The 115,343-nt window shown below is 31.3% G+C and carries 107 protein-coding genes and 3 tRNA genes (2 of these 110 cut by a window edge); 54 read left to right on the top strand and 56 right to left on the bottom strand.

What is annotated here, in order from left to right:
- The 7 genes from LOS89_RS03520 to LOS89_RS03490 all read left to right on the top strand — a co-directional run.
- Positions 1-946, top strand: the 3' portion of a protein-coding gene (locus tag LOS89_RS03520; RefSeq protein ID WP_255671051.1) for an OstA-like protein. Its footprint begins 749 nt before the window's first position; the window shows 946 of its 1,695 coding nt (coding positions 750-1,695); its start codon lies beyond the left edge, outside the window; the stop codon is at positions 944-946.
- Positions 947-1,029: 83 nt separating this feature from the next.
- On the top strand, positions 1,030-2,220 hold the full coding sequence (locus LOS89_RS03515) for an aspartate aminotransferase family protein (RefSeq protein WP_231836430.1): 1,191 nt from the start codon (positions 1,030-1,032) through the stop codon (positions 2,218-2,220).
- A 188-nt stretch (positions 2,221-2,408) separates the two neighbouring features.
- Positions 2,409-3,803 (top strand): tetratricopeptide repeat protein, encoded by a 1,395-nt coding sequence (locus tag LOS89_RS03510; RefSeq protein WP_231836429.1) that lies wholly within the window; start codon positions 2,409-2,411, stop codon positions 3,801-3,803.
- Positions 3,804-3,860: 57 nt separating this feature from the next.
- Positions 3,861-4,829 (top strand): DUF368 domain-containing protein, encoded by a 969-nt coding sequence (locus LOS89_RS03505; protein ID WP_231836428.1) that lies wholly within the window; start codon positions 3,861-3,863, stop codon positions 4,827-4,829.
- A gap of 72 nt (positions 4,830-4,901) precedes the next feature.
- Positions 4,902-5,657: a shikimate dehydrogenase family protein gene (locus tag LOS89_RS03500; protein ID WP_231836427.1), complete on the top strand. Its 756-nt coding sequence runs from the start codon at positions 4,902-4,904 to the stop codon at positions 5,655-5,657.
- A 648-nt stretch (positions 5,658-6,305) separates the two neighbouring features.
- A complete protein-coding gene (locus tag LOS89_RS03495) occupies positions 6,306-8,192 on the top strand; it encodes a DUF349 domain-containing protein (RefSeq protein ID WP_231836426.1) in 1,887 nt (628 codons plus the stop codon).
- A 149-nt stretch (positions 8,193-8,341) separates the two neighbouring features.
- On the top strand, positions 8,342-9,166 hold the full coding sequence (locus LOS89_RS03490; protein WP_231836425.1) for a PDDEXK family nuclease: 825 nt from the start codon (positions 8,342-8,344) through the stop codon (positions 9,164-9,166).
- Between the two features lie 427 nt (positions 9,167-9,593).
- Here LOS89_RS03490 and mazG read toward each other — a convergent pair whose 3' ends face one another.
- The 5 genes from mazG to LOS89_RS03465 all read right to left on the bottom strand — a co-directional run bounded on the left by mazG (position 9,594) and on the right by LOS89_RS03465 (position 13,662).
- Entirely contained in the window at positions 9,594-10,367 is a 774-nt protein-coding gene (gene mazG, locus LOS89_RS03485) for a nucleoside triphosphate pyrophosphohydrolase (protein WP_231836424.1), read from the bottom strand.
- A 133-nt stretch (positions 10,368-10,500) separates the two neighbouring features.
- Positions 10,501-10,935 (bottom strand): DUF5606 family protein, encoded by a 435-nt coding sequence (locus LOS89_RS03480; protein WP_231836423.1) that lies wholly within the window; start codon positions 10,933-10,935, stop codon positions 10,501-10,503.
- Between the two features lie 114 nt (positions 10,936-11,049).
- Positions 11,050-11,637 carry a peptide deformylase gene (gene def, locus LOS89_RS03475; protein WP_231836422.1) on the bottom strand — a complete coding sequence of 196 codons (588 nt, stop codon included), beginning with the start codon at positions 11,635-11,637 and terminating at the stop codon, positions 11,050-11,052.
- A gap of 55 nt (positions 11,638-11,692) precedes the next feature.
- Positions 11,693-12,103, bottom strand: a complete 411-nt coding sequence (gene ruvX, locus LOS89_RS03470) for a Holliday junction resolvase RuvX (RefSeq protein ID WP_231836421.1) — start codon at positions 12,101-12,103, stop codon at positions 11,693-11,695.
- A 44-nt stretch (positions 12,104-12,147) separates the two neighbouring features.
- On the bottom strand, positions 12,148-13,662 hold the full coding sequence (locus LOS89_RS03465; protein WP_374107728.1) for a malate:quinone oxidoreductase: 1,515 nt from the start codon (positions 13,660-13,662) through the stop codon (positions 12,148-12,150).
- 187 nt (positions 13,663-13,849) lie between these two features.
- On the opposite strand from LOS89_RS03465, the gene LOS89_RS03460 reads away from it, so the two are divergent.
- From LOS89_RS03460 to LOS89_RS03450, 3 genes are all read left to right on the top strand, one after another.
- Positions 13,850-14,665 carry a 2,3,4,5-tetrahydropyridine-2,6-dicarboxylate N-succinyltransferase gene (locus LOS89_RS03460; RefSeq protein WP_231836419.1) on the top strand — a complete coding sequence of 272 codons (816 nt, stop codon included), beginning with the start codon at positions 13,850-13,852 and terminating at the stop codon, positions 14,663-14,665.
- A gap of 148 nt (positions 14,666-14,813) precedes the next feature.
- Complete coding sequence (locus tag LOS89_RS03455; protein WP_231836418.1) at positions 14,814-16,685, top strand: LTA synthase family protein; 1,872 nt, start codon at positions 14,814-14,816, stop codon at positions 16,683-16,685.
- A gap of 11 nt (positions 16,686-16,696) precedes the next feature.
- Positions 16,697-17,764 (top strand): glycosyltransferase family 9 protein, encoded by a 1,068-nt coding sequence (locus LOS89_RS03450; protein WP_231836417.1) that lies wholly within the window; start codon positions 16,697-16,699, stop codon positions 17,762-17,764.
- On the opposite strand, the gene LOS89_RS03445 is transcribed toward LOS89_RS03450, so the two are convergent.
- The 3 genes from LOS89_RS03445 to LOS89_RS03435 are packed head-to-tail and all read right to left on the bottom strand — an operon-like array spanning position 17,733 to position 20,009.
- The gene (locus tag LOS89_RS03445; protein ID WP_231836415.1) at positions 17,733-18,563 is read right to left on the bottom strand and encodes a glycosyltransferase family 2 protein; all 831 of its coding nucleotides are present in this window, start codon (positions 18,561-18,563) and stop codon (positions 17,733-17,735) included. The two genes, LOS89_RS03450 and LOS89_RS03445, sit on opposite strands and share 32 nt — an antisense overlap.
- A 24-nt stretch (positions 18,564-18,587) precedes the next feature.
- On the bottom strand, positions 18,588-19,349 hold the full coding sequence (locus tag LOS89_RS03440) for a lipopolysaccharide kinase InaA family protein (RefSeq protein WP_231836413.1): 762 nt from the start codon (positions 19,347-19,349) through the stop codon (positions 18,588-18,590).
- Positions 19,350-19,367: 18 nt separating this feature from the next.
- Positions 19,368-20,009, bottom strand: coding sequence for a class I SAM-dependent methyltransferase (locus LOS89_RS03435; protein ID WP_231836411.1), 642 nt, complete (start codon positions 20,007-20,009; stop codon positions 19,368-19,370).
- A 217-nt stretch (positions 20,010-20,226) separates the two neighbouring features.
- Between LOS89_RS03435 and LOS89_RS03430 the strand changes: the two genes are divergently transcribed.
- The 8 genes from LOS89_RS03430 to LOS89_RS03395 all read left to right on the top strand — a co-directional run bounded on the left by LOS89_RS03430 (position 20,227) and on the right by LOS89_RS03395 (position 27,985).
- Positions 20,227-21,147 carry a glycosyltransferase family 2 protein gene (locus LOS89_RS03430; RefSeq protein ID WP_231836409.1) on the top strand — a complete coding sequence of 307 codons (921 nt, stop codon included), beginning with the start codon at positions 20,227-20,229 and terminating at the stop codon, positions 21,145-21,147.
- 2 nt (positions 21,148-21,149) lie between these two features.
- Positions 21,150-22,262, top strand: a complete 1,113-nt coding sequence (locus tag LOS89_RS03425; RefSeq protein WP_231836407.1) for a glycosyltransferase family 4 protein — start codon at positions 21,150-21,152, stop codon at positions 22,260-22,262.
- Entirely contained in the window at positions 22,252-22,818 is a 567-nt protein-coding gene (locus LOS89_RS03420) for an L-threonylcarbamoyladenylate synthase (RefSeq protein ID WP_231836406.1), read from the top strand. Before LOS89_RS03425 ends, LOS89_RS03420 begins: the two co-directional genes overlap by 11 nt.
- A 35-nt stretch (positions 22,819-22,853) precedes the next feature.
- Positions 22,854-23,237, top strand: a complete 384-nt coding sequence (locus LOS89_RS03415) for a GxxExxY protein (RefSeq protein WP_231836404.1) — start codon at positions 22,854-22,856, stop codon at positions 23,235-23,237.
- A 25-nt stretch (positions 23,238-23,262) separates the two neighbouring features.
- Positions 23,263-24,678: a CCA tRNA nucleotidyltransferase gene (locus tag LOS89_RS03410; RefSeq protein WP_231836402.1), complete on the top strand. Its 1,416-nt coding sequence runs from the start codon at positions 23,263-23,265 to the stop codon at positions 24,676-24,678.
- Positions 24,679-24,752: 74 nt separating this feature from the next.
- The gene (locus LOS89_RS03405; protein WP_231836400.1) at positions 24,753-25,772 is read left to right on the top strand and encodes a COX15/CtaA family protein; all 1,020 of its coding nucleotides are present in this window, start codon (positions 24,753-24,755) and stop codon (positions 25,770-25,772) included.
- 43 nt (positions 25,773-25,815) lie between these two features.
- Positions 25,816-26,586, top strand: a complete 771-nt coding sequence (locus LOS89_RS03400; protein ID WP_231836399.1) for a CDP-alcohol phosphatidyltransferase family protein — start codon at positions 25,816-25,818, stop codon at positions 26,584-26,586.
- Positions 26,587-26,776: 190 nt separating this feature from the next.
- Positions 26,777-27,985, top strand: a complete 1,209-nt coding sequence (locus tag LOS89_RS03395) for an Ntn hydrolase family protein (protein WP_231836397.1) — start codon at positions 26,777-26,779, stop codon at positions 27,983-27,985.
- Here LOS89_RS03395 and LOS89_RS03390 read toward each other — a convergent pair whose 3' ends face one another.
- The 5 genes from LOS89_RS03390 to LOS89_RS03370 all read right to left on the bottom strand — a co-directional run bounded on the left by LOS89_RS03390 (position 27,986) and on the right by LOS89_RS03370 (position 31,482).
- Positions 27,986-28,738 carry a LytR/AlgR family response regulator transcription factor gene (locus LOS89_RS03390; RefSeq protein ID WP_231836395.1) on the bottom strand — a complete coding sequence of 251 codons (753 nt, stop codon included), beginning with the start codon at positions 28,736-28,738 and terminating at the stop codon, positions 27,986-27,988. It abuts the gene before it with no gap.
- Between the two features lie 61 nt (positions 28,739-28,799).
- Positions 28,800-29,108, bottom strand: a complete 309-nt coding sequence (locus tag LOS89_RS03385) for a 2TM domain-containing protein (protein ID WP_309508559.1) — start codon at positions 29,106-29,108, stop codon at positions 28,800-28,802.
- A 90-nt stretch (positions 29,109-29,198) separates the two neighbouring features.
- Positions 29,199-29,498: a 2TM domain-containing protein gene (locus LOS89_RS03380; RefSeq protein WP_153200192.1), complete on the bottom strand. Its 300-nt coding sequence runs from the start codon at positions 29,496-29,498 to the stop codon at positions 29,199-29,201.
- A gap of 2 nt (positions 29,499-29,500) precedes the next feature.
- Positions 29,501-30,853, bottom strand: coding sequence for a 2TM domain-containing protein (locus tag LOS89_RS03375; protein WP_231836391.1), 1,353 nt, complete (start codon positions 30,851-30,853; stop codon positions 29,501-29,503).
- 8 nt (positions 30,854-30,861) lie between these two features.
- Positions 30,862-31,482, bottom strand: a complete 621-nt coding sequence (locus LOS89_RS03370) for a hypothetical protein (RefSeq protein ID WP_231836390.1) — start codon at positions 31,480-31,482, stop codon at positions 30,862-30,864.
- Between the two features lie 158 nt (positions 31,483-31,640).
- On the opposite strand from LOS89_RS03370, the gene LOS89_RS03365 reads away from it, so the two are divergent.
- The 12 genes from LOS89_RS03365 (at position 31,641) to bamJ (ending at position 44,179) form a co-directional block, all read left to right on the top strand.
- Positions 31,641-32,555, top strand: a complete 915-nt coding sequence (locus tag LOS89_RS03365) for a glutaminase (protein ID WP_231836389.1) — start codon at positions 31,641-31,643, stop codon at positions 32,553-32,555.
- A gap of 82 nt (positions 32,556-32,637) precedes the next feature.
- Positions 32,638-33,189, top strand: a complete 552-nt coding sequence (locus LOS89_RS03360) for an IS1096 element passenger TnpR family protein (RefSeq protein WP_231836388.1) — start codon at positions 32,638-32,640, stop codon at positions 33,187-33,189.
- Positions 33,190-33,338: 149 nt separating this feature from the next.
- The gene (locus LOS89_RS03355; protein WP_231836387.1) at positions 33,339-34,397 is read left to right on the top strand and encodes a nucleoid-associated protein; all 1,059 of its coding nucleotides are present in this window, start codon (positions 33,339-33,341) and stop codon (positions 34,395-34,397) included.
- Positions 34,398-34,537: 140 nt separating this feature from the next.
- Complete coding sequence (locus LOS89_RS03350) at positions 34,538-35,197, top strand: TetR family transcriptional regulator C-terminal domain-containing protein (RefSeq protein ID WP_231836386.1); 660 nt, start codon at positions 34,538-34,540, stop codon at positions 35,195-35,197.
- An 11-nt stretch (positions 35,198-35,208) separates the two neighbouring features.
- On the top strand, positions 35,209-36,519 hold the full coding sequence (locus LOS89_RS03345) for an ABC1 kinase family protein (protein ID WP_231836385.1): 1,311 nt from the start codon (positions 35,209-35,211) through the stop codon (positions 36,517-36,519).
- A 132-nt stretch (positions 36,520-36,651) separates the two neighbouring features.
- Positions 36,652-37,542, top strand: coding sequence for an ABC transporter ATP-binding protein (locus tag LOS89_RS03340; protein ID WP_231836384.1), 891 nt, complete (start codon positions 36,652-36,654; stop codon positions 37,540-37,542).
- A gap of 10 nt (positions 37,543-37,552) precedes the next feature.
- On the top strand, positions 37,553-38,407 hold the full coding sequence (locus tag LOS89_RS03335; protein WP_231836383.1) for an ABC transporter permease: 855 nt from the start codon (positions 37,553-37,555) through the stop codon (positions 38,405-38,407).
- Positions 38,408-38,423: 16 nt separating this feature from the next.
- Positions 38,424-40,448 (top strand): T9SS type B sorting domain-containing protein, encoded by a 2,025-nt coding sequence (locus tag LOS89_RS03330; protein ID WP_231836382.1) that lies wholly within the window; start codon positions 38,424-38,426, stop codon positions 40,446-40,448.
- Between the two features lie 44 nt (positions 40,449-40,492).
- Positions 40,493-41,503 (top strand): DHH family phosphoesterase, encoded by a 1,011-nt coding sequence (locus tag LOS89_RS03325; protein WP_231836381.1) that lies wholly within the window; start codon positions 40,493-40,495, stop codon positions 41,501-41,503.
- Positions 41,504-41,505: 2 nt separating this feature from the next.
- Positions 41,506-42,063: a gliding motility-associated peptidyl-prolyl isomerase GldI gene (gldI, locus tag LOS89_RS03320; protein WP_231836380.1), complete on the top strand. Its 558-nt coding sequence runs from the start codon at positions 41,506-41,508 to the stop codon at positions 42,061-42,063.
- Between the two features lie 6 nt (positions 42,064-42,069).
- The gene (locus LOS89_RS03315) at positions 42,070-43,149 is read left to right on the top strand and encodes a peptidylprolyl isomerase (protein ID WP_231836379.1); all 1,080 of its coding nucleotides are present in this window, start codon (positions 42,070-42,072) and stop codon (positions 43,147-43,149) included.
- A gap of 19 nt (positions 43,150-43,168) precedes the next feature.
- Positions 43,169-44,179 carry a BamJ family beta-barrel-assembly machinery protein gene (bamJ, locus tag LOS89_RS03310; protein WP_231836378.1) on the top strand — a complete coding sequence of 337 codons (1,011 nt, stop codon included), beginning with the start codon at positions 43,169-43,171 and terminating at the stop codon, positions 44,177-44,179.
- A 45-nt stretch (positions 44,180-44,224) separates the two neighbouring features.
- Here the strand turns inward: bamJ and LOS89_RS03305 are convergent, their stop codons facing one another.
- The 6 genes from LOS89_RS03305 to proS all read right to left on the bottom strand — a co-directional run bounded on the left by LOS89_RS03305 (position 44,225) and on the right by proS (position 48,792).
- Positions 44,225-44,656: a hypothetical protein gene (locus LOS89_RS03305; protein ID WP_231836376.1), complete on the bottom strand. Its 432-nt coding sequence runs from the start codon at positions 44,654-44,656 to the stop codon at positions 44,225-44,227.
- Positions 44,657-44,700: 44 nt separating this feature from the next.
- A complete protein-coding gene (gene typA / locus LOS89_RS03300; protein ID WP_231836375.1) occupies positions 44,701-46,500 on the bottom strand; it encodes a translational GTPase TypA in 1,800 nt (599 codons plus the stop codon).
- A gap of 145 nt (positions 46,501-46,645) precedes the next feature.
- Positions 46,646-46,897 (bottom strand): 30S ribosomal protein S20, encoded by a 252-nt coding sequence (rpsT, locus tag LOS89_RS03295; RefSeq protein WP_231836374.1) that lies wholly within the window; start codon positions 46,895-46,897, stop codon positions 46,646-46,648.
- Positions 46,898-47,053: 156 nt separating this feature from the next.
- A tRNA-Glu gene (locus LOS89_RS03290) sits at positions 47,054-47,125 on the bottom strand.
- 32 nt (positions 47,126-47,157) lie between these two features.
- Positions 47,158-47,229 (bottom strand) — tRNA-Glu (locus tag LOS89_RS03285).
- 84 nt (positions 47,230-47,313) lie between these two features.
- Positions 47,314-48,792, bottom strand: coding sequence for a proline--tRNA ligase (proS, locus tag LOS89_RS03280; RefSeq protein ID WP_231836372.1), 1,479 nt, complete (start codon positions 48,790-48,792; stop codon positions 47,314-47,316).
- A gap of 101 nt (positions 48,793-48,893) precedes the next feature.
- Between proS and LOS89_RS03275 the strand changes: the two genes are divergently transcribed.
- The 5 genes from LOS89_RS03275 (at position 48,894) to LOS89_RS03255 (ending at position 54,179) form a co-directional block, all read left to right on the top strand.
- On the top strand, positions 48,894-49,880 hold the full coding sequence (locus tag LOS89_RS03275; protein WP_231836370.1) for a hypothetical protein: 987 nt from the start codon (positions 48,894-48,896) through the stop codon (positions 49,878-49,880).
- Between the two features lie 22 nt (positions 49,881-49,902).
- Positions 49,903-51,378: an OmpP1/FadL family transporter gene (locus tag LOS89_RS03270; protein WP_231836368.1), complete on the top strand. Its 1,476-nt coding sequence runs from the start codon at positions 49,903-49,905 to the stop codon at positions 51,376-51,378.
- Between the two features lie 165 nt (positions 51,379-51,543).
- On the top strand, positions 51,544-52,848 hold the full coding sequence (rimO, locus tag LOS89_RS03265) for a 30S ribosomal protein S12 methylthiotransferase RimO (RefSeq protein WP_231836366.1): 1,305 nt from the start codon (positions 51,544-51,546) through the stop codon (positions 52,846-52,848).
- A gap of 4 nt (positions 52,849-52,852) precedes the next feature.
- Positions 52,853-53,842 carry a metal-dependent hydrolase gene (locus LOS89_RS03260; protein ID WP_231836364.1) on the top strand — a complete coding sequence of 330 codons (990 nt, stop codon included), beginning with the start codon at positions 52,853-52,855 and terminating at the stop codon, positions 53,840-53,842.
- Between the two features lie 103 nt (positions 53,843-53,945).
- Positions 53,946-54,179 carry a DUF465 domain-containing protein gene (locus LOS89_RS03255; protein WP_231836363.1) on the top strand — a complete coding sequence of 78 codons (234 nt, stop codon included), beginning with the start codon at positions 53,946-53,948 and terminating at the stop codon, positions 54,177-54,179.
- Positions 54,180-54,220: 41 nt separating this feature from the next.
- Here LOS89_RS03255 and LOS89_RS03250 read toward each other — a convergent pair whose 3' ends face one another.
- The 8 genes from LOS89_RS03250 to LOS89_RS03215 form a co-directional block, all read right to left on the bottom strand.
- Entirely contained in the window at positions 54,221-55,552 is a 1,332-nt protein-coding gene (locus tag LOS89_RS03250) for a C40 family peptidase (protein ID WP_231836362.1), read from the bottom strand.
- A gap of 78 nt (positions 55,553-55,630) precedes the next feature.
- On the bottom strand, positions 55,631-57,895 hold the full coding sequence (locus LOS89_RS03245) for an aconitate hydratase (RefSeq protein WP_231836361.1): 2,265 nt from the start codon (positions 57,893-57,895) through the stop codon (positions 55,631-55,633).
- 122 nt (positions 57,896-58,017) lie between these two features.
- Complete coding sequence (locus LOS89_RS03240) at positions 58,018-60,789, bottom strand: bifunctional aconitate hydratase 2/2-methylisocitrate dehydratase (RefSeq protein ID WP_231836360.1); 2,772 nt, start codon at positions 60,787-60,789, stop codon at positions 58,018-58,020.
- Between the two features lie 451 nt (positions 60,790-61,240).
- Positions 61,241-62,347, bottom strand: a complete 1,107-nt coding sequence (locus LOS89_RS03235) for an acyltransferase family protein (RefSeq protein WP_231836359.1) — start codon at positions 62,345-62,347, stop codon at positions 61,241-61,243.
- Between the two features lie 40 nt (positions 62,348-62,387).
- Positions 62,388-63,341 (bottom strand): AAA family ATPase, encoded by a 954-nt coding sequence (locus LOS89_RS03230; protein WP_231836358.1) that lies wholly within the window; start codon positions 63,339-63,341, stop codon positions 62,388-62,390.
- 104 nt (positions 63,342-63,445) lie between these two features.
- Positions 63,446-64,801: a peptidylprolyl isomerase gene (locus LOS89_RS03225; protein WP_231836357.1), complete on the bottom strand. Its 1,356-nt coding sequence runs from the start codon at positions 64,799-64,801 to the stop codon at positions 63,446-63,448.
- Positions 64,785-65,636, bottom strand: a complete 852-nt coding sequence (locus LOS89_RS03220) for a hypothetical protein (protein WP_231836356.1) — start codon at positions 65,634-65,636, stop codon at positions 64,785-64,787. Before LOS89_RS03220 ends, LOS89_RS03225 begins: the two co-directional genes overlap by 17 nt.
- Complete coding sequence (locus LOS89_RS03215; protein ID WP_231836355.1) at positions 65,637-67,604, bottom strand: peptidylprolyl isomerase; 1,968 nt, start codon at positions 67,602-67,604, stop codon at positions 65,637-65,639. It abuts the gene before it with no gap.
- 126 nt (positions 67,605-67,730) lie between these two features.
- Here LOS89_RS03215 and LOS89_RS03210 point away from each other — a divergent pair, with 126 nt between their 5' ends.
- Both LOS89_RS03210 and LOS89_RS03205 read left to right on the top strand, forming a co-directional pair.
- On the top strand, positions 67,731-69,326 hold the full coding sequence (locus LOS89_RS03210; RefSeq protein WP_231836354.1) for a peptide chain release factor 3: 1,596 nt from the start codon (positions 67,731-67,733) through the stop codon (positions 69,324-69,326).
- 53 nt (positions 69,327-69,379) lie between these two features.
- Positions 69,380-69,586: an Fjoh_0651 family PID-CTERM protein gene (locus LOS89_RS03205; protein ID WP_231836352.1), complete on the top strand. Its 207-nt coding sequence runs from the start codon at positions 69,380-69,382 to the stop codon at positions 69,584-69,586.
- Between the two features lie 76 nt (positions 69,587-69,662).
- Here LOS89_RS03205 and LOS89_RS03200 read toward each other — a convergent pair whose 3' ends face one another.
- The 18 genes from LOS89_RS03200 to argS form a co-directional block, all read right to left on the bottom strand.
- Positions 69,663-70,241 carry a hypothetical protein gene (locus tag LOS89_RS03200; RefSeq protein WP_231836351.1) on the bottom strand — a complete coding sequence of 193 codons (579 nt, stop codon included), beginning with the start codon at positions 70,239-70,241 and terminating at the stop codon, positions 69,663-69,665.
- Between the two features lie 52 nt (positions 70,242-70,293).
- Positions 70,294-70,905, bottom strand: coding sequence for a DUF6705 family protein (locus LOS89_RS03195; RefSeq protein ID WP_231836350.1), 612 nt, complete (start codon positions 70,903-70,905; stop codon positions 70,294-70,296).
- 11 nt (positions 70,906-70,916) lie between these two features.
- Positions 70,917-72,512, bottom strand: coding sequence for a hypothetical protein (locus LOS89_RS03190; RefSeq protein ID WP_231836349.1), 1,596 nt, complete (start codon positions 72,510-72,512; stop codon positions 70,917-70,919).
- A gap of 194 nt (positions 72,513-72,706) precedes the next feature.
- Positions 72,707-73,588, bottom strand: coding sequence for a bifunctional 5,10-methylenetetrahydrofolate dehydrogenase/5,10-methenyltetrahydrofolate cyclohydrolase (locus LOS89_RS03185; RefSeq protein WP_231836347.1), 882 nt, complete (start codon positions 73,586-73,588; stop codon positions 72,707-72,709).
- Between the two features lie 65 nt (positions 73,589-73,653).
- On the bottom strand, positions 73,654-74,991 hold the full coding sequence (gene ffh / locus LOS89_RS03180) for a signal recognition particle protein (protein ID WP_231836345.1): 1,338 nt from the start codon (positions 74,989-74,991) through the stop codon (positions 73,654-73,656).
- A 130-nt stretch (positions 74,992-75,121) separates the two neighbouring features.
- Positions 75,122-75,568 carry a hypothetical protein gene (locus LOS89_RS03175; RefSeq protein ID WP_231836343.1) on the bottom strand — a complete coding sequence of 149 codons (447 nt, stop codon included), beginning with the start codon at positions 75,566-75,568 and terminating at the stop codon, positions 75,122-75,124.
- A 49-nt stretch (positions 75,569-75,617) separates the two neighbouring features.
- Positions 75,618-75,818: a YgaP family membrane protein gene (locus LOS89_RS03170; protein ID WP_374107733.1), complete on the bottom strand. Its 201-nt coding sequence runs from the start codon at positions 75,816-75,818 to the stop codon at positions 75,618-75,620.
- Between the two features lie 23 nt (positions 75,819-75,841).
- Positions 75,842-79,039 carry an efflux RND transporter permease subunit gene (locus LOS89_RS03165; RefSeq protein ID WP_231836339.1) on the bottom strand — a complete coding sequence of 1,066 codons (3,198 nt, stop codon included), beginning with the start codon at positions 79,037-79,039 and terminating at the stop codon, positions 75,842-75,844.
- A gap of 35 nt (positions 79,040-79,074) precedes the next feature.
- Entirely contained in the window at positions 79,075-80,157 is a 1,083-nt protein-coding gene (locus tag LOS89_RS03160) for an efflux RND transporter periplasmic adaptor subunit (RefSeq protein ID WP_231836337.1), read from the bottom strand.
- Positions 80,158-80,205: 48 nt separating this feature from the next.
- Positions 80,206-81,513 carry a TolC family protein gene (locus LOS89_RS03155; protein WP_231836335.1) on the bottom strand — a complete coding sequence of 436 codons (1,308 nt, stop codon included), beginning with the start codon at positions 81,511-81,513 and terminating at the stop codon, positions 80,206-80,208.
- Between the two features lie 275 nt (positions 81,514-81,788).
- On the bottom strand, positions 81,789-81,995 hold the full coding sequence (locus LOS89_RS03150) for a hypothetical protein (RefSeq protein ID WP_231836333.1): 207 nt from the start codon (positions 81,993-81,995) through the stop codon (positions 81,789-81,791).
- Between the two features lie 108 nt (positions 81,996-82,103).
- On the bottom strand, positions 82,104-83,702 hold the full coding sequence (locus LOS89_RS03145; protein ID WP_231836331.1) for a hypothetical protein: 1,599 nt from the start codon (positions 83,700-83,702) through the stop codon (positions 82,104-82,106).
- A gap of 63 nt (positions 83,703-83,765) precedes the next feature.
- Positions 83,766-84,092: a hypothetical protein gene (locus LOS89_RS03140; RefSeq protein WP_231836329.1), complete on the bottom strand. Its 327-nt coding sequence runs from the start codon at positions 84,090-84,092 to the stop codon at positions 83,766-83,768.
- A 55-nt stretch (positions 84,093-84,147) separates the two neighbouring features.
- Complete coding sequence (locus LOS89_RS03135; protein ID WP_231836327.1) at positions 84,148-84,351, bottom strand: DUF6132 family protein; 204 nt, start codon at positions 84,349-84,351, stop codon at positions 84,148-84,150.
- A gap of 57 nt (positions 84,352-84,408) precedes the next feature.
- Positions 84,409-85,923, bottom strand: a complete 1,515-nt coding sequence (locus tag LOS89_RS03130) for an MBOAT family O-acyltransferase (RefSeq protein WP_231836326.1) — start codon at positions 85,921-85,923, stop codon at positions 84,409-84,411.
- 2 nt (positions 85,924-85,925) lie between these two features.
- Positions 85,926-87,347, bottom strand: coding sequence for a GDSL-type esterase/lipase family protein (locus LOS89_RS03125; protein ID WP_231836324.1), 1,422 nt, complete (start codon positions 87,345-87,347; stop codon positions 85,926-85,928).
- A complete protein-coding gene (locus LOS89_RS03120; protein ID WP_231836322.1) occupies positions 87,337-88,788 on the bottom strand; it encodes an SGNH/GDSL hydrolase family protein in 1,452 nt (483 codons plus the stop codon). Before LOS89_RS03120 ends, LOS89_RS03125 begins: the two co-directional genes overlap by 11 nt.
- A 47-nt stretch (positions 88,789-88,835) precedes the next feature.
- The gene (gene argS / locus LOS89_RS03115) at positions 88,836-90,614 is read right to left on the bottom strand and encodes an arginine--tRNA ligase (protein ID WP_231836320.1); all 1,779 of its coding nucleotides are present in this window, start codon (positions 90,612-90,614) and stop codon (positions 88,836-88,838) included.
- Between the two features lie 180 nt (positions 90,615-90,794).
- Between argS and LOS89_RS03110 the strand changes: the two genes are divergently transcribed.
- Entirely contained in the window at positions 90,795-93,209 is a 2,415-nt protein-coding gene (locus LOS89_RS03110) for a TonB-dependent receptor (protein ID WP_231836319.1), read from the top strand.
- 62 nt (positions 93,210-93,271) lie between these two features.
- Here LOS89_RS03110 and LOS89_RS03105 read toward each other — a convergent pair whose 3' ends face one another.
- From LOS89_RS03105 to LOS89_RS03095, 3 genes are all read right to left on the bottom strand, one after another.
- Complete coding sequence (locus LOS89_RS03105; protein WP_231836317.1) at positions 93,272-93,718, bottom strand: DinB family protein; 447 nt, start codon at positions 93,716-93,718, stop codon at positions 93,272-93,274.
- Complete coding sequence (locus LOS89_RS03100; protein WP_231836315.1) at positions 93,718-94,725, bottom strand: 3-oxoacyl-ACP synthase III family protein; 1,008 nt, start codon at positions 94,723-94,725, stop codon at positions 93,718-93,720. The genes LOS89_RS03105 and LOS89_RS03100 overlap by 1 nt, the downstream gene beginning before the upstream one ends.
- A 125-nt stretch (positions 94,726-94,850) precedes the next feature.
- Positions 94,851-95,183 carry a YegP family protein gene (locus LOS89_RS03095; RefSeq protein WP_231836313.1) on the bottom strand — a complete coding sequence of 111 codons (333 nt, stop codon included), beginning with the start codon at positions 95,181-95,183 and terminating at the stop codon, positions 94,851-94,853.
- Positions 95,184-95,316: 133 nt separating this feature from the next.
- On the opposite strand from LOS89_RS03095, the gene LOS89_RS03090 reads away from it, so the two are divergent.
- Positions 95,317-97,731, top strand: coding sequence for a S9 family peptidase (locus LOS89_RS03090; protein WP_231836311.1), 2,415 nt, complete (start codon positions 95,317-95,319; stop codon positions 97,729-97,731).
- A gap of 68 nt (positions 97,732-97,799) precedes the next feature.
- Here the strand turns inward: LOS89_RS03090 and LOS89_RS03085 are convergent, their stop codons facing one another.
- The gene (locus LOS89_RS03085; RefSeq protein WP_231836309.1) at positions 97,800-98,720 is read right to left on the bottom strand and encodes an ABC transporter ATP-binding protein; all 921 of its coding nucleotides are present in this window, start codon (positions 98,718-98,720) and stop codon (positions 97,800-97,802) included.
- Positions 98,721-98,835: 115 nt separating this feature from the next.
- On the opposite strand from LOS89_RS03085, the gene LOS89_RS03080 reads away from it, so the two are divergent.
- On the top strand, positions 98,836-99,438 hold the full coding sequence (locus LOS89_RS03080) for a hypothetical protein (protein WP_231836307.1): 603 nt from the start codon (positions 98,836-98,838) through the stop codon (positions 99,436-99,438).
- A gap of 75 nt (positions 99,439-99,513) precedes the next feature.
- On the opposite strand, the gene LOS89_RS03075 is transcribed toward LOS89_RS03080, so the two are convergent.
- Both LOS89_RS03075 and LOS89_RS03070 read right to left on the bottom strand, forming a co-directional pair.
- On the bottom strand, positions 99,514-100,209 hold the full coding sequence (locus LOS89_RS03075; protein WP_231836305.1) for a YiaD family glycine zipper/OmpA-like lipoprotein: 696 nt from the start codon (positions 100,207-100,209) through the stop codon (positions 99,514-99,516).
- A 6-nt stretch (positions 100,210-100,215) separates the two neighbouring features.
- Positions 100,216-100,692 carry a lipocalin family protein gene (locus LOS89_RS03070; RefSeq protein ID WP_231836303.1) on the bottom strand — a complete coding sequence of 159 codons (477 nt, stop codon included), beginning with the start codon at positions 100,690-100,692 and terminating at the stop codon, positions 100,216-100,218.
- A 166-nt stretch (positions 100,693-100,858) separates the two neighbouring features.
- Here LOS89_RS03070 and htpG point away from each other — a divergent pair, with 166 nt between their 5' ends.
- The 7 genes from htpG to LOS89_RS03035 all read left to right on the top strand — a co-directional run bounded on the left by htpG (position 100,859) and on the right by LOS89_RS03035 (position 106,403).
- On the top strand, positions 100,859-102,742 hold the full coding sequence (gene htpG, locus LOS89_RS03065) for a molecular chaperone HtpG (protein WP_231836301.1): 1,884 nt from the start codon (positions 100,859-100,861) through the stop codon (positions 102,740-102,742).
- Between the two features lie 111 nt (positions 102,743-102,853).
- Positions 102,854-103,297 carry a hypothetical protein gene (locus LOS89_RS03060; protein WP_231836300.1) on the top strand — a complete coding sequence of 148 codons (444 nt, stop codon included), beginning with the start codon at positions 102,854-102,856 and terminating at the stop codon, positions 103,295-103,297.
- 20 nt (positions 103,298-103,317) lie between these two features.
- Positions 103,318-103,719: a VOC family protein gene (locus LOS89_RS03055; protein WP_231836299.1), complete on the top strand. Its 402-nt coding sequence runs from the start codon at positions 103,318-103,320 to the stop codon at positions 103,717-103,719.
- A 14-nt stretch (positions 103,720-103,733) separates the two neighbouring features.
- Entirely contained in the window at positions 103,734-104,177 is a 444-nt protein-coding gene (locus LOS89_RS03050; RefSeq protein WP_231836297.1) for an SRPBCC family protein, read from the top strand.
- 4 nt (positions 104,178-104,181) lie between these two features.
- Positions 104,182-105,111 carry a TolB family protein gene (locus tag LOS89_RS03045; RefSeq protein WP_231836295.1) on the top strand — a complete coding sequence of 310 codons (930 nt, stop codon included), beginning with the start codon at positions 104,182-104,184 and terminating at the stop codon, positions 105,109-105,111.
- Positions 105,112-105,117: 6 nt separating this feature from the next.
- A complete protein-coding gene (locus tag LOS89_RS03040) occupies positions 105,118-105,516 on the top strand; it encodes a DUF2721 domain-containing protein (RefSeq protein WP_231836293.1) in 399 nt (132 codons plus the stop codon).
- A gap of 68 nt (positions 105,517-105,584) precedes the next feature.
- Entirely contained in the window at positions 105,585-106,403 is an 819-nt protein-coding gene (locus LOS89_RS03035; protein ID WP_231836291.1) for a hypothetical protein, read from the top strand.
- Positions 106,404-106,448: 45 nt separating this feature from the next.
- Here the strand turns inward: LOS89_RS03035 and LOS89_RS03030 are convergent, their stop codons facing one another.
- Positions 106,449-107,045 carry a murein L,D-transpeptidase catalytic domain-containing protein gene (locus tag LOS89_RS03030; protein WP_231836290.1) on the bottom strand — a complete coding sequence of 199 codons (597 nt, stop codon included), beginning with the start codon at positions 107,043-107,045 and terminating at the stop codon, positions 106,449-106,451.
- 162 nt (positions 107,046-107,207) lie between these two features.
- Here LOS89_RS03030 and LOS89_RS03025 point away from each other — a divergent pair, with 162 nt between their 5' ends.
- From LOS89_RS03025 to LOS89_RS02995, 7 genes are all read left to right on the top strand, one after another.
- Complete coding sequence (locus tag LOS89_RS03025) at positions 107,208-108,116, top strand: DMT family transporter (protein ID WP_231836289.1); 909 nt, start codon at positions 107,208-107,210, stop codon at positions 108,114-108,116.
- Positions 108,117-108,226: 110 nt separating this feature from the next.
- Entirely contained in the window at positions 108,227-108,928 is a 702-nt protein-coding gene (aqpZ, locus tag LOS89_RS03020) for an aquaporin Z (RefSeq protein ID WP_231836288.1), read from the top strand.
- A 48-nt stretch (positions 108,929-108,976) separates the two neighbouring features.
- The gene (locus LOS89_RS03015; protein ID WP_231836287.1) at positions 108,977-109,579 is read left to right on the top strand and encodes an alpha-ketoglutarate-dependent dioxygenase AlkB family protein; all 603 of its coding nucleotides are present in this window, start codon (positions 108,977-108,979) and stop codon (positions 109,577-109,579) included.
- 139 nt (positions 109,580-109,718) lie between these two features.
- Positions 109,719-110,000 (top strand): TIGR03643 family protein, encoded by a 282-nt coding sequence (locus tag LOS89_RS03010; RefSeq protein WP_231836286.1) that lies wholly within the window; start codon positions 109,719-109,721, stop codon positions 109,998-110,000.
- A gap of 54 nt (positions 110,001-110,054) precedes the next feature.
- Positions 110,055-110,336, top strand: coding sequence for a TIGR03643 family protein (locus tag LOS89_RS03005; RefSeq protein WP_231836285.1), 282 nt, complete (start codon positions 110,055-110,057; stop codon positions 110,334-110,336).
- A gap of 52 nt (positions 110,337-110,388) precedes the next feature.
- Positions 110,389-112,248: a M61 family metallopeptidase gene (locus LOS89_RS03000; protein ID WP_231836284.1), complete on the top strand. Its 1,860-nt coding sequence runs from the start codon at positions 110,389-110,391 to the stop codon at positions 112,246-112,248.
- A gap of 107 nt (positions 112,249-112,355) precedes the next feature.
- On the top strand, positions 112,356-113,120 hold the full coding sequence (locus LOS89_RS02995; RefSeq protein ID WP_231836283.1) for a DUF4369 domain-containing protein: 765 nt from the start codon (positions 112,356-112,358) through the stop codon (positions 113,118-113,120).
- Positions 113,121-113,293: 173 nt separating this feature from the next.
- Here the strand turns inward: LOS89_RS02995 and LOS89_RS02990 are convergent, their stop codons facing one another.
- The 4 genes from LOS89_RS02990 to LOS89_RS02975 all read right to left on the bottom strand — a co-directional run.
- Positions 113,294-113,692 carry a GNAT family N-acetyltransferase gene (locus LOS89_RS02990; RefSeq protein WP_231836282.1) on the bottom strand — a complete coding sequence of 133 codons (399 nt, stop codon included), beginning with the start codon at positions 113,690-113,692 and terminating at the stop codon, positions 113,294-113,296.
- Between the two features lie 265 nt (positions 113,693-113,957).
- Positions 113,958-114,031 (bottom strand) — tRNA-Thr (locus LOS89_RS02985).
- Between the two features lie 75 nt (positions 114,032-114,106).
- The gene (locus tag LOS89_RS02980; protein ID WP_026724519.1) at positions 114,107-114,376 is read right to left on the bottom strand and encodes a hypothetical protein; all 270 of its coding nucleotides are present in this window, start codon (positions 114,374-114,376) and stop codon (positions 114,107-114,109) included.
- A 57-nt stretch (positions 114,377-114,433) separates the two neighbouring features.
- Positions 114,434-115,343: the 3' portion of a type I phosphomannose isomerase catalytic subunit gene (locus LOS89_RS02975; protein WP_374107727.1), read on the bottom strand. It continues 56 nt past the right edge of the window; the window shows 910 of its 966 coding nt (coding positions 57-966); its start codon lies off the right edge, out of view; it ends in the stop codon at positions 114,434-114,436.

Below are 115,343 nucleotides of genomic sequence, written 5' to 3'. Positions count from 1 at the left end.
AGGAATTAATAACGTAAAAATTACCGATACCGTTAACAAAGTTATTGCTACTGGTCATTATGCGGAATTGTACCGAAATGCGGAAACCAAAAAAGACTCAATGATTTTAACCAAACGAGCTTTAGTAAAAACTTTGGTAGAAAAAGACACTATGTACATGCATGGTAAAAAAATCATTGTTTCGGGTCCGCAAGAAGATCGTGTTATTCGTGCATTTAATAATGTGCGTTTTTACAAAACTGACATGAGCGGAAAATGCGATTCACTTTGGTCAAATAACAAATCGGAATTAACAAAACTAATTGGTAGGCCAATACTTTGGAACAACGACAACCAAATGACAGGCGATGTAATGCATTTAATTGGCAACAACAAAACAGAGCAATTGGACTCGCTAAAAGTACTCAACAATGCTTTTATTATTCAAAAAGACAGTCTTAGTAAAAACGGTTACAACCAAATAAAAGGACAAAATTTATATGGTAAGTTTCAAGACAACAAACTTAGAGAAGTTGATGTCGTAAAAAATGCCGAAGTAATTTATTACATGTACAACGATGCCAATGAATTTATCGGAATAAACAAAACCGTTTGTAGTAAAATAAACTTAGAGTTAGAAGAAAACAAAATCAATTCTATAACCTTCTTTACCAAAACGGATAGTCATATTTATCCCGAAAGTGAATTCCCCGAAAATGCAAGGAAACTGAGAGGATTTAATTGGCGTGGCGATGAACGAATTTTAACCAAAGACGATATTTTCCCAGCTGAAGAAAACGAATTAGACGACAAAATTCAGATTGAAGCTAAGAAAAAAGCTATTGAAGCTGAGAAACCGATGGAAATTCTTCCAGAAACTTTAGAATACGATTCTAAAAACAAACCAGAAGAAAAGAAATTGGATAATAAACCGGAAGTAAAAAAGAAAGCTATAAAAAAGCAATAAGCCGTAACTTTATGCATAAATTAGATAGCAACTTCTAGAATACAAGCTTTTTGCCAACAGCTTAAAGCCTAAAGCATACCAAAATGATTGAAGATTTTTTTAAATACCAAGCACAAACCTCACCTCACCCATTAGCCATGGAAATTTCTTATGCTAAGGGTTCTTATATTTATGATACAGATGGCAATCCGTATTTAGATATGGTGGCTGGCGTTTCAGCTTGTACATTGGGTCACCAACCACAACGTGTAAATGATGCCATAAAAAAACAATTGGACACCTATTCTCACGTAATGGTGTATGGTGAATATGCCCAACACCCAGCAACAGAATTGTGTAAATTGTTAGCTAAACACCTTCCCTATCCATTAACAAAAACCTATTTAGTTAATTCAGGTACAGAAGCCATTGAAGGCGCTTTAAAATTAGCTAGAAGAGTTACTGGAAGAAGTCAGCTAATTTCATGTCATAATGCGTATCATGGGAATACTATGGGAAGCATGAGCGTTATGGGATTTGAAGAACGCAAACAAATCTTCCGTCCTTTAATTCCAGATGTGGATTTTATCACGTTTAATAACGAAGCTGATTTAGAAAAAATAACTACTAAAACTGCTGGTATACTCTTAGAAACGATTCAAGGTGGTGCAGGATTCATTGAACCAAAAAACGATTTTCTTAAAAAAGTACGCCAACGTTGTGATGAAGTAGGTGCTATCATGATATTAGACGAAATTCAACCTGGATTTGGTCGCACTGGAAAACTATTTGGATTCCAAAACTACGATGTTATTCCAGATGTAGTCGTTATGGGAAAAGGAATGGGAGGCGGAATGCCTGTTGGCGCTTTTACTGCATCAGAGAAAATGATGGATTTATTAAGCCACGATCCTAAACTAGGTCATATTACCACTTTTGGCGGACATCCTGTCATAGCGGCAGCTAGTTTAGCAACCCTACAAGAAGTTACTGAAACCAACTTAATGAACGAAGCTTTAGAAAAAGAACAATTATTCAAAAGTCTGTTAGTTCATCCATTAATAAAAGAAATTCGCGGTCGAGGCCTTATGCTTGCTGCGATGACAGATTCTCCTGAAATAACAAATGAAGTAATTCTTCGCTGTCATAAACGAGGCGTTATTCTGTTTTGGTTATTATTTGAAGGATGCGCAGTTCGTATTACGCCACCTCTAACCATTAGTAATGAAGAAATTACAAAAGGATGTGGCATTATTATTGAGGTATTAAATGAGATAGAAAGAGAAATGAAGTAGGAAGTTAGGAGATGAAAGTAAATTTTTTTCTATAATTAATTTTTGAATTGAACTTGCAGTTGATTTTCACCATTGCAACTGATTTTAAAAATTGTTAATTAAATTGTTTAAAACAATTCAAACCCCAAACTACTACCCCAATATTATTCCTTAATTTTAATAAGGATTAAATCATAAAACTGAGCGCTATGAATTTGAGTCACGAAGAAGAAGAAAACAGCTTGTCCTTATCTAAATTTGAATCGATGTTAAAAACCAACAAAGTTTTTTTCTTTGATTCCGAAGAGTTTGAAGATATTATTCTTCATTATATGGATACCGGCCGATTAAATTTGGCCAAAAAAGCGCTAAAATTAGGTTTAGAACAACATCCTAGATCTACTGGATTAAAACTGGTTCAAGTAGAAATGTTGGTTTATGAAGACAAACTCGATATTGCTGAAAAGTTACTAAACGAGTTGTACGCTATTGAGCCAACGAACGAAGAAATCTATATACAAAAAGCCAACATACATTCTAAAAGAGACGAACACGAAAAGGCGATTTCTTTCCTTAAAATAGCATTGAAATATACTGATGATTATGCTGATGTATATTCGATGATAGGAATGGAATATCTTTTCATGGACAATTTAGAATTGGCAAAAGAGAACTTCATCAAATGTTTAGATGAAGATACCGAAGATTATTCAGCACTTTACAACGTAGTTTACTGTTTTGATTTCTTAGATCAAAACGAAGAAGCTATTGTTTATTTAAACCGATTCATCGATAGAAACCCATATAGCGAAGTAGCTTGGCATCAACTTGGAAGACAGTATTATGCTTTAAAAAACTATGAAAAAGCGGTTTGGGCATTTGATTATGCTACTCTTATAGACGAAACTTTCTTAGGTGCGTATATGGAAAAAGCAAAATCGTATGAAAAATTAAAACAATATCAAGAGGCTATCGATTGTTATAACGTTACATTAGAATTAGATGATCCTTCTTCTTTTGTATTACTTCGTGTAGCAAAATGTTACGAACGTTTAGGTAACACCGAATTTGCTTTAAATTACTATTTAAAAACAGTTCACGAAGATCCGTTATTAGACAAAGGTTGGATTGCTATTACTGATTTTTATATTCGTCAAAAAAACTTCCAAAAAGCCTTGTATTATGTAAACAAAGCTATTGGAATTGACGGAGACAACTCATTATATTGGAAACGTTTTGCTGCTGTAAATAGCGCGTTGCATTTCTTTGAAGAAGCTGAATATGGTTATAGAAAAGCATTCGAATGTGGTGATATCAATTTAGATACTTTCACACTTTGGACAGATGTTTTACAATATTTAGGCGAATTTGACACAGCTATCGAAATTCTTTTAGAAGCAAGAAATGTGTTGCCAGATGAATACGAAATGGAATACCGTTTAGCAGGATTGTATTTCTTAACAGACGATGTTACGAAAGGAAACCTTCATTTGATGAACGCTATGAAATTAGACAGTAAACATTTGAACTTATTTCAGGAATTGTTCCCTGTAGTTTGGGAAAGAACCGAAGTTCAAAATACAATTGCAAAATTTAAAAAATAAAATATAAAACCATTTAAATACATTCCAAAGTAGCAATGCTTTGGAATTTTTATTGCCATGAGAAAACTATTTCCCGATTATTTGATTATTACGCTTAAAGGATTAGCTATGGGCGCTGCCGATGTAGTTCCAGGCGTTTCAGGAGGAACTATCGCTTTTATTTCTGGAATTTACCAAGAATTAATCGACAGTATTAACAACGTTAATCTTTCTGTTTTAAAAACACTAAAAAAGGATGGTTTAAAAGCAGCTTGGCAACAAGTAAACGGAAGTTTTTTATTAGCACTTGTTCTTGGAATTGGAATCAGCGTGCTTACTTTTTCGAAGGTAATTACACATTTATTGGAAACCCAACCTATATTAGTTTGGTCGTTTTTCTTTGGATTAATCATTGCTAGTATTACTTTAATTTGGAAAGAAATCACGAGTTGGAAATTAGTTGAAATTCTATTTTTATTAATAGGAATTACGATTTCTTACTACATCACCATTGCGCGACCTGTAAGTTCTCCTGATAGTTATTGGTATTTATTCTTATCTGGTTTTATTGCCATAATTGCCATGATTTTACCAGGAATTTCAGGTGCTTTCATTTTACTTTTAATGGGTTCATACGAAACTGTAATTGGCACAATCAACACTTTTAGAGAAGGTTTAACTACTGCTAATTCAGAAATTCTAATTGCAGCTTTATTAAAATTAGGCGTTTTTGCTGTAGGTGCTATTTTAGGATTAAAATCGTTTTCAAAAATTTTACATTGGATGTTTGCCAACCATAAAAACACAACGCTTACTTTATTAGTTGGCTTTATGATTGGTTCTTTAAATAAAGTTTGGCCTTGGAAACAAGTTTTAGAAACACGCATCAACAGTCATGGTGAAGTAGTCCCATATATCGACAAAAGTATTTTACCACAACATTTTGACGGACAACCACAAATTGCAATGGCTTTAACTTTAGCAGTCGCTGGCTTTCTTTTGATTTTTGGAATGGAAAAAATAGCCGCAAAATTGGGTAAAAAATAAAATAACACTGTAATAACATAAAAAAAAGGAAAGAGTTCTTATATTTGAAATTCTACATTTTAATCTTATAGTATGAAAAAGAAAACAAAAAAACAGTTGAAATTTGGGCTAATTGGCCGAAACATTAGCTATTCTTTTTCAAAAAAATATTTCAATGAAAAATTCGAAATAGGTCATTTTGATAATTGTGAATACAAGAATTACGACATTGAAAACATTAAAGATTTCCCTAAAGTAGTAACCGAAATTAAAGGATTACGAGGGTTAAATGTTACCATCCCGTATAAAGAAGAAATAATTCCGTACTTAGATAAATTATCCAAAACAGCTAAAAAAATTGGCGCGGTAAATTGTATTACTGTTTCTAAAAAGAAAAAACTAAAAGGTTACAACACCGATTACTACGGATTTAAAAAATCGATTAAACCGTTATTAAAAGATCATCACAAAAAAGCATTAATATTAGGAACTGGTGGCGCAAGTAAAGCCATTGCATATGCATTGCGTAGTCTTAAAGTGGAATACGATTTCGTTTCAAGAACTGCCGATGAGTTTCAATACAAATACGAAGAATTAGACAAAGTAATTTTTGATGAATACACAATCATCATCAATACAACTCCTGTTGGTACACATCCAAACATTACCGATTGCCCTAATTTAGATTACAGTTTGTTTACTAAAAAACACATTGCTTACGACTTAATTTACAATCCAGAAGAAACCACTTTTCTAAAGAAAGCCAAAGAACAAGGCGCTGTTACTAAAAACGGATACGAAATGTTGGTCATTCAAGCAGAAAAAGCTTGGAAAATTTGGAATGAGTAAAATTAAACCACAAGGAACAAAAGGAAGGCACTATGTGGACTATTTTTTTAACACATAGACACATTAGAAAAAACTATGCGTTAATTTTAGGCGTTACACTTGGCATAAACAACATAGAACTTAACCACAAAGAGCGCAAGGATGAAGTTTAGGGACGCAAAGGTTTCTAACACACAGTTTGTCATGCTGAGGAAACGAAGCATCAAATTTTATTGAAAAATAGTGTTCAGTCACAGTCGTCAGTTCGAGTGATTTCGGAGAAATTGTATCGAGAACTAACTATTCATAATTTGTTATACTGAACTTGTTTAACTTCGTTGAATCTTCGATTTCAGTATCTCTTTTTTAAACACATAGTCACAAAAGATATTTTTAACGCTGATTTTAGGCGTTTTACTTTACACAGTAAACATATAGACCTTAAATAAACTTATATACTTATACAAACCCAATTCCAAGAAAACCTTTAACAACAATCTAACCCCGATAGAAGCGACACCTTGTAAAGCGGATAGCGGGAAAATGGATAACAAAAAAGCCGAAAACATTCGTTTCAAAGAAAATAAAGCATAATTAATCGATTTTTTTTGAATTTTCGCAGTGCTTTAGTATCTTCACACAATATTAGTAACCTTAAGCATTTACACAATGTCAGAAGCAACACACGATAACCTGCATAACGCAGATGGACAAGACCAAATGGAACAATTAGATGGTGTTACCATTATTAGTCAATCGGTATTAGAGGAAATAGACAATTCTAATGCAGAAGAAAGCGAAGATGATTCGATAAGAGAAAAGCACGAAATTCCTGTTTTGGATTACGATGCTATGTCGATGGAAGCCTTAACCGATGAATTACAAAAATTAGTAGAAAACGAAAAAGTAATGGCCATTAAAGACCATGTAGAAGGCATTAAAAAAGCTTTTTCGGACAAATACCACCATTTTATAGACGAGAAAAAAGAGGAATTCTTAGCTCAAAACAACGAAGAAGGTTTGGACTTTGAATATCATTTCCCTTTAAAAAATAAATTCGATGGCATTTACAACGCTTACAAAGCAAGTAAAGCCAAACATTTTAAACAGTTACAAAACAATTTAGAACAAAACTTTGCTATTCGCGAAAACCTAATCGAAGAGCTGAAAAACTTAATCGATTCGGAAGACGCTTCTAGCATTAGTGACATGTTCAAAAAAGTAAACGATATTCGTGAGCGTTGGAAAAATGCTGGTGCTATTCCAAGAGATAAATACAACATCTTGTGGAATAACTACCACTTTCATATTGAGCGTTTCTACGACATTATGCATTTAGACAAAGAAGCGCGCGATTTAGATTTAAAACACAATTTAGAGCAAAAGCAAGCGATTATTGCTAAAGCAAAAGAATTGTTAGAAGAACAAGATGTAATGAAAGCATTCCGCGAATTGCAATTGTTACACCGCGTTTGGAAAGAAGAAATTGGTCCGGTTGATCGTGAACATAGAGAAGCTATTTGGAACGAGTTTAGCGAAATTACAAAGCAAATGCACGATAAACGAGAAGGTTTATATGCAGAAGCTAGAGCGAAAGAAGGCGACAACTTAGCGATTAAAAACGAAATCATTGCACAAATTGAAGCACTTGGAAACGAGAACATCGATTCGCACAGTGGATGGCAAGCACAAATTAAAAAAATGGAAGCGTTGCGCGAGGCTTTCTTTCATGCTGGTAAAGTTCCGGCTGAAGTTACAGAAGACACTTGGGCTCGATTCAAAAATGTGGTGCGCGCTTTTAATGCTAACAAAAATGTTTTCTACAAAGACATTAAGCACGAGCAACACGAAAATTTAACTAAAAAACAAGCTTTAGTAGACAAAGCAAAATCGTTAAAAGAAAGTACCGATTTTGCTGCCACTACTCCAATTATGAAAAAAATCCAAGACGATTGGAAAAAAATTGGACATGTACCTCGTAAATATTCCGACAGCATTTGGAAAGAATTCAAAGATGCTTGTAACGAATATTTCGACAGAATGCACGAAGCTAAAAACGCTGAAACTAGCGAAGAAGTTGAGGCATTCGAAAAGAAAAAAGTATTCTTAGAAGAGTTGAAATCATTCACTTTAACGGGTGAGCACAAAGCCGATTTAGATGCAATAAAAGCACACATTGCAACTTGGAAAACCTTTGGAAAAGTGCCTTTTAACAGAAGACACATCGAAGGAAAATTCAATAAAATTTTAGATGCCTTATTTGAAAAACTAAGTATGTCTAAAAAAGATACCGAAATGATGCGTTTTAACAACCGTTTAGAGCAATTATCTGAAGGTGACGACCGCAGAGCTTTAGAACAAGAACAATTCTTTATTAGAAAAAAAATTGACGAAGTTCAAAGCGAAATTTTCCAATTAGAAAACAACATTCAGTTTATTAGCAGTAGTTCTAAAGGCGAAAATCCTTTTATAAAAGAAGTACAAAAAAGTATCGAACGCCACAAAGAAGATTTGAATTTGTGGAAAGAAAAACTACAACAAATTAAGAATATGTAAGATGAAATCCCGAGTTTAGGCTCGGGATTATTTTTTAATAACCTTAGAAATACATCATTTAAGTTTGTAAGATTTTCGTTGTATTTATTTAAAAAGTTAATTATTTTTAGAAATTATATCAATTTTTATAAAAGTAGAAATAAAAAATCATGATTTTAAATATAAACAACAATTCAAAACATTCAGAAATTTCAATTACTGAAAATTTTCTTCAAAAAAACATTGTAAAAAACTTCAACATACTATTTCCTGAATATAGAATATTAAACACTGAATATAAATTACAAGGAGACGTAAGAAAGTTTGGAATTAGTGGAAGAATAGACATCTTTGCTTTAAATTTATCTGATTATAGATTAGCTGTTTTTGAATTAAAAAAAGACAACAATAAGAATGTCCTTTTTCAAGCTATTGATTACACAGACTTTATTTCCGAAAACTATAATCTAATAATTTTAAGTTCTGTTAATTTATCAATTGAAGAAAAAGATAAGCTTCTTAAATCTAAATTAAAGCCAGAAATCATTCTAATAGCTAAAAATTTCAGCCATCCAACAATTAGAAGAATAGAAAATGTTGAAAATAAAATAAGGCTAATAGAATATAAAGCGTTTGAAAATAATTTACTTTACTTTGAGACAATTTGCAATAAAAATGACAATAATAAAATAGTCTTTTATAAATCGGAAGAACATAAATTTGAAAATATCGATTCATCAAATGTTAATTTAATAATTAAAGAATCAATTAAAAATCTTGATGAATCATATTATCTTATTGATACTAATGTTTTAGTTATAAATCCAACAATTTTATATAATTCTTTCAAACAAATTTCTTCAAAATTCGACTTAATACATTTACCTCGGACTAAATTTATGAAACTAATACGAGAATCAGAATTCTATATTGAAGAACGAAATGCTATGCGTTTTAAAAGTTTTAATACGAGTGCAATACTAATCAAACTATAAAAATACACCTAACTAATGCGAGCGTCTAACTCGTGAACACAAAAAAGCATTAATAAAAATATCGTCCCTACAAGACTTCCTAATCGTTGCGTTTATTTTTTACCCATATTACGTTCCTACGGAGCTAGAAAAAATAAATAAAACTTTTGTAAAATGCCGTTAGGCATGAAATATGAGTAACTTAAAGTAATATAGCTGGTAAAAATCCCGTAGGGATGACATAAAAGAGATGCTTAACAGCATGACAAACTGAGTGTGATATGCGTTATGTGATGCTTCGTTACCTCAGCATGACAAACTGGTGGTAAAACTTTGCGTGCTTTGCGAAAAAACTTAGCGCCTTTGCGTTTAAAAAAAGAGATACTGAAACAAGTTCAGCATGACAAACTAAACGTTAAAACTGAATACTTCAACTGACCACTGAATACTACAACTTCTTCGCTTCTTCCCAAAAAACATCCATTTCCGCCAAAGTCATATCCATTAAAGGTTTGCCTAATTCGGTGGCTTTGCTTTCTAAATATTGGAAACGTTTGATGAATTTTTTATTAGTGCGTTCTAAAGCGTCTTCTGGGTTTACTTTTAAGAATCTTGCGTAATTTATCATGGAGAATAAAACGTCGCCAAATTCGGCTTCTATTTTATCTTGGTTGCCGGCTTTAACCTCAACTTGAAGTTCGTTTAGCTCTTCTTGTACTTTGTCCCACACTTGATGCGGTTCTTCCCAATCAAATCCAACACCTTTTACCTTATCTTGAATGCGACTTGCTTTTACTAACGCCGGTAAACTTTTTGGCACACCTTCTAACACCGATTTTTTGCCTTCTTTCAGTTTTAGTTTTTCCCAGTTTTGCTTTACTTCCTCTTCGTTTGCCACTACCACATCGCCATAAATATGCGGATGACGATCAATTAATTTATCACAAATCGAATTGGCAACATCGGCAATATCAAAATCATTGGTTTCGCTACCAATTTTGGCATAAAAAACAATGTGTAATAACAAATCGCCCAACTCTTTTTTGATTTCCTGCAAATCGTTATCTAAAATGGCGTCGCCTAATTCATAGGTTTCTTCAATCGTCAAATGACGTAGACTTTCGAGCGTTTGCTTTTTATCCCACGGACATTTTTCGCGCAAATCGTCCATAATATCCAGTAAACGATTAAAAGCTTCTAGTTGTTGTTGGCGTGTGTTCATGTTGAAGTTGAATTGTTTAAATGTTGAATTGCTTAACTGAGATGCTGAAATGAATTCAGCATGACAAAGTAGTTGTAAAAATAAAAAATCCCACGTGGAAAACGCAGGATTTTAAAGTATAATTTTCAACTACTTATTCAGCAGCTGGAGTTTCCTCTTCTTGTTTGATTTCTTTAGATAATGCTTCTACAGAAACAAAACCTTTAGGTTGTAATAAATTGTACCAGTTTAATATTTTTTTGATGTCAGAAGTATATACTCTGTCTTCGTCAAATTCTGGTAAAATTTCTCTAAAGTAAGCTTTTAATTTAGCATCATCTTCTTTGTGAGACATTGCTAAACCATCGTTTTCTTTTGTAGCAATAGATTTGAAAACTTCTGCTAAACGTACTTCTTCAGAATACGTGTAAACCGCAATTTCAGACAACAAACTTACGTTTGCTCTTAATCCTACCGTTATTTTTTTTCCGTCTAATAAAGATTCAGCAACAAATCCTGTACGCGTTTGAATTTTTAATTCGTATAAACCTGGTTTCCCAGAAATAGCTAATATTTTTTGAATGCTCATGTTTCTTACTTATTAAGGTTGGCAAATATATTATTTTAAAGTAAAAAGTGAAACGTAAAAAGTAAAAAGTTTAAAAAAAACTGAATACTAAAAACTGAACACTGAATACTGTAATTAACGTCCTTTTTTGTTTACATATTTCATTTTGTAATCAGGTCTTGCTTTTCCATCCATAATGTTTTGCAATTTTTTCCCGATTAACTTCTTTTTCAACATAGAAAGATGGTCTGTAAATAAGATTCCTTCAATATGATCGTATTCGTGTTGGATAACGCGAGCAATTAAACCGTCGTAAACTTCCGTCTTTTTATTGAAGTCTTCGTCCATGTACTCAATTGTAATGGTTTCATGACGAAATACATCTTCACGAACATCTGGAATACTCAAACAACCTTCATTAAATCCCCAAAGATCACCTTCTTCTTTCGTGATTTTTGCATTAATGAACGTTTTTTTAAAGTCTTTTAATAAAACCGCTTCTTCTTTAGAAACCTCATCGCTGTCAGCAAATGGTTCTGTATCGATAACAAACAAACGAATAGGCATTCCTACTTGAGGTGCTGCCAAACCAACACCGTGTGCATGATACATAGTATCGTACATATTAGCAATTGTTTCTTTAAGATTCGGATATTCTGGTGTAATGTCCTCTCCTACTTTACGTAAAACTGGTTCTCCGTATCCGTATATTGGTAAAATCATAATCTGTAATTTCTATTTTCTAACTTCTGAATTCTAAATTCCGAGTGCAAAAGTACTATTTTTTATAATGTAAATAATCTTGAAGCATAATTGTTGCGGCAATTTCGTCTACCAAAGCTTTATTTTGACGTTGTTTCTTTTTTAAACCGCTATCAATCATGGTTTGAAAAGCCATTTTTGAGGTAAAACGTTCATCAATTCGTTCAACAGGCATATTAGGAAAATTACTTTTAAATTTTTCAAGAAATTTATTAATGATTTCTGCACTTTGTGATGGTGTTCCATCCATTTGCTTAGGTTCACCCAAAATTACTTTCTCTACTTTTTCTTTACTAAAATAATCTTTTAAAAAAGAAATTGCCGTTTCAGATGCAACAGTAGTTAAGCCAAAAGCTATCATCTGCATTTCATCTGAAACCGCAATTCCTGTTCTTTTAATACCGTAATCTATTGCTAAAATTCGCATTTAATACTATTTTAAGCAAATATAAGGTCTTCTAAATAATAAAACTATTCTTCTAAATGTAAAACTTCCGTTGTCATCTTTTTTACCGACTCAAAAACTGCTTCGTTTTCATTTAATTTTATTCCGTATGAAGGAATTATCACTTTCATTTTTTCTTGCCATTCAGCCGACTTCATTTTCTCACAAAAACATCTTTCTAACAATTCAATCATAATAGAAACTGCAGTTGATGCGCCAGGAGAAGCTCCTAATAAAGCGGCTATTGAACAATCAGAAGCGCTTACAATTTCAGTTCCAAATTGTAATACTCCTTTTCCATCTTTGTCTTTCTTTATAATTTGAACACGTTTCCCTGCTTGTTCTAAAACCCAATCTTCCGATTTTGCATCAGGATAATACAGTTTTAAATCGGCCATTCTTTCTTCATGAGAATGCATTACTTGCTCAATTAAATATTTTGTAAGCGGAATATTATGAGCTCCTGCATACAACATAGGCCAAAGATTACTTGTTTTAATTGATTTTAATAAATCAAAATAAGAACCTTTCTTTAAGAATTTAGTTGTAAATCCGGCATAAGGTCCAAATAACAATTCTTCTTTGCTATTGATTTTACGAGTATCTAAATGCGGAACCGACATTGGCGGAGCACCAACAGCTGCTTTTCCGTAAACTTTTGCATGATGTTGTTTTATTACATCTTCATTTACACAACGTAACCATTGTCCTGAAACGGGGAAACCACCAAAACCTTTTCCTTCTAAAATTTTTGATTTTTCTAATAATGGTAATGAACCTCCACCTGCTCCAATAAAAACGAATTTGGTTCTTAATTTTCTTTTTTCACCTGTTACTAAATCTTTTACTTTTAGTAACCATCTACCGTCTTCTTCCTTTTTAAGTTTTTTAACTTCGTGATTAAAATACATTTCTACTCCATCTTGTACTTGAAGATATTGAAACATACTTCTTGTTAAATTACCAAAATTAACATCGGTACCTCTATGCATTAAAGTTGCCGCTACCTTTTCATTTTCGTCTCTGCCCTTCATTACAAGTGGCATCCAAGATGTAATTTCATCAGCTGAAGTTGAAAACTTCATTTCTTTGAAAAGTATATTTTTAGTTAAACCTTCGTAGCGTTTCTTTAAAAACTTCACATTATCTTCACCCCAAACAAAGCTTGAATGCGGTATTGTTTTAATAAAATTTTCTGGTGAAGTAATTAAATTTTGTTGAACTAAGTAAGCCCAAAATTGTCTTGAAACTTCAAATTGTTCTGCAATATGAATTGCTTTAGAGACATCTACTGAACCATCTGGTTTTTGAGGTGTATAATTTAGCTCACAAAACGAAGAGTGTCCTGTTCCAGCATTATTCCAAGCATCAGAACTTTCCGTAGAAGCTGTGTCTTGTTTTTCAAAAATTTCAATTGTTATATCAGGTTGTAACTGTTTAAGTAATGTTCCAAGTGTGGCGCTCATTATACCTGAGCCTACCAAAACAACGTCTGGATTAACGTTCATTTTAAATTGTATTTTTAAAATTTGAAAATGCAAAGATATTGCTATTTTAATAAAAATTATTTTTTAGTTTCAAGTTTTTGCTGAAAATTTATCAATCAAAACAGATGAAAACGATGTAGTTAATAAATAATATTCAATAAAGAATTATTTTTTTAGCTTAAAAATATGATTTTCTGCATTTAAAGCAGATTTAGGTTTTATATTTGTAAAAAATTACACAATGGAGAATTTAAAAAATATTATTGAACAAGCTTGGGAAAATAGAGCTTTATTACAGGAAGATGCGACACAAAATGCCATTAGAGAAGTAATAGAATTATTAGATAACGGAAAACTTAGAGTTGCTGAACCAGTTGAAAATGGATGGCAAGTAAATGAATGGGTTAAGAAAGCTGTTGTAATGTATTTCCCTATTCAAAAAATGGAAACTTGGGAATCTGGTATTTTTGAATATCACGACAAAATGTTATTAAAACGCAATTATGCTGAAAAAGGAATCCGTGTAGTTCCAAATGCAGTTGCAAGATATGGTGCTTATATTTCATCTGGAGTAATCATGATGCCTAGTTATGTTAACATTGGTGCTTATGTTGATGAAGGAACAATGGTTGATACATGGGCTACAGTAGGAAGTTGTGCACAAATTGGAAAACATGTTCATTTAAGTGGTGGTGTTGGAATTGGTGGTGTTTTAGAACCATTACAAGCTGCTCCTGTTATTATTGAAGATGGCGCATTCATCGGTTCAAGATGTATTGTAGTTGAAGGAGTTCATGTAGGAAAAGAAGCGGTTTTAGGTGCAAATGTATGTTTAACTGGATCTACTAAAATTATTGATGTAACAGGAGATGAACCTGTAGAATATAAAGGTGTTGTTCCTGCTCGTTCAGTAGTAATTCCTGGAAGTTACACTAAGAAATTCCCAGCTGGAGAATATCAAGTTCCTTGTGCAATCATAATTGGACAAAGAAAAGCTTCAACAGATTTAAAAACTTCTTTAAATGACGCTTTAAGAGAATACAACGTAGCTGTATAATAAAGAACTTAAAAATAACTATTACTTAATTCCAATTCAGAACAAAGTTTGTTATGAATTGGAATTTTTATTTTAATCAAAAGTAAAATAAAGGCAAATAAATTGTCAATTTTACATGAATAGTTAAATTTGCTAAAAATTAGCATTTATGACAAATTATTTAAGTAGCGTAAAATTATTCTTTAAACGTTTTCTAGTAGTTCTTTTTTTCTATCAAATTTGTCGTTTATTATTCTATTTTTTTAATAAAAATGCATTTGAAAATGTAGCCACTAAAAGTTTCTTTGGAGGAATTCTTTTTGATTTATCAGCAATAGCATTTATCAATTTAATTTTTGCACTATTTCACTTTATTCCAGGTAATTTTAAATACAAATCAGGCTATCAAAAAGTACTAAAAATATCTTTTTTCATTATTAACTTCGTATTCATTTTAACCAATTTTGTCGATTTTGAATACTACAAATTTACAGGTAGAAGAAGTACTTTTGGAATGATTACTGCAAGCGGAATGGAAAATGAAATTGGTGGTTTGATTTTTTCGTTTTTAATTGAATTTTGGTACCTACCACTTTTGGCAGTTGTTTTTGGTTTTTCCTTTTGGAAATTAATTCCAAGTTTTAAAATAAAAACAGAACAAAGTTCTAATTGGACATTAATTGCAAAACAATCTGTAGCTTTCTTAATTTTAATGGGATTCGTCTTATTATTAGGTCGTGGCGGATTTCAAAAAAAACCCATTAGCATTGTTAGTGCTGTAAATTATGGCTCAATCAATCAATCAGCAATTGTTTTAAACACACCATTTTGTATCTTAAAAACATTAGGTAAAAAAGAAACTTTAGAATCTCCAAAATATTATTCTGAAAGTGAACTGAACGCTATTTTTAATCCTATAACTGAATTTAAAACTTCAGAAAATGCAAACAAAAAAAATGTAGTAATCATTATTTTAGAAAGTTTTGGAAGAGAAAATATTCAACGAGGACAAACTCCATTCTTAGATGAATTAATTGAGAAATCATTGTTCTTTGAAAACGGATTTGCCAATGGAAAACTATCTATTGACGCTGTTCCTTCTACTCTTTCAAGCATTCCAAGTCTAATGAATAATTCTTTGATTACTTCTAGTTATTCTATAAATGAAGTTTACGGTTTACCAAAAATTTTAAAAGATAATGGATATCAAACCGCTTTTTTTCATGGCGCTTTTAACGGAAGCCAGAATTTTGATCAATATTGTAAAGTAGCTGGTTTTGATAATTATTTTGGTAAAAACGAATATGTTGGCCCAGAAGCTTTTGATGGTAGATGGGGAATATTTGATGAAGAATTTATGCAATATTTTTCAGAAAAAATGAGTGAATTTAAACAACCTTTTTTTACTTCAATTTTCACAATATCATCACACAATCCTTATATAATTCCAGAAAAATACAAAGGAAAATTTCCAAAAGGAACTACTAAAATTCAGGAAAGTATAGCATATTCAGATTTTGCATTAAAACGTTTTTTTGAAACAGCATCAAAAGAAGATTGGTACAAAAACACATTATTTGTTATAACTGCAGATCATACTTCTTCTGAACCAACAGAGAAAAAATTTAAAACTAATGTTGGGAAATTTAGAGTACCAATATTATTCTTCGACCCTTCAAATCCTTCAATGGTTGGAAAAAATCAAAAGAATTTACAACAAATAGATATTATGCCTTCGATAATTGATTATTTGAATATCGATAGCAAAATGATTACCTACGGAAAATCGTATCAATCTGAAAAAGATTTTGTGGTGTATTATTTAGATAACATTTATCATTATGTTTCGGGCGATTATTATCTTGCTTTTGACGGAAAAAAATCGTTAGGATTGTATAATTTCAAGAAAGATGAATTGTTAAAAACCAATTTAATCAAAACCGAAAAAGCAAAAGCAACCGAAATGGAAACGTTTATAAAAGCGTATATTCAATCGTTTAACGAGCGAATGATTGGAAATAAATTAACTTTGACAAAATAAAACAATTTGTAATGAATAGGATTTTGGTTATTCAACATAAAATGATTGGCGATGTTTTGATTAGTAGCATCATTTGCAACAATTTAAAAAAAGCATATCCAAATGCACAAATTGATTATTTAGTTAATGATAACACAGTTGATGTTTTAAAAGGAAATCCTAATATTGATTCATTAATCATCTTTGAAAAAAAACATCAAAATAGCACTTACGAACTTATAAAATTTGCTTTAGGACTAAGAAAAAACAAATACGATTTAGTTATTGATGCTTATTCTAAATTACAAAGTTGGATAATTGTATTGCTTTGTGGAGGTAAGAGAAAAATTTCATATAAAAAAATTGGCCGCACATTTTTATACGATGACAACATTCCATATGCCGAAAATCCTTCAACTAATTTAGGTTTAGCAATTGAAAGAAGACTTTCTTTGTTAACTCCTTTGAATTTGAATTTTGAACTTGATGGTCAACCCAAATTATTTCTGGATAAGTCTGAAAAAGATTTTGCCGATAAAATATTTGAAAATCACAAAGTAAATAAATCCAAAAAAACAGTAATGATAAGTTTATTAGGAAGCGAAAAACTCAAAACTTATCCACTACAATATATGACAGAAATTATAGATTTTATTTCTGATACGTATAACGTTAACATTCTATTTAATTATTTTCCGAAACAACTTGAAGAAGCTAAAATTGTTTTTAATACTTGTAAAAAAAGTACTCAACAAAAAATTTACTTTGACTTATTAGGTTCAAATTTAAGAGAATATATTGCTATTATGAATAATTGTGATCTAATTATTGGTAATGATGGAGGTGCTATAAATTTAGCAAAAGCACTTAACAAACCTTCTTTTATTATATTTTCGCCTTGGATAGAGAAAAAAATATGGGCTACTTTTGAAGATGGAAAAAAACATTTATCAATTCATTTGAATGATATTACCCCGAATTTAATTAATAGTAAAACTGAAAAAGAATTAAAAGAAAACGCTATACAGCTTTACGAAAAATTAGAACCAAGATTTGTAATTGAAAAAATTACTCCTTTTTTAGATTCGCATCTTTTATAATACCTGTTGAAATCCAAGTAATATTATTTTTAATGTTATACGCTCTTAATGCTAAATTCTTATTCCACTCTTCTTGATTGAAATAAGCACGTGCATGATCTAAATGCAAACAAACGGCACTGTATCTAATTTGCTTTGAAAGAATACCATAATTAAATAAACGTTCTCCTAATTCTCGGTCTAAACCACCGTATTGCATGATTTCATTAAAACCATTCACGGCCAACAAATCTCTTTTAAAGCAAGAAGTATTGTGACCATTGAAAGTTCGCTTTGTTGGGGTTAACCAATTCATGAAACTAGCAAAAATCGAGATTTTGGTAAGTTTTGATAATTTAAACGTTTTAGAAACACCATTTTTTATCAACCACGAAACTGAAAAACAGTCTTGCTTTTGGATATTTTCTAATGAAATTTTTCGAGACGTTTCCATTGGTAATTTAAAATAACCTCCAGACAGAAAATAACCTTCTTCTTGGTGTTTTAAATGTTGGACAACAAAATCTTTTCGTGGAATACAATCGCCATCAGTAAAAAGTAAGTAATCTGAATTTGCTTTTAAAATGGCTTTATTTAGGATTTTACATTTCTGAAAACCATTATCTTCTTGCCAAACATGAACAATTGGAAACTTAAATTGACTTTGAAAAGATTCGATTACTGCTTTTGTTTTTTCGGTAGAACCATCATCAGCAATAACAACTTCAAAATCTTGCTCGGTTTGGACACTGTATCCAGTAAGCACTTTTTGAAGCCATTCTTCAGAATTGTAAGTAGTGATGATTACAGATAATTTCATTCAAGGAATTAAAAAGTGAAAATACTACTTTTTCCAGAACTTCAATTTCTTTTTGATTCTTTTTTTTCGGTGGAATCGATATTGAAAATCTTCAGTAAATTTCCACATGGTTTCAAATACAGTTTTTTCATCTTCACCTAAAAGTTTAGCGTATTCATTACTCATTATCTTAACCATTTCTTTCTTAGGTGTTAATCGAGATAAATTTTTCATTCTTGTTTGAAAATCAATCTTATCATGAAATTTCATTCGATTTAAATCTACTAAATAAAATGAATAGTTCCCATTACCTTGATTTTTAATCAATGTATTTCCTGGAGAATGATCTAAAAATTCGATTCCTTTTTGATGCATTTCAAATGAAAAACACGTAAACTGTCTTAATATATTCTCTCCATCGGGATAATCCGTTTGAACTAAGTCTCTGTATGTCAAATCTACTTTTAAATGTTCACTTACATAATAACTTTCTTTTAAACCAATAATATCGAAACATTCATAATAGGCTATTGGCATTGGTGTTCCAATTCCTTTATTCATTAAAACATTTGCATATTCAAATGATCTTTTAGCTTTAGACTTTCTAAAAAAACGATAGATTATTTTGTTAATAAAGTTAGGCTTTTTGAAAGATTTAATTGCAACTTGAAAACTATTGCAATCAAATATCTTAATGCAATTTCTATCTCCATCAGATAAAATTTTACCAGATTCTTCAAAATTAATTATATGATCATGTAAAATATCATTTGAAATATTTTTATTTGAATTTATTTTGAAATTCATTAAACTAATTAATTAAATTCATTTTGTTACAACTGTTGCAAACTGAGGATATCTAATATCTAATTGTGTAAATAAAAAAGGAATATTATACAAAAGTGGCTTTATAGAACGACTTTTATTAATTCCTTCACTTAATTTTATTTTATAACCTGCTTCTTCATACATTCTAATAATACTTTTTTCAGTAAAAAAACGCAAATGCGTAAAATCCATCACTCCATAATCTTCATATTTCCAATCTTTCTTAATCAAAACATTCATAAATGTATTGTGATATCTAACATTAGGTATAGAGCTAATTATAACCCCATTTAATGATAACTTTTGCTTGATTTTTTTTAAAACAGTATATGGATCTATCAAATGTTCAAGAACATCATTAAAATAAATAACTTCAAAATAATTGTCTGGTAAATTATCAATATGCTCCTCAACAGGTCCGTCAAAAACTTTATCTAATACCAGTCTTGCTTTGTCTGCCTCCTCTTTCATTAATTCAATACCCCAAACTTCAGCCTTATTTTGCGTCTTAACAACTTCTGCAAAACAACCATTACCACAGCCAATATCTAAGACTTTTTTAGAATCTCTGGGCAAATACTTAAGCATTTCAAATCTTATATTATCGTAGTAACCTTTTGGTTTATTTGTATAATCCATTTTAATATATTTTGTTCAAATATATAAATAATGTGTGAATTAAACTTCTTCTAACAATAAAAAGCTATTTAAACTTTTCACAACAAACGATCATAATTATTTTTTATACCTAATTTATCTTTGTATTTCAAATCATTAAATCACCCTCAATTAATAATTTTATTTTAAAATCAAAAAATCAGATAATTAATTTTCTATTTTTGTAAAAAAATGTATTATGAAAGTTGCTTCAATAATTATAATTAACTTTAACACTTCAGAACTCACCATACAGGCCTTAAAATCTATAGAAAAACTAATAACGAATCCTGATTCATTTGAAATAATTCTAGTAGATAATGCAAGCAACATTAATGACTTTCATAATTTACAAGAAGTTTTGTCTAAACTAAATAAGATTTCTATTAAATTAATTAGAAGTAGAATAAATGTTGGTTTTGGAGCAGGCAACATGCTTGGAATTCAACAAGCTATTGGAAAATATTATGTTTTTATAAATAGTGATGTAATTCTTGAAGAAAATGCAATTGAGTTTTTAATAAAATTCTTAGAAAAAAACCCAAATGCTTCAATGGTAGGATGTCAAGCTTTAGATGAAAATTATAAAAAATTTAAAGGTTTCGATTACAATCTAAGTTTTTTTACAGAAATATTTAGCGATAAATTTTTACATTTCATAAACTCAAAAAAATATCCTAGAAGAATTTCAAACAGTAAAACTCCCATAAAAGTAGGAGCAGTTTCAGGTTCTCTATTTTGTGTAAATGCTAGTGATTTTAATCATGTAGGAGGATTTGACACAAATATCTTTCTTTATTACGAGGAAAAAGATTTGGCTTACAGAATACATAAATATATTAAAAAGGATATTTATTTCCTACCAAATGTTAATTATATCCACTTATGTGGAAAAAGCACAACTCCATCTCAAAAAATCAAAAATGAATTAAAAATATCTCAATTTTATACAATCAAAAAGAACTTAGGAACATTTCAATATTTTTTTTTCTTTTTATCTCAACTTTTAATTTTTCTAATAAAATCTCCTTTTAATAAAAAAAATAGAGCTTATTTAAGTCTTTTATTACACGGACCTTCAGTGGCAAATTCTCTTAAACATTCACAAAAAATAATTTAAAAATGAACATATTACATGTTTCCGCGGTAAAAAATTGGGGAGGTGGCGAAGGACACATCGAAAGTTTATGCTTAGAGTTAAACAAATCTTACCCCGAAATTAACTCCATAATTCTTTGTGTGAAAAATGGATTATTTCATAAAAAGCTCGAAAATTCAGAGTTAAAATTCCACACAGCTTCACTCAAAATAAATTTAGACATAAGATTTGCAATAAAAATTGGTCAACTTTGCAAAAGATACAAAATTGATATTATTCACATTCACGATCCTTCTGCCATAGCTCTAACAATTATAGCAGATAAACTATATAATTTACCTCCTTTTATTTTTAGTAAAAAAACTTCCTTTCCCATTAAGAAAAAAAAGCTAACCTTATATAAATACAATTATCCTAAAATAAAAAAAATCATCTGTGTCTCAAATGAAACAAAAAGAATAGCAGCTGAATCAATTATTAATAAAGAAAAATTAATGACAATTTATGACGGGACCAGTTTAGAAAATAAAAGTTCAAAAACACCTTTTTTAATTCGAAAAAAATACAAGCTTGATAGTTATACTAAAGTTATTGGTGTAATTGGAAATCATATTAGAGCTAAACACTATGAGACATTAATTCAAGTAGTTGATACCATTATAAATAAAAAAAACAGAAAAGATTTCTTTTTTATTCAAATTGGGAACTTTACTGACAGAACTGAAAACTTAGTCAAATCAATTGAAGAATTGAAATTGAATAATCATATTAAATTAACAGGTTTTTTATCAGAAGCATCAAACTTTATCCCTCAATTTGATGCTCTACTAATTACTTCCCAGAGTGAAGGATTACCTTTAGTGATTTACGAAAGTTTTTATCATAAAACACCTGTAATAAGTACAAATGTAGGTGGAATTTCGGAAATTATAGAAGATAACATAAACGGTCTTCTTGCACCAAAACACGATTATTTGACGTTGGCTGAAAAAATAATTTTTTTATTTGAAAACCCTGAACTAATTGAAAGTTTTACTCAAATATCATATAACAAATTAATAAATAACTACACAACATCAAAAATGACTGCAAATACAGTAAAAGCATATCAATCAATTTTATCAAATGGACATTAACACCGAAGTTCACAACGCATACGAAGTCATCAAAAACGGAGGCATCATTTTATATCCAACCGACACCGTTTGGGGAATTGGTTGCGATGCTACAAATGAAGAAGCCGTGAAAAAAATCTATGCTTTAAAACAACGCGAAGAAACCAAAAGCATGATTGTTTTAATGAATGGCGAACGCATGATGTACAATGTTTTCAAAGAAATTCCAGAAGTAGCTTGGCAAATTCTAGATTTATCAGAAAAACCAACAACTTTAATCTTAGACAATCCTCGTAATGTTGCTAAAAATATTGTAGCTGAAGACAATACCTTAGGGGTTAGAATCGTTACCGAACCTTTCTGTTTTAAGTTGATGGAACGCATGAAAAAACCTTTGGTTTCAACCTCAGCAAATATTTCGGGCGAACCTACACCAAAAACTTTCAAAGAAATTAGTCCCGAAATTATAAAAGGTGTCGACTATGTAGTAAATTTGCACCACGATAAAATTTGCAAAAATCCTTCTACGATTATTAAATTAGGTTTAGATAGCCAAGTAAAAGTGATTCGCAAATAAAAAAGCACCGCTGATTCGCAGATTAAAACAATATTATGGATGATTTTTTATATAAAGACAAAACTTACCAAATTATTGGAGTTCTATTTGAAGTTCATAAAAATTTAGGAAAAGGATTTTCTGAAATTGTATATAAAGACGCCGTTGAATTTGAGTTTCAACAAGCAAACATTCCATACGAAAGAGAAAAAGAATACGTAGTAAACTATAAAAATACTGTATTGAAACATAAATTTTATGCTGATTTTGTAGTTTTTAACGAAATAATATTAGAAATAAAAACAGTCGATTGTTTTAATAATGCTCATTACAATCAATGTTTAAATTATTTGAAAGTTTCAGGAAATGAATTAGCACTTTTAGTTAATTTTAATTCTGTATCACTTGAACACAAAAGAGTTGCACTTTCAAAAAAATAAAAATCTGCGAATCTGCGGTAATAACATGAATTACAAACAACATTTAGAACATACCATATTCAAAATCATATCGCAAGCAGCTCAAGAACTAAATCTTGAATGTTATGTTATTGGTGGTTTTGTTCGCGATATTTTACTTGAACGAGACCACAAAAAAGACATCGACATTGTTGCCGTTGGTAGCGGAATCGAATTGGCTTTGAAAGTTTCCGAATTAATTCCATTTCATCCAAAAGTGCAAGTTTTTAAAAACTATGGAACTGCGATGTTACGCTATGACGACATTGATGTGGAATTTGTAGGAGCTAGAAAAGAATCTTATACACACGACAGCAGAAATCCTCTTGTTGAAAACGGAACCTTAAAAGACGATCAAGAACGAAGAGATTTTACGATAAATGCATTGGCTTTTTCATTGAATTCTGAAAACTTTGGTGATTTAGTTGACCCATTTAATGGTGTGGAAGATTTGAAAAACAAAATCATCAAAACACCTTTAAATCCGGATATCACGTATTCTGATGATCCGTTGCGTATGATGCGTGCCATACGTTTTGCAACGCAATTGAATTTCGAAATCGAATCGGAATCTTTAGAGGCGATTTCAAAAAATAAAGATAGAATCAACATCATTTCAGGAGAACGAATTGTTGATGAATTGCATAAAATTTTAGCTTCTGAAAAACCTTCGATTGGATTTTTACACTTGTATCAAACAGGTTTATTAGATATTATTTTACCGGAATTAACCGCTTTAAATAATGTCGAAGAAGTGGAAGGTCATACTCATAAAAACAATTTTTATCATACTTTAGAAGTAGTAGATAACATTTGTCCAAATACCGATGATGTTTGGTTGCGTTGGGCAGCATTATTACACGATATTGGCAAAGCGCCAACCAAAAGATTCAACAAAAAACAAGGTTGGACGTTTCACGGTCATGAATTTTTGGGTGGAAAAATGGTCAAAAAAATATTTGAACGCTTGCACATGCCTTTGAATCACAAGATGAAATTCGTGCAAAAAATGGTTACGATGAGTTCGCGACCAATTGTAATTGCAGAAGACATTGTGACCGATAGCGCCGTTCGTCGTTTGGTTTTTGATGCAGGCGAAGATATTGATAGTTTGATGACCTTATGTAAAGCCGACATCACTACAAAAAACCCAAAGAAATTTCAGAAATACCACAAAAACTTCGACATTGTAAAAGAGAAAATTGTAGAAGTGGAAGAAAAAGATAGAGTTCGCGTTTTTCAACCACCTATTTCAGGTGAAGAAATTATGGAATTATTTGGTTTAAAACCTTGTAGAGAAATTGGAGTTTTGAAAGAAGCCGTTAAAGAAGCCATTTTAGAAGGTGAAATTCCGAATGAGTATGAAGCAGCAAAAGATTTTGTCCTAAACAAAGCTTCAAAAATGGGATTGAAAAAAGTATAAAAATTATAATATGTTAAAGTGCTTTTCAAATTTGTATTATGTAAATTTGGGGTGCTTTTTGAATATCAAGAAAAATGAAAACAAATAAATCAGTCATTTACTGGCTACTTTCGGGATGTGTTTTGTTATTTATCATGGTAACCGTGGGTGGAATTACGCGTTTAACCAACTCCGGTTTATCTATGACCGATTGGCATTTGATTAATGACACGTTTCCTCCTATGTCAGAAGAAAAATGGGTTGAGGCATTTGAAGAATACAAGAAATATCCCGAATATCAAAAAGTAAATCAATACAAAGATTTTCAATTAGACGATTATAAATTCATTTTCTTTTGGGAATGGTTTCATCGTTTTATTGGTCGTATTATTGGTGTGGTTTTTATTATTCCTTTTATTTACTTCTTAATCAAAAAGAAACTAGACAAAGAAACCATCAAAAAATGTATTATTCTTTTAGGAATGGGTGCTTTTCAAGGATTTTTAGGTTGGTTCATGGTGGCTAGCGGTTTAAAAGACATGCCCGATGTGAGTCATTTCAGATTAGCAATTCACTTAACGTTTGCTTTCATTACATTTGCTTATACGCTTTGGGTGGCTTTAGATTTGATTTACCCAGAAAGAAAATTACCTGTTATTGAATTAAGAAAAATTGCTCGAATTGCTCTAGTAATTTTAATCATTCAAATTATTTATGGCGGTTTTGTTGCAGGTTTAAACGCCGGTTTAATTCATAATCATTGGCCTTTAATGAGCGACGGACAATTCTTCCATGAAAGTATTAAGTTAGAACAATCAAATTTACTTTTATCATTTACTGAAGGAAAAAGTGGCGTTCAATTCATACACCGAACATTCGCTTATGTGGTGGTTGGAATGATTATTTTCTTATTCATGAAATGCAGAAAATTTGTATTAGACAAAACACAAGATAACGGAGTTAAAACGTTGTTGATTTTTGTATTTATCCAATTCCTTTTAGGAATTTTCACCTTGTTATTCCATGTGCCGCTTTGGTTAGGATTAGCACATCAAATCATGGCGTTCTTTTTATTGACTGCCATGACTTTTACATTACATCGATTCACAAAATAAGGTTACCGACTATATTGTCACAGTTCTTTGTTATTAACTTTAAATGTCAAAATTAAACGCTTCGGATAAATTTTTAGATTTGTCTGATTACGGAAGATCTTTTGGAAGATTTTTCGCACTTCAATTAAAAGAAACACGCTTTACTCCTATTCATGTAACGCTTTTATTTGGAATTTCTGGATTATTTGCAATCTATTGTATTTTAAACCAATACTATTTAGCAGCTGGTTTTTTTATCATCTTAAAATCGGGAATTGATGCCGCAGATGGTGAATTAGCTCGATTAAAAAACACACCCTCTTATGTGGGAAGATATTTAGATAGTGTATTTGATATTTTTCTAAATTTCTTTTTTCTTATGACAATTTGCTATGTTTCCAAAACACCTTTTTGGTTAGCCATTTTAGCCTTCATAAGCATACAATTACAAGGAACACTTTACAATTATTACTATGTGATTTTAAGAAACAAATCGATAGGTGGCGATAATACTAGTAAGATTTTTGAATACAAAACACCAAAAGCTTTACCAGGCGAAACTCAAAAAGCTGTCAATATTTTATTTGGAATTTATACTATTGTTTACGGAATATTTGACAAAATAATTCACTTTTTAGACCCTGAAGCATATAAAGTAAAAACATTTCCTAATTGGTTTATGACACTACTTTCCCTTTACGGTTTAGGATTTCAATTATTAATTATTGCCTTTATGTTGCCATTAGGTTGGATTGAATTTATTGCACCTTTTTTCATCCTATATTCCCTTTTGATTTTTGTTCTTATTGGAATTCGAAAAACAATGGTAAATTGATTTCAAATCACAATTTAGATAGGTACAAAAGTTCATTTTTTTTTTAAAAATTCGATTTGATGTAACATTTTGATTGTTCAATCGTTTTATAATTGAACCAAATGACATTTGTATGAAAAACGTCAAAATCCTTCTTACCCTTCTATTTATTTTATCAGTGAATTTTGGTAAGCCTTGTAGCATATACAAAGTGACCAAAAATGGTAAAACAATGGTAGGTTGTAATGAAGATGCTTGGAGAACAACACCTCATATTTGGTTTGAAATTGGAAACAAAAAAGCTCCTTTTGGTGCTGCTTTTACAGGTTCACGATTTGATGGAGCAAATGGTTATGCACCACAATCAGGAATGAATGAGCATGGTTTAGTATTTTCAAGATTAGCATCGTATCATCCTGAAAATAAGAATTCCAATTTCAAAAACCGACTTAAAATAACCAATCCAACACAATATCTAAAAGACATTCTTCATACTTGCAAAACCGTTGAAGAGGTAAAAAAATATATTGAAAAATATGATCATAGTTATTTTTTAGAAGACGTTTTCATTTACGTTGATAAAACCGGAAAATATATTGTGGTAGAGCCTTACAAAATTATTTCGGGTAATGAGGCAAGTTATGTTTTATCTAATTTTTGTCCATCTATAACCTCAAAAGAAGACGCTTTTAAATTAGAACGTTATAAAAATGGTGTCCTATTTTTGAATAACAAATTAGAAACTGATTTGGAATTTTGCCGAAAATTATCCGATACAATGCATGTTTGCAGAGAAAAAATTGGTGACGGAACACTATTAACTTCAATTTGGAATAACACTAAGGGAACCGTGAATTTATACTTCTATCATAGATATGATAAAACTATTCAATTCGATATTAAAGATGAGTTAGCTAAAGGCAATCACATCCTAAAAGTAGATTCTTTATTCCCAAAAAATGAGGAATTTGAAAAATTAGCTTCGTATCAAATACCTCATAATAATGACGCTTTACGTCTATTTTTAGTCTTTTTCGGATTATTCTTTGCTATGAGTTCGGTTTACTTTTTAGTGAATTATGTAAAAAACAGAAAAACCAATAGCTTCAACACAATCAAATTACTTTTAATTCCTTTTGGATTAATTTTATTCTACTATATGTTTGTTTTAAGTACAAATGTGAATATTTTCTACTTTGCTTCACCTTATAAAAGCTCTTCAAGTACATTAATAAGCTTTACTTCTTATTTACCTTATGTACTTTTAGTAGTCATGATTCCGTTAATTCAATTAAATTTAAAACTGATTAAAGAAAAACTCTGGAATACTTTTGCTTTAATTATATTAAGTTTAAACAGTTTGTTGTACCTAATTTTAATTGGATTTTTTGTGTATTGGAGGTTTTATTTTAATTTTTAATTACCCAATCCATTCTTTAAAATCCCCAACTCGTTCTCTTGCTACAATTACCTCATCGTCTTTGTAAGTTGGTAAAATAATTTTCAATCTTGAATTGGAATAGACTTGAATCTCTTTTACTGCTTTTAGTGGAACTATGAATTTACGACTTACACGATAGAATTCTTTTGGATTGATTTCGGCTTCTACAACTTCTAAAGTGGAATCGATTAAATAATCGCGATTGTCTAAAGTGTGAATATAAGTTCCTTTGTTTTCGCTGTAAAAACATTCTACTTCATCAATTGAAATCACTTTTAATTGTTGGCCAATTTTTACTGAAAATCGCTTTTTATATTCTTTTTCCACTGGATTGACTAACATACGCTTAATCGCTTCAAAATCCAATGAAATATTTTGTGCTTGAGTCCTAGCTTTGAATTTATTGACTGCAACTTCTAAATCTTCTTCATCAATTGGTTTCAATAAATAATCGATACTATTTAACTTAAAAGCTCGTAACGCATATTCATCATAAGCGGTTGTGAAAATCACGGCGCTTTTGATATCGATTTGTTCAAATATCTCAAACGACAAACCATCAGACAATTGAATGTCCAAAAAAATCAAATCAGGATGCGGATTATTTTGAAACCATGCAATAGCTTCTTCAACAGAATGCAACATGGTATTGACTTGCAATCCTAATTTTTCAACTTTTCTTTGCAACAAACGTGCTGCTGGTTTTTCGTCTTCAATAATTATTATGTTCATTGTTTTTTTGTTTAAAGTTCCAGTGTGTTGTCTGCTAACTGCGACTGAAAACTGTGACTAATTACTCCCACTTATTCGCCTTCTCTTTCTCCATGAATTCTTTTATCTTGCGTTCCTCCCAGTTTTGTCCCATAATCCAATTCGGCATAAAAACCGAAAGTCCGTGAGCGACTAACCCAATTCCCCAAAAGAAAGCTGTGAAAAAATTTCGTGCTTGAAAATAGCTTTCTCCTTCTTTCAAATCTTGAATATTGATTATCACAATCATTATATTAATGATAACATAAACAATTGCGTGTGTATAAAAGCCTTTAATTTTTTTTACTCGTTTTAAAGCTTCTTGATATTTGATTTCTTCTTGTGTGTTCATTTTATTCATGTTTAAAGTTTTAAGTTTCAGGTTTCACGTTTTAGGTTACATTTTAACTGAACACTAAATACTGAACACTGATTACTAAAATTATTCCCATTTTGTGTTTTTTTCTTTTTCCATTATCTCTTTAATCTTTTTATCATCCCAATCTTTCCCAAAAAACGGAATGATATTAAAAACGCCAACAGCATGAAAAAACAAACCTATGCCCCAACCTAACATAGGCCAATAAAACCAAATGTGTTTAGGTGAAAAATATAAGTTAATGAAAATCAAAACTGGAATAACAACTACATAACTTGCTAAATGCCCGTAAAAACCTTTTAATTCTTTTACTCTTTCTTTTGCTTTGTTGTATTTTTCTATATCAAATTGATTTGCTTCCATGATTATTTCCAGATTTTAGAATTATCGTCTTTATTCATCAATTCGTTTATTTTACGTTCTTCCCAAGATTTTCCATAACCAAAAGTTTCTAAAGCATGAAAGGTTAATCCCATTCCCCAACCTAACATTGGGAACCAAAACCACTGAAAGTTAGACGTTCTTAAATTAATAAAAATCAAAAATGGAATAACAATACAATACGAAATTAAATTGCCATAAAATCCTTTTAATTGTTCTACTTTATCTTTTGCTCGTTGATAAGCTAAGTTTTCGTTGTATATATTTTGTGTTTCCATGATGGTAATTTGTTTAGTTAAAATTGGTAGAAAAATTTTAAACTCTTTCTCGTTTTCTTCTACCAATACTTTTCTTTTGGTTAAAATTCCGTAGCGATTCACTATATTTTGTAATCCTACGCCTTTTCGGTCTTGTAAAACTTCTTTCTTTTGAAGATTGTTAGAAATGACTAATTGACCATTTTCAATACTAATCTTTACATGTAGCGGTTTTGCTTCGCTAACAACATTATGTTTGATGCAATTTTCTAATAACAATTGTAACGATAACGGAACTACTTTGGCTTCTTCGTTATCAAAACCTTCCGGAATTTCAAATGTGATGCTGTTTTCAAATCGCATTTTTAGCAAATTCATGTACGTTTTCGCAAATTGTAATTCTTCTGCCACCGAAACCAATTCCTTATCTTTTTGCTCCAAAACATAACGATAAATCTTTGAAAGCGAAGTAGTAAATTTTTGAGCACTTTCAGGATTTTCCTCGATTAAAGAACTCAATACATTCAAACTATTAAAAAGAAAATGTGGATCTATTTGATTTTTTAAACTTTCAAACTGTGCAGAAGCTGTTCCTGCAATAATTTTTTGTTCTTTGACTTTGTTTTCTTGATATGCTTTGTAAAAGTAAATTAGATGAAAAACAATTGAAACGATAATCGTGATGATCAAACTTACCAAATAATGAGCTTTGTTTTCATTTTCAAAAAAATGGTCAATAGAACTTCCTTCAATTAGCACTTTTATTGAAAAACGAATGAAAAATATACCTAAAATGGTAACAAAAATACTTCCAATAAATCCAATTACAATTCTGTATTTTTTCAAAATTATCAATTTATCCCAATTCAATTTTTGGTTTAAAAAATCAAAATAAGCCGAATTAATGATTGATAAAACTACTCCATAAACAACATAATAGGTAAACTCAGTAACTAAATTAGAATTTAATTTTACAATTCTACCAAAAAAATATTGAATACCAATTATTACAAAAAATAGTACAAATGACACTACTAGCCCTTTGATAATACCTTTAATTAAATAGGAGATTATTTTCATTTTTAATATTATTTACATTTTTCAAACTCAGCTTGCGCTCTATCCAACCCCCAACTTGGGTGCAAAGCGCTTTCTGGCTTAAAAGTAGCAAAAAGTTCGATAGATTTTTCAATTTGAGCACACATTGGTTGTGTATCTTGACCAAAATATTGTGCCATTCCTATTTCAAACGAAGCTTTTTGAAACACAACTCTCGGGTTTTCAGGAGCAATTTTGTATGCTTTGTTTAAAATATACATCACATCTCCCGATAATTTTTGTCCGTTTGTCATAGGATCATAAACTATAGAAGCCGTGTGAATCATTGCTTGCATAACTAAAACCTCTGGATCATCCGTTGCTAACTCGTTACAAATATCCTGAGCTTTTTGAGCAGAATTAATTAAAGATAACATTTTTGTTTTGTTTTTTTCTCCAAAAGCCTGTGTAGTATGTATTAACGCAATGTAATAACTTGGCAACCAATTTGTTTTTTCAACCGAAGCAATTCGTTCTAATTGTGCAACCGCTTCTGCCGATTTTCCTTCTCTCCAAGTTTGAAGAGCCTTTGCCATTCCTTGTTCAAATTGTGTTTGTGCACTTACCACTGAAGCTACAAATAAGGCGATGATAGTGATAATTTTTGTCATGATTAATTTTGTTTAATGGTTAAACTGTTCGTTTTATTTTGATGAAGCAAAGTTGCAACAGAAATCGCACCCATAAAATTGAAACTAACCGAACTGTCATTTTTTGAGGATGAATTGTAGCTATCATAATTTTAATTACTTTTACCAAAATTAGATTCATGGCATACCAAGATATTTTAGAAGGCATATACAATGAAGTCATCCAAATTGAAAACACCGGAAAAGTAGCCGATTACATTCCGGAATTAGCAAAAATTGATTCAAATAAATTCGGAATTGCTTTAGTTGACAAACATCAAACCGTGTTTACAAAAGGCGATGCTTTAGAGAAATTTTCGATTCAGAGTATTTCAAAAGTCATTACGACTTCGCTTATTTTTTCTAAAATAGGAAACGATTTATGGGAACGCGTTGGTTATGAACCTTCAGGGAATTCGTTTAATTCGTTAGTGCAATTGGAAAACGAAAATGGTATTCCAAGAAATCCGTTTATCAATGCTGGCGCTTTGGTTGTTGCTGATTTGATGTTAGAGCATTTTGAAAATCCAAAAGCATTCCTACTTGATTTCGTAAGAGAACTGACCGAAAATCCAAACATCAATTACAATGAAAATGTAGCACAATCTGAAAAAGCTTTTGGTTATAGAAATGCTGCTTTGGTCAACTTCATAAAATCCTTTGGCAACATCAAAAACGAACCCGAAGCAGTTTTAGATTTCTATTATCATCAATGCTCCATTGAAATGACTTGTGTTGATTTAGCCAAATGTTTTCAAGTTTTTGCAAATAATGGCATCATTCCAAAAACTAAAAATAAGTTTCTTACTTCTAGTCAATGCAAACGAATGAACGCTTTAATGCAAATGTGTGGTTTTTATGATCAAGCTGGCGAATTTACATTTAAAGTTGGTCTTCCCGGAAAAAGTGGTGTTGGTGGCGGAGTTGTAGCTATATTTCCTAATCAATACACGGTTGCAGTTTGGAGTCCGAAATTAAATAAAAAAGGAAATTCGTTTTATGGATTGGAAACTTTAGAACGTTTAACAACAAGAACTGAAACTTCAATATTCTAAAATATTATTAACAAATCGCAAAAGCAAAAAAAGTTTCTCATAAATAATAATTACTTTTGCAGTTCTTAAAATTTCAAAGATTATGATTTACAAATTCCGAGTGATTCTCGATGCTGAAGAAGATATTTTTAGAGATATTGCCATTGAAAGCGACAATACATTAGAAGATTTACACAATGCTATTGTTAATGCTTTTGGTTTTGATGGAACTGAGACGGGTTCGTTTTTTACTTGTGAAGACGACTGGACTTGGAATGAAGAAGATGAAATTCCATTATTTGATATTGGTGACGTTCCAGGAGAAATGAAAACTATGGTGGATTTTAAAATCGATGATTTAATGCACCAAGACAATACTAAAATGGTTTATGTGTATGATTTCTTTAGTATGTGGACATTCTTTGTAGAATTAGCAGCAATTGAGGAAGAAAAAGAAGCAGGAGAAAATTATCCAGCTTTATTATTTTCTCACGGCGAATTACCAGCTGAAGCAGGTCAAAGCGGATTGAGAGGTGATTTATCAAATGACGATATTTACGGTGACTTTGAAGACGACTTTGATGATGATGATTTCGACATGTTTGATGGCGACGATAGCTTTGAAGACATGGGGTTTGAAGAAAATTGGAATTAATTAGCCAATGCGCTAATATGGCAATGTGCCAATAATTTAATGTGCCAATATGCCAATACAACAATGAGCCAATTAAGCTAGGTTAATTACCAAATTCTCTTATTCACTAAATTGACACATTGACTAATTCACTAATTGACAAATAAAAAATGATCAACTTATTTAACGCACATATCGAAAACCTATCTATTCATAGAGTAGGAAACAAAAGTAGAAACGAAGCTATTTTCTTATCTGAAAATCCGTACGGATTGAATGATGAAATTATGCCTTTATTAAAAGAATTTTTCTTTAAACCATTCAGAGAAAAAGAAGAAAACTACTTTCAGTTTGCTCATGAAGTAGATTTAGAATATAACGAAATGTTCAATTTTGCTACCGAAGTTTTCAATAACCCTGGCGAAATTCACAACGTTTCTAAAAAAATCACCAAACACCTTTTCGAACAATCAAATCATCCGCACATTAAAAATGGAGAAGTTTATGTAGCTTACTTCAATCACGTTTCTATCGACAATAATGTAGTAGATGCAATTGGTGTTTTCAAAAGTGAATTACAAACCGACTTCTTACAATTTGAAGAAAACGGAAACAACTTAGATATGATTTTACAACAAGGAATCAACTTAAACAAGTTAGACAAAGGTTGTATCATTTTTAATTACAAAAAAGATGAAGGCTATAAAATCTTAACTGTAGATAGCAACCGATACGATGCACGTTATTGGTTAGAACATTTCTTATCAGTTGATGCTTTTCAAGATGAAAACTTCATGACCAAGAAATACTTAAAATTCTGTCAAGAGTTTGCTAAAGAAGTAGTTTTACCAGCCGAAGACAAACAACAAGAAGTTTTATTTATGAACCGTGCCATCAATCACTTTGCTAAAAATGATGAGTTTGAAGAAACGGCTTTCTTAAATGAAGTTATGCAAAATCCTGAGTTCATTCCAGAATTCAAAAATTATAAAGTTGACAAAGGTGCGAAATACAGCATCGAAGACGTTTCAAGCTTTCCTATTGCAAATGCTGCAGTAACAGATGTACGCCGTTCCTTAAAAAACACAATTCAATTAGACACTAATATACAAATCAAATTGGATTTTATCAACCCAGAAAGTGCGGAGAAATTCGTAGAGAAAGGTTGGGACGAAGAAAAACAAATGTATTACTACTTAGTATATTTCAACAAAGAACAAAAAGGCTAAGAAATTAAAGTCAATTAAAAAAACCTCAATTGCAAATCGTAATTGAGGTTTTTTTTGAAAGAACTTTAATAAAATATTTTGTTTAACTTTTTTGATTTTAAATTAAACATTCTATACCTTTGAGAAAAATATTTAGAATCATGGCAAAAAAGAAAGAAATAAACAAAGAAGGTATTTTAAGTTTATACATCGATTATTTCTTAGGAAATAACAAACAACCACAATCAGTTTATTTATTTGCCAAACATGCTGGTTTTGAAGAAAATATGTTTTACAAACATTACTCTTCATTTAACCAAATTGAACAAAATTTTTTCACTTCGCTTTTCGATAATACATTAGAATTATTAGGAAAAAGTGAAGAATTTGCTTCATATGATGCTCGTACCCAATTATTGAGTTTCTATTTCACTTATTTCGAAATGTTAATTGCCAACAGAAGTTTCGTTGTTGCATTGCTGAAAGAAGACAAAAACAAATTGAAAAGTTTGTCAAAATTGAGCGAATTAAGAAAAAATTTCAAACAATTTTACGACACTTTAGACATTGAAAAAATCGATTTAAAACAAGAAAAGCTAATCGAATTTCAAGAAAAAACAATGAGTGAAATGGCTTGGTTTCAATTCTTATTCACTTTGAAGTTTTGGATTGAAGACACCTCAATTTCATTCGAAAAAACCGATATTTTCATTGAAAAATCAGTTAACACAAGTTTTGATTTAATGGAAACTACTCCATTCAAAAGTCTAATTGATTTTGGAAAATTCATGTGGCACGAAATAGGCTCATTTAAAATGTAAGCAAAAACCATATGAAAACAATCGATAGTATTCCAACATCAAAAATTCAAAGAGCATCAAAACTTATTCAAACTGGTGCCAAAGTTGGCGTGAATTATCTCAAATATTACGGCGATAAAATCACCAAAACAGAAGAAGAAGCTAAAGAGTCGCTAAACAAAAACAATGCTGAAGACATTTATGATAGTTTAAAGCAATTAAAAGGAAGTGCTTTAAAAGTGGCTCAAATGTTAAGCATGGACAAAAATATTTTACCAAGAGCTTACGTGGAAAAATTTTCGTTGGCGCAATTTTCAGTTCCACCATTATCAGCGCCATTGGTAAATAAAACATTTAAAAAATATTTTGGAAAACAACCAAACGAAATATACGATACCTTCAATGCCACTTCGATAAATGCGGCTAGCATTGGTCAAGTACACCAAGCTACCAAGGATGGGAAAAAACTTGCTGTGAAAATTCAATATCCAGGAGTGGCAGAAAGTATCAGTTCAGATTTAGCTTTGGTAAAACCAATTGCCATTAAAATGTTCAACATCAAAGGAAAAGATTCGGATAAATATTTTAAGGAAGTTGAAGATAAATTGATTGAAGAAACCAATTACATCAATGAAGTAAAACAAAGTATGGAAATTGTTGAAGCTTGTAACAACATTCCAAACTTAATATTTCCAAATTACTATCCAGAATGGTCTTCAGAAAAAATCATCACGATGGATTGGATGACAGGTGAACATTTATCTGAATTCACCGCTCACAATACCGATGTTGAAAAATCAAATATTTTAGGACAAACACTTTGGGATTTTTATATGTTTCAAATGCACAATTTGAGAAAAGTGCATGCCGATCCACATCCAGGAAATTTCTTAATTACTAAAGACACCAAGTTAGTCGCTTTAGATTTTGGCTGTATGAAAGAAGTTCCGAATGATTTTTATGTTCCCTATTTCGAATTAGCAAAAAAAGAAAATCTAAACAATCCGGAATTCTTTAAATCGAAATTATACGAATTAGAAATATTAAAAAAAGAAGACACAAAAGAAGAAGTGGAATTCTTTACCGAAATGTTTCATGAACTCTTAAGTTTATTTGCACGACCTTTTCATGTGGAAGAATTTGACTTTTCAGATGAAGAGTTTTTTGGTCAAATTGCCGATTTAGGTGAACGCTATTCTAAAAACACCGAATTAAGAAATATGAATGGAAATAGAGGATCAAAACATTTTATTTACATCAACAGAACGTTCTTTGGGTTGTATAATTTAATGCACGATTTAAAAGCTACAAATGTTAAAATTAACAACTTTATTCAATATTAATTTTGCCCCAAAAATTACCTCTAAATCCCTAATCGAGCCATAAGATTAGGGATTTTTTATTTTGTTTAGTTTCAAATTCGTAACAAAACTAATTTTAGTTCGTCTTATCTTTAAATCAAAAAACAAACAAACTTGGAAACTATTTTAAAAATCTCAAATCTTCATAAAAAATTTAGAAAGGTTCATGCGGTAAACAATGTTTCTCTTGAAATTAAAAAAGGTAATGTTTATGGAATTTTAGGACCAAATGGTTCTGGAAAATCAACCACTTTAGGAATTGTTTTAAATGTCGTAAACAAAACTTCGGGCGATTTTTCTTGGTTTGATGGCAGCCTTTCTACTCATGATGCATTAAAGAAAGTTGGTGCAATTATAGAAAGACCTAATTTTTATCCATACATGACTGCGGAAGAAAACTTGAAGTTGGTTTGTAAAATCAAAAACATACCTTTTGATAAAGTCAATGAAAAATTAGAATTGGTTGGATTATTAGACCGAAAAGACAGCAAATTCAAAACGTTTTCTTTAGGAATGAAGCAACGTTTGGCAATTGCCTCTGCCCTTTTAAATGATCCTGAAATTTTAATTTTAGACGAACCTACAAATGGATTAGATCCACAAGGCATTCGTCAAATTAGAGATTTAATTAAAATCATTGCAAACCAAGGAACAACTATACTTTTAGCTTCGCATTTACTAGATGAAGTAGAAAAAGTATGTTCACATGTAATTGTTTTACGTTACGGGGTAACGCTTTATCAAGGAACTGTTGATGAAATGTTAGCAAATGAAGGATTCTTTGAACTTCAAGCGGATAATTTAGAAGAATTGGTTCAAATTGTATCTCAACATCAAGCTGTAGACAAAATTGAAGTTCAAGAAGGAAAAGTTTTAGTGTATTTAAAAGCGCCTTTAGAAGCAGGAGAATTGAATCAATATTTATTTAACAAGAATATTGTTTTAACGCATTTATTAAAGCGCAAAACGAGCTTGGAAGAACAATTCTTAAAACTAACAAACTAACCAACTTAAAATGAAACGATTAATCAATATAGAATTACAAAAAATATGGCTTAATAAAGCGAGTCGTGCATTAAGCATCATATACTTTTTATCACTTTTTTTATTAGCAAGTATCGCACTAATAGAATTTGATTTTGGCCCTTTTAAATTTGAAGCAGCAAAAAGTGGCTTTTTTAATTTCCCTTACATCTGGCATTTTACGACTTATGTAGCTTCTTGGTTTAAATTATTTTTAGCGGTTATCATCGTTTCTATGGTAGCAAATGAATTTAGCTACGGAACATTAAAACAAAATTTAATTGACGGAATGTCTAAAAAAGAATTTTTACTTTCTAAATTCTATACTATTATTTTATTTTCTTCTGTTTCAACTTTACTTGTGTTTGGAATCAGTTTAATTTTAGGTTTAAAATATTCATCTTACACAGAAATTGATATTATTTTTTCTGATATGAGCTATTTGTTTGCTTATTTCTTAAAACATGTAGCATTCTTCTCGTTTTGTTTGTTTTTATCCTTATTAATCAAACGATCTGCTTTTACTTTAGGCTTTATATTTGTTTGGTTTTTAGGCGAAAACGTAGGACATGCTATTTTAAAATACAATATTTTAGGCTACAAACCTCAAGACAAAAACACAGAAGCAATTGATTGGGTTAAAGATGTTTTACCTTTAGAATCGATGTCTAATTTAATTGTAGAACCTTTCACAAGATTGAATTTTGTAAAATCAGTTTCAAATACAGTTGGCGAAACTTTTGAGAAAAATTATCAAGTGCAACCAATCTTTGTTGGAATCGTTTTAGCATGGACAATTATATTTATTTTAACATCTTATTACATTCTTAAAAAGCGCGATTTATAGTATCTTTGCCGATGCTATGCGTACTTTTAAAAACATCATTTCCGTCTTTGTTTTAACGTTTGGATTTCAATTAACAAACGGACAAAATATAACTGTAGATGAAAACTACACAGCACAAGAATTAGTTGAGGATATTTTAATCAACAGTCCTTGTGCTAATGTCTTTAATATAAGTGTTTCAGGTGGTAATTTTGCCACAGGTGAAAAGAGTTTTGGCTTTTTTGATGCAACTGGTACTTCTTTCCCTTTTCAAAACGGAATTATACTTTCGACCGGAAAAATAAACAATGCCCCAGGTCCAAATTCTTATTTATCTGATGATGGCGGAAGTATGGGATGGAATGGAGATCTTGATTTGAATCAGGCTTTAGGATTGAGCAACACTTTTAATGCTACTATTTTAGAATTTGATTTTGTTCCTTTGGGGACAAGTATAAGTTTTGATTACATCTTTTCATCGGAACAATACTTATCAAATCCAATGTCAAATCAGTGTAACTATACTGATGGTTTTGCTTTTTTACTTAAAAAAAATGGTGAGCCTAATTATGAAAATTTAGCAGTTGTTCCAGGAACAAATATTCCTGTTAAAGTAAACACTGTTAGAGGTTCAGGAACCATTTGTCCACAAGCAAATGAAACTTATTTTGATGCATTTAATGGAACAGTACATCCAACAAATTACAATGGACAAACTAAAGTTTTAACAGCGCAATCGAATGTAATTCCAGGGGAAACTTATCATATAAAATTAGTCATAGCTGATGAGGGAAATTATCGTTTTGATTCGGCTATTTTTCTTGGTGGAGGAAGTTTTAATTTTGGAATTGACTTAGGCGACGACCGCTTGATTGCAACAGGAAACCCTCTTTGTCCTGGCGAAACATTAACTGTTGACGCTACACAGGCTGGAGCAACTGGTTACCAATGGTTTCTAAACGGGAATCAAATTCCTGGCGCAATAAATGCGACTTATAGTATTACTTCTGAGGGAGATTATACTGTAGAAATTTATTTTGGTACTACCACATGTTCTCCTCCTTCCCAAATACTAAAAATAGAATATGCGGAAACATTAGTTGTAAACGAAGATACATTTACTGAATGTGACGCTGATGCTAACCAGGATGGAAAAACAGTTTTTGATTTAAATGCAATCAAAAATCAATTGTTTACTAATTTACCTGCCAACTATGTTGTTTCTTTTTTTGAAACACAAACAAGCACTACAGCTTTACCAACAAGCTATACTAATACAACAGCTTTTAGTCAAACCATATTTGCAAGAGTAACCAATATCCAAGGTTGTTACACTGATTATCCAGTTAATTTAACAATCAACACATTTAATGAAATTGTTACTGATGAAACTTTAGGTTTATGCGAAAGCAACAGTTTGATTTTGGATGCTGGTTCTGGATTTACTTCTTACAGTTGGAACACAACTCCAGTTCAAACAACACAACAAATAACCGTAACCACAGCCGGAACGTACACGGTAACATTAACTAATGCTACCAATTGTACAAAAGATAAAACATTTACAGTTGACGCTTCTGGAATTGCAACCATAGACAATATCAACATCAATGATTTCCAAGATAACAATACCGCTACAATTGAAATTTCAAACACAAGTTTAGGAGATTATGAATATTCATTAGATGGCATAAATTATCAAGATTCTCCAATATTTTACCATTTAGAAGCTGGCGAATACACTGTATTTGTTCAAGACAAAAAAGGTTGTGGAATTGTTTTTGAAACCTTTTACATCTTAGATTATCCAAAATATTTCACACCTAATAACGATGGTTACAACGATACTTGGTTCATCAAAAACCTTGATAAAAGAAACCTAGAAAACAGTACAATTACTATTTTTGATCGTTATGGAAAACTCTTAAAACAGCTAACTGGATTAGGTGACGGATGGAACGGAACTTTTAATGGTCAAACACTTCCTGCTACTGATTATTGGTTTGAAATTCAACTTTCTAATGGTAAATCTGTAAAAGGCCATTTTACTTTAAAACGTTAGGCATAATAATTGCAGAATAGGTTACAAAATAATATATTCGCAGTATGATGCAGATACACGAAATTGAAGCTATTAAATCGCTATTAGCTTCACCAAAAAGAATTACAATTATACCTCACAGAAACCCTGATGGCGATGCTATGGGTTCTACTTTAGGATTATATCATACACTAAAACAGCTTAACCATGAGGTTACTGTTATAGCTCCAAATGAATTTCCAGATTTTTTAGCATGGTTACCAGAAAGCAATAAAGTCATGATATTTGAACGTAGTTTTGATACTTGCAAAGCTATTCTAGAAAAATCGGAATTATTATTTACATTAGATTTCAATGCGCTTCATAGAACAGGAGATCAAATGGAAAATGTTTTAAAAACCCTTTCGGCTCCAAGTATAATGATTGATCATCATCAAGCTCCTGATGGTTATGCAACTTATACTTTTTCAGATACCAATTATGGTTCTACTTGCGAAATGGTTTACGATTTTATTCACCAATTAGGTTATGAAAACCTAATCAACAAAACAGTTGCAACATGTTTGTATACTGGGATTGTAACTGATTCAGGAAGTTTCCGTTTCCCAAAAACAACAAGCGCTACTCACAAATGCGTTGCTGATTTAATCGATAAAGGAATTAACAATAGTGAAATTCACAATCTCCTTTTCGATAATTCATCATACAATCGTTTATTATTACTTGGTAAAGCATTACAAAATTTAAAAATGCTTCCAGAATATAAAACTACCTACATTACGTTAACCCAAGACGAGCTTAATGAATTTGGTCATCAAAAAGGAGACACAGAAGGTATTGTAAATTACGGATTAAGTATAAAAGGCATCGATTTTACTGCCATTTTTATTGAAAACAAAGAAGAAGGAATTATTAAAATTTCTTTCCGATCTCAAGGTGATTTTGATGTTAATCAATTTGCTCGAAATCATTTTAACGGTGGTGGTCATATCAACGCTGCTGGAGGAAAATCTTTTTCAAATTTAGAAGAAACTATACAACAATTTATTGCTATTTTAGCAAAAGAAAAAAAATAATTATGCGAATTCAAAACCTATTCCTTTTTGGAGTTATATTGTTTTTTACAAGTTGTTCGCAACAACAACAAGCTAGAAAACCTATATCTCACACTTCGGGAACATTTATAAAAGAATCTATTGAGCGTAACAAAGTATTAATTGCTGATGAAGAAGATTTAATTGCCGAAATCATTAAAAATGATTCTTTAAAATCGTACATAGCTTCAACTAAAGGCTATTGGTACAAATACGAAACTAAAGTTAATGAAGCTACACCTTCACCAAAACGTGGAGATATTGCTTTTTTCGATTATGAAATTAAAGATTTAAAAAATAGAATCATTTATACCGCTACCGAAACCAAACCACAAACGTATTATGTAGACAAAGAAAACATAATGATGGGATTGCGTGATGGAATTAAATTGATGAAAAAAGGAGAAAAAGTTACTTTCTTATTCCCTTCTCACATGGCGTATGGTTATCATGGTGATGATAAAAAAATTGGCACAAACGAGCCTTTAATTTGCACAGTAAGTTTAAACGATATTAAAGAAGATACTCAAGCTAAAAATTAATCCCAAATGAAAATTACCTCAATTTTATTAGTAAGTATTATTACTTTTTTTTCCTCTTGTACAAAATCGTATGATTCATTAAAAGAGGGATTATATGCCGATATTGAAACATCAAAAGGAAACATTATTGTAAATTTAGAATTTCAAAAAGTTCCTAATACCGTTGCTAACTTTGTAACATTAGCAGAAGGTAAAAACCCATTTGTTAGTCAAGAATTCAAAGGAAAACCATTTTATGATGGATTAAAATTCCACAGAGTAATTGCAGATTTCATGATTCAAGGTGGTGATCCAAATGGAGATGGTTCTGGAGGTCCAGGTTATAAATTTAAAGATGAATTTCATCCCGATTTAAAACATTCAAAATCCGGAATTTTATCGATGGCGAATGCTGGTCCATCTACAAACGGAAGTCAATTCTTCATTACACATAAAGAAACTCCTTGGTTAGACAATATGCACACAGTATTTGGTGAAGTTGTTGAAGGTTTGGACGTTGTAAACACAATTGAAGTTGACGATGTAATTGAAAAAGTTACTATCATTAGAATTGGAAGTGCAGCAAAAAAATTCGATGCATTGAAAATTTTTAAAAACTACTACTCTTCTGTAGCTAAAGAAATTAAAGAAGCAGAAGAAAAAAACAAACAAATTCTTGAAAGTAAAGCAAAAGAAATAGCAACTTTAAAAGCTACTGGTACAAAAACAGCATCTGGTTTAATTTATCAAGTTATTAAAAAAGGAACTGACAAAAAACCTTCAAACGGAAATCAAGTTAAAATTCATTATGCTGGTTATTTAGAAAATGGTCAATTATTTGATACAAGCTATGAAGATGTTGCTAGACTTTATGGCAAATTTGATCAAAACAGAGCCAATCAAGATGGATATTCAGGTTATCCTGTAACCATTGGAAATTTACCTTTTATTCCTGGTTTTAACGAAGGAGTAAACATGATGAACTTTGGTGATAAATTAATGCTTTACATTCCGTCTAATTTGGGTTATGGACAACAAGGAGCTGGAGATGTAATTCCACCAAATGCAAATATTATTTTTGAAGTTGAACTTTTAGAAATTAGATAATCTTAATTAAAATTATAAAATGAAGAATATAATCAAATCTATCATAGTTGTTCTAAGTTTTGTTACAACAACTCTAGCACAAAACAAAAAGCAAGAAGGGATCTTTGCTGAAATAAATACTGTAAAAGGAAAAATTGTAGTTGAATTGGAATACAAAAAAACGCCAATTACAGTTGCCAACTTTGTTTCATTAGCTGAAGGTAAAAACCCAAAAGCAGATGCGAAATTCAAAGGAAAACCATATTACAATGGATTAAAATTCCACAGAGTTATTGCTGATTTTATGATTCAAGGTGGATGCCCAGACGGAACTGGAGCCGGTCATCCAGGTTATAAATTTGATGATGAAATAGTTGCTGATTTAAAACATTCTGGAAAAGGAATTTTATCGATGGCAAATGCTGGACCTGGCACAAATGGAAGTCAATTTTTCATTACACATAAAGCAACACCTCATTTAGATGGAAGACATACTGTTTTTGGACATGTTGTAAGCGGACAAGAAGTAGTGGACAAAATTGCTCAAAATGATGTAATAACATCTGTTAAAATAATCCGAGTAGGAAAAGAAGCAAAAAAATTCAATGCTGAAAAAACATTTGCTGATTACTTTGCTAAAAAAGAAGCTGCTGAAAAAGAAGCTGCTGAAAAACAAAAAGAAGCTAAAGAAAAAGCTTTAAAAGAATTTGCTAATGCAGCTACTACAGCAAGTGGTTTAAAATATATTGTTCTTCAAGAAGGAACAGGAAACAAACCAGTTGCAACAAGTAACGTAAAAGTTCATTATACTGGAATGTTCTTAGATGGTAAAGTATTTGACAGTAGTGTACAAAGAGGAGAAACAATTGATTTTGGATTAAATCAAGTAATTAAAGGATGGACAGAAGGTGTTCAATTAATGCCTGAAGGTTCTAAATACAAGTTTTATATTCCTTCAAATTTAGCTTACGGAGAAAGAGGAGCTGGCGGGGTTATTCCACCAAATGCTGATTTAATATTTGAGATTGAACTTATCAAAATCAACCAATAACAAAAAAAAGCCGCTAATTAATTAGCGGCTTTTTTATCTCTATAATTAAAATCTCCAATCAAATTCGTCTTTATCGCTAAATACAGCTCCAACTTCAATTTTAACAATCTCGTTATAATCAATATGAACAAATAACCAGTTTTCTTCATTAAAGTAACTCATCATTCCTTCAACAGTATCTGTTTCAAAAGGTTTTACTTTGTTCTTTTCTAAAACTGGATAAACATCGCTCCAATTTTTACCAATTACAGTTTCTCCAAACAATTTTACATTTGGATTAGTCGTTGTCATATACCCTAATCTAAAATCTTCTTCTTTATAAAAAATCAAACGTAGTTTTCTAGAATTGTACATAAAAACAACATTCTCTTCTTCGTCTTTGTATTGCGAATCAGGTTTCCCTAAAATTTTAGTAACATCTTGCTCTTTCATTCCAAAAAGCAAATTATCGATTCCGTATTTTAATTTTATTTCCATTATAATGATATTAAAAAAATCCCGACTAAAAGTCGGGATAAAAATTATGCTATTTTAAAACGTTTTCTATCGTTTTCATTCAAATAGATTTTACGTAAACGTAACGATTTTGGTGTTACTTCTACATACTCATCTTTTTGAATGTATTCTAATGCTTCTTCTAATGAGAACTTGATAGCAGGAACAATTCTTGTTTTATCATCTGCTCCAGCAGAACGGAAGTTAGTTAACTGTTTCGTTTTAGTAATATTGATAACCATATCATCTCCACGAGAGTTTTCACCAACTACTTGTCCTTCGTAAACATCTTCATTAGGATCAACGAAGAATTTACCTCTATCTTGTAATTTATTGATTGAATAAGGAATTGCTTTACCATTTTCCATAGAAATTAATGAACCATTAATACGTCCAGCAATTTCTCCTTTGTACGGTTGGTACTCAATAAAACGGTGTGACATGATAGCTTCACCAGCAGTAGCCGTTAATAATTGATTTCTTAAACCAATAATTCCACGAGATGGGATGTTGAATTTAATAATCATACGATCACCTTTTGGTTCCATAGATAACATTTCACCTTTACGAACAGTAACAAACTCTACAGCTCTTCCTGAAAGGTTTTCTGGTAAATCGATTGTTAACTCTTCTATTGGCTCACATTTAACACCATCAATTTCTTTAATGATTACTTGTGGCTGACCAATTTGTAACTCATATCCTTCTCTTCTCATCGTTTCAATTAAAACCGATAAGTGAAGAACTCCACGACCAAAAACCATGAATTTATCAGCAGAATTTGTTTCTTGAACACGTAGTGCTAAGTTTTTCTCTAATTCTTTTTCTAAACGTTCTTTTACGTGACGAGAAGTTACAAATTTACCTTCTTTCCCAAAGAAAGGCGAATCGTTAATTGTAAACAACATACTCATTGTTGGCTCATCAATAGCAATAGTTTCTAATGCTTCTGGATTTTCAAAATCAGCAACAGTATCACCAATTTCAAAACCTTCTAAACCTACTAATGCACAAATATCTCCAGCTACAACTTCTTCTACTTTTTTACGTCCTAAACCTTCAAAAGTGTGTAACTCTTTAATTTTAGTTTTGATAATTTTACCATCTCTTTTTACTAAAGAAACATTCATTCCTTCACGTAAAACACCTCTTTGTAAACGGCCAATTGCAATACGACCTGTAAAAGATGAGAAATCTAAAGATGTAATTAACATTTGAGGTGTTCCTTCAGATACTTTTGGTGCAGGAATATTTTCCAATACCATATCTAAAAGTGGCTCAATATTTTCTGTTTGATTTTTCCAATCGTCAGACATCCAGTTGTTTTTCGCCGAGCCATAAACTGTTGGGAAATCTAACTGCCATTCTTCAGCACCTAATTCAAACATTAAATCGAAAACTTTTTCATGTACTTCTTCTGGAGTACAGTTTTCTTTATCTACTTTATTAATAACAACACAAGGTTTTAACCCTAAGTCTATAGCTTTTTGTAATACAAAACGCGTTTGAGGCATTGGTCCTTCAAATGCGTCTACTAAAAGACAAACACCATCAGCCATATTAAGTACACGCTCAACTTCACCACCGAAATCGGCGTGACCAGGAGTATCGATAATGTTGATTTTCGTTCCTTTGTAAGTTACTGAAACGTTTTTAGAAGTAATTGTAATACCTCTTTCTCGCTCTAAGTCATTATTATCTAAGATCAAATCTCCAGTGTTCTCGTTTTCACGAAACAACTGACAGTGGTACATAATTTTATCAACCAAAGTAGTTTTACCGTGGTCAACGTGTGCAATAATTGCGATGTTTCTAATAGAAGTCATTTATTAATTTTTTGAAGGTGCAAAGGTAATGTTTATTTTGATAAAAACACTATAGTAATCAATACTTTAGTAGAAATAACAAAATGATAACCTATAAAAAAAGCTCTCAAAATGAGAGCTTTAGTATATTTTACGAAACAGTAGACTATAAAGAAGCTACATGTTTAGTTAATTTTGATTTTAAGTTAGAAGCTTTGTTATCATGAATGATATTTTTCTTAGCTAATTTATCAATCATAGAAATTACAGTTGATAATTTAGTAGAAGCTTCAGCTTTGTCAGTAGCTAAACGAATAGCTTTGATAGCATTACGAGTAGTTTTGTGTTGGTATCTATTTAACACTCTTTTTTTCTCGTTACTTCTAATTCTTTTTAAAGCAGATTTATGATTTGCCATTTTGTTCTTTTTTTAATTGTAATAATTGTTATAAACTACTAGTTAAAAAAGAAAAACCTCCCACAATTACATTTGCAATCACTTTGGTTTTAACTAATAAAATAATAACCGAGACACCAATTATTATTTTATAAAACTTATTTACAACTAATTTTGTAGCCCGTAGGGGAATCGAACCCCTCTTACCAGGATGAAAACCTGGCGTCCTAACCGATAGACGAACGGGCCATTAACCAATTCTTTTTTAATCTCAATACTTGTAGCCCGTAGGGGAATCGAACCCCTCTTACCAGGATGAAAACCTGGCGTCCTAACCGATAGACGAACGGGCCATTACATTAATTTTGTAATGCGAGTGCAAAAATACAACTAATTTTGATTTCTGCAAGACCTTCAATAAAATTTTTTATTTTTTTTTAATATGCTTTAGCAAACAACACCCTTCCTTTAGACGGAGCACCAGTAAAAACACAGCTTCCCGCCTCTTCTACTCTATCTAAAGCAATACAACGAATAGTCGCTTTTGTCAATTCTTTTATCTTTTCTTCTGTTTCTGCAGTACCATCCCAATGCGCGGCAACAAAACCAGCTTTGTTCTCTAAAACATCTTTAAATTCTTCAAATGAATTTACTTCCGTAATATGAGTATCTCTATAATTCAATGCTTTACCAAATAAATCAGCCTGAATAGTACTTAATAAATTTTGAATATAAGTCGCCACTCCTTCTTTAGAAACCACTTCTTTAGACAAATTATCTCTACGCGCTACTTCATAAGTTCCGTTTTCTAAATCATTTGGACCAACTGCAATTCGAACAGGAACTCCTTTTAATTCCCATTCTGCAAATTTGAATCCTGGTTTTTGTGTATCTCTATTATCATATTTAACAGAAATTCCTAATTTTCTCAATTCAGCAACTAAACCATTCACTTGTTCTGAAATTGCATCAAACTGCTCATCTGTTTTATAAATAGGAACAACCACCACTTGAATTGGCGCTAAATTTGGAGGCAGAACCAAACCTTTATCATCTGAATGCGTCATTACTAAAGCACCCATTAAACGAGTTGAAACCCCCCAAGAAGTTCCCCAAACATGTTCTTGTTTACCTTCTTTATTTGCAAATTTCACATCAAATGCTTTTGCAAAGTTTTGTCCTAAAAAGTGAGATGTACCTGCTTGTAGTGCTTTTCCATCTTGCATTAAAGCCTCAATACAATAGGTTTCTTCAGCACCAGCAAAACGTTCTGTTTCTGTCTTCAACCCTTTAATAACTGGAATTGCCATGAAATTTTGAACAAAATCAGCATATACATTCATCATTTTTTCTGATTCTTCAATAGCTTCCTGACGCGTTGCATGTGCAGTATGCCCTTCTTGCCATAAAAACTCAGCTGTTCTTAAAAACAAACGCGTTCTCATTTCCCAACGAACTACATTAGCCCATTGATTAATTAGCAAAGGTAAATCTCTATATGATTGCACCCATCCTTTATATGTAGACCAAATAATAGCCTCACTCGTAGGACGAACAATTAATTCTTCTTCTAATTTAGCATTCGGATCAACAATAAGCTTCCCTTTATTTTCCTCATCAGTTTTTAAACGATAATGTGTTACAATAGCACATTCTTTAGCAAAACCTTCAGCATTCTTTTCTTCTGCTTCAAACATACTTTTTGGCACAAACAAGGGGAAATAAGCATTACTATGTCCTGTTTCTTTAAACATTCTATCCAATTCAGCCTGCATTTTTTCCCAGATAGCGTATCCATAGGGTTTAATTACCATACACCCTCTTACACCTGAATTTTCAGCTAAATCAGCCTTTACGACTAGTTCGTTATACCATTTGGAATAATCTTCCGCTCTTGTTGTTAAGTTCTTGCTCATTATTAATATTTTGGCACAAAAATTGTTTGTATAAATTTTAACTAATTTGTTCCGCAAAAATAGTTAAATTTGAAGTGTCCAACAATAAAAAAATAAGAGTTATGAAAACTTATTACTTGTTTACCCCAAAAAATGCCATATTTTCTTTGTTTGGATTATTGGCAATACTGACTACGTCGTGTGGTTCCTATCAAAATTCTTCATATTATGATAATGACGGTGTTTATGGTTCTCAGCGATCAAACACAAATACTGAAAATAGATATTCAGAGCAAAATTTACAACAATCTAATAAATATGCGCAACAATTCAGAAGTATGCAAGATGATTACACATACTTTACTGATGTTGATAATTACAATTCACAAGCTAACGATACAGTAGTTACTGTTTATCGAAACGAATCTAACAACAATTATGCAGGATGGGGTAATAACTCATCTGATGTTACCATCAATTACTATAACAATGGTTGGGGATGGAACAACTGGTATTCTCCTTACTGGGGAATGGGTTGGAATTGGGGTTGGAACTCATGGTACGGACCTAGCTGGGGCTGGGGATGGAACTCTTGGTACGGTGCTGGTTGGGGCTGGAGCGGATATTATGGCGCTGGCTGGGGCTGGAATGGCTACTATGGACCAGGATGGGGTTGGAATGGTTATTATGGATCTGGATGGGGCTATGGACATGGCTACTATGGCAGAGATGTAGTTTACAATAATGGCAGAAGAGGTGGATCTAATTACTACTCAAATTCTGGAAGAGGAAGAAGTAATAGTTATAACAATGGAAGACAGTCCTCTACTCGACCAAATTTCAACGGAACAAGATCTGTAAACGGAGGAACCAGAACAAACAATACTCCTACAAGAAACAACACAAACGAGTACAATAACGGAGGAACAAGAAACAACAACTATTCTACTCCAAGAACAAATACTTCAACACCAAGAAGCAACAACTATTCTACTCCAAGAAGTAATAATTATTCATCACCTAGAAGTTCAGGAGGAAGCTTTGGCGGAAGTTCTGGAGGTGGTGGAGGTCGCTCAGGAGGTGGAGGTTCTAGAGGTGGTAGAGGTTAATAACATATTGTAATAATTGTATATGAAAAAGATATTTTTAATTACTGCTTTGAGTGTTTCTTTTCTTTCAATAGCTCAAGAAATGACAACTGCAGATGCTTTAAGATACTCAGTAGAAAATATGAATGGAACTGCTCGTTTTAGAGGAATGAGTGGTGCTTTTGGAGCTGTTGGTGGTGATTTATCAGCAATCAACATCAACCCAGCAGGTTCCTTATTTTTTAATAATAATTTTGCTAGTGCTTCACTAACAAGCTTTAACAACAACAACAAAGCTAATTATTTTGGATCTAGAGATAACGAAAACTATAGCACTATTGATTTAAATCAGGCAGGAGCAGTATTAGTTTTCAAGGATATGTCAGGAAAATCTAAATGGAATAAAATTGCATTAGCTCTAAACTACGATAATTCAAATAATTTTGATAATCGTTTTTATACATCTGGTGTAAATCCATACAATTCGATTTCTCAGTATTTTGTTGATCAAGCGAATTTTGTTGCCAACACAAATTTTAATGATTATCAATATGATATGGCCTATCAAACATACATCATAGATCCACATCCTACAACACCTAATACTTACGTTTCAAATGTATCTCCAGGAGGTAATTATTACCAAGATTTATATTCTACTGCTAATGGATACAATGGAAAACTAACACTTAATTTTGCATCAAGCTATGATGACAAATTATTTTTAGGTATAAACCTTAATGCGTATTTTACTGATTATGTTTTAACAACTAGTTTATACGAAAACAACGATAATCCAGAAAATCCAAGTTCACAACCTACAATTAGAAACATTGTTTTTGACAATCAATTGAGCACATACGGATCAGGGTTTTCACTGAACTTGGGAGCTATTTATAAATTTAATGAATCCTTCAGATTAGGAGCTTCGTATGAATCACCTACTTGGTATAATTTAAACGACGAATTAATTCAAGATTTATACACCTATAACAATGTGAATGTTCCTGCTTCTGACACTGATATTCATTATGTTGGCCCAAAAATCATTTTCCCAACTTATAGATTAAGAACTCCGAGTAAATATACAGCTAGTGCAACTTATATCTTTAACAAAAAAGGGTTAATCAGCATTGACTTAGCGAGTAAAGATTACAGCAATACCCAATACAAAAACACAAACACCAATAACTTTACTGACCTAAATTCACAAATGAGTTTAGAATTAAAAAATGCTTATGAAATTAGAATTGGTGGTGAATACAAAATAAAACAATGGAGTGTTCGTGGAGGATATCGTTTTGAAGAAAGTCCGTACAAAGTAGATTATGCAATGGGAGATTTAACAGGTTATTCTGCTGGTGTTGGTTATAATTTTGGCGAAAGCAAATTAGATTTGTCTTACGCTAATTCACACAGAAATTACAATCAAAGATTAATTTCATCAGGAATGAATGACACATCTAGAATTCGTAATGTTCAAGACAATATAACATTAACTTATTCTATAAACTTCTAAAAGTTAAACCAAATGATATTTAAAAACCACTTCTTACCGAAGTGGTTTTTTATTTGAAATATGTTTCTTAAAATTTAAACTTATATCTGAAATACTCAAAAAAACACTAATAGCTGATGTTTCAACTAATTATTTTATGTAATTTTGCACCTCAAATTTAAAAGCATGAGAACCAAATCGTTAAAGAAAAATAAAATCAATGTAATTACTCTTGGATGTTCTAAAAACACTTATGATAGTGAAGTTTTAATGGGACAACTAAAAGCCAATGGAAAAGAAGTGGCACATGAAGAAGAAGGCAATATTGTAGTAATTAATACTTGTGGTTTTATTGACAATGCAAAAGAAGAATCGGTAAATACGATTTTGGAATATGTAGACAAAAAAGATCAAGGAATTGTTGATAAAGTTTTTGTAACCGGTTGTTTATCTGAAAGATACAGACCAGATTTAGAAAAAGAAATTCCAGATGTTGATCAATATTTTGGAACTACAGAATTGCCTCTATTATTAAAAGCTTTAGGTGCAGATTACAAACACGAATTATTAGGAGAGCGTTTAACAACAACTCCTAAGAATTATGCGTATTTAAAAATTGCCGAAGGTTGTGATAGACCTTGCAGTTTTTGCGCAATTCCATTAATGAGAGGAAAACACGTTTCTCAACCTATTGAAAAATTAGTTAAAGAAGCAGAAGGTTTAGCTAAAAAAGGAGTAAAAGAATTAATCTTAATTGCTCAAGATTTAACCTATTACGGATTGGATTTATATAAAAAACGTAATCTTGCCGAATTACTTGAAAATTTAGCTAAAGTTGAAGGAATCGAATGGATTCGTTTGCATTATGCTTTCCCTAGTGGTTTCCCAATGGACGTTTTAGATTTAATGAAAAAAGAAGCTAAAATTTGTAACTATATTGATATTCCATTACAACATATTTCAGATAACATTTTGAAATCGATGAAACGTGGAACAACTAAAGAAAAAACAACTCAACTACTAAAAGAGTTCAGAGAAAGAGTTCCAGGAATGGCAATAAGAACTACTTTAATTGTTGGTTATCCAGGAGAAACTCAAGAAGATTTTGAAATTTTAAGAGATTGGGTTCAAGAAATGAAGTTTGAGCGTTTAGGTTGTTTTACTTATTCTCATGAAGAAAATACTGGTGCTTTTGCTTTAGAAGATGATGTTCCTCAAGAAGTAAAACAAGCTCGTGCTGCTGAAATAATGGATTTACAATCACAAATTTCTTGGGATTTAAATCAAGAAAAAATCGGACAAACTTTCAAATGTGTAATCGACAGAAAAGAAGGTCAATACTTCATCGGAAGAACAGAATTTGATAGTCCAGACGTAGATAACGAAGTTTTAGTAGATGCTTCTAAATACTATTTAAAAACAGGTGATTTTGTAAATCTAAAAGTTACTGATGCTACAGAGTTTGATTTGTATGCAGAGCCTGTAAATTAAACTAATGGATTCTTTATCACAAATTGTTCTAGGTGCGGCAACATTTGCCTTGGTAAAAGACAAAGAAATAGGAAAAAAATCTTTGTTATATGGTGCTATACTTGGAACAATTCCTGATTTAGATATTTTAATAAATCCGTTTTACAATACTATTGAACAATTAGCAATTCATAGATCGTTTTCGCATTCTATCTTTTTTTCAATACTATTGAGCTTACTATTTGCAAAATGGTTTTCAGCCAAATACAAAACATCATATAAATCGTGGTTTTTTGCCAGTTTTTTAGCTTTATTTACACATCCTTTATTAGATATTTGTACAACATACGGTACTAGAATATTATATCCATTAAGCAAATCTTTTTACAGCTTGGATAATGTTTTTGTAATTGATCCGCTATATACTATTTGGCTATTAATAGGTTGTATTATTTTGCTTGTGATTAAAGCAAATAATTCTAAAAGACAGCTAATTATTAAATGGTCATTAGCGTTATCAACTTTTTATTTATTTGTTGGATTATGCATTAATCTTTTTGTTACCAATCATTTTAAAAATGAACTAACAAGACAAAACATTTCGTTTGAAAAGATAAAAGTTGTTCCTACTCCATTCAATACTATTTTGTGGCAAGTAATTGTAAAATCAAAAGACGGATTATACTTTTCTGACTATAGCTTATTTGATTCAAAACCGAATGTTGAATTTATTTTTGAAAAAAATGACGTTCAGTTCTTAGAAGAAAAAAAGAAAATTAAAGACCTAGAACCTTACTTTAATTTTACTGAAGGCTATGAATTGGCTAGAAAAGAGAGTAATCAAATGGTTATTTACGGTACAAAATTTGGCCCTCTTAGTATGGAAAATGGGAAAACGCAATTCATTTTTCCACTAACATTTAACAAAGACGGCAGTTACCTCTTAGCTCAAAAAAGACCTAAAGATTATAAAAAAATACTAAAAAGAATATTCATTCGCCTAAAAGGAAATTAGCATTTTTACATCTCATAGGATTTTTTTTCCAAATGACAATTATCATATCATTAGCTGTTTTTTATTGGTAAATTTGAGTATAGAAATTTTAAAAAACCGCATTATGATTACTAAACATCCTATTTATCAAGATTTTCCTGAGTTTAAAGACAAAATCCAAGACTTGTATCATAACAACGATGAATTCCAAGTTTTACTTCATTCGTATACCGATTTAGATGAAAAAATATACAAAATCGAAACAGACGAAGAGTTAGCCATGAATGATGAATTGTCTGAACTTAGAAAAAATCGCGTATTCTTAAAAGATGAAATAGTTAATTTCTTAAAAGACTAAAACAAACACAAATAAAAAAACCGCTTTTAGCGGTTTTTTTATTATTGATAATCATGTAGTACTCTGACTATTTTCTTAAATCGTTTTGTATAGTAAGCTTCATTTATAGATGAAATGATAACTCCAGAACTAACCGAAGAATGTATAAAACGAATATCATCTTCGTAAATTTCAGTAATCATTCCTACGTGATTAATTGTTCCTCTACCATTTGTTGAAAAGAAAATCAAATCACCTTTTTGTGCATTTTTTCTTTTTATCTTCTTCCCTATTTCGGATTGTGAAGAAGAACTTCTTGGTAAACTAATTTGTAATTTATCAAAAGTATAACACATCAAACCAGAACAATCGAATCCTTCTTCTGTTTTTCCGCCACCTCTATAACGAGTTCCAATATTTTGAGAAGCAATAGCAATCAATTGATCTGCCTTAGTTACATTTTCAACCGACATTGGCGCAATATCTTCAATACTCTCTTCTTCTGCTACTACAATATTGTTATTGACATTCCCTTTTTTGATGATTAGTTTATGTCCAACAGACAATTTATCACCAACTCTAGGATTTAACTTTTTTAATTCTTTTAGCTTTACATTGTAATGACGTGCAATACTACTTGCTGTTTCTCCCTTTTTTACCAAGTGAGTAATTTCTCCCGAATCGTCAGCTTCTTCAACATCATCATCACTAGTATTACTTTCCGCAATTAAACCATTAGATGAACTATCAACTGGTTTATCAACTTCAACAATGCTTAAATTCTCTTTTTTAATAGCAACTTTATCTCCTATTTGAAGATTTGTTCTCAATGGCTTATTCATTTCTAACAAATCAGCTAGTTTTAAACCATACTTTTTAGAGATAGAAGACATTGTTTCACCTTTCTTAACAATATGAAAAGTATTATCGTTTGAAGAATTTTCTACTATTCGAGTCTCCTTTTCAACCTTAGTCTTTTTTGTTTTAACTGGTTTCAGATTAATTTTTTGTCCAATTTGAAGATTCTTTGGAGAAACATCTGGATTGTATTTTTTTAAGTCGTCAACAGTTAAATCGTTATTTAAAGCAACACTATAAAAAGAATCACCCGATTGAACTTCGTAAACATCTGATTTGTTTTTGACCGTTTTATTATCTCCTTTGATTTTACTTTTTTTATCATTCGGAATAATAATTATAGTATTCAATTGTAAAACCTTCCCTTTTAAATTGGGGTTTAATTTATAAATCGCTTCTTCCTCTACGTTATATTTCTTAGCTATAGAATAAAAAGAATCACCACTAACAACTTTATGTTCAATGGTTTTCTGCGCAAAAATATTCCCACAGGATAAGAAAAAAACGATAATAAAAATGGATTTGATAAACTTCATGAATTCTAAATATTTCGCAATATAAAAAAACTCCCTCTTTTAAAGGGAGTTTTAACATTCTTTTAAAATTAAAATTGATTAAGCTTTTCCTGCTGCAATAAGGTTTAACGCAGAACCCGCTACAAACCAACCAATTTGACTTTCGTTATAGGTGTGATTTGCTAAAATTATATCTTTTGAACCATCAGCATGAACAAATTCTAATGTTAATGGTTTTCCAGGAGCAAATTCGGTTAAATCTAAAAAGTTGATTGTATCATCTTCTTGAATTTTATCATAATCCGATTCGTTGGCAAATGTTAATGCTAACATTCCTTGTTTTTTTAAGTTGGTTTCGTGTATACGCGCAAATGATTTTACCAATACCGCTTTAACACCTAAAAAGCGAGGTTCCATAGCTGCATGTTCACGAGAAGAACCTTCACCATAATTTTGATCACCAACAACGATACTTGGAATTCCAGCTGCTTTATAAGCTCTTTGCACGGCTGGAACCGCATCATATTCTCCTGTTAATTGATTTTTTACTGAATTTGCTTTATGATTAAATGCATTTTCAGCTCCAATCAACATATTGTTTGAAATATTATCCAAATGACCACGGAAACGTAACCATGGACCAGCCATTGAGATATGGTCGGTTGTACATTTTCCAAATGCTTTAATTAATAATTTAGCACCCGTAATATTTTTCCCATCCCATGGATCGAAAGGAGCTAATAATTGCAAACGATCTGATGTTGGTGAAACTACTACTTCAACTGAAGAACCATCTTCTGCTGGAGCTTGAAAACCTGGATCCTCAACGTCAAAACCTTTATTTGGCAACTCATCTCCATATGGCGGTTTTAATCTTACTTCTTCACCTTTGTCGTTTATCAACGCATCCGTTATTGGGTTAAAATCCAATCTTCCAGAAATTGCTAATGCAGCAACCATTTCTGGTGACGTTACAAACGCATGGGTATTTGGATTACCATCTGCTCTTTTTGAAAAATTTCGGTTAAATGAATGCACTATAGTGTTTTTCTCACCTTTATCTGCTCCTGCTCTGTCCCATTGTCCAATACATGGACCACAAGCATTCGTAAATACTTTAGTTCCCATTTTTTCGAAATCAGCAATAATTCCATCCCTTTCGATAGTGAATCTAATTTGTTCCGAACCAGGATTAATTCCGAATTCCGCTTTTGGAGTAACTCCATGTTCAACTGCTTGTCTTACTATTGAAGCTGCTCTTGACATATCTTCATAAGAAGAATTGGTACAAGAACCTATTAAACCCCACTCTACTTTAATTGGCCATCCATTAGCTGCAGCTTCTTCCTTCATTTTAGAAACTGGTGTCCCTCTATCTGGAGTAAATGGTCCGTTAATATGTGGTTCTAACTCGGATAAATTAATTTCAATTAATTGGTCGAAATATTTTTCTGGATTCGCATAAACTTCGGCATCGGCAGTTAAGTAAGATGCTACTTTATCGGCAGCATTTACAACATCTTGACGACCAGTTGCGGCTAAATATCTTCTCATGGAATCGTCATAACCAAAAGTAGAAGTCGTAGCTCCAATTTCAGCTCCCATATTACAAATGGTTCCTTTTCCGGTACATGACATCGATTCGGCACCTTCGCCGAAATATTCTACAATAGCTCCAGTTCCACCTTTTACAGTTAAAATATCTGCTACTTTAAGAATTACATCTTTAGGCGCTGTCCAACCATTTAATTTACCAGTTAGTTTTACTCCAATAAGTTTTGGAAATTTTAATTCCCAAGACATACCCGACATAACATCTACCGCATCAGCTCCACCAACACCAATTGCCAACATTCCTAATCCACCAGCATTAACAGTATGTGAATCAGTTCCAATCATCATTCCTCCTGGAAATGCATAATTTTCTAATACGATTTGATGAATAATTCCTGAACCTGGTTTCCAAAATCCGATTCCATATTTATTAGAAACTGAAGATAGGAAATCAAAAACCTCTTTCGATTGTTTATTTGCAAAAGCTAAATCTTCAGCTGCGCCATTTTTTGCTTGAATCAAGTGATCACAATGCACAGTTGTTGGAACTGCAACAGTTTTTTTTCCTGCATGCATAAACTGCAATAAAGCCATCTGAGCAGTCGCATCTTGACAAGCTACTCTATCTGGTGCAAAATCTACATAATCAACTCCTCTCTTATAAACATTTGAAGGAGTTCCATCCCATAAATGGGAATATAATATCTTTTCTGTCAAAGTAAGTGGTCTTCCAACAAGACTTCGAGCTTTATCAACTCTTTCAGCCATGCCAGCATAGACTTTTTCAATCATTTTAATATCAAATGCCATAGGTTTTATATAATTATGTTGTTGTTATAAATTTAATCACCACAAGGTACAAAAAATTGACTAGTTTTAAAAGAAAAAGCCTGAGTTAAAACTCAGGCTTTTAAATTATTATAAAAATTTTCTTATTTAACTAATAATTTATGAGATGGTGCAAACTTAGTTAAGTTGATACCTTCTACTGCAGCAGTATATTCTTCAATATTAGGGGTTCTTCCCAAAATAGTTGATAATACAACCACTGGAGTTGAAGACAATAATGATTCACCTTTTTTCTCAGCTGAATCTTCAACAACACGTCCTTGGAATAAACGTGTAGAAGTTGCCATTACAGTATCTCCTTTAGCTGCTTTCTCTTGGTTACCCATACAAAGATTACAACCTGGACGCTCTAAATACAACATGTTTTCATATTCTGTACGAGCTGCTGCTTTTGGCGCATTATCATCAAATTCAAAACCTGAATATTTTTGTAATACTTCCCAATCACCTTCTGCTTTTAATTCGTCAACAATGTTATATGTTGGAGGAGCAACTACTAAAGGCGCTTTGAATTCAACTTTACCTTGTTGTGCCTCGATATTCTTAAGCATTTGAGCTAAGATTTTCATATCTCCTTTGTGAACCATACAAGATCCGATGAATCCAAGATCTACTTTTTTATCTCCACCATAGTAAGATAATGGTCTGATTGTATCGTGTGTATAACGTTTAGAAACATCTGCATTGTTAACATCTGGGTCAGCAATCATAGGCTCAGCAATAACATCTAAATCAACTACTACTTCAGCATAGTATTTAGCATTTGCATCTGGACGTAAAGCAGGCTCTTCACCCGATCTAATTTCAGCAATACGTTTGTTTGCTTTGTCAATTAAACCTTGTAATACTTGCTTAGCATTATCCATACCTTTATCAATCATGATTTGGATTCTACCTTTTGCAATTTCTAAAGATTCGATTAATGTTTCATCTTCAGAAATACAGATAGATGCTTTCGCTTTCATTTCAGCTGTCCAATCTGTAAATGTAAACGCTTGATCAGCAGTTAACGTACCAATATGAACCTCAATAATTCTTCCTTGGAACACGTTTTCACCACCAAATTGGTGTAACATTTGCGCTTGCGTAGCATGAACTACATCACGGAAATCCATGTATGATTTCATTTCACCTTTGAAGGTTACTTTTACCGATTCTGGAATTGGCATTGAAGCCTCACCTGTTGCTAAAGCTAAAGCTACAGTTCCTGAATCCGCACCAAAAGCAACTCCTTTTGACATACGCGTATGTGAGTCACCCCCAATAATGATTGCTCTATCGTCTACTGTAATATCATTTAATACTTTGTGAATAACGTCAGTCATTGAATGATAAACACCTTTAGGGTCACGTGCTGTAATTAATCCGAAATCGTTCATGAATTTCATTAATTTCGGAATATTTGTTTGTGCTTTTTTATCCCAAACAGAAGCTGTATGACATCCTGATTGATAAGCTCCATCAACGATAGGAGAAATCGTCGTTGCTGCCATTGATTCTAACTCCTGTGCAGTCATTAATCCTGTAGTATCCTGAGAACCTACAATATTTACAATTACACGAACATCAGAACCAGCGTGTAAAACTTTTTTAGAAATCGTACCCACAGCATTACGGTTGAAGATTTTCTCTACGGCAGTCAATCCTTGACCTTCGTTATGAATTTCTTTTGAAGGCGCGTAAACTAGAGGCGCATCGATTCCTAATGTTTTAGCTGCAAACGTTTGCAATTTTTTACCAAAAACGATAGCATAAGAACCTCCTGCTTTGATAAACTCCATTTTCTGTGGTGTGAATGATCTTGAGATATCGATTAACTCTTGATCACCATTGTATAATTTTTTTGATTTTGTATTGATTGTTAAAACAGTACCTGTAGCAACTGAATATTTTTGCTCTAAAACTGGTTCACCGTTAGCATCACGAACCACTTCACCGTTAGCATCAGTTTTCTTAACCCAGTTTTTAAGGTCGATACCAATACCACCCGTTACATCAACTGTAGTTAAGAAAATTGGAGAAATTCCGTTTGTTCCACCTACAATTGGAGCGATGTTAACGAAAGGCACATAAGGACTAGCTTGTTTACCTGTCCACAATGCTACGTTGTTCACCCCTGACATACGAGAAGAACCAACTCCCATTGTTCCTTTTTCAGCAATTAACATAACACTTGCATCAGGATGTTGTGCTTGCAACGCTTTGATTTCTTCCTGTGCTTGAGGTGTAATCATACATTTTCCGTGCAATTCACGATCAGAACGTGAGTGCGCTTGATTACCTGGAGAAAGTAAATCTGTAGAAATATCACCTTCACCTGCTATGAAAGTTACTACTTTAATTTCTTCAGCTACTTCAGGCAATTTTGTAAAGAATTCTGCTTTAGCATAGCTTTCTAAAATTTCTTTAGCTACAGTATTACCATTTTCAAAAGCTACTTTTAAACGATCCATATCAGCATCGTATAAATATACTTGTGTTTTTAACACCTCGGCAGCTTGTTTAGCAATTGCTTCGTCATTGCCTAAAGCTAAGTCCAACAATGCAATGATTGATGGCCCACCTTTCATATGCGATAACAATTCGAATGCAAAAGCAGGAGTTATTTCAGCTACTACAGCTTGACCTAAAATAATCTCTTTTAAAAATTCAGCTTTAACACCAGCTGCTGGAGTAGTTCCTGGCAATGTATTATAGATGAAGAATTTTAAAGAATCTTCACGATTAACATTAGAAACGTCTTTAATTTGAGAAATAATCTCACTTAATAATTCAGCACCATCAATTGGTTTTGGATGAAGACCTTGTTGTTTTCTTTCTTCAATCTCATTGATATACTCGTTATACAAATTCATATATAGAAATCTTTATATTAATAAAAGTTTTGATTTGTTGCTATTTCTAAAACATCTTTCATTGTATCTAAAAAATAAAAAATGCCTAAAGTACAAGACAATAGACAAATTAGAAATTTGAGCAAATTACTTACTCGAATCGTATTTTTGTTACCAATTTTTTTAATCATTTCAATGTCGAAAATCATAAAACTATAAAAGATTTAATTTTTTATTTTTTAAAAAGTGGTACAAATTTAACTATTTCGTTTGAGATTAAAAAATTTTTAATAAAAATGAATAATCAAAGAAATATTATTTGTAATTATTCTATTTTAGTGATTATTTTCTAATAAATTTTAATTATTTAATGTTTTATTGAAAAATTCGCATTTTAAAATAAAAGTTTTGCTAAATTATTAAAAATAGGATGTAAATTTTATCAGAGTGATAAAATGAGTTTTTAAACTTCTTACTTATCCCTCAGATTCATAATTGGTTTTTCGTAAACTTTATAAAGAATATAAGAAAATATTATAGTTACCAAAACAGTTGCCAATGAAACAAAATGGCGTTCTAATTGCGACATTTGAAGAGTATCGAAAAAATACTTCACCAATTGCAATACAATGCTATAATGAATTAAATAAATAGAATATGAAATTTTACTTAAACCCTCAATTGGCAATTTAAAAATCGATGTATTTGTTTTCCATTCGCTAAAAAATGGTAATAAAAATGCAAAACCAATTGATGTTAATGGCAAATAAATAACATTCCAAAAAAAAGGATTTTGCTCAATGGTTAAATTCATGGGAAGAATTCCAAACATTAAAAAAGCAAAAATCATTGAAGCAAAAAAAGCAAAAACGATTTTATTGTTTTTCCACCAAGAAGGATAATTAATAGAAAACCAAGCAGCAACAACGCCAATTAAAATAGCATCAACGCGATAAATTAAAACGGATTTTAAATTTAAATTCCATTCGATTAAATCTGAAATAGTATGATTGGAATTGTAAATCCATTTGTTCATCATAAAAAACACTATCCAAAACAGATTTACTATTAAGAACAATTTTTGCTTATTATTCTTAGAAAATCGACAAACACCCCACAAAGAAAATGGCAATAACAAGTATGCAAATTCTTCTATTGGCAAACTCCATGATTCAGGGAAAAAAGAAGGTGATTTTGATAAAAAGTTTTGAGCAAAATAAAAGTATTTAAACAATCCTTCAATTTTATAACCTAGCAGAAAAGCTATCAAAATATTTAACAAAAGAATCAAATAATAATTTGGTAATGTTCTGAACCAACGTCTTTTTAAAAAGCTTTTAACTTCAGTAAATCTGTAGCTTTGTTCTACAAAGGTTTTATACAATATACTTCCTATTAAAAAACCACTTAAAACAAAAAAAAGTTCCACTCCCCAAAAGCCGAAAAGTTCAAAAAGCATTGGAATAAAATGATTACTCTTTGGATAAATCCAAAGAATATGCGAACAAACTACCATTGTTATAGCAGTTGCTCTTAACACATCTAAACCGAAAACTCTTTTTTCTGAATTTATTTCCAAAGAGATAAAAATACCTTAATTAATAATTGCAAAAAGCTGTTTAAAACAGCTTTTTAATAATTTCTTCTTCCGAAATTCCTTCGGCGTCAGCTTTATAATTTTTCACAATTCGATGTCTTAATATTCCAATTGCAACCGCTTTTACATCTTCTATATCTGGAGAAAACTTACCATTAAAAGCCGCATTTGTTTTTGCTGCTAAAATTAAGTTTTGTGAAGCTCTTGGTCCAGCACCCCAATCGATATAAGTTTTTACAAAATCATTAGATAATGGATTATCTGGTCGTGTTTTACTTACTAAAGAAACTGCATATTCAATGACGTTATCTGCAACAGGAATTTTTCTAATTACATTTTGATAATCTATTATTTCTTGTGCCGTAAACAATGCATTTACAACAGGTTTAAAATCAGAAGTCGTTGCTTTTACAACATCAACTTCTTCTTGAAAACTTGGGTAATCTAACTTAACTGCAAACATAAAACGGTCTAATTGCGCTTCAGGTAGTGGATAAGTCCCTTCTTGCTCAATAGGGTTTTGTGTAGCTAAAACAAAATAAGGTAAATCTAATTTATAATGATGACCCGCCACAGTAACCGCTCTTTCTTGCATTGCTTCTAAAAGGGCAGCTTGTGTTTTTGGCGGCGTTCTATTAATCTCATCAGCCAAAATAATATTAGAAAATATTGGTCCTTTAATAAATTTAAACTGACGATTTTCATCTAAAATTTCACTTCCTAAAATATCAGAAGGCATTAAATCTGGCGTAAACTGAATACGCTTAAAATTCAAACCTAAAGCTTGAGAAATAGTATTTACCATTAAAGTTTTTGCTAAACCTGGAACACCAACTAACAAAGCATGACCTCCAGAAAAAATACTCATCACAATTTGATGAACTACTTCGTCTTGACCAACAATTACTTTTGCAATTTCTTGTTTAAGTGCTTTTTGTTTTTGAACTAATTCCTGAATGGCTGCTACGTCTGACATATTTAAAAGTCTAATTTGAATTATATTATTAAAAGTCTAAAATAAGAAAAAAACTTATAAAAAACCCTCTGAAAAAATCAAAGGGTAATAAATTTACATAGAAATTATTTTTTTAACCAGTTATTAGCAAAATCACAATCTTTATAATCATCACTGATTTTGATATAAGTTTCCTTAATTTTCTCTTCAGTCCATTTTGCAATAGCTTTAATTTGTTTGTCTTTTAAAGCTAACTCTTTAATCTTTAAATAATCTTTAGAAAAATCAGCTTGATGCTCATCAATTCTATTGTTAACTGTAATTATCTTATAATATTTACCTGTTCCTCTTTCTTCATCAATTAACGGAAGTGAAACTTCGCCATCTTTTAAAGAAGAAACTTGTGCGTATAATGTTGGATCCATTTTGGTTAGTTCAAATCTTGGCTCCATAGTTCTAGGATTAAGAAGAACCCCACCACTATTTCTAGTTTCTTTTTGATCAGAAGACGATTTAGCCGCATCTGCAAAAGAAATTTCTTTATTTAAAATCTTAGTTCTTATTTGCTCTATTTTCTCTTTTGCATCTTTCATAGCTTGAGTAGATACTTTTGGAGAAATTAAAATATGACGTAATTCAACTTCTTGACCTTTAATCTTTTCAACCATAATAATATGATATCCAAATTCTGTTTCAAATGGTTCAGAAATTTCACCTTCAGCTAAACTAAAAGCAACATCTTTAAATTCTTTAACGAATTGTGTTTTACGATTCATTTTATAGTAACCACCATTTGAACTTGACCCAGGATCTTCAGAAAATAAAACAGCTTTACTAAAGAAACTAGATCCGTTTAAAACATCTTGTTTGATTTCTTTTAGTTTATCAATTACTCTTTTTTTCTCATCTTCAGTGATTACAGGTTTTACAACAATTTGAGCTACTTCCATTTCAGCACCAAAGGTTGGAATTTCATCAGCAGGAATACCTTTAAAAAAGTTTCTTACTTCTTCAGGTGTAATTTCAACTGATTCTAGAATCTTTTTTTGCATTTGATCTGTAAGTTTCATCATTTTTACAGCATCAAAGAAATGATTACGTAATTCTTCTTCGTTCTTTTTATTATAATACTTAACTACTTTCTCCATTGAACCAATTTGTTCAACAGCAGCATCAAGTTGTTCATTTAAATAAGAATTAACTTCCGCATCAGTAACAATAATACTATCCTGAATTGCATGGTGTGCATATAATTTATCTTCTAATTGTTTGCCAAAAACTTCGCAACGTGTAATATTTTTAGTATCTACACCTTGTGCTCTCATGGTTATAAAATCCAAATCGATATCTGAATCTAATACAACATAATCTCCTACAACTCCTACTACACCGTCTACTTTTTCTTTTTTAGTTTGGGCAAATACAACTGTTGATGTTATTAAAAATAATGTATAAAGTAATTTTTTATTTATAAATTTCATATTTATTGTCTTTGATTGCGTCATTCGTAATCTCTTTTTCTAATGTGTTAATTAATTCTAATTTTCTATTATTTATAATAATTTGCTTAATAGTGGGCTTTAAAAACTCAAGAGGCGTTGCACTATCTTTTGGCAAAACATTGTTAATCTTCACCAACCATACTGTTGTTGAATCAGGATACTGAAAATTCATTCCAGACGAAATAAACTTCTGTTTGTTTTCCAAATTAATAAATGGAATTTTTTCGTAAACCTGATTTATATCAACCCAAATTGAGTCGTTAAAAGCATAACTTTTAAACTGAACAGCCAACTGCTCTAACTCTTTTTTATCTTTTTTGGTAAAGGAACTAAACTTTGCTTTAATTTTAGCAAATTTTGGATTTTCTTTAACTAAATTGATGTAGCGAAGCTTAACCAACTCAGAAGAATTTTTAAAATACTGCTTATTTTTATTATAATAATCAACTATTTGTTCTTCTGTAACCAATGTATCTACTTGTCGAATAACTAAATTTTCTAAGTAAGCTTTTGTATACAAATCGGTTTTATATTGTTCAATTAAAAGATTAAATTCTTCTAGTTGATCTTTTCCGATATTCTTTTCAGCAGCTTCAAAAAGTAACTTTTGTGTTGCCCATCTATCAATAAAAGATTTTACAATGGCAATACTATCTTGTTTTGATGTACCTTTTGGAACTAAATTTACAATATCGGATTCATACAAATAACTTTGCCCTACACGAGCAATTGCTTTTGGTTCTTTTGCGGGTTTAAAATAGTCACATGAAGATACCAAAACTGCAATTACAATTATTTGAACCCAATGTTTCATTTAGTTATGTAATTGTTTCTTTACTTTTTCAAAAACTTCAGTATTGATTTTTATATCAAACTCTTTTTTCAATTCATTCACCCAATTGTTTTCTAAATATTGTTGGTAATCACTAATTACTTTTCCTCTACATTCAGATAATTCTTTTGCTCCAGCAGGTTTTTCATCCAAAACATTTACTACGAAAAAGTATTTATCTTTTGTTACAACATTAGAAACACCTTTAGATAAGTTTTTATATTCTGATAAAATATCATAATCTTCTTCATACATTCCAGATTTAGACATAACATTAACTTTCCCGTCTTTGTTTAATTGAGCTTTAATGTAATCTAACGATTTCCCTTTTTTCAAATATTTTTGTGCCTTTTCAATCACTTTACTATCTGTTGACGATAAGATATCTACACTAAATCTTTTTTTCCATTGATAGTTAGCAATATTATTTTTAAAATAATCATTTAATCCAATGGTATCATTTTTAGCTCTGTTCCAAATCTCTTTTTCCATCAAATCAAAAAGTAATAAACCATCTCTGTATTCTTCCATTACATTTTTGAATTCTGAAAATTCGTTTTCTAAATTATCATTATAATAAGCCATAAGTTGCTCGTCAACAAATTTTTCAAATAATTCATCAACAAGTTTTGCAACTGGTCTTGTACTGATATTTGATTTTTGCTTTGAAGCGATAAAATCTAAGAAGACTTTAGCAGTCACTTTTCTATCTTTATTAATCGTAAGAATTGTGTTATTTGCTTCATTAAATTTTGAAGGAGCTTCCCATGTTTGAGAATAAAAATTATCGTTTACTAAACCTTTGATTTTAGCAATTAACTTAGCGTCTTTAGTAAAAGCATATTTTGCTCTCATTTTCTTAGCTAAAGAATTCGTAATCAACAAAGATCTTTCGTCTTTTCTGATTTTATCTTCTAATTCAGCTTTCATTTCATCAAAAGAACGAACAGGATGTTTTTCTATTAACTTAACAATATGCCAACCAAATTGCGATTGAAAAGGAGCTGAAATTTGATTTTTATCTGTTAATTCAAAAGCTACATTTTCAAATTCTTCAGAACTTAATTGTCCAGAACCAAAACGTTGTAAAACACCACCTTTAGGTGCAGATGACTTATCTTCAGAAAATTGTTGCGCTAAACTTTCAAAACTTTCACCTTGTTGAATTTTTTTATAAATATCATCAATAGTTGCTTTTGCTTTTTCTTGTTGTCCTTCATCTATTTTAGAAGGTTTTAAAATCATAATATGAGCAACTGTAACTTCTCCTCGGTTTTTTCTTTTATCAACAACTTTAACAATGTGGTATCCAAAACGAGTACGGAAAGGTTTAGAAACTTGACCTACTCTTGTATTAAATGCAGCATTTTCAAAAGGATAAACCATTCTGAATGCAGAAAAATAACCTAAATCACCATTGTTCTCTTTTACTGAAGGATCTTCAGAGAATTGTTGCGCAACTTTAATAAAATCTTCACCAGCATCTAATCTTTTTCTGATGTCCATCATTTTATTGTACGCTTTCAAAGTATCTTGAGGAGATGCACCTTCTTCTACTAAAACTAAAATATGTGATGCTCTTACTTCTTGTTGCAATCTATCATAAGCTTCATGAACTAATTCATTTGTAACTTTTGAATCGTTTAAATAATTTTTAGATAATTGATTTCTGTATGATTTTAATTCATTTTGATAGGCCGTACCATTTTGCAAACCAACTTTATTTGCTTTTTCTACCTTTAATTTATAACCTAAAAACAATTCTAAATATTTATCTAAGTCTTTTTGCGAATCGTCTTTAACTAAATCTAAATTCTTATTATAAACACGAACAAATTCATCTGTGTAATAAGGGTGATTATCAATTGTAAATAAAACCTCTTTAGATTGTGCTACTAAAAAAATTGGAGCTATTAAAAAAACAAAAATAAGTAGGCGACTAATTTTCATAATAAATTATACATTTTATATTGTAATCGACAAAAATAACAATTCGATACTATTCCACAACATTTATAAGAGAGTATTAACAGAAAATTCTTCAAAAAAAGTTACTTTTGCACAAAATTTTGAATAATGAGTTTTATAGAAGAAATAGCAAGAAGAAGAACTTTTGGAATTATCTCCCATCCTGATGCCGGTAAAACGACTTTAACTGAAAAATTATTATTATTTGGAGGTGCAATTCAGGAAGCTGGAGCTGTAAAAAGTAACAAGATAAAAAAAGGTGCTACTTCCGATTTCATGGAAATTGAAAGACAAAGAGGAATCTCGGTTGCAACATCGGTTTTAGCTTTTAACTATAAAGACAAAAAAATTAATATTTTAGATACGCCTGGTCACAAAGACTTTGCTGAAGATACGTTTAGAACATTAACCGCTGTTGATAGTGTAATTGTTGTTATTGACGTTGCTAAAGGGGTTGAGGAACAAACTGAAAAATTAGTTGAAGTTTGTAGAATGCGTAACATTCCGATGATTGTTTTTATAAACAAATTAGACCGTGAAGGTAAAGACGCATTTGACCTAATGGACGAAGTAGAAAAAAAATTAAAACTTCGTGTAACACCTTTAAGTTTTCCTATTGGAATGGGATATGATTTCCAAGGAATTTATAATATCTGGGAAAAGAACATCAATATTTTTGAAGGAGATAGTCGTAAAAACATAGAAGAAACAATTGCTTTTGATGATATTTCGAATCCTGAATTAGAAAAAATTATTGGTGAAAAACCAGCTACTCGACTTAGAGAAGAATTGGAATTAATAGATGAAGTATATCCTTCTTTTGATAGAGAGGAATATTTAAATGGTGATTTACAACCTGTTTTTTTTGGTTCGGCATTGAATAATTTTGGAGTTCGTGAATTATTAGATTGTTTTATTGATATTGCTCCAACTCCAAGAGCAAAAGAATCGGATACACGTTTGGTTCAACCTGACGAAAGCAAGTTCAGTGGATTTGTTTTCAAAATTCATGCGAATATGGATCCAAAACACCGAGATCGTTTAGCATTCATAAAAATTGTATCGGGAACATTTGAGAAAAACAAACCGTATTTACATGTTAGAAACGGTAAAAACATGAAATTCTCAAGTCCAAATGCATTTTTTGCTGAGAAAAAAGAGATTGTTGACATTTCTTATCCTGGTGATATTGTAGGATTACACGATACTGGAAACTTTAAAATTGGTGATACTTTAACCGAAGGTGAACAGATGAATTTCCAAGGAATCCCAAGTTTTTCACCAGAGCATTTCCGCTACATCAATAATGCAGATCCATTAAAATCGAAACAATTAGAAAAAGGAATTGACCAATTAATGGATGAAGGTGTTGCGCAGTTGTTTACCTTAGAAATGAACGGAAGAAAAGTAATTGGAACCGTTGGTGCATTACAGTATGAAGTAATTCAATACCGTTTAGAACACGAATATGGCGCAAAATGCACCTATGAGAATTTTCCTGCATACAAAGCTTGCTGGGTAAAACCACAAGATCCAAAAAATACAGAGTTTGCAGAATTTAAACGTGTAAAACAAAAATTCTTAGGTCATGATAAATATGGACAATTAGTTTTCTTGGCTGACAGTGATTTTTCAATTCAAATGACACAACAAAAATACCCAACAGTTGAATTATTTTTCACTTCAGACTTTCAAAAAAGATAATTAATTAGTATACTTGCATTCTTAATTTAAGAACAGCCCCAAATTAAAAAGATATGAAATCAAATTTGTTTAAACTTTACGCTACACTTATAATGGCTTTTATAAGCTTTCTAAGTAACGCTCAACCAGTTGATCCACCGGTTGATAGTGATCCACCGCCAGCTCCAATTAACACAAAATTAGTTTGGTTAGCGGTTGCAGGAATTATCTTTGCTTACTTCTATTTCAGAAAACAAGCTAAGACTTCAAGTCAAAACTAAAAAACAATAAAAAAGCCATTTCGTTTGAAATGGCTTTTTTATATAAATTAAATAAAAATATGAAATCGTTTTAAAATTATTGCCTAACTAAAACGAAACTACTTCTTGGCAAAAAATTAGGTATCTCTTGATTATTACTATAAGGACAATCATTTGATGGAATATAATCCTTTTGCTCAAACCCTTTGTAAACTATGTTGTTATAATTTGAGCTATTTTTAACTAGATTAAACTCAACTGTATTATAACAATTATTTTCATCGTCATTGAATAAGAAAAAATAATCATTATCATTTCTGTAAGAAATTAATTTAATTTTATAATCTTCAACATTAGACAAATGTAAATCACTATAAAGTACTTGATTGTTTGTCAAATCAACCACCTTAAATTTACATTTTAACATGTCTTCATAAAAATTATCTCCATTTGAAAATGAAACCAATTGATTTGTAAAAGAAACAAATTCAAAAGTATATTCTTTATTATCAATTACACCTTTCCATGTACCTATCCAAAATGGAAAAACAGCATCTAAGTCTTTTTTATATGCACCATTAGGACAATCAAAATTTGCAGTTTTTAATGGCAAAGTCTGACAATTCATATTTAAGCTAATAAAAATTAAGATGAATATTTTAATAATGTTTTTCATAATTCTTTATATTAAAAATGTTTAATATAAATTGTGATAATTATTCATTCTATTAATTAACTCTAACCATTTCTATGCCATCTGTTGGAATATTAAACAACTTTACATCTGGAGGATTATTGTAAAATTCTTTGGGATTATGTAAAGAATATCCACCACTGCTTAAATTAAAATATATTTTATCAGGATTTGATGCTTGTAATCTTTTAATGGAAACAGTACCCATAACATTTCTCGTAAAATCTAACAAACCACCGTATAAATATTCATAATTTCCGTGTTTAGTTGCTTGAGAGTAATAATTCTCATTTGGTATTGTAGCATTTAAATTATCATAAATTAATACTCCATTTTTAATTAATTTATATTTAAAAATAATTATGTCAGAATAGGTATAATATACTTGTCCTTGATATTCTATTTTAAACAAAAATTGATCTCTTTTTTCCATTTTTAGCTCAAAAAGAATATCACTGTCTTGATACCTCCACAAACCCACATATTGGTCTCTTTCGTTGTTGGTATCTATCGCATAATTTCCGTTTTTTGAAAAATTAATATCCATTGTTGGATCTCCAGCCAAAGAAGTAGTTGTTAATACAGGATATTGGGCATAAATGTTTTGAACAAACAAAACAAGTAAAAGTTTTAATATATTTTTCATTATCATTTATTTTAATTACACGGTGTGCTGATTATTGAATTTCCATTAGCAGATAAGTTTAATTTATTCCAAGTAGAACCTACTTTTTCATAAACATCAATACCAGGGTTTCCTATAAGCGGCATATTATTTAAAAATTTAATTAATCCTAATTTTTGCTCCGCATATGTTTGCCCCATTTTAACTTTAGTTTTAAATTCTCTTTCTTGATCATTGTATGTTATGTTCAACATATCAATTTTACTATTTAAAAGGATTTTGTTGTTTACTTTTAACGCTAATGTACCACTATTTGTAGTAAGATAAATAGTAAATTCACTCACGGGTCTAGTAGACGATTCTGTAATTAATGCTAAAGCAATAATATCATCTAAAGAAAAAACTTTAAAAGTTGTTCCATTGTCCAAATGACAATGAATAAATCCTACACAGTTTATGGCATTAGTAGTAATTGAAGAATTAAGTGATAAATAAACTTCCCTACCTTCCCCATTAGCATTTGATTGTCCTGTAAACTCATCACCTATAATCAATCCTGCTCCAGCATTTTGATAAATAGCATGAGCTGATTCAAAATTTTGTGTTCCAGATTTAATTTTTAATTCTGCCATTTTAGTATTAAAGTCAGAAATTGAATCATTTTCTATTAATTCTTCACAAGGAGTTTTCTTTTCTTCTTCTGTTGGGTCTACAATTGTGGTAATTGAACCGGTTACAGCACCTGTACTTGTGCCACCTGAACCAGTACCTGTTCCACTACCGCCACCACCTAAAGTATTGCCTCCAGACGTATCTCCTGAACCTGAGGTATTTCCATTACCATAAGGATTACCTCCAATATTAGGAATACATTCATAATATGTTCTTGTTGAAATTCGTGCTTTTCTATCAGCAATACAAATACCTGGTGTCCAAGGCCAATGCTCATTATCTGAACACATTAATGCTTCTACTACAACTGTTGTGTGAACTTCACCATTACAGTCTGATGGATATATTGTTGAAGGCCCCAAATTATTTCCAAATCCAGAAGTTGAATTTCCACCACCGCCACCCGCAGCATATAAATCATCTCCAATAAGTTCCATATATTCTTGCAAACTAACAGTTCCATCAGAATTAGTATTTGGTTCTCTGAAAGTAATTATTTCACCCTCAAAAGGTTGATCTTTATTTTCTAACCAATTTGTATCAGGAATATATTTAGTAATAAAAAAAGTTGTATATCCATCTACTTCTTCAATCGTAATATTATAAATATTATTTGTAGTATCAGATGTTTTAACATACATTGTGTATGAAGTATAATCACCCTGTGTAATTTCTTTGATGTCGTCTGTAACGATTTCAAACCCCGAAGTACTTTCTGTTCTGTTTTGTAGAAAACTATTTTTAGATGAAACCATAAACCTTTCTATATCAGGTTTATTTTTCATTTGTCTCATTCTTAAATTAAATTTTTCTAAAGAAATTTGTTTAATATTTATTTGCTTATTTTGATTTTGTTGAATAACGTCATCATATAAATCTTTTTCACAACTAAAAATTAGCGAAATCAATGTAGTAAGCAATACAATTTTTGAAAAGAGATAGATTTTTTTCTTCATTGTTTTTTCATTGTTTTAAATTTAATACTTTTTAATTTTAAAATCATATTATAATTTATGAAATTTAATTTCGGGTACAATTTAAAACGCTTATTCAGAACCATTGCTGTAGTTTTTCTACAGTTTATGTTAAAATTCCAAATAAAAAACCCAAACTCTTTCGAATCTGGGTTTAAAAAAATTTAATCTTAATATTATCTATTTCTTTTTTGCTCTCTAGCTAACAATGTATTTTTCAATAACATTGCAATTGTCATTGGCCCTACTCCACCAGGAACTGGCGTAATGTAAGACGCTTTTTTTGACACATTTTCAAAATCTACGTCACCAACAATTCTGTAGCCTTTTTCAGTAGTTTCATCTTCTACTCTTGTAATTCCAACGTCGATTACAACAACATCGTCTTTTACCATTTCTGCTTTTAAGAAATTTGGAACTCCTAATGCAGAAATAATAATATCGGCTTGTGAAGTAATTTGATTGATATTTTTTGTTTGACTATGAGTAACCGTTACAGTCGAATTTCCAGGAAATCCTTTTCTTCCCATTAAAATTCCCATAGGACGACCAACAATATGACTTCTTCCGATTACTACAGTATGCTTTCCTTCTGTTTGAACATTATAACGTTCTAATAATTCTAAGATTCCAAAAGGTGTTGCAGGAATAAAAGTAGACATATCTAAAGCCATTTTTCCAAAATTCTCTGGATGGAAACCATCTACATCTTTACTTGGATCAATTGCTTCAATGATTTTTTGCGTATCAATTTGTTTTGGTAAAGGCAACTGAACAATAAAACCGTCGATATCATCATTTTCGTTCAACTCTTTAATTTTCTTTAGAAGTTCCGTTTCAGAAGTTGTGCTAGGCATTTTTATTAAAGTTGATTCAAAACCAACGCGTTCGCACGACTTAACTTTACTTCCTACATAAGTTAAACTTGCACCATCATTACCAACAATAATAGCTGCTAAATGAGGTACTTTTTCACCATTTGCTTTCATTTCTGCTACCTGAGCAGCAATTTCATTTTTAATGTCTTCCGAAACTTTTTTTCCGTCTAATAATTGCATTTTGTTGTGTTGTTTGTGTGTATTTTATTTTATAAAAAAGACGCGATAAATCGCGTCTTTACAGTTTATCTCATGCCTTTCATTCCGCCCATGGCTTTCATCAGGTTTTTACCTGCACCACCTTGCATCATTTTCATCATTTTACTCATTTGGTCGAATTGCTTCATTAATTGGTTCACTTCTTCAATTTTTCTACCCGAACCTTTCGCAATTCTCATTTTACGTTTTACATCAATAATAGATGGTTTGCTTCTTTCTGCAGGTGTCATCGAGTGAATAATGGCTTCAATATGTTTGAAAGCATCGTCTTGAATTTCTACATCTTTTAACGCTTTTCCAGCACCAGGAATCATTCCAACAAGGTCTTTCATGTTCCCCATTTTCTTGATTTGTTGGATTTGCGCTAAGAAATCGTCAAAACCAAATTCGTTTTTAGCGATTTTCTTCTGTAATTTTCTTGCTTCTTCTTCGTCGTATTGCTCTTGTGCTCTTTCTACTAAGGAAACAACGTCTCCCATTCCCAAGATTCTATCCGCCATACGATTTGGATAAAACACGTCGATAGCTTCCATTTTTTCACCTGTACCGATGAATTTAATAGGTTTGTTTACTACCGATTTAATCGAAATAGCAGCACCACCACGTGTATCACCATCTAACTTCGTTAAGATAACTCCGTCAAAATTTAATCTATCGTTGAACGCTTTTGCAGTATTTACCGCATCTTGTCCAGTCATGGCATCTACCACAAATAACGTCTCTTGTGGTTGAATTGCTTTGTGAACATTTGCAATTTCGTTCATCATTTCTTCATCCACAGCCAAACGACCAGCGGTATCGATGATAACTACGTTGAAACCATTTGCTTTTGCATGCTTAATAGCGTTTTGAGCAATTTCAACAGGATTTTTATTTTCTGGTTCTGAATAAACTTCAACCCCAATTTGTCCACCCACTACATGCAACTGATTGATTGCCGCAGGACGATAGATATCACAAGCTACCAATAAAGGCTTTTTGTTCTTTTTAGTTTTTAAAAAGTTCGCTAATTTTCCAGAAAAAGTAGTTTTACCAGAACCTTGTAAACCCGACATTAAAATCACAGAAGGATTTCCAGAAAGATTAATTCCAGCAGCATCACCACCCATTAATTCGGTCAACTCGTCTTTAACGATTTTCACCATTAACTGACCTGGTTGTAACGTAGTTAATACGTTTTCACCAATTGCTTTCTCTTTAACTCTAGTTGTAAAATCTTTAGCAATTTTAAAGTTTACGTCGGCATCTAGTAAAGCTCTACGAACTTCTTTCAGAGTATCAGCAACGTTAACATCGGTAATTTTACCGTGTCCTTTTAATATATGTAACGCTTTATCTAACTTATCGCTTAAATTATCAAACATGTTTCTGTTTTTGTTTAATGAAGTGCAAAGATAAGATAAAGTTATAAAGTTGCAAAGTGAGAAAATGGGTTTGTTTTAAATAAAAAAACCAGCTTTTTATAGCTGGTTTTTTTATTATACTTTAGTGATTTTAATCTTTTTCTAAAGTAAGATAATCAATACTACCATCACCACCACTTACGTGCTTTAATTCGATTTTAGTAGCGGTTCTAGAAATCACATTCCAATCTTCGCTAATTTCTTCAAAGGGACCGTCAAGAGCAGTAAACATCATATCTAACTTAGTGTAACCACTATCGGCGTAAGTACTCCAATCACCCGATTGTGTTGTAGTTCCATTAGTAGCAGATAAAGCACTATCAGTTCCAAACGTAAAATTATAACCTGAGTAATTACTAGTTTGAACTACATCATTCTCTTTGTATAAAGTCACAATCCACTGCCCATCGGCTAAAGTAGAAGCGATTTCTGTAGGATTTGATACTTGACTTGAAGTATCGTCATCATCACTACACATCGACGCTACGTTCAGTATGAATAGCAATGATAAAATTGAAATTAATTTAAGTTTTTTCATAATTCATTGTTTTGTTTGTTAACGCTAAATTATGAAAAATAGTATTTCATTAATCTTGAATTTTAAAAACTTTTCTTAAAACATCTTCCATTAAACACCATTTAGTAAATGAAGATTGAAGTAAATTAGCTCCCACGAAAATAGTAAACCAATACCAATTTTCGTTGACATACATTCCTAAAAGAACACTTAAAATAATAAATGTTCCTGCAATTGCTCTTATTAATCTGTTTATCATACTATTATTTATTTTAAACTAAATCGGTTAATTATTTAATTATTTTTCTCCCATTTTTTACGTTCCGTGATATAGTAAATCAATGGCACTACAATCAATGTCAGTAATGTTGAAACAATCGCTCCTGCGACTAACGAAATCGCTAATCCTTGGAAAATTGGGTCAAACAAAATGATTGAGGCTCCGATTACTACTGCTCCAGTCGTTAATAAAATTGGGGTTGTTCTAACGGCTCCCGCTTCAATGATAGCTTGTTTGATCGGAATTCCATCGTTCAAACGGATTTCGATAAAGTCAATCAGTAAGACCGAATTTCGTACCATTACTCCAGCCAACGCAATCATTCCAATAAATGATGTAGCAGTAAAAAACGCTCCTAACATCCAATGTCCTAATACAATTCCAACTAAAGAAAGTGGAATCGCAACCATCATTACAATTGGTGTTTTGAAGTTTTGGAACCAACCTACAATCAACATATAAATCACAATAATTACGACTAAGAACGCTGCTCCTAAATCACGGAACACCTCTAAGGTAATTTGCCATTCTCCATCCCATTTTACAGTAAAATTACTTTCGTCTGATGGTGAACCGATATACAATTCGTTTACATTATAGCCTTTTGGTAATTGCATTTTTTCCAACTTCTCATTCATTCCTAAAATTGCATATACCGGACTTTCTAAGGCTCCTGCCATATCGGCTAAAACATATACCACTCGTTTTTGATCTTTTCTATAAATCGTATTTTGTAAAGTGTCGGTAGTAACTTTTACCAAATCACTCACTGGAACCACGTTACCACGACTTCCTTTGATTTTCAAATTTTGAATATCTTCAATCGAAGTTTTGTCTTTATCTTCCAACGATAATGTAATACCTACTGGATTATTCGAACGCTCATCATACAAATTAGAAACAGGCATTTCTCTTAACAAATATGTCAAATTACCAACAACTTGTTGCGGAGCAATTCCATTCAACATGGCTTTTTCTCTATCCACCTCTAATTTATATTCTACTTGAGGCGCTTCTACCATCCAATCGGTATCAACCACATCTGTAGTAGTTTCTAAAATGGTTTTCACTTGATTCGCTACTTTAATTTGCTCTTCATAATCAGGTCCGTAAACCTCCGCCACTAAAGTAGATAAAACTGGTGGTCCAGGTGGAACTTCCACAATTTTTACATTCGCACCATATTTTTTAGCAATTTTTTGCACTTCTGGACGTACTACTTTTGCGATATCGTGACTTTGTAAATCGCGATCTTCTTTTTGTAGTAAGTTTACTTGAATATCCGCCATGTTGCTTCCACCACGCATATCGTAATGACGTACCAAACCGTTAAAGGTTATCGGAGCAGAAGCTCCTATGTAATTTTGATAGTTCACCACTTCTGGAACAGTTGAAAGATATTGCGCAATTTCTTTAGTAACTGCAGCCGTTCTTTCTAATGTAGTTCCTTCTGGCATATCAATTACCACTTGGAATTCGTTTTTATTATCAAAAGGTAACATTTTAACAGCTACAGATTTGGTAAAGAACATCAATACGGAACCCAATAAAAGAACAACGGTAACGACGAACATCAAATTACGTTTTTTAGAATTATCTAAAAGCGGTTGTTCTACTTTTTTATAGATTTTATAAATCCAAGATGTTTCCAAAACTTGTTCTTCTTTATGTTCTTGCTCGTCTTTTTCATGTAATAAATGGTAACCCAAATATGGTGTAACGGTCAATGCTACAAACAATGATAACATCATGGCAATAGAAGCTCCAATTGGCATTGGACTCATGTAAGGCCCCATCATTCCAGAAACAAAAGCCATAGGTAAGATAGCCGCAATTACAGTAAACGTTGCTAAAATTGTTGGGTTTCCAACTTCGTTAATCGCATAAATGGCAGCTTGTTTGAATGGCAGTCGCTTCATTTTGAAATGACGGTGCATGTTTTCGGCAATAATAATACTGTCGTCGACTACAATACCAACTACGAATACCAAAGCAAAAAGCGTGATTCTATTTAACGTATATCCTAATAAATAATAACTAAATAAAGTTAAAGCAAAGGTCAAAGGAACAGAGAAGAAGACCACTAATCCGCCTCTCCAACCCATGGCTAACATTACCAAAACCGTTACCGCAATAATAGCAACACCTAAATGTAATAACAACTCTCCTACTTTGTGAGATGCTGTTTCTCCATAGTTTCTGGAAACTTCAACATGTACATCTTCGGGAATTAAATTTTTCTTTAAGCTTTCTACCTTAGTAATTATTTTCTCTGAAATCTGCATCGCATCGGCACCTTTTACTTTTGCTACCGAAATGGTAACAGCAGGATATTCCGAATTGAATTTGGAGAATTTCTCATTTGCTTTTCCATATCCAAAAGATACATAATTTTTAGGTGTTTGAGGTCCGTCTTGAATAGCCGCTACTTGTTTTAAGTAAACTGGCATGTTGTTATTTACACCTACTACCAAGTTTTCTACATCTTCTGAAGTTGATAAAAACTTACCCGTAGTTACTAAATATTCCGCATCATTTTGCACAAAACTACCCGATTGTGAACTTCCGTTATTGGCTTGAATCATTTGCATAATGCTTAACGCATCCACACCGTTTTCAGCCATTTTATCTTTATCTAAAACTACTTTTAGCTCGCGCGTTCTTCCTCCAATTTCTTTCGTAATCGCAACGTCTTTTACCTTTTCAACTTCCGAAGTAACTTCTTCTGCAATTTGACGTAATTGGAAATCATCATATTTTTCACTCCAAAGTGTTAATCCTAACATTGGAACATCATCAATAGAACGCGTTTTTACAACTGGTTGCATTACTCCTTGAGGAAACATATCACGATGTTTCATTAATTCATCGTATAATTTTACATACGAATCCTCACTGTTTTCACCTACATAAAATTGCACTACCATCATCGAATAGCCGTTCATAGCCATACTATGAATATGTTCTACTCCTTTTATATTACCAATGATTTTCTCTAAAGGTTTTACAACTCTACTTTCAATCTCTGATGGACTTGCACCAGGATACATGACCATAACATCGGCCATAGGAACATTTATCTGCGGTTCTTCTTCTCTTGGAATTAAGAACGAACTATATACTCCAATTATCATCAACGCTACCATTAATAAAATGGTTAGTTTAGAGTTGATAAAGAAATTGGCTATTTTACCTGAAATACCTTCTTGCATTTTTTTAAGTTTAATAGTTTAAAACTGAACACTGATTACTGAACAATAACCTTTGCTCCGTTAAATAATTTTCCATCCGCTGAAATAATGTATTGTTCGTTTGCAGATAAACCTGATAAAACTTCAACTTGGCTACCGAATGTTTTTCCAATTCGCAACCATCTTAAAATTGCTACATTACCACTTCCTACAGTATAAACACCGGTTAATTGTCCTTCTTTTACTAAAGCATATTCTGGAATCATTACCACATCAGATTTTATAGTAGTTGTTTCTTTTTTAGCTGTTGGAAATTGAACATTTACAAACATTCCTGATAAAATTTCTTTATCCATTTTATCTAAAGTTACTTTTACCAAATATTGTCCACCTGTGTTTTTTGCTGACAAACTCACTTCAGAAACTTTTCCTGCTACTTCTTTATTTAAGGATTTAACGTTGATTTTTACAGGCATTCCGCTTTTCACATTCGAAATATCGCTTTCCGAAACCATTGCTGTTACTTGTAATCTTGAAGCTCCTTCGATACTTACTAAAGGCATTCCTGGGTTTGCCATATCGCCTTCTTTTACAAATGTATTTGTTACTGTCCCAGAAAATGGCGCTGTAATGTTGGAATAAGAAAACTGCGCCATCACTTCATTACGCATTTGTTTGACTGCTTCTAAACCCGCTTTAGCCATTTCATAACGTGCAGTCATATCGTCTAGCTCTTTTTGTGAAGCCGATTGTTGTGCAAACAAATTCACAAAACGATCGTAATCTTTTTTAGCATTATTATAAGCTGCTGTTGCTTGTGTAATAGAAGCATCAACTTGAGCTTTTTTGGCTTGTAAATCGGTATTGTTTATGCTTACCAAAAGTTGTCCAGCCGAAACATTTTGTCCCACTTTTACATTCACTTTAGTTACATAACCCATCATTCTAGTACTTAAATTAGCACTATTTTCGGATTCTATTTTTCCACTTGCCGTTACATACGGACTATTTGAATTACCTGAATTACCCGCTACTTTTACTGGAATTGCAGGTAAATTAGTTACATTTTCTTTTTGATCACCTCCACAAGATGTAAAGATTAGAGATGAAATAGTTAGTATTGTTAGTATCTTCTTCATATTATTTAGTTTTGAGTTTGAACTTGTAATTGAACTTGTTCTTGAGATTTATTTAGTTAAAAATTGTAAGTATTGTTTTGTAAAGTTGTATTCAAAAACCGCTTGTAAATGCTCTAATTCTTTTTGCGCCATTTGCGTTTCAGCCATTAATAAATCGGTTGTTTTTTCTAATCCTTGTTTGAATCTGTTTTGACGAATTCTAAACGCTTCTTGTGATTGCTCAAATGCCAATTGTGATAAATTCACTTTGTTTTCAGCATCTACTAATTGGCGATTGGTTTTATTTAATTCTAACTGACTTTGTTTTTTGTATTGTTCTGTTTCAATTTCAGCTTTTTCAAAATCAGCTTTTGCTTTTTGAGTTTTCCCAATGTTTTTATAACCATCAAAAACATTCCAAGATAATTGTGCTCCTACAACATATCCTTTTGCTGAAGTTTGAAAAATATGTTGATCGTACAATTCGTAACTTCCAAAAGCATTTAATCTTGGTAAAAAACCGAACTTAGATGATTGAAACATTTTTTTATAGGCTTCAGAAGATTTTTGCATTGCTTGAATATCTTTTCTAGAATCCGAAATAGTTGGATTAATAGCTTCAATAGCAATAACATTATCTAAACTTTCTGAAGGTTTATAGGTTTTACCTTTCATATCTTCATTCAATAAAAAAGCTAAATAATCTGAAGCATTTTGCACATTTGATTTCGCATACTGCAATTGATTTGAAATTTCATTTACACGAACTTGCACATTTAACAAATCGGTTTTTTGCAACATTCCGTTTTTAAAATAGTTGTCTACTAATTTCAAATTCCCTTGTGCCGTTTCATTTGCTTTTTCTAAGACTTGAACTGCTTTATAAGCCAATTGTAATTGCATGTATGCTTTTGAAACTTCTAATTCTAAGTATTCTTTGGTTCTTTCAGTTTGCAATTGAAATGCATCCATTTTAGCTTTAGCCGCTTGTCTTCCATACAAACCATCTAAATTGATTAAGGGTTGTTGTACTTCTATTTTGGTTGCAAAATTTTGAGTTCTATCAGGATCATTTAATAATGCTGGATTAAAATCAGATGCTGTTAAAATTTCTTGATTTAGTTTAGAACCAAAAGCCATCAATGGATTTGTAGTTAAAATTCCTGTATGCGATACATTAACATTAGGCAAGAAAAGCGCATTTGATTGGCGATAATCTGCCTTAGCCGATTGAAATGATTTTTCAGCAACCTTAATTTGCAGATTGTTTTCTGTTACTTTTTGTAATAAATCATTTTTTGAAATCGATAAAGTATCTTGTGCCTGAAGCATCGATGATACCATTCCAAATACGATTAATAAGTTAACTTTCTTCATAGTTTTGTTTTATTCTTATTTTACGTTACAAATGTACATTCGCAAAAAAAGGTAGTCGGTAACATGAGTTACATAGCCTTGTGACAATTGTTACATAACAAAAAAGAGCACCAACAGGCACTCTTTTTCTAACCAATAAAAACTAAAAACAAGTAACTACTCTTGTTGAAGTCACAAAACAAAATTAGTGACCCTTAAAAAAATCATCAGCTACTTTTGTTACATAAAAAAACGCCTCGAACATTCGAGGCGTTTTAAAAGTATTTAGAATAAAATTATTCAGCTTTTTTCTCAGTTGATTTTTTAGAAGAACAACATCCTCCTGATTTTCCTTCTGAACCACAAGATTTTTTATCTGAAGTTGAACAAGATTTTTCAGTTTTAGCTGTTTCTTTTTTTGCTTTTTGTTTTGGCTCTTGAGCATTAACATTCATTGATAACATAAAAGCAGCAACTGCCATGATAGAAACTAATTTTTTCATTTTTGTATTTTTTAAATTGTTATTTATTCTTTTTGTTTGTTACGTACTATCACAAATATACATAATTTTATAAATAGTACTCTTAATTTTTTATTAATTTAATAGTAATTACTTTTTTATGATTTTTTGAGAAATATAAAATTTATTATCAAAAACAAAAGTAACTATTACGATGTTTGATTTAGCAGAAGCCAAACTAAAGTCCATTGCATTCGTTCCCATTCTCACATCTTCTATTTCTCCTTCTTCAACAATTTTACCATCTAAAGTAGAAATTATATAATCAACTTTAGATAAATACGGCATTTCAAACTGAATACGCACTACATCATTTGATGCTGGATTTGGTGAAACTGTTAATGTAAAAGGATTACTACCATCTATTTGTTGTGAACTTAATGCGGTATTTTTAACCAATTTCACTTCATAAACAGTAGGATCTGCACTTGTTAAACTCGTTTGATTATCTGTAAATGCAGAAGCAGATGAACTTAGAATACCTCCAAATAAATGACCAATAACAAATTCGTCATCTGAAATGTTTGATAATTGAATCACTTCGTTTGAATAATGTGGTAAACTTTCATTTGGTATAAATTCGGCTCCAGCTCCTTTTAAATTTGGCATTTCAACTGGGAATTGATATTCCAACAAACTACCATCGGCTAAACGTGTTGTTCTACTAATCGTTCTCACAAAAGGAACTGTATTATCTTGAACTAATGTTCCGCCTGAATAATAATACTGACTCATACCACCAAAAAATAAATTGTGCATTCTGTTATTGGTAGCGTCGTACAAACAAGCTTTTCCGCTGTGATAATTACTCAAATATTGGTTAAACTGTGTTTGCGGAAAATAACCACCGGCTTTAATATCAACAGGATATAAAAAAGGCAAATCAACAGCTATTTGAAACACGCCAGATGAAATGGTATAACCCAATTCTCCGTTTGGAAAAACCTGAGGTAACAAATTATAATCGCGTCGGTGCAAATGAACTGCATCTGAAACTTCTTCATAATTTGCATAACTCAATGTACTACCCGAATTATCAATCGTAAATTTACGAATGGCATTAGAATAAGCCTGCGTAAACGTTGGATTGTTCATTGGATTGTATCTTCCATCAAAACGATGACCTCCAACCAAATAAAAGGTATTACCAATTTTACCTAATTGTCCTCCTGTAATCGCAAAAACATCATTTGCAATTTGTTTGAAATAAGATGTAATTGGAGTTCCTGCAATAATAGCATTTATCAAATTAGGCACATCAACCGACGTTAAATTATTAAACGTTTTATGATCGGCAGCCGTTGTTGAATAAGCATAACCACCAACAATAAACAATGCATCACCATCTTGATAAAAATTCATATTTGTTGATTGCAATTGCTCTTTCAATCCCATAGGAAGCACATTTACAGAAGCAGTCCATGATTGTTGGGTTGCAACATCTACAACATAAATAGTCGTATTATTTTGTGCATCTGGAAACGCATTAAAAGGCTGACGAGCGTGAACTCCGTCTTTTCTACCTCCAATAATTAACCATTTTCCATTGTGCTGCGCAAAAGCATACGAATGCAAACCAGGCAATCCCGAAATGGAAACTGGAGTTAGCACCACATCGTATTCAAAGGTGCTTTGTGCTATTGATGATTGAAAAAAAATCATCAAAAACACGATTAAAAAATTTTTCATTTAATTCCATTATAAGTTAGGCTTGTGTAAAACACAAACTTTAAATCAACTTTTTTAAAATTTTTAAGAAATGAAAAACTTAGGCGGATGCCAAATAGAATTTTGATATTTTGAGATGAAAATTTTCTCGTAGTTTGATTTTTCTTTTTCTATTTTGAAATCAGGAAATGTGATTTGAGGTTTGAAATCCAATTCACCTACAAATTGAACTGGACTAAAATTCAAACTCATAATAATCTTTCCTTTTTCACAACCCGAAGATTCAGAAGAAGAACTACTATGACATGTTTTTTGGCAAGTATCATTCACAACCATCTTAATTGCACGTACCGATGGCAATGCCACTAGGAGCAACAAATAAAAACAAAGTATGTGAACTGAAAATTTCATGTAACAAATATAGAAAAACTTTAAAATTATTTAGTAACAATTGTTACACAACAAATTAAGGATTCTTTTTCTTAAAAAAATCACCAATCATATTAAATAATAATCCTCCCAAAACACCTCCATACAAAGTACTATTTAAAGGTTTTGAAGTAATAGAACAAGTTCCTGAAACACAACCAACATAATGGTAGTATGCATAACCAGAAATTAACCCGATAATAACTCCTATTACTGTAAATATGATTTCTTTTTTAGTCATGTCATTTTAAAAGACAAAGTTACAATTTGCCAATAAGCAGAGTGGTAACAAATGTTACTAAAACTGAAAATAAATAAAAGGCTGTGTATCTGCAGAAGCTGTTGCGTAAACTACCCAATAAATAAGTCCTAAAAGAACTGCTTTTGCAATTAATGGTAAATTAGTAAATGCTTTTTGCATTCCAGCAATTGATTTAACAGGAATAAAATGCCAAACTACTCCAATAGTCAATAGAATAAATACATTTTTATATCCTAAGACAATGGTTTGCCACTGATTTAAATCGAAAGTTAGTTTCATTACATTTTGAACAATTTGGAATGCTGTCGCAAAATCTTTTGCTCTAAAAAATAGCCAACAGAATACAACGAAATGGAAAGTCAAGACAACCTGAATTGTTCTAACAAATACATTTTTAGGTAACTTGATGAATTGTCCAAAAAACTTCTCTACAACTAAAGCTAATCCGTGTAAAACTCCCCAAACCACAAATTTCCATGAAGCACCATGCCATAAACCGCCTAGCAACATGGTCATAAATAAATTGAAATAGGTTCTGAATTTTCCTTTTCTATTTCCACCCATTGAGATGTATAGATAATCTCTTAACCAACTAGAAAGTGAAATGTGCCATCTTCTCCAAAACTCTGTAATAGAACCCGATTGATAAGGTGTTCTAAAATTGTCTGGCAACCAGAATCCCATTAATAATGCTAATCCAATAGCCATATCGGAATATCCAGAAAAATCGCAATAAATTTGTATAGCATAACCATAAGAAGCCATTAAATTTTCAAAAGCCGTATAACTGTTTGGCGCATCAAAAACACGATCAACGAAGTTGCTTGAAATAAAATCGGAAATAACTGCTTTCTTTAGTAAACCTCCAATAATTAAAAACAATGCTCTGTTAAAATCTTCTTTCGTTAATTTTAATTTCTCATAAATCTGAGGAATAAAATCGCTAGCCCTTACAATTGGTCCAGCTACTAACTGCGGGAAGAAAGAAACGAAGAACAGAAAATCCATAAAGCTCTTTGTCGGCTCTAATTCTCTTCTATAAACATCGATAGTATAACTTAATGTTTGAAACGTATAAAAGGAAATTCCAACTGGAAGAACAATATCTTCAAACTTCATATTTCCATCAAAAAGCGTATTGTAATTATCGATAAAGAAGTTGGTATACTTAAAATAAGCCAACATTCCAAGGTTAATCAACAAACTCAGAACCAAATAAAACTTACGATAAAACTGTTGGGCTTCAACATAAATTAATCGGGAAAGTGAATAATCTACAACCGATGAAAATATCAAAATCCAGAAATAATGACCACTGGATTTATAGTAGAAAAACAATGAAAAAAGCACCACATAAGTAACTCTGAAATAATGTGTATTTCGAGATAAAATGTAGATAAAATAAAAGATTAAGAACAATCCTAAAAACAACGAACTGTTAAATAATAGCGGTTGTTTTGGGTTGTAAATAAACCAATTTTGTATTGTTTCTAAATCAACACTTCCTACTGTTTCTAGAAACCAATTTTGTATATTTAAAAGTGCTTTCACTTCTATTTTGTCGATTTAAATAATTCGTATGATTGTAAAAAAGCCTCAAAAAACAATTCGCCTTGTTTTTCGTAACCTGCTTTAGAATAATGCACTTTATCTCTAGCCATAAATCCTTTCGCAGCATTTCTATTAATCGCATTGTTTCCACCAAAAACCTTTAGCAAATCCCAAAAAGCATACTCTTTTTCAGGCGCATTTGTTTCTATGGCATCGGCATATTTTTCGATAAATGTATTTCTATATTTTCTATGTAAAACAGAAGGTGGTGAAGTCATAACCAAAACACAAGTCTGAGGATTTTTCTCTTTAATTCCTTGAATCATTTGAGTCAAATTCGCATAATATTGTTCGCCAGATTGTTTGTCAAAACTTTCATTTGTTCCTAATGAAATGATTACTAAATCAGGATTTAAAGCAGGAAGTTGCTCATAAAAAAGAGGAAACTTATTATAATCCGAAGCTTTTGCTCCATTAACTCCAATACTATGATAAATTACACCAGTGCTCTCATTTTCTAAAACCAATCCGTTTAAAGCAAAATCTTCCATTTCTTGGTTAGGAACAATTGCAATTTTATCTAATGGAGTTGTTGAAATATAATCATTTGAATTTTCTGCTTGAACCAAATCAATTGGAATATATTCGGTTTTAGTAGTCGATTTTGATTGCATTCCTTTTGTTGGAATGGTCAAAATCTTACCATCACGAATCATATCACTTTTTAAACCATTTGCTTTTTTTAAGGCTTTTAAAGAAACATTGTATTTGTTTGCAATTCCACCTAAAACTTCACCAGGTTTAACTTTGTGCGTTATTTTCTTTGGGACTTTTCGTTCTATTACAATACTTTTATTAGAAACCGAAACATCAAATAGATTTTCATTTTTAGGCGTAATGACTTTCAATTTGGTAAAATTATATTGTGCATCTTTCACCACTAATTGTATTGCAAAATCATCTGACTTCGTTTCCATAGAAAAACCACTCAAACCAACAGGTTTAGCTGCATCGGCATATAAATTTCTAAAACATTGAAAGTTTCCAGAAGCGCTATATCGAATTGGAGCACTATTATTTGTCTTAGCTACACTATAGGGAAAAGTAAATCCAAAACCACCGTTTCCAAACACCTTTTGAAATTGTGTTCTTATTTTAGCTGTAAACAAATCGGCTTGAATATGCGAATCGCCAATATGAACAATATTTATTTTTCCCGATTTTGACATTTCCATTTGATACATTTTCTCATAAAAAGAAAGTAATGCATTTGGATTTTGAATATCATTTCCGGTAAAAGTAACTTCGATAGAATCTATAACAGGTTCATCAACATATACTGTGTCAACTGGCACTAACAAGGTATCTTGAGCAAACCCAAAAAAAGAAAAACTTAATAATAGCAATAACAATTTACTCTTCATACACCGAATCTTTATTTATAATTACGCTATCCTTTTTAACAGGAGCTACTGGCTTTTTACGTTTTTTTCTCAACACCTTATACGACTCATATCCTTGATTTAATTGCGAGAAAATGAAATTTGCCGCTTCTTTTGCTCCTCTGTGATTAAAGTGTGTGTAATCTTTATTTGCTTTTGCTGGTTCTTGTTCTACCCATTGAATCATAGAACCATCGCCACCCATTAAAGTATATAAGTTTACAAAACTCGATTCTGATTTAATTGCATAACGTTTTTGTGCTGTATTTAACGGCACAACGGCAGAATCGGTTTTCATTTCTAAATCATATTTTGTTGATTTATCAGCCGTAGAAACAATTAAAATAGCAACACCAGGAAAGCATTCTTTTAAATGAGCAACTACTTTTTCCATTCGTTTTTCATACCAATTATAATTCAACGAACCATAATTCAATACGTTTGCTCCATATTGCAAAACTATTAAATCGTAATCTAATTTTGCATGAAAAGCACGCATAGTTGCTATATCGAAACTTCCAATTGGTAAACCAGAATTTCCTCTATTTGAAAAATTATCTACATGAACTCCTTTTCCATCATCAAAATTGAAACCATAAATAGGAATTGAATCGGCTTTTTTAAAATTAACTTTGATGCTTTTTAAATTTTCTTCCGAAAGTACCATTGTATTAACCAATCCGTTTGGAGTTAATTTTTTAGAAATAGTATCAGTTCCTACAACGTATTTAATTTTACCTTCTTTATTTTTTGAGCTTCCGTAAAATAACGTTGGTCGTGGTAATTCAGAAGCAAATCTAACTTTGTTTGCTTTGTATTTTACCCAAGCCACATTAGCTGTATCATTAGCATAAAAAACGTGACCATTTACACCAAAAGGATTTGATGGACGCTTTACTTTTAAATACGATTGTGTTTTCCAGTTTCCAGAAAATTCATGAGTAATCGAACTTCTTGAAGAAGCAGATTCAGATGTAATATTTACAAAACCAACACCTTGACCTCCAAATTTTTCTTGTAAATAGGTTCTGAAATCTTTTACGATTAAATCACCGTCTGTCATAGAATCACCAAAATAAGCAATACGAACATTACCTTCTTTTTTGGTTTCTAATTGGAAAAGTTTTTCAAAAAAAGTAACTAAATATTGATTTCCAGTATATTCTTCAAAAGTTTCTGGAGGAAACTGAATTCCGTTTACTACTTTGTAATCAATAATGGTTTTTGCCATTGAATCTTCAACAACTGCACCTTCATCTTCGGCAATAGCTTCAAGCAACAAACTATCGACCACTACATTTTTAGAATCTAATTTACTTTCAGTAAACAATTTTTTAGGTAAAAACGTTTTGAATGCCACAAAAGACAAACCAGAAACCGCTATAACTAAGAGAGTTTGAAAAAAATATTTTGATGTGTTCACTTAAACAAGCAACTGAATTAAATTTATATTTTAATAATCGTTTACAATTACATTCTTTCAGGAACTTCAATTCCTAACAATTGGAATGCATTTTTAATTGTATTTCCAACTGATTTTGACAATTGTACTCTAAACACTTTTTTATCGTGATTTTCTTCTCCTAAAATGGAAACTTGTTGATAGAACGAATTGAATTCTTTAACTAAATCATACGTATAATTAGCAATTAAAGCCGGACTATGATTATCAGCAGCACTTTTAATTACTTCTGGAAATAATTGCACTTGTTTAATCAATTCTTTTTCCTTTTCATGCAAATCCAATCCTGTTATTGCAACTGAATAATTGAAATCTGCCTTTCTTAAAATTGATTGAATACGAGCGTAAGTATATTGAATGAAAGGTCCAGTGTTACCAGCAAAATCAACTGATTCTTCTGGATTAAACATCATTTGCTTTTTCGGATCTACTTTAAGCATATAATATTTTAAAGCACCTAAACCAATTGTTTTAAACAAACTTGATTTTTCTGTTTCAGAATATCCATCTAATTTGCCCAATTCTTCTGAAATAGCTTGAGCAGTTGTAGTCATTTCAGTCATTAAATCATCTGCATCAACCACTGTTCCTTCACGAGATTTCATTTTACCTGTTGGTAATTCTACCATTCCATATGACAAATGATACAAGCTTTCAGCCCAATCAAATCCTAATTTCTTAAGAATTAAAAACAATACTTTAAAGTGATAATCTTGCTCGTTTCCTACTGTATAAACCATTCCTCCAACATCTGGAAAATCTTTTACACGTTGAATAGCCGTTCCAATATCTTGTGTCATGTAAACCGCAGTTCCATCAGAACGAAGTACAATTTTTCTATCTAAACCATCAGCAGTTAAATCAATCCAAACTGAACCATCCGGATCTTTCTCAAAAATCCCTTTTTCTAATCCGAATTGCACTACTTCTTTTCCAAGCAAATACGTGTTTGATTCGTAATAATAACTATCAAAATCAACCCCAAGGTTTTTATATGTTTGTTCAAAACCATCATAAACCCATTGGTTCATCGTTTTCCAAAGAGCAACTACTTCTTCATCACCTGCTTCCCATTTACGAAGCATTTCTTGAGCTTCTAAAATAGAAGGTGCCAATTTCTTTGCTTCCTCTTCTGTTTTACCTTGAGCAATTAATTCAGAAATTTCACTTTTGTATAGTTTATCGAATTCCACATAGAAATTCCCAACCAACTTATCTCCTTTTAATCCAGTCGATTCAGGAGTTTGTCCGTTTCCAAATTTTTGCCAAGCCAACATTGACTTACAAATATGAATTCCTCTATCGTTGATGATTTGTGTTTTGTATACTTTTTTACCCGAAGCTTTTAAGATTTCAGCAACAGAATAACCTAATAAATTATTACGGATATGGCCTAAATGTAAAGGCTTGTTGGTGTTCGGTGAAGAATATTCTACCATTACCGCCTTATCACCTTCTTTAGGCGTTACAAAACCAAACGTTTCATTATTTTTTATTTCATTGAAAAAGGCAACATAAAAAGTATCAGAAATCACAATATTTAAAAATCCGCCTACAACATTAAACTTAGCAACTTCATTTACATTCGCAACCAAGTAATTTCCGATTTGATTTCCTATCTCAACAGGATTCCCTTTTAGCGCTTTTACTAAAGGAAAAACCACCATTGTTATATCACCTTCAAACTCTTTCCTAGTAGCCTGAAATTCAACTTTTTCAATAGAAATATTGAACAATTCTTCAACTGCTTTTTGGATGTGTGTTGTTAATGTGTGATGTAATGTCATTTTTACCTGTTTTTTAGAACGTGCAAAGGTAAGAATTTTGACAATAGAATGATGAAATAAAATTTTAGAAATCGCTTCTAAATGTTAAAAAAAATATAATTAATAAAAACACTGTAACATTTAACAAATGTTGAAGTCTACTTAACTCAATCATCGATCAATTTAATTTTAAAAAATCAAATGAAACTAAAACTAACCATCATCTGTTTTTTATGCGCTATCTCATTTAGTTTTGCACAAAATTCAGGAAGTATCAAAGGAAAAGTAATTGACAAAAAATCAAATGAAACTTTACCTTACGTAAACATTGTAGTAAAAGACAATGACAAAATTGTTACAGGAGGTGTAACCACAGACGAAGGAAATTTTGCAATTAATAAATTAGCGTTACAAAAATACACAGTAGAAATTCAATTTATTGGATATCAAACCATTGTAAAACAAATCGATTTAACTACTGATAATGATTTGAATCTTGGTACAATTGCGATTTCAGAAGATGTTGCCGAATTAAAAGACGTAGAAGTTGTGGCGGAACGCTCTAATATGGTTCAAAAAATCGACAGAAAAGTAATCAACGTTGGAAAAGATTTAATTGCTGCAGGAACTACTGCTTCAGAAATCATGAACAACATTCCTACAGTAAGTATCGACCCTCAGACGAAAGAAATTAGTATGAGAGGAAACAGCAATGTTCGTGTTCTTATCGATGGAAAACCATCAAATGTTTCGGTTGAGCAATTGTTACAACAAATTCCATCTGCTTCGATTAAACAAATTGAATTAATCACAAATCCTTCAGCTAAATACAACCCTGAAGGAATGAGTGGAATCATCAATATTATTTTGCACAAAAATTCGCAAGATGGTTTTAATGGTTCATTAAACACTGGAGTGACTTTTGGAATTACACCAAAAACTAATTCGGCTTTAAACATGAACTATCGTGTAGGAAAAGTAAATTTTTACACTAATTATGGTTTTAATCACGGTATAAATGCAAATCACGGGTTTGTGGATAGTGAAAGAACAAACCAAGAAAACCTTCAAAATTTTCAATTCAAAAACAAAAACAATTCACACCTTTTAAAATTTGGTATGGATTATTACATCAACGACAAAAACACATTATCAGCTTATACGAATCAGAGTTTTACTTATGGTTCTGGTACAGGTCTAACAACTGTTGTTTATGAAGATCCTGTTAACAATAGAAATACAACCCAACTTTTTGGAAGTAATGGTGACAACAAAAATCAAACTTATGATTTAGTTTACAAACATGACTTTGAAAAGAAAGATGAAAATTTAGAACTACAATTTAATTATTCGCACACGGTTAATGATGAAAATACAGTTTACGATGAGACGATTTCGAATCCAACAGAAAATTACGACAGAACAAACATCGTTAAAGGAACAACTGATTATTTTCAATTTAACGCAGATTATGTTAACCCTATAACAGAAACTACTAAGTTAGAATTAGGAGTTGAAACACGTATTCAAAATTCGGGTAATCGTTTTTTTGATGATAATCCAAGTTTTACAAGCGCAAACAATTCATTTGAATTTGGCAGAAATATCTATTCGGCTTATGGTAATATTGGAAAACAAATTGGAAAATGGAGTGGACAAATTGGTGTTCGTTTAGAATATTTTGATTTAGAAGCAGATTTTGCAATTAATGAAACTAACCCAAGTTTTACCGATGCACAAAAAATAAGTGATGATTTATTTACAGCTTATCCATCGGCATTTTTAACATATACGGTTAATGATAAAAACTCGTTTAATTTTAATTATTCAAGAAGAGTTGATCGCCCAAGCATTGGTCAAATCAGTCCAATTAGAGAATGGACAACACCATTAATGGAATCTAGAGGAAATCCAGATTTAGTACCACAATTCACTAATTCGTTTGAAGTAAATTATACAAGAGCTACTAAAATTGGTTCAATTACAAGTGGTGTGTTTTACAGAAGCATTTCGGATGAAATTTCTAGAACAGTTTATAACGATCCAAACAATCCAAATCGTAACATATTATCGTATGCCAATTTTGCTAACAATGATGCCTTTGGAATTGAATCATCAGGAAATTTAAAATTCGCAAAATGGTGGTCAGTAAATGTAAGTGCTGATGTTTATTTTAAAACCGCAAAAGGAACTGTTCAAAATGCAAACACAAATGCTTTAGAAAATGCTGAAGTTGACGTAACTACTTTTAATACAAGAATCAACAACAGTTTTACAGCTACAAAAAATTTACGTTTCCAATTGTTTGCTATGTATAGAGGAAAAGACAAAGGCTTACAATACGACAGAAAAGAAATGTATAAAATGGATTTTGGAGCAACTTACAATATCTTAAAAGGTAAAGGAACAATTACCGCTCGTTATAATGACGTTTTTGAAAATATGCGTTTTGCTTTTGACGGAAATATTCCTTTCAGACAACAAGGAGCTTTTTATTGGGAAAGCCAAACTTTATATGTAGGTTTTAATTACATTTTTGGTGGTGGAAAAAACCGTGCATTAGCAAGAAAACAAAGAGATGCTAACGAAACACAAAGTGGTGGCGGAATGTTTTAATTTTAATAATTAATTCATTAGTAGATAGCAAAAACGCTCTGAAAATTCAGAGCGTTTTTTTTTTATTTTCTTTTATAAAAAACATAGTCGGTTATCAAAGGTTGTAAACATAAACTTTTCAGTTCTGCATTAATTTGCGCTCTATGATAATTTGAATGATTGATTACATGAAACAACAAATCTTGAATGGAATTGGAATAATGTTCACCAGTTGAAGTTATATAATCTACAATAGCATCTAGTTCTTTTGATTCTAAAATAGACAAAGAAACTTCATAGTTCCTTTTATTAACTTCAAGCATTTCTTCCCAATTTTGCAATTGCCAAACTCCATATTGAGTTGGGACTTTTAAAATTCTAGTATTCCAAATTTCATGAGCATTTAAAATATGTGAAATTAAAACGTGTATTTTTTCGCTTAGTTCATTTTCATGCCCAACAAGAAATTGAATCATTTGCTGATTCTTATCTAAATTATATTTGAATTTATCTAAATAAAATGCTTTCATTACCATCTAATAATAACACTTCCCCAAGTAAATCCTGAACCAAAAGCAGCTAAAACCACCAAATCTCCTGATTTAATTTTTCCTTGTTCCCAAGCTTCAGTTAATGCAATTGGAATAGACGCTGCAGTAGTATTTCCGTATTTTTGAATGTTGTTGAATACTTGGTCATCTGTTAAACGGAATTTCTGTTGAATGAATTGTGAAATTCTCAAATTCGCTTGATGTGGTACTAACATATTAATATCGGAAACTTGCAAATTATTCGCTTGTAATCCTTCATTGATTACTTCACTAAAACGAACTACTGCATTTTTGAAAACAAATTGTCCGTTCATATATGGATAATAGCTTTCATCGTTTGGATCGTTATCGGCAATGATATCGGTTACCCAACGTTTCCCCATTCCTGGAGCAATTAATGATAATTCCTCAGCATGTTGTCCTTCAGAATGTAAATGAGTAGAAAGTACACCTTTTGTTGTATCTTCAGTTCTAGATAAAACCGCTGCTCCTGCTCCATCTCCAAAGATAACAGAAACACCTCTACCGCGAGTTGTAAAATCTAAACCTCGTGAATGTACTTCTGAACCGATTACCAAAACGTTTTTATACATTCCGGTTTTAATAAATTGATCCGCAACTGAAATTCCGTAAACAAAACCTGAACATTGATTACGAATATCTAATGCACCAACTGTTTTTAAACCTAAATCACGTTGTACTAAAACACCGGGACCAGGAAAATAATAATCCGGACTTAACGTAGCAAAAACAATAAAATCAATATCTTCTTTTGCAACTCCAGAACGCTCAATTGCCATCTCAGCTGCTTTTACTCCCATTGAAGTTGTTGTTTCTTCTGAAGAATTTACATGTCGACGTTCTTGAATACCTGTTCGTTCTTGAATCCATTCGTCGTTAGTATCCATTATCTTAGACAAATCATCATTTGTCACAACATTATTAGGAACATAATATCCTAAACCTGATATTTTTGAATGATACATATAGTAATCTTTAATTAATAATTAGCCTACAAAATTACAAATTTTAAAAGCTTTCATAACATTTTATAAATACATAAAAAAAGTCCAACTTATAAATTAAGTTGGACTTTTTAAAATTGTATTAATTATACAGTTTGATCGTCAACTGTTGCATCTGGAGCGTTTTTCTTAACAGATTCGATTCCGTTATCTCTAGAAGCAACGCTTTCATACATTTCACTAGTTCCAATGATTTGACCATTTGTAGCTTTAAGATTGAAATATGGTTTACCATTTTTTGCTTCTAAACGTTCAAAACGAGCATCAACTTGTGAATTTTTTTTCACAGATTCTACTCCATTTAAGCAAGCAGCTTTAGTAGTATAGCCTTCACTACCTAAAATTTCTTGACCATTACCAGCTTTTAAGCTAAATTGAAACTCACCATTTTTTCTAGTTGAAATTACAAATTTTCCCATGTTATAAAATTTAATATTTGAAATACTTTACTTACACTCGAAATATAAATTTACAAAAAAAAATTAACAAATAATTTAAAATTTCTAATTTCTAATAAATTAATTTTAAAAAATTTAAAATTTAAACTAAACCATGAAACTAAAACAACTTTCGTTTGCTTTGCTTTTTTGCGGTGTTTTCACTTCTTGGGCACAAGAAAATGTAACGTATCAAAAACCATCTGCTGAAATTTTAGCTCTTGCCGATTATGAAAGAGCACCATCTGTAAACATGGATTCTAAAAAAGAATATATGTTATTAAGTTATCGAAATACGTATAAAACTTTAGATGATTTAAATCAGGAAGAAATGAAATTGGGTGGATTACGTGTTAATCCAGTGACTAATATTTCAAGTACTGTTACCTACATCAATAATCTAAAAGTTAGAAAAATTAAAGATAAAGCTGAAATTCAAGTAAAAGGTTTGCCTGAAAATGCTAGAATCACCAATATTTCTTGGTCACCAAACGAAAAGAAAATTGCATTTACCAACACAACTAATAAAGGAGTTGAACTTTGGATTTTAGATGTAGCCACTGCAACGGCTACTAAAATTACTTCTGATAATTTAAATGCTAATTTAGGAAGCCCTTTCAATTGGATGAAAGACAATGAATCTTTATTGATTAAAGTATTACCTAAAAACAGACCAGCTCTTATTAATAATGCCAAAGATTTACCAAACGGTCCTATTGTTTCTTCAAGTGATGGTTCAAAATCACAAAACAGAACCTATCAGGATTTATTAAAAAACAAAACCGATGAAGCTAATTTTGATGTATTGGTTACTTCAGAATTATACAAAGTAACACTTTCTGGAAGTACTACATTATTTAAAAATGCAGATATTTATGCTGGAGAAAGTTTTTCGCCAGACGGTAATTATTTAATGATAACTACTATTCAAAAACCATATTCTTATATTGTTCCGCTAAGTCGTTTTCCTCAAAAAACTACTGTATACGATTTAAAAGGAAACGAAATTAAAGTTGTTAATGAAGTTCCGTTAACCGAAATTATGCCAAAAGGTTTTTCTTCTGTAAGAAAAGGAAAAAGAAGTATGGGTTGGAGAGCTGACAAACCTGCAACTTTATATTTTGTTGAAGCATTAGACGGAGGTGATCAGGCAAATAAAGTTGATTTTAGAGATGAAGTCTTCTTATGGGAAGCGCCTTTTAATGCAAACCCTACAAGTTTAATTAAAACCAAACAACGTTATGGTGGCATTATGTGGGCAAATGATAATATTGCTATTGTGGCTGATTCATGGTACGACACCAGAAATACAAAAGCGTATTTATTCAATCCATCAAATTTAGCAATTGCTCCAAAAATCATTGAAGACAGAAACTCACAAGACATTTATTCTGATCCAGGAAATTTCGAAATGAAGAAAAACGAATATGGTCGTTATGTAATTGCAATTGAAAACAATAAAGGCTACTTAATTGGTTCTGGATTTACAAAAGATGGTCAATTCCCTTTTATTGATGAATTCGATTTCAATACTTTGAAAACAAACCGACTTTATACTTCTAATATTAAAGATAAAAAAGAAGATTTATTATCTATTGAAGACTTTAAAAAAGGAGAAGTTTTAGTAATGATTCAATCTAAAAATGAATATCCAAATTACTATTTTAGAAATATTAAATCGAAAAACAAGTTAACCCAAATTACATCTTTTAAAAACCCTTTTGAAAGCATCAAAAACGTTCACAAAGAAGTAATTAAATACAAAAGAAAAGATGGAGTTGATCTTTCTGGAACATTGTATTTACCTGCAGGTTATGACAAAACTAAAAAAGAAAAATTACCATTACTTATTTGGGCTTATCCAGCTGAATACAAAGACAAGAATTCGGCAGGGCAAAACGATAAAAACCCAAACGAGTTCACTTTCCCTTATTATGGATCATTCGTTTATTGGGTAACTAAAGGTTATGCGGTTTTAGACGATGCTGCTTTCCCAATTATTGGAGAAGGAACAACTGAACCTAATGATACTTTCATTTCGCAATTAGTTGCAAATGCAGAAGCAGCTATTGATGCTGTAGACAAATTAGGTTATATCAATCGTAAAAAAGTTGCAATTGGTGGTCACTCATACGGAGCTTTCATGACAGCTAATCTATTAACTCATTCTAATTTATTTGCTTGTGGAATTGCAAGAAGTGGTGCTTACAATCGTACATTAACACCATTTGGATTCCAAAGTGAGCAACGTAATTATTGGGATGTTCCATCGGTTTACAACACCATGTCTCCATTTATGAATGCGGAGAAAATGAAAACACCATTATTATTAGTTCATGGTGAAGCAGATAACAATCCTGGAACTTTCACACTACAATCTGAGCGTTATTTCCAAGCTTTAAAAGGTTTAGGTGGACCAGCAAGATTAGTTATTTTACCTAAAGAAAGCCATGGATATGTTGCTAAAGAAAACATCTTCCATTTATTATGGGAACAAGATCAATTTTTAGAAAAATATTTAAAAAACTAATCCTTCGACAGGCTCAGGATGAAATAAGAATATAGAGAATAAGCCTTTGAATTGAAAAATTTAAAGGCTTATTTTATTTTTAAACAAACTATTTCTCCACTTTGTAAAGCAACTTCATTTTCAAAAAACAACGTTTGATTTTCAAAACTTGCTTCAATCAAATAATGACTGCCTCTAAAATAAGCGTTTAGAACCTCTGTTTTAATTTCCGAATTTAAAACAACTTTCAACTGATGTGGATATACAAAATGAACTTTCCCTTCCACAAAAATTTCATTCACATCGCCAAACAAAGAAGCTACATATAAATTTTGAGGATTGTTGTAAATAAAATTCGGAATTCCGCTTTCAATAATTTTACCATCTTTAATAATTGCAACCTCATCAGCAAAAGCTAAAACATCAGTACTATCATGAGTAGCTACAATGCAAGTAATTTGCTTTTCTTTTAGATAACCAAACAATTTTCTTCTCAAACTGTTTTTTCTAAAATTATCAATGTGACTAAAAGGTTCATCTAAAAGCAATACTTCGGGCTCTAATGCCAAAACTCTTGCCAATGCAACTCTTTGCATCTGACCACCACTTAAAAATTTAGCTTTCACATTAGCATATTCGGTCATTTCAACGACTTCCAACAATTCTGCTATTCGCAATTGTTTTTCTTCGGGAAAAAAATTAGAAAGATATTTACCTACATTTTCTGCGACAGTAATAAAAGGCATTAAATCAAAATCTTGCGCCAAATATTTCATATAAGGCATTCCGGGTATTAAATGAAATTTTGGCCCTAATACTTCATCTTCGTTCCAAAAAATTTGCCCTTCATTTAAATCATATAAGCCGTAAATAAGTTTTAAAAGCGTACTTTTTCCGCATCCGCTTTCTCCTATTAATGCAAGATTTCTTCCTTTATTTAAGGAATAACTTATATTTTCCAGCACCAAATCATCTTGATAAGAAAAACTTATTTCTTTTACTTGTAGCATCTTTTTTTTACAAAGTAAAATATAAAAGTGATGCTATTAAAATTTTTAAAAAATTATTTTTTTAAACTTCTATTTAATTCTATATTGCACGTCCCAAATCAACCTAAAATAAACAATGAAAAAAACTTACTTTGCAATAGCAACTTTGCTATGCGTATTCTTTTTGCCTAAAAACACCTATGCACAAATCGGAGTAGAAGTTAATTACGGTCTAAACGGTGTTTTTGAACCTAGTATTAATGAATTATCTCACTTTGGAGGTGGAATTTCTTATGATTTTGATGAAACTTATGGTGCCAAATTAGATTTTGCATCTGATAAGTTTAGAACAAAAAACGAATTGTTCACGGAAGAAACAGGTATTGATGTTACTCGTATTTCTTTACAAGGAACCATGAATATATCAACTGCATTTTCAAGAGCTAGCAGTTATGACTTTTTTAATCTTATAGCTCACGCTGGAGCTGGATACTCTTTAGTTAAGTCAAGTTATAATCCAGGAAACGACAATTTAGTAAATTTAATTGCTGGACTTACTCCAAGATTTAAAATAACTGACGGATTATATTTTACAGTTGACACATCAGTAATCTTTAATGTTTCTCAACATTTTAATTTTGATGGAAGTTTTTCTTATACCGAAGCTGTAAACTCTTTTACAGGAATAACTTACAATGTAACAGGAGGCTTAGTATATAAATTTAACGAATACTATTAATACTTAACCAACCCAAATTTAAAAATCCTAACTCAATTATTGAATTAGGATTTTTTTATAACTAGATTTTAGAATTTATTTTCCTGCTTCTTTTTTAGCATCTTCAATCATTTTGTCATTTGCTACAATAGCAAACTCTACTCGTCTATTTTGACTTCTACCTTCTTCAGTATCATTAGTTGAAATTGGTTCAGCTTCTCCCATACCTACAACTGTAAATCGACTAGCAACCAATCCTTTTGACGCTAAGTAGTTCTTAACTGCAGTTGCTCTTTGATTAGATAAATTCAAATTATAATCATCAGCCCCTATACTATCGGTAAAACCATAAATTTTAATATCTGTATCAGCGTAATCTTTAAAAACTGGCACTAATTTATCCAGATTTTGTTTAGCTCTTGTTGTCAAAGTAGCTTTGTTGAAATCAAAGTTTACTGAATTTTCACCTAAAACCAATCGAATTCCCTCACCTACTCTTTCTACTTGAGCACCTGGCAAAGCAGTTTCAATTTCCCTAGCTTGCTTATCCATTTTATTTCCAATAAGCCCACCAACTGTTCCACCAACTACAGTTCCTAAAACAGCGCCTAAAGCTCCATTCCCTCCTTTTCCAAGATTATTCCCTAAAACAGCTCCTAAAACTCCTCCACCTACAGCTCCAATAACAGCACCTTTTTGCGTATTATTTGCGTTTTTTACTGAACTACAACCTGACAACACAACGTTTCCTACAAGTACCACCGCCGTTAAATAAATCATTATCTTTTTCATAACTAATTATTTTCTTTCAAAATTATACACTACATCAACTACTTGACCTCCAATATTTACTTTATCAACAAGTTGAAAAGAAGAAGCTCCAACATTTGCAACTCGTAAAACATAACCAGAATCTGTATGTTTAGCCTTTATACCATCGGTAAGAAATTTAATTACCATATTGCCATCTTTGTTTACATACCAAGTAATATTACTAGAATAAGAAGCACAATTTGACTTAGTCAATTCCATTTTACCTTTGTTGTTATTCGAAACAAAGTTCCACTGACTACCTTCAAAACATTTAGAATCAGCAATATTAAATGATGTTACCTTCAAATAATCCGAACCCGGAAATTTAACTGATGAAATTACCCAATCTCCTTTAATGGCAACCTCAGTCTTATTATCTAACTTGGTGCCCACAACCGTTTCTTTAGGCTTACAACTAAAAAAAACGACACTTACTAATAAAAACAATACAACTTTTTTCATTTTTCCATGTTTTATCCTACACAAATTTAAAACATATAACTGTCAAATGTTAATTTTAAAAACTAAATAAAAGTTAAAATACCACGTCAATTTGTCATAAAAAATGCTTTGGTATTGAATTTGAAATATCAAAAAAATCAAAATTGTTTAACTAAAATTTTAAAATATGGCATCAGGAAAAATAAATGTTTCAGTAGAGAACATCTTTCCCTTAATTAAAAAGTTTTTGTACAGCGACCACGAAATTTTCCTTCGTGAATTAGTATCGAATGCAACCGACGCTACTTTAAAATTAAAACATTTAACAAGTATTGGAGAAGCTAAAGTAGAATATGGCAATCCAATTATTGAAGTAAAAATTGACAAAGAAGGTAAAAAATTACACATCATTGATCAAGGTTTAGGAATGACTGCCGATGAAGTTGAAAAATATATCAATCAGATTGCTTTTTCAGGAGCAGAAGAGTTCTTAGAAAAATATAAAGATTCTGCCAAAGATTCAGGTGTAATTGGACATTTTGGATTAGGTTTTTATTCTGCTTTTATGGTAGCTTCTAAAGTAGAAATCATCACTAAGTCATTTAAAGACGAACCAGCAGCACATTGGACGTGTGATGGAAGTCCGGAATTTACTTTAGTATCTCATGACAAAACCGAAAGAGGTACTGAAATTATCCTTCATATTGCTGATGACTCTGTTGAATTTTTAGAAGAATTTAAAATCCGTGAATTATTAACTAAGTATAATAAATTCATGCCGATTCCAATTAAGTTTGGAACAAAAAAAGAAGCGCTTCCAAAACCAGAAGACGCTCCAGAAGATTACAAGACAGAATACATTGATGTAGACAATTTCATCAACAATCCAAATCCGGCTTGGACAAAACAACCAGCAGATTTAAAAGAAGAAGATTATAAAAATTTCTACCACGAATTGTATCCAATGCAATTTGAAGAACCGTTATTCAACATTCATTTGAATGTAGATTATCCGTTCAACTTGACAGGAATTTTGTATTTCCCAAAATTGTCTGCCGATTTACAAATTCAAAAAGACAAAATTCAGCTGTATCAAAATCAGGTTTTTGTAACAGATAATGTTGAAGGTATCGTTCCTGAATTTTTAATGATGTTGAAAGGAGTGGTTGATTCTCCAGATATCCCATTAAACGTATCTCGTTCATATTTACAAGCAGATGGAAATGTAAAGAAAATTTCGAATTACATTACCAGAAAAGTTGCGGACAAATTAAAATCACTATTCAACGAAAATCGCGAAGATTTCGAACAAAAATGGAACGACATCAAAGTAGTATTGGAATACGGAATGCTTTCTGAACCAAAATTCTATGAAAAAGCAGGTGATTTCGTATTGTATCCAACAACAGATGACAAGTTTTACACGTTAGCCGAATTAAAAGAAGCATTAAAAGACAACCAAACTGATAAAAACGGAAAATTGGTTGTTTTATATGCATCCAACAAAGACGCACAACACAGTTATATTGACATTGCAAAAGAAAAAGGCTATCAAGTATTATTGTTAGACTCACCAATTGTTTCGCATTTAATTCAAAAATTAGAAACAGACAACGAAAACCTAACGTTTGTTCGTGTTGATGCGGATCATATCGACAAGTTAATTCAGAAAGAAGAGGAAACAATTTCTAAATTATCGGATGACGAAAAAGAAAAACTAAAATCGTCTATTGAAACAGTAGTTCCAAAAGAAAACTACACAGTCCAATTAGAAAACTTAGACAGTAAAGCTGCTCCATTTATTATTACGCAACCAGAATTTATGCGTAGAATGAAAGAAATGAGTGCAACTGGCGGTGGCGGAATGTTTGGAATGGGTAATTTCCCAGACATGTACAATTTAGTAGTCAACACCAACTCGGAACTAGCAACTACTATTTTAAATAGTTCTGAAGACGCTCAAAAAGATTTGGTAAAACAAGCTTTAGATTTAGCTAAATTATCTCAAGGATTACTAAAAGGTGAAGAGTTGACAGCTTTTGTAAAAAGAAGTTTTGAGACGTTGAAGTAAATTGAATTTGTCATTCCGAACTTGTTTCGGAATCTATTATTAATCCTGATAGGTTTTTGAAACTTGTCAGGATTTTTTATATTTGAGAAAATGAAATTAAAAAATGTTTTAATGAGTAAATACAATTTTGGGACTAACAATTCAAAACAAAAATTTGAAGATATTTTAAAAGAATATGAAGAATATAAATTAGACGAAACAAATATTCTAAAAGCAAGTAATTTATCATCAAATTTATGGCATTTAACTGATTGGACATTTAAAGAACAATCAGAATATAGCGACATAGGTAATTTTAGAGACTATTTATATACCAAATGCGTCTCATTAAAAATTTTTCATGATATTGCTAATGCAAATAAACATAAAGATGTTTCAAGACCTAAAGCAAAAATCAACACAACAAAAAAGTATTTAGGAGATTATAGTAATGAGTTTGATAGAAATGATTTTGATGTTTCAAAATTAATAATTGAACTAGAAGATGGAGAAATTTTAGATCTTTATGATGAAATAGAAAAAGTAGTCGATTTTTGGAATAAATATTTTAATTAAAATCTAAATTTCACAACCTAATGATAACTCAACTCGAGTTCATCCTATATGTTTCCGACCAACAAAAAAGCAGAGAGTTTTATCAAATCTTGTTGGAGCAAAAACCATGTTTAGACGTTCCTGGCATGACAGAATTCACAATTAATGAATTCGTAAAAATAGGTTTAATGCCAAATGATGGAATTGCTAAAATTATAACTCCTAAGTTACCTCATCCAAATTCTGGAAACGGAATTCCAAGATGTGAATTATACCTTCAAGTAGAAAATATTGAAACTCTTTTTGAATTAGCTAAAAAAGCTGGCGCAATAGAAATTAGTCCAATTGCCTTGAGAGATTGGGGTGATTATGTAGGTTATCTTTCCGATTATGACGGACATGTAATAGCTTTAGCGTCAAAAAGTATTCGTAACTTTGATTAACAAACTCTTTTATCATGAAAAACTTATCATTTGAAATCGAAATAAACGCTACAGCTGAAAAAGTTTGGGATGCTATGTGGACAGAAGAAAACTACAGAAAATGGACTTCGGCTTTCTGTGAAGGTTCTTATGCTAAATCATCTTGGAAACAAGGCGAACGAATTCACTTTTTAGATCCAAATGGAAACGGAATGTATAGTGAAATAACAACTTTAGTTCCTAACGAAAAAATGTTTTTTACTCATCTTGGCAATATAAAAAACCTTGAAGAGCAACCAATAGACGAAGAAACAAAAGCTTGGTCGGGAGCACAAGAAAATTACACCGTGATTTCAAATGGAGCAACTTCAAAAGTAATCGTAACCATGGATATTGTAGAAGAATATGCTAATTTCTTTTCAGAATCGTTTCCAAAAGGTTTAGCAACAATCAAAGAAATTGCCGAAAACAAATTATAATAGCATGTTGAAAAAAACTTACGGTTTCTTGTTTTTTATAATTACATCACACTTTTGTTTTTCTCAGGAAAATAAAAAACCAATTCCTGCCTTTGAAGCATTAAAAAAATATCAAAATACAAGAGATTTTACCATTTCTAAATCTCAAGATGAAATTTATTTTACTATTCAAAGTCCGATGGATGATAGAGCAATAATAGCTGTTATCAAAAAAAAGAAAAAGAAATGGTCGAAACCTGAAATGACAAATTTTTCTGGAAAATATAGAGATTTAGAACCCTTCCTTTCACCTGATGGATTGCGTTTGTATTTTGCTTCAAATAGACCATTAGCCGATACTTCTTCTACTTCAAAAGATTATGACATTTGGTATGTTGAAAGAAAAAACACTCAGGACATTTGGTCGCAACCAATAAATGTTGGAACACCAGTAAATACAGCAAATGATGAATTTTATCCGTGTATTACTTTAAACAAAAACTTATATTTTACATCAGATTCAAAATCTTCATTAGGTAAAGATGATATTTTTGTTTGTAAATGGGATGGAAAACAATATACAGAACCAGAAAATTTGGGCATGAATATCAATTCGGCTGGTTATGAATTTAATGCATTTGTAAGTCCGAATGAAGAATTTATCATTTATACCTGTTATGGTAGAGCAGATGGATTAGGAAGTGGCGATTTGTACATTAGTTACAAAAACAATAAAGGAAATTGGGAAGAGTCGAAAAATCTTGGAGAAACAATCAACTCTAAACAAATGGATTATTGTCCATTTTATGACGAAAACACAAAAACACTCTATTTTACTAGCAAACGATTTGAAACTTCGGAATCAAAGTTTAACAATCTATCAGAATTTGAAAAAGAGATTACTAAATTCAACAATGGTTTTAGTAGAATTTATCAATATCAACTTAAGTTATAACTAATTATGACACTTTCATTAGAAACTCCAGCATTATTGTTCTCTGCTACTTCACTTATACTTTTAGCTTATACCAATCGCTTCTTAACAATTGCTCAAATCGTTAGAAGCTTGAAAAAAAATTATGACGACAATCATAATAAAAGTATTTTATTAGAAATTAAGAATTTAAACTTAAGACTAACTCTAATTCGCTATATGCAACTATTTGGTGTAATGTGTTTATTCTTATCTGTTTTTGCAATGTTACTACTTTATGTAGGACATGAATCTGTGGGGATTTATCTTTTCGGAACTAGTTTATTTAGTTTATTAATCTCATTAGGTATTTCTTTTTGGGAAATTAGTATTTCAGTTAACGCTTTACGTGTGCATTTAAAAGATTTAACAGAAGATATAGAGTAATCATTTTAACTAATTAAACTTTTTTTAACTAACTTGGTCTAAGATTTAAATCCCCAAAAAACAAGCTTATGAAAAAGTTACATTTTTACAGTATTGGCCTTTTATTTTTAAGTTTAATTTCTTGCAGCAAAGAAGATATTGTTGTAGATCGTGAATTGGTCAACGCTTATGCCGAAATTGAATTTAGCAACGAAGTTGATTTTAATTCAGGAATTGAAGCAGCTAGCGATAATTCTTCATTTTCAAATAGAGCTTCATCAAATTCAGAATTATCATCATGTGCTACAGTAACAGTTGACAATGCAACACCAGGAGTATTTCCTAAAACATTTACTGTTGATTTTGGAACAGGATGTATTTCAAATGGTATTATGAGATCTGGAATTATAACGGTAACTATTTCAGATTATATTATGAATACAGGAAGTGTTACTACAATTGTTAGAGGAAATAACTATTACATCAACAGCAGAAAAGTTGAAGGAACTATTGTATATCAAAACACAACAACTGATGCAAACACTCCACAATGGAACAGAACTGTTACTAACGGAAAAACAACTACAACTTCAGGAGTTGTTTACACACACTCTGGAACAAGAACTGTAAAACAAATTGCGGGTGTTAATACAATTGCATTACTTGATAATATTTATGAAGTTACAACTGGAAATCACACTATTACTAAAAACGGTAATTCTACATTAACGGCTACTGTTGTGCAACCTTTAATTAAAAAATATGCTTGTCCACACATTTCTCAAGGACAATTAGATTTACAAGGAAATGTTTTAGATGGAATTTTAGATTATGGCGATAATACTTGCGATTATTATGCAACTTACACACACTCTAACGGAGTAGTTTACGATATTGTTTTAAACTAAACACAAAGTAAAACAAATAAAAAAAGCCACAGTTTGTGGCTTTTTTTATTCTACTATCCATAACAAAACAGGCTTTTCAGAATTTTGTAAACGTTCATCTAATTTTTCCATAAACTCATTGGAAACTGCAGGACAACCCCAGCTCAGAGGACTAAATTTCGGATACACTTCTTTATTCTTTACTTGCGACCATGAATGCAACACCACTACTCTTTTAACAGCATTTTTATTTGATGTTTCCAATCCGTGCAACCAATATTTTACATTAATTCCCCAAGAACTATAATCTCTACTTCCTATTTTATATTTCCCTTTCATAGAACAATGACTATCTACTCGATTGTCAAATTTTGCTTTCTCCCATTTTTCAGGATTATCTTCAAACTGATCGCAGCTTCCATGTGTTACTAAGTTCTTGTCAATTACAGTTCCTTTTTCAAAATCGTAAATAAAAAATCGATTCTTACCCGAATGAATATTCAAATCCACTAAAAAATAATACGATTCATTAAATCCTTCTTTTTTACAAAAAGCCAAAGCATCTTTGTGTAAATCTTTATAATCTTTAATTGGTAAAGTTGAAACTTCAGAATTATTACAACATAAAAAACAAACCGCAATTAAGAGTAAAAAGTGTTTCATAGAAAAGGGATTACAATGATATAACTCTAGTTTTCATTTTTTATTTAAAAAAGCTATGTTAAATTCTTACTAAAATTAACACCTTATAAAAATTCTTTTTTCTGTTGTCTTTTCACTCATTTCTTTTTCCCTATCTTTGCGCCCCTTAAAAAAATAACGATCATGTCAAACAACAATATCATCAAAGGAGTTTTCTTAGTAGCATTAGGAGCAACAAGTTATGGAATGCTAGCTACTTTTGTAAAATTGGCTTATAAAGAAGAGTTTACCACAGCTGAAGTTACTTCATCTCAATTCATTTATGGAATAATTGGTATTTTAATTATTAATTTATTTCAAAGAACTAAGAACAAAAATACGGCTGTAAAAGCTTCGCCAAAAAATATTTTCCATTTAATGTTAGCAGGAACTTCATTAGGAATGACGAGTGTTTTCTATTATTTGGCTGTTAAATATATTCCTGTTTCTATTGGAATCGTTTTATTAATGCAAACCGTTTGGATGGGCGTTTTATTAGAATGGTTTTTAGATAAAAAAGCCCCATCTGCTCAAAAAATCGCTGCAGTATTCATCGTTTTAATCGGAACAGCTTTGGCTATCAATATTTTCAAAATTAATTTTAACGACCCAAATATCAACTGGGCAAACGGATTATTTTGGGGATTATTAGCAGCCACTTCATTTACAACAACCATGTTTACAGCAAATAAAGTAGCATTAGGAATTTCGTCTGCACAAAGAAGTTTGTACATGCTTTTAGGTGGAGCCGTAATTGTTTTCGGATTTAGTCTTTTTACTCAAACTACACCATTTAACTTTGAAATTTTTGCAAAATGGGGAATTGTATTGGCTTTATTTGGAACAATCATTCCTCCAATGTTGTTAAATGCAGGTTTCCCTCATACTGGAATTGGACTAGGAAGTATTGTATCTTCATTAGAATTACCAGTTTCTGTATTAATGGCTTTTTTCCTTTTAAATGAACAAGTGATCCTTTTACAATGGATTGGAATTGTGTTAATAATTTTAGCAATTGTCATTATGAACATACAGTTTAAGAGAAAAAAGTAATTTCAACTTCTCTGTTAACAAATTTATTATCAACAATTTAAAAACACTTCTTTTTTCACTAACTTAGTTAAATAACCATTACAAGAAATTGTAAATAAAACTATTTAACTATGAGAAAATTATTTGCCGAGTTTTTCGGAACCTTTTGGTTAGTATTTGGAGGTTGTGGAGCAGCAGTTTTTGCAGTTGGAGTTCCAGACATAGGAATTGGACTACTTGGAGTAGCTTTAGCTTTTGGTCTAACGGTATTAACAATGGCTTATGCTGTGGGACACATCTCTGGAGGTCACTTTAATCCTGCGGTAACTTTAGGGTTATGGGCCAGTGGAAGATTCCATCAAAAAGAAATAGTTCCATACATTGTTTCGCAACTTTTAGGGGCTACAGCAGCTGCAGCTGCATTATACGTTATCTTAAACGGAGCTGGAGCATTCTCATCTGAAGGAGCCGGAGCATTTGCTACAAATTTTTATAAATCTGAAGTTTATAACGGAAGAGGTTATAGTATGCTTGCCGCTTTTCTAACAGAATTTCTTCTTACAATGTTTTTCCTTTTAATAATTTTAGGTGCAACCGATAAATTTGCCAATGGTAAGTTTGCTGGAATTGCTATTGGATTAGGATTAACTTTAATTCACTTAATTAGTATTCCGATAACCAATACTTCTGTAAATCCGGCACGTTCAACATCTCAGGCATTATTTGTTCAAGGTGAATCATTAACACAATTATGGTTGTTTTGGGTAGCACCAATTGCCGGAGCGATAATAGGAGGTTACATTTATAAAAACTTACTACAAGACAACAAATAATTATCATTATAAAATCTTAAATTAGCGATGTTATTCATCGCTTTTTTTATGCTCGATTTATTTCCAAAAGAAAAAATAGTATTACCACTACCCGATGCGGTTTTTGAATTTTATCCAAATTTCTTTGATAAAGAAGAAGCCGATTTATTACTTGAAAAAATACTAACCGAAACACCTTGGCAACAGGATGACATTACCATCTTTGGAAAGAAGATTGCTCAACCTCGTCTTACATGCTTATTTGGAAATGAAGGAAAACCGTATTCGTATTCAGGAATAACCATGCAACCAAACCCATGGAATTCAACATTAATTTTTATCAAAGATAAAATCGAACAAACAGCAGAAAAAAACTTCACAACAGTTCTAGCAAATTTGTACCGAAATGAAAAAGATAGCAATGGTTGGCATGCCGATAATGAAAAAGAATTAGGAAGAAATCCCATAATTGCATCTGTTAGTTTTGGTGAAGTAAGAAGATTCCAACTAAAACACAACACAAATCCAGAAGCAAAAATGACTTTAAATTTGAACCACGGTAGTTTGTTATTGATGAAAGAAGGCAGCCAAATTCATTACAAGCATCAAATACCAAAAGAAACGAAATCCAAAAACAATAGAATAAATTTAACTTTTAGAAGCATTTTGTAATTTTTTTTCAAAAAAATAAAACATTTCCTGAATTAATATAAAAAATTCCAAAAAAACGATTGGCACATTTTTTGAATTTATTTTTTTACTAATATTGAATTATTAACCAATTAAAAAAGAAAGAAATAGTATTCATCTGATGAAAAAGAAGAAAATCTCAGAATTCGACAACGAAACATTAGATAGAGTTGTTGCCATGGCTCAAGAGGAAAAAAAACCTTTTGAAGTATTAAAAGAGGAATTTGGGGTATCTGAAAACGATGTAACCGAATTGATGCGTAAACGTTTATCCAAAGACAATTTTGAACTATGGAAAAAGAAAGTTACGGCTAATAAACCGAAACCAAAACCTATGAAATTTAATGATTTGGAAGATGATGATTTAGATAGTAAATACTACTTTAAAAATAAATTCGATTAAAAATTTAACTCTTGTTCAACAAGAGTTTTTTTATTTTATACAGAAATTTGTTTCATGATAAAGAAACAATTCACTGAATCGCAAATCGATCGCATCATTGAGATGGCTTGGGAAGACAGAACGCCTTTCGAAGCCATCACTTTTCAGTTTGGCATCTCCGAACAACAAACTATAGAAATTATGCGCAGTGAAATGAAACCATCTAGTTTTAAAATGTGGAGAGAACGTGTTCAAGGAAGAGCAACCAAGCATGCCAAACTTCGCACAAATGGTATAAATCGATTCAAATGCAAACTGCAAAGACAAATCACTGGAAATAAAATTTCTAAACGTTAATTGTAACAATTCAACCATTTTATCTACTTATTATCAATACAATATTGATAAAATGAAAAAAATAATTCTTTCCCTAGCTTTTGTGGGATTTTTATGGAGTTGTAGCCCAACTCAAACAACAACGCAACAAAATGATGTAGCAGTTACTATTGATTTAATTAATGTAAAAGATGATAAAGTAATGGTTACCGTTACACCTCCAACTTTTACAAGCGAAACGGTTACTTTCCATTTCCCAAAAACAGTTCCAGGAACCTATTCTGAAGACGATTATGGCCGTTTTATCGAAAACGTTAAGGCTTTTGACGCAAAAGGAAATCCAATTAAAGTAGCTAAAATCGATGAAAATTCATATTCTATTTCAAACGCAACTAAATTGTCAAAAATCACATATTTAGTGAATGATACATTTGATACGGAAGGTGGTGCTGGCTTTGGAGAAAGCGAAGACGTATTCTCACCTGCTGGAACCAATATAAATGCTGGAGTTAACTTTATGTTGAATACGCACGGATTCATTGGTTACTTCAAAGGAAAGGAAGAAACACCATATAAATTAACCGTTACGCATCCTGAAACTTTAATGGGAGTTTCGGCTATGACCGATGCTGATGCAAGTGCAACTTCGGACGTATTTTTAATGCCTAAGTATGCAAGTTTGGTAGAAATGCCAATCATGTATTCAAAACCGGATTTTACCTCGTTTATGGTGGATGATATGGAAATTATCATCAGCGTGTATTCTCCAACAGGAAAATATACGGCAGAACAAATTACTCCAAATATGGAAACGATGATGAAAGCGCAAAAACGCTTCTTGGGACCAATTAACTCAACAAAAAAATATGCCATCTTATTGTACTTGTCAGACATGGCAGCTAAAGATGCAAAAGGGTTTGGAGCGTTAGAGCACCCAACATCAACAACGGTAGTAATGCCAGAAATGATGGGATTAGAAATGCTACAAGAACAATTAAAAGACGTGGTTTCTCATGAGTTCTTCCACATTGTAACCCCTTTAACAATCCATTCAACAGAAATTCAATATTTTGACTTCAATAACCCACAAATGTCAGAACATTTATGGATGTATGAAGGTGTTACCGAATATTTTGCAAACTTATTTCAAGTAAATCAAGGCTTAATTGATGAAAAAGAATTTTTTGAAAGAATGGCTGGCAAAATTGCACAATCACGCCAAATGAATGACAATATGAGTTTTACAAAAATGAGTAAAAACGTATTGAATCCACCTTACAAAGACCAATACTTAAACGTATATCAAAAAGGAGCTTTAATTGCGATGTGTGTCGATATTTTAATTAGAGAAAATAGCAATGGTCAAAAAGGAATTTTAAACCTAATGCAAGAATTATCTAAAGAATACGGAACTACAAAAGCCTTTAAAGACGACGAGTTATTTGCAAAAATCACAGCATTAACTTATCCTGCTGTTGGAGAATTCTTAAAAAACCACGTTGCAGGTGAAACTCCTATTCCTTACGAAAAATATTTTGCTAAAATGGGAGTTACTGAAGCATCTATCGAAGTAGCAGGAAATCCATTTTTAAAAGGTCAAAGAGAGCCTTATATTACCGTAAATCCAAGCACAAAAGAAATCATGATTTTACCTGAAATCGAATTAAATGTATTTATGAAAACCTTAGGTTTAAAAAATAATGATACACTTTTAGCTTTTAACGACAAAAATTACAATTTAGACAACATCTACGATTTAATTATGGCAAGCATGACTTGGAAAGATGGCGATGCTATTTCAGTTAAAATCAAAAGAGATGGTAAAGAACAAACTGTAAAAGGAAAAGTAGTAATGCCAAAAGAAAAACAAGACGGCTACCAATCTACTGACAATACTAAAAAAGCAGTTCGTGAAGCTTGGTTAAGAGGTTAAAATTTGAAATTGAATTTTGCAATTGACATTGCACTTGAAAATCCTCAAAGTACTTAGTATTTTGAGGATTTTTTTATTTACTTTGCGAACACAAATTAAAATTCACAATGAAATCGAAGATTCACGAAATTCAAAATACAACAAATAATATCATGAGTAAAAAGATAGTTTTAGCCATAATTGCCGTTATCACATTAATGGCTTGTAACAAAGAAGGAGCTACAGATGCAAATGTCCACATCACGGGTAATGTAAAAGGATTAAGTCAAGGAAAGTTATATTTGCAAAGATTACAAGATTCTGTATTAATTACATTAGATAGCATAAATATTAATGGCGATTCAAAGTTTGAAAGCCACATCAAGTTAGAAAGTCCAGAAATGCTATACTTAATATTAGACCGTGGACAAACTAAATCAATAGACGATAATTTACCTTTTTTTGCTGAACCAGGAAATATTCATATAGAAACAACTTTAAAACACTTTTTTTCTGATGCCAAAGTTACAGGTTCAAAGAATCATGATTTATGGGTAAAGTTTGATAGTTTAAACAGTAAATTCAGAGATCAAAACTTAGCCATAATGGCAAAACGTTTAAAAAACGAATTAAAACCAAACCCAACCACAACAGATAGCATTGAAAAAGCCTATAAAAACTTATTAACTAGAAAATATCGTTACACTGCTCATTTTGCAGTAACAAATGGAGACAAAGAAATTGCGCCTTATTTAGCACTTTCAGAAATTGCCGATATCAATACGGCTTATTTAGACACTATTCAAAAAAGTATGACGCCAGAAGTTGCAAAATCAAAATATGGAAAAATGCTGAATGAATATATTAAAGAAAGAAAAGCGATTGAAAAATAATAAAGTAAAAACATAAGGAACCACACACTAAAAGTTGTGGTTTTTTTATATCTGTTAATGAACCATTGCTATTAACAATAACGTTAAAGTAATAATTAAGTCGTTATAAGAACAACAAAAAAACTATCAAACAAAAGAATAAAAACGTGTTAGAGGTAAAATAATTCGTAATATTATTTTGTCCTTAGTATCGAAAAAGCTCTTTCTTCTTTCTTCATCCCTATTTTCGGGTAATATTCCATTGCTGTTGGAACTGAAAGCAAAAGTATCATTGATTCTTCTCCTAATTTTTCTTTTGTCAAATAAACAAGTTTTTTCCCAATTCCCCCTTTTTTATAATCTGGATGAACAGCAAGATCGGCCAGATAACAGCTCCAAACCCAATCTGTAATTGAACGTGCAACTCCTACCAATACGTTTTTATCCCAAGCAGTAACTATTAAATTTGAACTATCATACATTTTTTGAATTCTATCTTTATCATTTGTTGGTCTTGGTAAACCAGCTTTATCATATAGATCAATTATTTGTTCTACCGAAGGTCGTTTGTCAAAACTAAATTCTAAAATCATATTTAAGTTCTTTTATTAATATCTACTACAAAAATACTTACTAAGAAGTATTAAACCCTTATCAAATAAATAAAAATTTCAACGATTAAGACGTCGTTAGCGGAAGCATCTTGCTTGTGACAGCATATTTCAAACATTTAAAAATCTTTTTATACTTTGTGTGCACAAGCGTGACACTTGCACTAGCATTTAAAAATTCTGAAATAAACTCAAAATGGTATAAAACAAAAAAACCACCACATTACTGTGATGGTTTCTTCTTTAGAGCCGATGGAGGGACTCGAACCCACGACCTGCTGATTACAAATCAGCTGCTCTAGCCAGCTGAGCTACACCGGCAACTCTATTGCGGTGCAAATATACTTCTGAAAATTAAATTTCCAAAAAAAATATGCACTTTTTTATCGCAATTTTTTAGTTTAATTCGTTTATTTTCGCAACAAATTGATTTGCAGCCGCTTCGTAATCCTTACGGATTTGTTTAAAATGCGCTTTTTTGTTTTCAACGTCTTTTTGATTTGCTCTAGTCATTAAAGTATCAAAAGTTTCGTAGATTTCATCAACTAATTTATCAGATGCTTCAGTTGGTTTTCCAGCTGTAGACATTTCCCAAATGTAAACGATGTTTACAATATCCCCTAAAACATAGTTGATTTCTTTTTTCAAGTTTTTAACGCTTGCCATTTTGTATAAATTTAAAATTTGAAGCAAAATTACATAATATATTTTGTTCTCAATACATTATATCGAAATTTCTAACAAAGTAGCCTTTCCTCTCAAAGTTAGATTTTCTATACAAGCCGGAATCAAAATCGTATCACCCATGCGATATCTTTGAATCTCTCCATTCACTATCATTTCAAATTGACCATTCGTACACATGAAAACCGTGAAAGCTTCTTTGACTTTTTTCCAAATATAAGTTTCTTGTAAGGCAATGATATTCGTAACAAAGTAGGGGCAATTTACTACACCTGCACTTTTATTTACTTCTTCTTTGTAGTCAATTTTAGAAGGTGTTGTTTGGTAATTTATAGCATCTAAAGCTAATTCTGTATGCAATTCTCTTCCATTTCCATTAGCATCTACTCTATCCCAATCGTAAATACGATACGTAACATCACTAGTCTGCTGAATTTCTGCCACTACTACCCCTGCTCCAATGGCATGAATCGTTCCGGTTTCCAAAAAGAAAACATCACCTTTTGAAACGGGATATTCATTTAGCAAATCAATTAGATTTTTATTTTCTAAATACGCTAAATATTCTTCCTTATTGGAATCTTTTTTAAATCCAACAACCAAACGTGCTGATTCATCTGCTTGCATCACATACCACATTTCAGTTTTCCCGAAAGAATTATGGCGTTCTTTAGCTAAAGTATCATTGGGATGTAATTGAATGGATAAATCCTCCTTAGCATCAATAAATTTAAAAAGTAAAGGAAATTGTTTTCCAAAACGACTAATGACCGATTTTCCTAAAATTTCTTCGGGATATAAATCGATAATTTCATTAATGTTCTTCCCTTTTAAAACACCAGTAGCAACCACACTAATATCACTAGGAACAGTTGAAATTTCCCAACTCTCGCCCGTAGTTTCAGAAACTATAGGTTTGTTGAGATAAGTTTTCAACTTGGTTCCGCCC

Source organism: Flavobacterium channae, assembly GCF_021172165.1.
In the GTDB taxonomy this organism is placed as follows: Bacteria; Bacteroidota; Bacteroidia; order Flavobacteriales; family Flavobacteriaceae; genus Flavobacterium; species Flavobacterium channae.
This window is presented reverse-complemented; position numbering and strand designations above follow the sequence as displayed.

Bases quoted from the DNA above. Each gene is read 5' to 3' on its own strand.
- LOS89_RS03430 (WP_231836409.1), top strand. From the start codon at position 20,227: ATGAAAGTTGCTTCAATAATTATAATTAACTTTAACACTTCAGAACTC.
- LOS89_RS03255 (WP_231836363.1), top strand. From the start codon at position 53,946: ATGATTACTAAACATCCTATTTATCAAGATTTTCCTGAGTTTAAAGAC.
- LOS89_RS03215 (WP_231836355.1), bottom strand. From the start codon at position 67,604: ATGAAAATTAGTCGCCTACTTATTTTTGTTTTTTTAATAGCTCCAATT.
- LOS89_RS03270 (WP_231836368.1), top strand. From the start codon at position 49,903: ATGAAAAAGATATTTTTAATTACTGCTTTGAGTGTTTCTTTTCTTTCA.
- gldI (WP_231836380.1), top strand. From the start codon at position 41,506: ATGCGAATTCAAAACCTATTCCTTTTTGGAGTTATATTGTTTTTTACA.
- LOS89_RS03045 (WP_231836295.1), top strand. From the start codon at position 104,182: ATGTTGAAAAAAACTTACGGTTTCTTGTTTTTTATAATTACATCACAC.
- LOS89_RS03410 (WP_231836402.1), top strand. From the start codon at position 23,263: ATGAATTACAAACAACATTTAGAACATACCATATTCAAAATCATATCG.
- proS (WP_231836372.1), bottom strand. From the start codon at position 48,792: ATGAGCAAGAACTTAACAACAAGAGCGGAAGATTATTCCAAATGGTAT.
- argS (WP_231836320.1), bottom strand. From the start codon at position 90,614: ATGACATTACATCACACATTAACAACACACATCCAAAAAGCAGTTGAA.
- LOS89_RS03105 (WP_231836317.1), bottom strand. From the start codon at position 93,718: ATGAAAGCATTTTATTTAGATAAATTCAAATATAATTTAGATAAGAAT.
- LOS89_RS03185 (WP_231836347.1), bottom strand. From the start codon at position 73,588: ATGCAATTATTAGACGGAAAAAAAGTTTCGGAAGACATTAAAAATGAA.
- LOS89_RS03325 (WP_231836381.1), top strand. From the start codon at position 40,493: ATGATGCAGATACACGAAATTGAAGCTATTAAATCGCTATTAGCTTCA.
- LOS89_RS03420 (WP_231836406.1), top strand. From the start codon at position 22,252: ATGGACATTAACACCGAAGTTCACAACGCATACGAAGTCATCAAAAAC.
- bamJ (WP_231836378.1), top strand. From the start codon at position 43,169: ATGAAGAATATAATCAAATCTATCATAGTTGTTCTAAGTTTTGTTACA.
- LOS89_RS03490 (WP_231836425.1), top strand. From the start codon at position 8,342: ATGATTTTAAATATAAACAACAATTCAAAACATTCAGAAATTTCAATT.
- LOS89_RS03260 (WP_231836364.1), top strand. From the start codon at position 52,853: ATGGATTCTTTATCACAAATTGTTCTAGGTGCGGCAACATTTGCCTTG.
- LOS89_RS03315 (WP_231836379.1), top strand. From the start codon at position 42,070: ATGAAAATTACCTCAATTTTATTAGTAAGTATTATTACTTTTTTTTCC.
- LOS89_RS03450 (WP_231836417.1), top strand. From the start codon at position 16,697: ATGAATAGGATTTTGGTTATTCAACATAAAATGATTGGCGATGTTTTG.
- LOS89_RS03175 (WP_231836343.1), bottom strand. From the start codon at position 75,568: ATGAAAAAACTTAAATTAATTTCAATTTTATCATTGCTATTCATACTG.
- LOS89_RS03275 (WP_231836370.1), top strand. From the start codon at position 48,894: ATGAAAACTTATTACTTGTTTACCCCAAAAAATGCCATATTTTCTTTG.
- LOS89_RS03200 (WP_231836351.1), bottom strand. From the start codon at position 70,241: ATGAAAAACATTATTAAAATATTCATCTTAATTTTTATTAGCTTAAAT.
- LOS89_RS03330 (WP_231836382.1), top strand. From the start codon at position 38,424: ATGCGTACTTTTAAAAACATCATTTCCGTCTTTGTTTTAACGTTTGGA.
- LOS89_RS03225 (WP_231836357.1), bottom strand. From the start codon at position 64,801: ATGAAATTTATAAATAAAAAATTACTTTATACATTATTTTTAATAACA.
- LOS89_RS03085 (WP_231836309.1), bottom strand. From the start codon at position 98,720: ATGCTACAAGTAAAAGAAATAAGTTTTTCTTATCAAGATGATTTGGTG.
- LOS89_RS02980 (WP_026724519.1), bottom strand. From the start codon at position 114,376: ATGGCAAGCGTTAAAAACTTGAAAAAAGAAATCAACTATGTTTTAGGG.
- LOS89_RS03370 (WP_231836390.1), bottom strand. From the start codon at position 31,482: ATGACAAAAATTATCACTATCATCGCCTTATTTGTAGCTTCAGTGGTA.
- LOS89_RS03365 (WP_231836389.1), top strand. From the start codon at position 31,641: ATGGCATACCAAGATATTTTAGAAGGCATATACAATGAAGTCATCCAA.
- LOS89_RS03145 (WP_231836331.1), bottom strand. From the start codon at position 83,702: ATGAAAAATTTTTTAATCGTGTTTTTGATGATTTTTTTTCAATCATCA.
- LOS89_RS03100 (WP_231836315.1), bottom strand. From the start codon at position 94,725: ATGTATCATTCAAAAATATCAGGTTTAGGATATTATGTTCCTAATAAT.
- LOS89_RS03160 (WP_231836337.1), bottom strand. From the start codon at position 80,157: ATGAAGAAGATACTAACAATACTAACTATTTCATCTCTAATCTTTACA.
- LOS89_RS03500 (WP_231836427.1), top strand. From the start codon at position 4,902: ATGAAAAAGAAAACAAAAAAACAGTTGAAATTTGGGCTAATTGGCCGA.
- LOS89_RS03025 (WP_231836289.1), top strand. From the start codon at position 107,208: ATGTCAAACAACAATATCATCAAAGGAGTTTTCTTAGTAGCATTAGGA.
- LOS89_RS03010 (WP_231836286.1), top strand. From the start codon at position 109,719: ATGAAAAAGAAGAAAATCTCAGAATTCGACAACGAAACATTAGATAGA.
- LOS89_RS03125 (WP_231836324.1), bottom strand. From the start codon at position 87,347: ATGAAGAGTAAATTGTTATTGCTATTATTAAGTTTTTCTTTTTTTGGG.
- ruvX (WP_231836421.1), bottom strand. From the start codon at position 12,103: ATGCGAATTTTAGCAATAGATTACGGTATTAAAAGAACAGGAATTGCG.
- LOS89_RS03165 (WP_231836339.1), bottom strand. From the start codon at position 79,039: ATGCAAGAAGGTATTTCAGGTAAAATAGCCAATTTCTTTATCAACTCT.
- LOS89_RS03345 (WP_231836385.1), top strand. From the start codon at position 35,209: ATGAAAACAATCGATAGTATTCCAACATCAAAAATTCAAAGAGCATCA.
- LOS89_RS03005 (WP_231836285.1), top strand. From the start codon at position 110,055: ATGATAAAGAAACAATTCACTGAATCGCAAATCGATCGCATCATTGAG.
- htpG (WP_231836301.1), top strand. From the start codon at position 100,859: ATGGCATCAGGAAAAATAAATGTTTCAGTAGAGAACATCTTTCCCTTA.
- LOS89_RS03190 (WP_231836349.1), bottom strand. From the start codon at position 72,512: ATGAAGAAAAAAATCTATCTCTTTTCAAAAATTGTATTGCTTACTACA.
- LOS89_RS03075 (WP_231836305.1), bottom strand. From the start codon at position 100,209: ATGAAAAAGATAATGATTTATTTAACGGCGGTGGTACTTGTAGGAAAC.
- LOS89_RS03080 (WP_231836307.1), top strand. From the start codon at position 98,836: ATGAAAAAAACTTACTTTGCAATAGCAACTTTGCTATGCGTATTCTTT.
- LOS89_RS03335 (WP_231836383.1), top strand. From the start codon at position 37,553: ATGAAACGATTAATCAATATAGAATTACAAAAAATATGGCTTAATAAA.
- mazG (WP_231836424.1), bottom strand. From the start codon at position 10,367: ATGAACACACGCCAACAACAACTAGAAGCTTTTAATCGTTTACTGGAT.
- LOS89_RS03155 (WP_231836335.1), bottom strand. From the start codon at position 81,513: ATGAAGAAAGTTAACTTATTAATCGTATTTGGAATGGTATCATCGATG.
- aqpZ (WP_231836288.1), top strand. From the start codon at position 108,227: ATGAGAAAATTATTTGCCGAGTTTTTCGGAACCTTTTGGTTAGTATTT.
- LOS89_RS03455 (WP_231836418.1), top strand. From the start codon at position 14,814: ATGACAAATTATTTAAGTAGCGTAAAATTATTCTTTAAACGTTTTCTA.
- typA (WP_231836375.1), bottom strand. From the start codon at position 46,500: ATGACTTCTATTAGAAACATCGCAATTATTGCACACGTTGACCACGGT.
- LOS89_RS03040 (WP_231836293.1), top strand. From the start codon at position 105,118: ATGACACTTTCATTAGAAACTCCAGCATTATTGTTCTCTGCTACTTCA.
- rimO (WP_231836366.1), top strand. From the start codon at position 51,544: ATGAGAACCAAATCGTTAAAGAAAAATAAAATCAATGTAATTACTCTT.
- rpsT (WP_231836374.1), bottom strand. From the start codon at position 46,897: ATGGCAAATCATAAATCTGCTTTAAAAAGAATTAGAAGTAACGAGAAA.
- LOS89_RS03385 (WP_309508559.1), bottom strand. From the start codon at position 29,108: ATGAACACACAAGAAGAAATCAAATATCAAGAAGCTTTAAAACGAGTA.
- LOS89_RS03090 (WP_231836311.1), top strand. From the start codon at position 95,317: ATGAAACTAAAACAACTTTCGTTTGCTTTGCTTTTTTGCGGTGTTTTC.
- LOS89_RS03205 (WP_231836352.1), top strand. From the start codon at position 69,380: ATGAAATCAAATTTGTTTAAACTTTACGCTACACTTATAATGGCTTTT.
- LOS89_RS03250 (WP_231836362.1), bottom strand. From the start codon at position 55,552: ATGAAGTTTATCAAATCCATTTTTATTATCGTTTTTTTCTTATCCTGT.
- LOS89_RS03380 (WP_153200192.1), bottom strand. From the start codon at position 29,498: ATGGAAGCAAATCAATTTGATATAGAAAAATACAACAAAGCAAAAGAA.
- LOS89_RS03050 (WP_231836297.1), top strand. From the start codon at position 103,734: ATGAAAAACTTATCATTTGAAATCGAAATAAACGCTACAGCTGAAAAA.
- LOS89_RS03195 (WP_231836350.1), bottom strand. From the start codon at position 70,905: ATGAAAAATATATTAAAACTTTTACTTGTTTTGTTTGTTCAAAACATT.
- LOS89_RS03055 (WP_231836299.1), top strand. From the start codon at position 103,318: ATGATAACTCAACTCGAGTTCATCCTATATGTTTCCGACCAACAAAAA.
- LOS89_RS03245 (WP_231836361.1), bottom strand. From the start codon at position 57,895: ATGGCATTTGATATTAAAATGATTGAAAAAGTCTATGCTGGCATGGCT.
- LOS89_RS03095 (WP_231836313.1), bottom strand. From the start codon at position 95,183: ATGGGAAAATTTGTAATTTCAACTAGAAAAAATGGTGAGTTTCAATTT.
- LOS89_RS03110 (WP_231836319.1), top strand. From the start codon at position 90,795: ATGAAACTAAAACTAACCATCATCTGTTTTTTATGCGCTATCTCATTT.
- def (WP_231836422.1), bottom strand. From the start codon at position 11,637: ATGATTTTACCAATATACGGATACGGAGAACCAGTTTTACGTAAAGTA.
- LOS89_RS03435 (WP_231836411.1), bottom strand. From the start codon at position 20,009: ATGGATTATACAAATAAACCAAAAGGTTACTACGATAATATAAGATTT.
- LOS89_RS03135 (WP_231836327.1), bottom strand. From the start codon at position 84,351: ATGACTAAAAAAGAAATCATATTTACAGTAATAGGAGTTATTATCGGG.
- LOS89_RS03015 (WP_231836287.1), top strand. From the start codon at position 108,977: ATGCTCGATTTATTTCCAAAAGAAAAAATAGTATTACCACTACCCGAT.
- ffh (WP_231836345.1), bottom strand. From the start codon at position 74,991: ATGTTTGATAATTTAAGCGATAAGTTAGATAAAGCGTTACATATATTA.
- LOS89_RS03505 (WP_231836428.1), top strand. From the start codon at position 3,861: ATGAGAAAACTATTTCCCGATTATTTGATTATTACGCTTAAAGGATTA.
- LOS89_RS03355 (WP_231836387.1), top strand. From the start codon at position 33,339: ATGATCAACTTATTTAACGCACATATCGAAAACCTATCTATTCATAGA.
- LOS89_RS03210 (WP_231836354.1), top strand. From the start codon at position 67,731: ATGAGTTTTATAGAAGAAATAGCAAGAAGAAGAACTTTTGGAATTATC.
- LOS89_RS03510 (WP_231836429.1), top strand. From the start codon at position 2,409: ATGAATTTGAGTCACGAAGAAGAAGAAAACAGCTTGTCCTTATCTAAA.
- LOS89_RS03390 (WP_231836395.1), bottom strand. From the start codon at position 28,738: ATGAACATAATAATTATTGAAGACGAAAAACCAGCAGCACGTTTGTTG.
- LOS89_RS02995 (WP_231836283.1), top strand. From the start codon at position 112,356: ATGAAATCGAAGATTCACGAAATTCAAAATACAACAAATAATATCATG.
- LOS89_RS03445 (WP_231836415.1), bottom strand. From the start codon at position 18,563: ATGAAATTATCTGTAATCATCACTACTTACAATTCTGAAGAATGGCTT.
- LOS89_RS03305 (WP_231836376.1), bottom strand. From the start codon at position 44,656: ATGGAAATAAAATTAAAATACGGAATCGATAATTTGCTTTTTGGAATG.
- LOS89_RS03360 (WP_231836388.1), top strand. From the start codon at position 32,638: ATGATTTACAAATTCCGAGTGATTCTCGATGCTGAAGAAGATATTTTT.
- LOS89_RS03400 (WP_231836399.1), top strand. From the start codon at position 25,816: ATGTCAAAATTAAACGCTTCGGATAAATTTTTAGATTTGTCTGATTAC.
- LOS89_RS03405 (WP_231836400.1), top strand. From the start codon at position 24,753: ATGAAAACAAATAAATCAGTCATTTACTGGCTACTTTCGGGATGTGTT.
- LOS89_RS03030 (WP_231836290.1), bottom strand. From the start codon at position 107,045: ATGAAACACTTTTTACTCTTAATTGCGGTTTGTTTTTTATGTTGTAAT.
- LOS89_RS03230 (WP_231836358.1), bottom strand. From the start codon at position 63,341: ATGTCAGACGTAGCAGCCATTCAGGAATTAGTTCAAAAACAAAAAGCA.
- LOS89_RS03000 (WP_231836284.1), top strand. From the start codon at position 110,389: ATGAAAAAAATAATTCTTTCCCTAGCTTTTGTGGGATTTTTATGGAGT.
- LOS89_RS03060 (WP_231836300.1), top strand. From the start codon at position 102,854: ATGAGTAAATACAATTTTGGGACTAACAATTCAAAACAAAAATTTGAA.
- LOS89_RS03375 (WP_231836391.1), bottom strand. From the start codon at position 30,853: ATGAAAATAATCTCCTATTTAATTAAAGGTATTATCAAAGGGCTAGTA.
- LOS89_RS03440 (WP_231836413.1), bottom strand. From the start codon at position 19,349: ATGAATTTCAAAATAAATTCAAATAAAAATATTTCAAATGATATTTTA.
- LOS89_RS03425 (WP_231836407.1), top strand. From the start codon at position 21,150: ATGAACATATTACATGTTTCCGCGGTAAAAAATTGGGGAGGTGGCGAA.
- LOS89_RS03495 (WP_231836426.1), top strand. From the start codon at position 6,306: ATGTCAGAAGCAACACACGATAACCTGCATAACGCAGATGGACAAGAC.
- LOS89_RS03515 (WP_231836430.1), top strand. From the start codon at position 1,030: ATGATTGAAGATTTTTTTAAATACCAAGCACAAACCTCACCTCACCCA.
- LOS89_RS03220 (WP_231836356.1), bottom strand. From the start codon at position 65,636: ATGAAACATTGGGTTCAAATAATTGTAATTGCAGTTTTGGTATCTTCA.
- LOS89_RS03140 (WP_231836329.1), bottom strand. From the start codon at position 84,092: ATGAAATTTTCAGTTCACATACTTTGTTTTTATTTGTTGCTCCTAGTG.
- LOS89_RS03415 (WP_231836404.1), top strand. From the start codon at position 22,854: ATGGATGATTTTTTATATAAAGACAAAACTTACCAAATTATTGGAGTT.
- LOS89_RS03480 (WP_231836423.1), bottom strand. From the start codon at position 10,935: ATGAGCATTCAAAAAATATTAGCTATTTCTGGGAAACCAGGTTTATAC.
- LOS89_RS02990 (WP_231836282.1), bottom strand. From the start codon at position 113,692: ATGATTTTAGAATTTAGTTTTGACAAACGACCTTCGGTAGAACAAATA.
- LOS89_RS03350 (WP_231836386.1), top strand. From the start codon at position 34,538: ATGGCAAAAAAGAAAGAAATAAACAAAGAAGGTATTTTAAGTTTATAC.
- LOS89_RS03460 (WP_231836419.1), top strand. From the start codon at position 13,850: ATGGAGAATTTAAAAAATATTATTGAACAAGCTTGGGAAAATAGAGCT.
- LOS89_RS03150 (WP_231836333.1), bottom strand. From the start codon at position 81,995: ATGAAAAAATTAGTTTCTATCATGGCAGTTGCTGCTTTTATGTTATCA.
- LOS89_RS03035 (WP_231836291.1), top strand. From the start codon at position 105,585: ATGAAAAAGTTACATTTTTACAGTATTGGCCTTTTATTTTTAAGTTTA.
- LOS89_RS03070 (WP_231836303.1), bottom strand. From the start codon at position 100,692: ATGAAAAAAGTTGTATTGTTTTTATTAGTAAGTGTCGTTTTTTTTAGT.
- LOS89_RS03240 (WP_231836360.1), bottom strand. From the start codon at position 60,789: ATGAATTTGTATAACGAGTATATCAATGAGATTGAAGAAAGAAAACAA.